The organism is Acetilactobacillus jinshanensis, assembly GCF_004359375.1.
Lineage (GTDB): Bacteria > Bacillota > Bacilli > Lactobacillales > Lactobacillaceae > Acetilactobacillus > Acetilactobacillus jinshanensis.
The window spans coordinates 1,326,446-1,441,788 of sequence record NZ_CP034726.1 but is presented as its reverse complement, the minus strand read 5'-3'; the positions used below and the strand labels follow the sequence as shown (position 1 = coordinate 1,441,788).

General features: G+C 39.9%; 111 protein-coding genes, 3 tRNA genes and 1 other annotated feature (2 of these 115 running past the window's edge). Of the genes, 102 read left to right on the top strand and 12 right to left on the bottom strand.

Annotated elements, in window-relative coordinates; translation table 11 throughout:
- From dnaX to ELX58_RS06885, 14 genes are all read left to right on the top strand, one after another.
- Positions 1–520: the 3' portion of a DNA polymerase III subunit gamma/tau gene (gene dnaX, locus ELX58_RS06950; protein ID WP_133442394.1), read on the top strand. 1,358 nt of this gene lie to the left of the window's left edge; only the last 520 of its 1,878 coding nucleotides appear in the window; its start codon lies beyond the left edge, outside the window; it ends in the stop codon at positions 518–520.
- Positions 521–547: 27 nt separating this feature from the next.
- Positions 548–859, top strand: a complete 312-nt coding sequence (locus ELX58_RS06945; protein WP_133442393.1) for a YbaB/EbfC family nucleoid-associated protein — start codon at positions 548–550, stop codon at positions 857–859.
- Between the two features lie 25 nt (positions 860–884).
- The gene (gene recR / locus ELX58_RS06940) at positions 885–1,484 is read left to right on the top strand and encodes a recombination mediator RecR (protein ID WP_133442392.1); all 600 of its coding nucleotides are present in this window, start codon (positions 885–887) and stop codon (positions 1,482–1,484) included.
- A gap of 35 nt (positions 1,485–1,519) precedes the next feature.
- Positions 1,520–2,170: a dTMP kinase gene (tmk, locus tag ELX58_RS06935; protein ID WP_133442391.1), complete on the top strand. Its 651-nt coding sequence runs from the start codon at positions 1,520–1,522 to the stop codon at positions 2,168–2,170.
- Complete coding sequence (locus ELX58_RS06930; protein WP_133442390.1) at positions 2,170–2,496, top strand: cyclic-di-AMP receptor; 327 nt, start codon at positions 2,170–2,172, stop codon at positions 2,494–2,496. Before tmk ends, ELX58_RS06930 begins: the two co-directional genes overlap by 1 nt.
- Positions 2,497–2,516: 20 nt before the next feature.
- Positions 2,517–3,521 carry a DNA polymerase III subunit delta' gene (holB, locus tag ELX58_RS06925; RefSeq protein WP_133442389.1) on the top strand — a complete coding sequence of 335 codons (1,005 nt, stop codon included), beginning with the start codon at positions 2,517–2,519 and terminating at the stop codon, positions 3,519–3,521.
- 23 nt (positions 3,522–3,544) lie between these two features.
- A complete protein-coding gene (locus tag ELX58_RS06920; protein ID WP_133442388.1) occupies positions 3,545–3,916 on the top strand; it encodes a DNA replication initiation control protein YabA in 372 nt (123 codons plus the stop codon).
- Positions 3,917–3,932: 16 nt separating this feature from the next.
- Positions 3,933–4,817 carry a 16S rRNA (cytidine(1402)-2'-O)-methyltransferase gene (gene rsmI, locus ELX58_RS06915; RefSeq protein WP_133442387.1) on the top strand — a complete coding sequence of 295 codons (885 nt, stop codon included), beginning with the start codon at positions 3,933–3,935 and terminating at the stop codon, positions 4,815–4,817.
- A 12-nt stretch (positions 4,818–4,829) separates the two neighbouring features.
- Entirely contained in the window at positions 4,830–5,585 is a 756-nt protein-coding gene (locus ELX58_RS06910) for an acyl-[acyl-carrier-protein] thioesterase (protein ID WP_133442386.1), read from the top strand.
- 49 nt (positions 5,586–5,634) lie between these two features.
- Entirely contained in the window at positions 5,635–6,378 is a 744-nt protein-coding gene (gene tsaB / locus ELX58_RS06905; protein WP_133442385.1) for a tRNA (adenosine(37)-N6)-threonylcarbamoyltransferase complex dimerization subunit type 1 TsaB, read from the top strand.
- A 37-nt stretch (positions 6,379–6,415) separates the two neighbouring features.
- The gene (tsaD, locus tag ELX58_RS06900) at positions 6,416–7,432 is read left to right on the top strand and encodes a tRNA (adenosine(37)-N6)-threonylcarbamoyltransferase complex transferase subunit TsaD (RefSeq protein ID WP_133442595.1); all 1,017 of its coding nucleotides are present in this window, start codon (positions 6,416–6,418) and stop codon (positions 7,430–7,432) included.
- Between the two features lie 694 nt (positions 7,433–8,126).
- The gene (locus ELX58_RS06895; protein WP_133442384.1) at positions 8,127–8,774 is read left to right on the top strand and encodes an amino acid ABC transporter permease; all 648 of its coding nucleotides are present in this window, start codon (positions 8,127–8,129) and stop codon (positions 8,772–8,774) included.
- A gap of 42 nt (positions 8,775–8,816) precedes the next feature.
- On the top strand, positions 8,817–9,461 hold the full coding sequence (locus ELX58_RS06890) for an amino acid ABC transporter ATP-binding protein (protein WP_133442383.1): 645 nt from the start codon (positions 8,817–8,819) through the stop codon (positions 9,459–9,461).
- A 12-nt stretch (positions 9,462–9,473) separates the two neighbouring features.
- Positions 9,474–10,337 carry an amino acid ABC transporter substrate-binding protein gene (locus ELX58_RS06885; protein WP_133442382.1) on the top strand — a complete coding sequence of 288 codons (864 nt, stop codon included), beginning with the start codon at positions 9,474–9,476 and terminating at the stop codon, positions 10,335–10,337.
- 74 nt (positions 10,338–10,411) lie between these two features.
- Here ELX58_RS06885 and ELX58_RS06880 read toward each other — a convergent pair whose 3' ends face one another.
- A complete protein-coding gene (locus ELX58_RS06880) occupies positions 10,412–12,364 on the bottom strand; it encodes an ABC transporter ATP-binding protein (RefSeq protein ID WP_472725415.1) in 1,953 nt (650 codons plus the stop codon).
- A 221-nt stretch (positions 12,365–12,585) separates the two neighbouring features.
- Here ELX58_RS06880 and ELX58_RS06875 point away from each other — a divergent pair, with 221 nt between their 5' ends.
- The 4 genes from ELX58_RS06875 to ELX58_RS06860 all read left to right on the top strand — a co-directional run bounded on the left by ELX58_RS06875 (position 12,586) and on the right by ELX58_RS06860 (position 16,549).
- Positions 12,586–13,215, top strand: a complete 630-nt coding sequence (locus ELX58_RS06875) for a redox-sensing transcriptional repressor Rex (protein WP_133442380.1) — start codon at positions 12,586–12,588, stop codon at positions 13,213–13,215.
- A gap of 113 nt (positions 13,216–13,328) precedes the next feature.
- Positions 13,329–13,613, top strand: coding sequence for a co-chaperone GroES (groES, locus tag ELX58_RS06870; RefSeq protein WP_133442379.1), 285 nt, complete (start codon positions 13,329–13,331; stop codon positions 13,611–13,613).
- Between the two features lie 64 nt (positions 13,614–13,677).
- Positions 13,678–15,285, top strand: a complete 1,608-nt coding sequence (groL, locus tag ELX58_RS06865; protein ID WP_133442378.1) for a chaperonin GroEL — start codon at positions 13,678–13,680, stop codon at positions 15,283–15,285.
- Between the two features lie 157 nt (positions 15,286–15,442).
- The gene (locus ELX58_RS06860; RefSeq protein WP_133442377.1) at positions 15,443–16,549 is read left to right on the top strand and encodes a glycosyltransferase family 4 protein; all 1,107 of its coding nucleotides are present in this window, start codon (positions 15,443–15,445) and stop codon (positions 16,547–16,549) included.
- A 58-nt stretch (positions 16,550–16,607) separates the two neighbouring features.
- Here the strand turns inward: ELX58_RS06860 and ELX58_RS06855 are convergent, their stop codons facing one another.
- Positions 16,608–17,270, bottom strand: a complete 663-nt coding sequence (locus tag ELX58_RS06855; protein ID WP_133442376.1) for a YigZ family protein — start codon at positions 17,268–17,270, stop codon at positions 16,608–16,610.
- Between the two features lie 51 nt (positions 17,271–17,321).
- Here ELX58_RS06855 and ELX58_RS06850 point away from each other — a divergent pair, with 51 nt between their 5' ends.
- The 15 genes from ELX58_RS06850 to whiA all read left to right on the top strand — a co-directional run bounded on the left by ELX58_RS06850 (position 17,322) and on the right by whiA (position 36,993).
- Positions 17,322–18,650: an ATP-dependent helicase ComFA gene (locus ELX58_RS06850; RefSeq protein ID WP_133442375.1), complete on the top strand. Its 1,329-nt coding sequence runs from the start codon at positions 17,322–17,324 to the stop codon at positions 18,648–18,650.
- The gene (locus ELX58_RS06845) at positions 18,647–19,336 is read left to right on the top strand and encodes a ComF family protein (RefSeq protein WP_133442374.1); all 690 of its coding nucleotides are present in this window, start codon (positions 18,647–18,649) and stop codon (positions 19,334–19,336) included. Before ELX58_RS06850 ends, ELX58_RS06845 begins: the two co-directional genes overlap by 4 nt.
- Before the next feature lie 152 nt (positions 19,337–19,488).
- Positions 19,489–21,858 (top strand): preprotein translocase subunit SecA, encoded by a 2,370-nt coding sequence (gene secA / locus ELX58_RS06840; protein WP_133442373.1) that lies wholly within the window; start codon positions 19,489–19,491, stop codon positions 21,856–21,858.
- A gap of 66 nt (positions 21,859–21,924) precedes the next feature.
- Positions 21,925–23,041 (top strand): peptide chain release factor 2 gene (gene prfB / locus ELX58_RS06835; protein ID WP_236747671.1). Its coding sequence is split into 2 segments (ribosomal slippage): positions 21,925–21,996 and positions 21,998–23,041, totalling 1,116 coding nucleotides; the frame shifts between segments, so codons are not numbered across the junction.
- Positions 23,042–23,065: 24 nt separating this feature from the next.
- Positions 23,066–24,181 carry a PDZ domain-containing protein gene (locus tag ELX58_RS06830; RefSeq protein ID WP_133442372.1) on the top strand — a complete coding sequence of 372 codons (1,116 nt, stop codon included), beginning with the start codon at positions 23,066–23,068 and terminating at the stop codon, positions 24,179–24,181.
- 25 nt (positions 24,182–24,206) lie between these two features.
- Positions 24,207–25,238 (top strand): HPr(Ser) kinase/phosphatase, encoded by a 1,032-nt coding sequence (hprK, locus tag ELX58_RS06825; RefSeq protein ID WP_174919257.1) that lies wholly within the window; start codon positions 24,207–24,209, stop codon positions 25,236–25,238.
- A 12-nt stretch (positions 25,239–25,250) separates the two neighbouring features.
- Positions 25,251–26,060, top strand: a complete 810-nt coding sequence (gene lgt / locus ELX58_RS06820; protein WP_133442370.1) for a prolipoprotein diacylglyceryl transferase — start codon at positions 25,251–25,253, stop codon at positions 26,058–26,060.
- A 60-nt stretch (positions 26,061–26,120) separates the two neighbouring features.
- Positions 26,121–27,146: an NAD(P)H-dependent glycerol-3-phosphate dehydrogenase gene (locus ELX58_RS06815; RefSeq protein ID WP_133442369.1), complete on the top strand. Its 1,026-nt coding sequence runs from the start codon at positions 26,121–26,123 to the stop codon at positions 27,144–27,146.
- A gap of 23 nt (positions 27,147–27,169) precedes the next feature.
- Complete coding sequence (galU, locus tag ELX58_RS06810) at positions 27,170–28,042, top strand: UTP--glucose-1-phosphate uridylyltransferase GalU (protein WP_133442368.1); 873 nt, start codon at positions 27,170–27,172, stop codon at positions 28,040–28,042.
- A gap of 40 nt (positions 28,043–28,082) precedes the next feature.
- Positions 28,083–29,018 (top strand): thioredoxin-disulfide reductase, encoded by a 936-nt coding sequence (trxB, locus tag ELX58_RS06805; RefSeq protein WP_133442367.1) that lies wholly within the window; start codon positions 28,083–28,085, stop codon positions 29,016–29,018.
- An 83-nt stretch (positions 29,019–29,101) separates the two neighbouring features.
- Complete coding sequence (uvrB, locus tag ELX58_RS06800) at positions 29,102–31,153, top strand: excinuclease ABC subunit UvrB (protein ID WP_133442366.1); 2,052 nt, start codon at positions 29,102–29,104, stop codon at positions 31,151–31,153.
- Between the two features lie 15 nt (positions 31,154–31,168).
- A complete protein-coding gene (uvrA, locus tag ELX58_RS06795) occupies positions 31,169–34,045 on the top strand; it encodes an excinuclease ABC subunit UvrA (RefSeq protein ID WP_133442365.1) in 2,877 nt (958 codons plus the stop codon).
- Positions 34,046–34,148: 103 nt separating this feature from the next.
- Entirely contained in the window at positions 34,149–35,018 is an 870-nt protein-coding gene (gene rapZ / locus ELX58_RS06790; protein WP_133442364.1) for an RNase adapter RapZ, read from the top strand.
- Positions 35,019–35,042: 24 nt separating this feature from the next.
- Complete coding sequence (locus ELX58_RS06785) at positions 35,043–36,014, top strand: gluconeogenesis factor YvcK family protein (RefSeq protein WP_236747670.1); 972 nt, start codon at positions 35,043–35,045, stop codon at positions 36,012–36,014.
- 22 nt (positions 36,015–36,036) lie between these two features.
- Positions 36,037–36,993: a DNA-binding protein WhiA gene (whiA, locus tag ELX58_RS06780; protein WP_133442362.1), complete on the top strand. Its 957-nt coding sequence runs from the start codon at positions 36,037–36,039 to the stop codon at positions 36,991–36,993.
- Positions 36,994–37,073: 80 nt separating this feature from the next.
- Here whiA and ELX58_RS06775 read toward each other — a convergent pair whose 3' ends face one another.
- The gene (locus tag ELX58_RS06775; protein WP_133442361.1) at positions 37,074–37,667 is read right to left on the bottom strand and encodes an ATP-dependent Clp protease proteolytic subunit; all 594 of its coding nucleotides are present in this window, start codon (positions 37,665–37,667) and stop codon (positions 37,074–37,076) included.
- A gap of 115 nt (positions 37,668–37,782) precedes the next feature.
- Positions 37,783–37,854: transfer RNA gene (locus tag ELX58_RS06770), tRNA-Arg, on the bottom strand.
- Positions 37,855–38,123: 269 nt separating this feature from the next.
- Here ELX58_RS06770 and gap point away from each other — a divergent pair.
- The 11 genes from gap (at position 38,124) to ELX58_RS06715 (ending at position 48,889) form a co-directional block, all read left to right on the top strand.
- Positions 38,124–39,140: a type I glyceraldehyde-3-phosphate dehydrogenase gene (gene gap, locus ELX58_RS06765; RefSeq protein WP_133442360.1), complete on the top strand. Its 1,017-nt coding sequence runs from the start codon at positions 38,124–38,126 to the stop codon at positions 39,138–39,140.
- Between the two features lie 91 nt (positions 39,141–39,231).
- On the top strand, positions 39,232–40,473 hold the full coding sequence (locus tag ELX58_RS06760; RefSeq protein ID WP_133442359.1) for a phosphoglycerate kinase: 1,242 nt from the start codon (positions 39,232–39,234) through the stop codon (positions 40,471–40,473).
- Between the two features lie 185 nt (positions 40,474–40,658).
- Positions 40,659–41,387, top strand: coding sequence for a triose-phosphate isomerase (gene tpiA, locus ELX58_RS06755; protein WP_133442594.1), 729 nt, complete (start codon positions 40,659–40,661; stop codon positions 41,385–41,387).
- Positions 41,388–41,401: 14 nt separating this feature from the next.
- Positions 41,402–42,667, top strand: coding sequence for a ClC family H(+)/Cl(-) exchange transporter (locus ELX58_RS06750; RefSeq protein WP_133442358.1), 1,266 nt, complete (start codon positions 41,402–41,404; stop codon positions 42,665–42,667).
- Between the two features lie 105 nt (positions 42,668–42,772).
- On the top strand, positions 42,773–42,991 hold the full coding sequence (gene secG / locus ELX58_RS06745; RefSeq protein WP_418620999.1) for a preprotein translocase subunit SecG: 219 nt from the start codon (positions 42,773–42,775) through the stop codon (positions 42,989–42,991).
- A 102-nt stretch (positions 42,992–43,093) separates the two neighbouring features.
- Positions 43,094–45,631 carry a ribonuclease R gene (rnr, locus tag ELX58_RS06740; RefSeq protein WP_133442356.1) on the top strand — a complete coding sequence of 846 codons (2,538 nt, stop codon included), beginning with the start codon at positions 43,094–43,096 and terminating at the stop codon, positions 45,629–45,631.
- 53 nt (positions 45,632–45,684) lie between these two features.
- Positions 45,685–46,119, top strand: a complete 435-nt coding sequence (smpB, locus tag ELX58_RS06735; RefSeq protein ID WP_236747727.1) for an SsrA-binding protein SmpB — start codon at positions 45,685–45,687, stop codon at positions 46,117–46,119.
- A gap of 90 nt (positions 46,120–46,209) precedes the next feature.
- A complete protein-coding gene (locus ELX58_RS06730; RefSeq protein ID WP_133442354.1) occupies positions 46,210–46,923 on the top strand; it encodes a uracil-DNA glycosylase in 714 nt (237 codons plus the stop codon).
- A gap of 2 nt (positions 46,924–46,925) precedes the next feature.
- Positions 46,926–47,903: a phosphate acetyltransferase gene (gene pta / locus ELX58_RS06725; protein ID WP_133442353.1), complete on the top strand. Its 978-nt coding sequence runs from the start codon at positions 46,926–46,928 to the stop codon at positions 47,901–47,903.
- 54 nt (positions 47,904–47,957) lie between these two features.
- A complete protein-coding gene (gene tsaE / locus ELX58_RS06720; protein ID WP_236747726.1) occupies positions 47,958–48,383 on the top strand; it encodes a tRNA (adenosine(37)-N6)-threonylcarbamoyltransferase complex ATPase subunit type 1 TsaE in 426 nt (141 codons plus the stop codon).
- Entirely contained in the window at positions 48,383–48,889 is a 507-nt protein-coding gene (locus ELX58_RS06715; RefSeq protein ID WP_133442351.1) for a GNAT family N-acetyltransferase, read from the top strand. Before tsaE ends, ELX58_RS06715 begins: the two co-directional genes overlap by 1 nt.
- 24 nt (positions 48,890–48,913) lie before the next feature.
- Here ELX58_RS06715 and ELX58_RS06710 read toward each other — a convergent pair whose 3' ends face one another.
- Positions 48,914–49,450, bottom strand: coding sequence for a 3'-5' exonuclease (locus ELX58_RS06710; RefSeq protein ID WP_133442350.1), 537 nt, complete (start codon positions 49,448–49,450; stop codon positions 48,914–48,916).
- Between the two features lie 74 nt (positions 49,451–49,524).
- On the opposite strand from ELX58_RS06710, the gene murB reads away from it, so the two are divergent.
- The gene (murB, locus tag ELX58_RS06705; protein ID WP_133442349.1) at positions 49,525–50,412 is read left to right on the top strand and encodes a UDP-N-acetylmuramate dehydrogenase; all 888 of its coding nucleotides are present in this window, start codon (positions 49,525–49,527) and stop codon (positions 50,410–50,412) included.
- A 71-nt stretch (positions 50,413–50,483) separates the two neighbouring features.
- Here murB and ELX58_RS06700 read toward each other — a convergent pair whose 3' ends face one another.
- Positions 50,484–51,146 (bottom strand): DUF1361 domain-containing protein, encoded by a 663-nt coding sequence (locus ELX58_RS06700; RefSeq protein WP_236747669.1) that lies wholly within the window; start codon positions 51,144–51,146, stop codon positions 50,484–50,486.
- A 114-nt stretch (positions 51,147–51,260) separates the two neighbouring features.
- Between ELX58_RS06700 and cdaA the strand changes: the two genes are divergently transcribed.
- From cdaA to ELX58_RS06670, 7 genes are all read left to right on the top strand, one after another.
- Positions 51,261–52,109, top strand: coding sequence for a diadenylate cyclase CdaA (gene cdaA / locus ELX58_RS06695; protein ID WP_133442348.1), 849 nt, complete (start codon positions 51,261–51,263; stop codon positions 52,107–52,109).
- Positions 52,102–52,821 (top strand): CdaR family protein, encoded by a 720-nt coding sequence (locus tag ELX58_RS06690; RefSeq protein WP_133442347.1) that lies wholly within the window; start codon positions 52,102–52,104, stop codon positions 52,819–52,821. Before cdaA ends, ELX58_RS06690 begins: the two co-directional genes overlap by 8 nt.
- A 114-nt stretch (positions 52,822–52,935) precedes the next feature.
- A complete protein-coding gene (glmS, locus tag ELX58_RS06685) occupies positions 52,936–54,756 on the top strand; it encodes a glutamine--fructose-6-phosphate transaminase (isomerizing) (RefSeq protein ID WP_133442346.1) in 1,821 nt (606 codons plus the stop codon).
- A gap of 99 nt (positions 54,757–54,855) precedes the next feature.
- Positions 54,856–54,993: a hypothetical protein gene (locus ELX58_RS07990; RefSeq protein WP_174919255.1), complete on the top strand. Its 138-nt coding sequence runs from the start codon at positions 54,856–54,858 to the stop codon at positions 54,991–54,993.
- A gap of 87 nt (positions 54,994–55,080) precedes the next feature.
- A complete protein-coding gene (locus ELX58_RS06680; RefSeq protein WP_133442345.1) occupies positions 55,081–56,553 on the top strand; it encodes a glycoside hydrolase family 73 protein in 1,473 nt (490 codons plus the stop codon).
- Positions 56,554–56,626: 73 nt separating this feature from the next.
- Positions 56,627–57,727 carry an ABC transporter ATP-binding protein gene (locus tag ELX58_RS06675; RefSeq protein WP_133442344.1) on the top strand — a complete coding sequence of 367 codons (1,101 nt, stop codon included), beginning with the start codon at positions 56,627–56,629 and terminating at the stop codon, positions 57,725–57,727.
- Positions 57,728–57,758: 31 nt separating this feature from the next.
- Entirely contained in the window at positions 57,759–58,907 is a 1,149-nt protein-coding gene (locus tag ELX58_RS06670) for a cation:proton antiporter (RefSeq protein WP_133442343.1), read from the top strand.
- A gap of 75 nt (positions 58,908–58,982) precedes the next feature.
- On the opposite strand, the gene ELX58_RS06665 is transcribed toward ELX58_RS06670, so the two are convergent.
- The gene (locus ELX58_RS06665; RefSeq protein WP_133442342.1) at positions 58,983–61,133 is read right to left on the bottom strand and encodes a KUP/HAK/KT family potassium transporter; all 2,151 of its coding nucleotides are present in this window, start codon (positions 61,131–61,133) and stop codon (positions 58,983–58,985) included.
- Between the two features lie 257 nt (positions 61,134–61,390).
- On the opposite strand from ELX58_RS06665, the gene ELX58_RS06660 reads away from it, so the two are divergent.
- Positions 61,391–62,062 (top strand): hypothetical protein, encoded by a 672-nt coding sequence (locus ELX58_RS06660; RefSeq protein WP_133442341.1) that lies wholly within the window; start codon positions 61,391–61,393, stop codon positions 62,060–62,062.
- Positions 62,063–62,112: 50 nt separating this feature from the next.
- Here the strand turns inward: ELX58_RS06660 and ELX58_RS07965 are convergent.
- A tRNA-Glu gene (locus ELX58_RS07965) sits at positions 62,113–62,186 on the bottom strand.
- Positions 62,187–62,335: 149 nt separating this feature from the next.
- Between ELX58_RS07965 and ELX58_RS06655 the strand changes: the two genes are divergently transcribed.
- The 25 genes from ELX58_RS06655 to ELX58_RS06535 all read left to right on the top strand — a co-directional run bounded on the left by ELX58_RS06655 (position 62,336) and on the right by ELX58_RS06535 (position 82,815).
- Positions 62,336–62,408 (top strand) — tRNA-Gln (locus ELX58_RS06655).
- Between the two features lie 139 nt (positions 62,409–62,547).
- Entirely contained in the window at positions 62,548–63,408 is an 861-nt protein-coding gene (locus ELX58_RS06650) for a VOC family protein (RefSeq protein WP_133442340.1), read from the top strand.
- A gap of 25 nt (positions 63,409–63,433) precedes the next feature.
- Positions 63,434–64,441 carry a serine hydrolase domain-containing protein gene (locus ELX58_RS06645; protein ID WP_236747668.1) on the top strand — a complete coding sequence of 336 codons (1,008 nt, stop codon included), beginning with the start codon at positions 63,434–63,436 and terminating at the stop codon, positions 64,439–64,441.
- Positions 64,442–64,622: 181 nt separating this feature from the next.
- On the top strand, positions 64,623–65,723 hold the full coding sequence (gene prfA / locus ELX58_RS06640) for a peptide chain release factor 1 (RefSeq protein WP_133442339.1): 1,101 nt from the start codon (positions 64,623–64,625) through the stop codon (positions 65,721–65,723).
- Entirely contained in the window at positions 65,723–66,562 is an 840-nt protein-coding gene (prmC, locus tag ELX58_RS06635; protein ID WP_133442338.1) for a peptide chain release factor N(5)-glutamine methyltransferase, read from the top strand. The genes prfA and prmC overlap by 1 nt, the downstream gene beginning before the upstream one ends.
- A 360-nt stretch (positions 66,563–66,922) precedes the next feature.
- Entirely contained in the window at positions 66,923–67,639 is a 717-nt protein-coding gene (gene atpB, locus ELX58_RS06630; protein WP_418620997.1) for a F0F1 ATP synthase subunit A, read from the top strand.
- A 62-nt stretch (positions 67,640–67,701) separates the two neighbouring features.
- Entirely contained in the window at positions 67,702–67,914 is a 213-nt protein-coding gene (gene atpE, locus ELX58_RS06625; RefSeq protein ID WP_133442336.1) for a F0F1 ATP synthase subunit C, read from the top strand.
- Positions 67,915–67,957: 43 nt separating this feature from the next.
- Positions 67,958–68,491, top strand: coding sequence for a F0F1 ATP synthase subunit B (atpF, locus tag ELX58_RS06620; protein ID WP_133442335.1), 534 nt, complete (start codon positions 67,958–67,960; stop codon positions 68,489–68,491).
- Complete coding sequence (gene atpH, locus ELX58_RS06615) at positions 68,481–69,023, top strand: ATP synthase F1 subunit delta (protein ID WP_133442334.1); 543 nt, start codon at positions 68,481–68,483, stop codon at positions 69,021–69,023. The genes atpF and atpH overlap by 11 nt, the downstream gene beginning before the upstream one ends.
- Before the next feature lie 32 nt (positions 69,024–69,055).
- Positions 69,056–70,594 carry a F0F1 ATP synthase subunit alpha gene (gene atpA, locus ELX58_RS06610; RefSeq protein WP_133442333.1) on the top strand — a complete coding sequence of 513 codons (1,539 nt, stop codon included), beginning with the start codon at positions 69,056–69,058 and terminating at the stop codon, positions 70,592–70,594.
- Positions 70,595–70,612: 18 nt separating this feature from the next.
- Positions 70,613–71,527, top strand: a complete 915-nt coding sequence (atpG, locus tag ELX58_RS06605; protein WP_162614687.1) for an ATP synthase F1 subunit gamma — start codon at positions 70,613–70,615, stop codon at positions 71,525–71,527.
- Between the two features lie 18 nt (positions 71,528–71,545).
- Complete coding sequence (atpD, locus tag ELX58_RS06600; protein ID WP_133442331.1) at positions 71,546–72,949, top strand: F0F1 ATP synthase subunit beta; 1,404 nt, start codon at positions 71,546–71,548, stop codon at positions 72,947–72,949.
- A gap of 13 nt (positions 72,950–72,962) precedes the next feature.
- On the top strand, positions 72,963–73,382 hold the full coding sequence (locus tag ELX58_RS06595) for a F0F1 ATP synthase subunit epsilon (protein WP_133442330.1): 420 nt from the start codon (positions 72,963–72,965) through the stop codon (positions 73,380–73,382).
- A 101-nt stretch (positions 73,383–73,483) separates the two neighbouring features.
- Positions 73,484–73,714 carry a DUF1146 family protein gene (locus ELX58_RS06590; protein ID WP_133442329.1) on the top strand — a complete coding sequence of 77 codons (231 nt, stop codon included), beginning with the start codon at positions 73,484–73,486 and terminating at the stop codon, positions 73,712–73,714.
- A 138-nt stretch (positions 73,715–73,852) separates the two neighbouring features.
- A complete protein-coding gene (gene mreB, locus ELX58_RS06585) occupies positions 73,853–74,842 on the top strand; it encodes a rod shape-determining protein (protein WP_133442328.1) in 990 nt (329 codons plus the stop codon).
- A gap of 24 nt (positions 74,843–74,866) precedes the next feature.
- On the top strand, positions 74,867–75,142 hold the full coding sequence (gene yidD, locus ELX58_RS06580; protein WP_133442327.1) for a membrane protein insertion efficiency factor YidD: 276 nt from the start codon (positions 74,867–74,869) through the stop codon (positions 75,140–75,142).
- 28 nt (positions 75,143–75,170) lie between these two features.
- Positions 75,171–75,395, top strand: a complete 225-nt coding sequence (locus ELX58_RS06575; protein ID WP_162614672.1) for a DUF2969 family protein — start codon at positions 75,171–75,173, stop codon at positions 75,393–75,395.
- A gap of 60 nt (positions 75,396–75,455) precedes the next feature.
- The gene (locus ELX58_RS06570; RefSeq protein ID WP_133442325.1) at positions 75,456–76,661 is read left to right on the top strand and encodes an FtsW/RodA/SpoVE family cell cycle protein; all 1,206 of its coding nucleotides are present in this window, start codon (positions 75,456–75,458) and stop codon (positions 76,659–76,661) included.
- A gap of 81 nt (positions 76,662–76,742) precedes the next feature.
- Positions 76,743–77,768: a methionine ABC transporter ATP-binding protein gene (locus ELX58_RS06565; protein WP_133442324.1), complete on the top strand. Its 1,026-nt coding sequence runs from the start codon at positions 76,743–76,745 to the stop codon at positions 77,766–77,768.
- On the top strand, positions 77,761–78,453 hold the full coding sequence (locus ELX58_RS06560; RefSeq protein WP_133442323.1) for a methionine ABC transporter permease: 693 nt from the start codon (positions 77,761–77,763) through the stop codon (positions 78,451–78,453). The genes ELX58_RS06565 and ELX58_RS06560 overlap by 8 nt, the downstream gene beginning before the upstream one ends.
- Positions 78,454–78,470: 17 nt before the next feature.
- Positions 78,471–79,289 (top strand): MetQ/NlpA family ABC transporter substrate-binding protein, encoded by an 819-nt coding sequence (locus tag ELX58_RS06555; RefSeq protein WP_133442322.1) that lies wholly within the window; start codon positions 78,471–78,473, stop codon positions 79,287–79,289.
- Between the two features lie 11 nt (positions 79,290–79,300).
- Positions 79,301–80,155, top strand: a complete 855-nt coding sequence (locus ELX58_RS06550) for an SPFH domain-containing protein (RefSeq protein WP_133442321.1) — start codon at positions 79,301–79,303, stop codon at positions 80,153–80,155.
- Between the two features lie 41 nt (positions 80,156–80,196).
- The gene (locus ELX58_RS06545; protein WP_133442320.1) at positions 80,197–81,306 is read left to right on the top strand and encodes a D-alanine--D-alanine ligase family protein; all 1,110 of its coding nucleotides are present in this window, start codon (positions 80,197–80,199) and stop codon (positions 81,304–81,306) included.
- Positions 81,307–81,456: 150 nt separating this feature from the next.
- Positions 81,457–81,981: a DNA-3-methyladenine glycosylase I gene (locus ELX58_RS06540; RefSeq protein ID WP_162614671.1), complete on the top strand. Its 525-nt coding sequence runs from the start codon at positions 81,457–81,459 to the stop codon at positions 81,979–81,981.
- An 18-nt stretch (positions 81,982–81,999) separates the two neighbouring features.
- Positions 82,000–82,815: a helix-turn-helix domain-containing protein gene (locus tag ELX58_RS06535; RefSeq protein WP_133442318.1), complete on the top strand. Its 816-nt coding sequence runs from the start codon at positions 82,000–82,002 to the stop codon at positions 82,813–82,815.
- 68 nt (positions 82,816–82,883) lie between these two features.
- Here the strand turns inward: ELX58_RS06535 and ELX58_RS06530 are convergent, their stop codons facing one another.
- The 4 genes from ELX58_RS06530 to rpsD form a co-directional block, all read right to left on the bottom strand.
- Positions 82,884–83,318, bottom strand: coding sequence for a universal stress protein (locus ELX58_RS06530; protein ID WP_133442317.1), 435 nt, complete (start codon positions 83,316–83,318; stop codon positions 82,884–82,886).
- Between the two features lie 71 nt (positions 83,319–83,389).
- Positions 83,390–83,680 carry a hypothetical protein gene (locus tag ELX58_RS06525; protein ID WP_133442316.1) on the bottom strand — a complete coding sequence of 97 codons (291 nt, stop codon included), beginning with the start codon at positions 83,678–83,680 and terminating at the stop codon, positions 83,390–83,392.
- A gap of 15 nt (positions 83,681–83,695) precedes the next feature.
- Entirely contained in the window at positions 83,696–84,184 is a 489-nt protein-coding gene (locus tag ELX58_RS06520; RefSeq protein ID WP_133442315.1) for a YueI family protein, read from the bottom strand.
- A gap of 92 nt (positions 84,185–84,276) precedes the next feature.
- Positions 84,277–84,885 (bottom strand): 30S ribosomal protein S4, encoded by a 609-nt coding sequence (gene rpsD, locus ELX58_RS06515; RefSeq protein ID WP_133442314.1) that lies wholly within the window; start codon positions 84,883–84,885, stop codon positions 84,277–84,279.
- Positions 84,886–85,234: 349 nt separating this feature from the next.
- Between rpsD and ezrA the strand changes: the two genes are divergently transcribed.
- The 24 genes from ezrA to ruvX form a co-directional block, all read left to right on the top strand.
- A complete protein-coding gene (gene ezrA, locus ELX58_RS06510) occupies positions 85,235–86,935 on the top strand; it encodes a septation ring formation regulator EzrA (RefSeq protein WP_133442313.1) in 1,701 nt (566 codons plus the stop codon).
- 11 nt (positions 86,936–86,946) lie between these two features.
- Complete coding sequence (locus ELX58_RS06505) at positions 86,947–88,092, top strand: cysteine desulfurase family protein (protein ID WP_133442312.1); 1,146 nt, start codon at positions 86,947–86,949, stop codon at positions 88,090–88,092.
- Positions 88,093–88,111: 19 nt separating this feature from the next.
- Positions 88,112–89,338 (top strand): tRNA uracil 4-sulfurtransferase ThiI, encoded by a 1,227-nt coding sequence (gene thiI / locus ELX58_RS06500; protein WP_133442311.1) that lies wholly within the window; start codon positions 88,112–88,114, stop codon positions 89,336–89,338.
- A gap of 40 nt (positions 89,339–89,378) precedes the next feature.
- Positions 89,379–89,593 (top strand) — a binding site (T-box leader).
- A 72-nt stretch (positions 89,594–89,665) separates the two neighbouring features.
- Positions 89,666–92,326: a valine--tRNA ligase gene (locus tag ELX58_RS06495; RefSeq protein ID WP_133442310.1), complete on the top strand. Its 2,661-nt coding sequence runs from the start codon at positions 89,666–89,668 to the stop codon at positions 92,324–92,326.
- A gap of 11 nt (positions 92,327–92,337) precedes the next feature.
- Positions 92,338–93,660, top strand: a complete 1,323-nt coding sequence (locus ELX58_RS06490) for a bifunctional folylpolyglutamate synthase/dihydrofolate synthase (RefSeq protein ID WP_133442309.1) — start codon at positions 92,338–92,340, stop codon at positions 93,658–93,660.
- Between the two features lie 40 nt (positions 93,661–93,700).
- On the top strand, positions 93,701–94,708 hold the full coding sequence (locus ELX58_RS06485) for a rod shape-determining protein (protein WP_133442308.1): 1,008 nt from the start codon (positions 93,701–93,703) through the stop codon (positions 94,706–94,708).
- 48 nt (positions 94,709–94,756) lie between these two features.
- Positions 94,757–95,608, top strand: coding sequence for a rod shape-determining protein MreC (gene mreC, locus ELX58_RS06480; RefSeq protein WP_133442307.1), 852 nt, complete (start codon positions 94,757–94,759; stop codon positions 95,606–95,608).
- 11 nt (positions 95,609–95,619) lie between these two features.
- Complete coding sequence (mreD, locus tag ELX58_RS06475; RefSeq protein WP_133442306.1) at positions 95,620–96,156, top strand: rod shape-determining protein MreD; 537 nt, start codon at positions 95,620–95,622, stop codon at positions 96,154–96,156.
- 18 nt (positions 96,157–96,174) lie between these two features.
- On the top strand, positions 96,175–96,843 hold the full coding sequence (locus tag ELX58_RS06470) for a septum site-determining protein MinC (RefSeq protein WP_133442305.1): 669 nt from the start codon (positions 96,175–96,177) through the stop codon (positions 96,841–96,843).
- Positions 96,843–97,652 (top strand): septum site-determining protein MinD, encoded by an 810-nt coding sequence (gene minD, locus ELX58_RS06465; protein WP_133442304.1) that lies wholly within the window; start codon positions 96,843–96,845, stop codon positions 97,650–97,652. Before ELX58_RS06470 ends, minD begins: the two co-directional genes overlap by 1 nt.
- 133 nt (positions 97,653–97,785) lie before the next feature.
- Positions 97,786–98,667, top strand: coding sequence for a helix-turn-helix domain-containing protein (locus tag ELX58_RS06460; RefSeq protein ID WP_133442303.1), 882 nt, complete (start codon positions 97,786–97,788; stop codon positions 98,665–98,667).
- Between the two features lie 58 nt (positions 98,668–98,725).
- On the top strand, positions 98,726–99,289 hold the full coding sequence (gene pgsA / locus ELX58_RS06455; protein ID WP_133442302.1) for a CDP-diacylglycerol--glycerol-3-phosphate 3-phosphatidyltransferase: 564 nt from the start codon (positions 98,726–98,728) through the stop codon (positions 99,287–99,289).
- A gap of 31 nt (positions 99,290–99,320) precedes the next feature.
- Positions 99,321–100,067 (top strand): nicotinamide-nucleotide amidohydrolase family protein, encoded by a 747-nt coding sequence (locus ELX58_RS06450; RefSeq protein ID WP_236747666.1) that lies wholly within the window; start codon positions 99,321–99,323, stop codon positions 100,065–100,067.
- Positions 100,068–100,099: 32 nt separating this feature from the next.
- The gene (gene recA / locus ELX58_RS06445) at positions 100,100–101,125 is read left to right on the top strand and encodes a recombinase RecA (RefSeq protein WP_133442301.1); all 1,026 of its coding nucleotides are present in this window, start codon (positions 100,100–100,102) and stop codon (positions 101,123–101,125) included.
- 157 nt (positions 101,126–101,282) lie between these two features.
- On the top strand, positions 101,283–102,842 hold the full coding sequence (rny, locus tag ELX58_RS06440; protein WP_133442300.1) for a ribonuclease Y: 1,560 nt from the start codon (positions 101,283–101,285) through the stop codon (positions 102,840–102,842).
- A 98-nt stretch (positions 102,843–102,940) separates the two neighbouring features.
- A complete protein-coding gene (gene mutS / locus ELX58_RS06435; RefSeq protein WP_236747665.1) occupies positions 102,941–105,640 on the top strand; it encodes a DNA mismatch repair protein MutS in 2,700 nt (899 codons plus the stop codon).
- A 22-nt stretch (positions 105,641–105,662) separates the two neighbouring features.
- Positions 105,663–107,615, top strand: coding sequence for a DNA mismatch repair endonuclease MutL (mutL, locus tag ELX58_RS06430; RefSeq protein ID WP_133442299.1), 1,953 nt, complete (start codon positions 105,663–105,665; stop codon positions 107,613–107,615).
- A gap of 15 nt (positions 107,616–107,630) precedes the next feature.
- The gene (ruvA, locus tag ELX58_RS06425) at positions 107,631–108,236 is read left to right on the top strand and encodes a Holliday junction branch migration protein RuvA (RefSeq protein WP_133442298.1); all 606 of its coding nucleotides are present in this window, start codon (positions 107,631–107,633) and stop codon (positions 108,234–108,236) included.
- Positions 108,237–108,259: 23 nt separating this feature from the next.
- Positions 108,260–109,267, top strand: coding sequence for a Holliday junction branch migration DNA helicase RuvB (ruvB, locus tag ELX58_RS06420; RefSeq protein WP_133442297.1), 1,008 nt, complete (start codon positions 108,260–108,262; stop codon positions 109,265–109,267).
- A 49-nt stretch (positions 109,268–109,316) separates the two neighbouring features.
- On the top strand, positions 109,317–109,667 hold the full coding sequence (gene yajC / locus ELX58_RS06415) for a preprotein translocase subunit YajC (RefSeq protein WP_217423162.1): 351 nt from the start codon (positions 109,317–109,319) through the stop codon (positions 109,665–109,667).
- A gap of 95 nt (positions 109,668–109,762) precedes the next feature.
- The gene (locus tag ELX58_RS06410; protein ID WP_133442588.1) at positions 109,763–110,719 is read left to right on the top strand and encodes a DHH family phosphoesterase; all 957 of its coding nucleotides are present in this window, start codon (positions 109,763–109,765) and stop codon (positions 110,717–110,719) included.
- Entirely contained in the window at positions 110,716–112,044 is a 1,329-nt protein-coding gene (locus tag ELX58_RS06405; RefSeq protein WP_133442296.1) for a DEAD/DEAH box helicase, read from the top strand. Before ELX58_RS06410 ends, ELX58_RS06405 begins: the two co-directional genes overlap by 4 nt.
- A gap of 292 nt (positions 112,045–112,336) precedes the next feature.
- A complete protein-coding gene (gene alaS / locus ELX58_RS06400) occupies positions 112,337–114,994 on the top strand; it encodes an alanine--tRNA ligase (RefSeq protein ID WP_133442295.1) in 2,658 nt (885 codons plus the stop codon).
- Between the two features lie 12 nt (positions 114,995–115,006).
- Positions 115,007–115,343, top strand: the 5' portion of a protein-coding gene (gene ruvX, locus ELX58_RS06395; protein ID WP_133442294.1) for a Holliday junction resolvase RuvX. It continues 113 nt past the right edge of the window; 337 of the gene's 450 nt are visible here — the first part of the coding sequence; it begins with the start codon at positions 115,007–115,009; the stop codon falls past the right edge of the window.

Genomic DNA, 115,343 nt, shown 5'->3' with positions numbered 1-115,343 from the left:
AGCTTGGAACCAGATCGTCAGGAAGTTGCCGGTTACTGAACGGGCCATGATGAGTGTTTCTAAACCGGTTGCCGCCAGTAAGAAGGGCATTGTGGTTGCGTTTGCCTATTCATTTTTCTATGAACGAGCTAGCGAAAACCAAAATCTGATTAATACGTTAAGTAGTGATTTAGACCAGATCGTTGGTAATTTACCGTCAGTTGTCTTTGTACCTGATGATCAGTGGCCAAAGATTCGCCGAGATTATTACATGAAGCACCGGCCGCAGGTAGTTAAAAACAGGACACCATCAGTGAGATCCGCTGATTCGGTAGCGACAACGCCAAAATCGCAGCCATCGTCTGTTGTGTCAGTTAGCCACTCGAATTCACAGCTGATGTCATCTTCAGCTCAGGTGTCATCCGTAGCACCTCAGTCGTCAGAAAGTCCAAAGAAAAAACGAGCTCGTTTGAGTAAGCAAAAAGCCGTCAAAATATTTGGTAAAGATATTAACAAAATTCTAAAAATCAAAGATGATTAAAGTTTTAATTAAAGGGGAAGATACGATATGATGCGTGGAATGAACATGGGTAAAATGATGAAACAGGTTAAGAAGCTCCAGAAACAAATGGGCTCCGATCAGCGAAACATCAACCAACAAGAATTTGTTGGTAAGTCACCCGAAAATTTAGTTACGGTAACCTTTACAGGTGATCATCAGATGCAAGACATCAAGATGGACCCTAAGGCCATTGATCCAAAGGATCCTGACACGTTATCCGATTTGATCGTTAGCGCAACTAACGATGCCATGAAGAAGATTGATAGTGCAACCAAGAATGCGCTAGGCAAATACACCAAAAACATTCCTGGAATGTAATCATTAAAAATGGGAAGGTAATTAAATGCAGTATCCTGAACCCATTGCTAGATTAATCAGTAGTTACATGCGTCTACCAGGGATTGGTCGTAAGACTGCGATTCGATTAGCGTACTTTACGGTCAATATGAATAAAGACGACGTTAAGAACTTTGCTCAGGCATTAATTGATGTCAAAGATAAATTAACGTACTGTTCAATTTGCGGTAACCTTACTGAAACGGATCCATGTGAGATCTGTAAAGATCCACGTCGTGACCGTTCGAAGATTTTAGTTGTTGAACACCCAAAAGACGTAATGGTAATGGAGAAAATGAAGGATTATCATGGTTTATACCACGTTTTGCATGGCGTTCTATCACCGATGGAAGGCCGTGGACCGCAAGACCTAAACATTAAATCGTTACTCAAACGCCTTCAGAAAAATTCAAAGGTTAACGAAGTTATCATTGCTACCAATGCAACGCCTGAAGGTGAAGCTACGGCAATGTACCTATCGAAGTTGATCAAGCCCGCTGGAATTAAAGTTACTCGTTTAGCACATGGATTATCTGCTGGCAGTGATATTGAATATGCCGATGAAATGACTCTGTACCGAGCCATGAAGGATCGCACTCAGATGTAATTCGACTTGATCATAATTAATTGAGGCAAGTAGATATGAAAGGTAAATTTATTTCGTTTGAAGGATCCGACGGGGCCGGTAAAACAACGGCGTTAAGTCGGGTTTTTAAATTAATTCGACCGACGTCGGGGATGGCTCCGTTGATTACCCGTGAACCAGGTGGAGATCGAATTGCTGAAGAAATTCGCCACGTAATCCTTGATCCTGATAACACCGCAATGGATGCTAAGACCGAAGCATTATTGTACGCGGCTGCTCGACGTCAACACGTTGTTCAGGACATCGTTCCGGCACTTAAAACTGGTCGGACGGTTCTGTGTGATCGTTACGTTGACAGTTCAGTCGCTTATCAAGGTGGTGGTCGTCAGCTAGGTTTTAAACCAATCCTAAAGTTGAACCAGTACGCAACCGGTGGATTGGAACCGGACCTAACGATTTACTTTAAAATTCCGGCTAAAGTTGGTTTAGATCGGATTCAGAATCATCGCCAAAATAAAATGGATCGTTTGGATCAAGAAAAGTTAGGTTTCCATCAGCGGGTTAATAATGCATATGATCAATTAGCTAAAGCTAATTCAAATCGAATTAAGGTTATTAATGCGGATCAAGATGTTGAGCACGTCGTTGCTGATGTTTTACGATTACTGAAGAACGACGCACACCTTAAATTTAAGGAGAATGCTTGATGAAATTAGTAATTGCGGTTGTGCAAAATAAAGATGCTTCTAAATTACTAACGGCTTTGATCAAACGGCATCTTAACGCTACTAAATTATCGACGACCGGTGGTTTCTTAAGATCTGGTAACACGACATATTTAATTGGGATTCAGGATAAACAGTTACCTGGATTACTGAAATTAATTAAACGGGTTTCTAGATCTCGCCAGCAATCCATTACTCCACCGGTTAACTTAGACGGCGGTGCCAATAACACTTCGTATCCCGTCAACGTAAAGGTTGGTGGGGCAACCGTAATGGTGTTGCCAATGGATAAGTTTTATCGCTTTTAAGTAAGTTGAGGATTTAAAGTATGAATTCAATCATAAGTGAAGCGGTCCGAAAGCAACGGACTTTAACGGGTCATTTCATGGACGTCGTTCATAATAATCAGTTATCTCACGCGTATTTACTATGTGGTGAACCCGGCTCCGGGAAATTAGCCTTAGCGTTAACCATCACGATGCGGTTGTTCTGTAAGCGGGTTGATCAGAATTACCCGTGCGGCAAGTGTAATGAATGCATGCGGATTACCAAGCATGAACATCCTGACGTAGTATTAATTAGTCCACGTGGCCAAAGCATTAAAATTGACCAGATTCGTTACCTTAAAGCTGAATTCTCAAAGAGTGCCGTTGAAGGTAACCTAAAGGTCTTCATTATTAACGATGCCGACCGAATGACAGTTAGTGCGGCCAATAGCCTGTTAAAATTCATTGAAGAACCGTCAGGAAACGTCGTTTCATTTTTACTAACGAACGATAAATCGGCAATCTTGCCAACGATCGTTTCACGAACCCAGGTCGTCGAATTGCCATCAGTTCCGAAAAAGGTCTTTTTTAATGAATTGAAAGCCGCAGATGTAAACCCAAGTCAATATAATTTACTGGCCGTTTTAACCAATGACGTTGGTACCGCTAAGAAGTGGAACGCAGGTGATTGGTTCGGGACTTTACAAAAGGCCATCGGAACTTGGTTCAAACAGATTGAACAAGGTAACCTAATGGCGTATCCATTGGTCCAAATCAGTATCATGCCGCTAATTCATAATCATCATGACCGTGAAATTACGGCTGAAATGATGATTCAAATCTGGTGTGACGTGATGAACGTTAAGTTTGAGAATACACCTCGACAGGATTTGAAATTTCCGCAGAATTATGACGAAATTACTAAAGTTGCCAAGCGGATTACAACGGATCAATTATTGAATATAATTGATATGACGTTAGAAACCCATCAATTATTAACGGAAAACGTTAATTTTCAGAATATTTTAGAAATGATGACATTGAAAACATTAGCCTGGTTAAAATGACTTGGTAAAGAGGTGACACCGGATTGGATGATCGACAATTATACGAAGGTTTTAAGAGTATGGAAGCTCAGACACAGTTAATGCTGACTAAATTTTCTGAACTCCGTGAAGGGGTTACGCGAATTTTAGAAGAAAATTCCGAATTGAAGATTGAAAATCAGCATTTACGTGCTGTCCTAGGCAAAAAACATCGAGCTGTTGAAAAAAAGACGCCCAAAAAGGGTCCGCAATTGACTAAATCACGCCAGAATTTACTTAAGTTATATAACCAGGGCTTTCATGTTTGTAATCAATTTTTTGGTAAACATCGTGATAAGAACGAAAATTGTCTTTTCTGTAATAAGATCCTGTTTTGGAACAGCAGTGATGATCACGACAAGCGAACTCAGAAGTAATTAGGGGGAATTGGCTTTGGAAATCCAGCGTAGTTTTAGTCCAGCATCAACGGGAAAGTTATATTTAGTACCCACCCCAATTGGTAATTTAGAGGACGTTACCATTCGGCAGCTCCACGTCTATAAAGCTGTGGATTTGATTGCTGCCGAAGACACGCGTCATACCAAGATGCTGCTTAATCGGTATCACATTCATACGCCCGAAATTAGTCTTCATCAGCATAATTACGCAACCCGGGTCCCTGAATTAATTCAAAAATTAAAGTCTGGAGTTACAATTGCTCAATCTAGTGATGCTGGGATGCCATCAATTAGTGATCCAGGTCATGAATTAGTGGTGGCTTGCGTTAAGGCTCACATCCCAGTAATTCCGTTACCGGGACCCACCGCTGGGATGACCGGTTTAATTGCCTCTGGATTATCCCCACAGCCGTTTTATTTTTACGGTTTTCTGGACCGTAAGCAGCACGAACAGATGGATGAATTAAAGCGGCTCAATCACCGTCGCGAAACCATGATCATTTATGAAGCACCTCATCGGTTAAAAAAGACTTTGAAAAATATGGTGAAGGCCTTTGGTGAAAGCCGACGTGCCGTGATCTGTCGTGAATTGACGAAGCGGTTTGAAGAATTTTACCGTGGCACGTTAGCTGAACTATACCAATGGACAGCTAGTCATCAGGTTCGTGGTGAATTCGTCATCATAATTGATGGTAATCATGCGGCACATCAGATTGAAAACGCCGCCCAAAAGCTGGATAACCTTACCATTGATCAGCAGGTTGATTACTTCGTTAAGCAGGGGATCAAGCCTAATCACGCCATCAAAAAGGTCGCTAAGATTCATAATCTAAAGCGACAGGATGTTTATGATCATTATCATCACATCAAGAAATCATAAAGGGAATTAACTATGAAGCCAAATCTTTATCAAGAAAAACATCGAATTATGTATTACGAAACCGATATGACCAGTCGGTTAAGTTTAGGGATGTTATTAAACTTAGCTGTACTAGTATCGGAAGATCAGATTGACCATTTACACGTGGGCACCCAGTTACTTCAGGGTGACCACATTGGCTGGGTCGTGATCCAGTATTCGATCCACGTTAACCGGTTACCAAAGAATAACGAAGTGGTAACCTTATCAACCCAGTCCAAGTACTATAATCAATTCTTAGCCGAACGTGAATTTTTGATTAAGGATGCGTCAGGTAAAGTATGCGCGAAGATTGACAGTAACTGGATCCTACTTAATTTACGAACACGAAAGTTAATTTTGATTAAGCCTGATTTAATTAAACCGTACGGTGCCCAATTAGTTCCCGTCTTGCCACATTTACGGCGCCCTTACCCAATTAAGAATCAGCATGACACGGTTAGTCGAATTTATCGGGTGCGCTACAGTGACATTGACATTAATCATCATGTCAATAACGCTAAGTATTTAAATTGGATGTGCGACGTTTTAAAGCCTTATTTCTTGGTCCAGCACGTTCCGCAGGATATCAACATTAAGTTTAGTCACGAAGTTAAGTACGGCACTAACGTAACCAGTCGAGTTAAGATGATTAAACAGGATTCAAACACCGTATTTACAAGGCATGAAATCACGTCTAATCACCAAATTTCAGCCGTAGCTAACGTTAAATGGATCCATAAGAATTAATAATAATGATATATAATAAAATTAAAATTTTGTTCGAGGAGATAAACCAATGGAAGTATTAGCATTAGATACTTCTAACCGGCCGCTTAGCGTAGCGGTATTAGAAGATCACCGAATTTTATCAACGATGACGACTACCGTCAATCGAATGCATTCGAAAGAATTATTACCGATTATTAAACGGTTGATGAGTCATTCTGGATTAGAACCGGAAGATTTAACTAGAGTTGTCGTGGCTAGTGGACCCGGTTCTTATACCGGCGTTAGAATTGCTTGTACAACGGCTAAAGTTCTGGCTTTTTGCTTGGGAATTGATTTAGTCAGCGTTTCAAGTTTAAAGACGTTGGCCCTTAATTTATCAGCTGACGAAGGTGCTTTGGTTAACCCCGTTTTTGATGCTCGTAACGAAAACATGTACACCGGACTTTACCGGATTAAGAACCATATGCCGGTACCGGTAATTAAAGATCAGCATATTCCATTAGTTAACTGGCTTGCCGAATTAAAGAAGATCAAAGAACCGATCATCGGGATCGGGGATGCCGATCATTTTAAGGCTCAGTATCAGAAAGCTTTAGGCAAGCAAATCGATTTTGCGATTGGGATGGATAATTTACCCCAGGCTAGTGCTTTAGGTCGGTATGGTGAAACCCAGAAACCGGTCAAGGACGTTAACGCCTTTCTACCAAATTACTTACGTTTAACACCGGTTCAGGCTCGCTGGTTGAAGAAGCATCCTAACGCCAGTCGTAAACCTGGTAACTATGTTGATATGTATCGCGCTGAAATTTAGCTAAAGTGAAGTGTTGAATTTGAAACGAAATCTAATAATGTCTTTTGAATCCAGTTGTGATGAAACTAGTGTCGCCATCGTTGAAAACGGCCACAAGATTTTATCCAACGTGGTCGCCACTCAGATTCCAAGTCATAAGCGATTTGGTGGTGTCGTTCCTGAAGTCGCTAGCCGTCATCACATTGAAATGATTACGTACTGTATCCGTGACGCCATGAAAGAAGCTGGCGTTAACTATAGCGATTTAGATGCCGTTGCCGTCACGTACGGTCCCGGACTAGTTGGTGCACTATTGATTGGTGTTACCGCAGCTAAAACGATTGCCTGGGCTCATCATTTACCGTTAATCCCAGTTAATCATTTAGCTGGCCATATTTACGCAGCTCGTTTTATCAAACCGATTGTCTTTCCCGCAATGGCCCTAGTAGTTTCCGGTGGTCATACCGAATTAGTATCGATGCCAAAGGAAGGCCAGTTCGAGATTATTGGTGAAACCCGTGATGACGCAGCTGGTGAAGTTTATGATAAAGTCGGTCGAGTTATGGGAATTACATATCCAGCCGGACCTGACGTTGATAAGTTAGCCCATGAAGGTCATGACACGTTCCATTTTCCACGTGCTATGGAAAAGGCTCCGAATTATGACTTCAGTTTTAGTGGTCTAAAGAGTGCGTTCTTAAACACCGTTCATCATGCCCATCAGGTTGGTAAGACCTTAAATAAAGCTGATTTATCAGCTAGTTTTCAAGCTGCTGTAGTTGACGTGCTAGTCCATAAGACTAGGAAAGCTTTAAAAGCCCATCCTGTTAAGCAGCTAATTTTAGGTGGCGGGGTTGCTGCCAACCTAGGTCTACGTTCACACTTGAAGGCCATGTTAGCTAAAGATTTTCCACACACCGAATTCTTGAAAGCACCACGGAAATTATGTGGTGATAACGCCGCAATGATTGGTGGTGCCGCTTACGTCTTCTATAAAGAAAAGAAGTTTGCCGGTGCTGATTTGAATGCTGATCCGGGCCTTGAATTTAAATGGGCTCCAGGTGCCGAAGAATAGTCTTTAATTTAAAACGATTATGAATAATTTAGCCAAACAGATTCTATGCAGACTGGATAGTATATGTTTGGCTTTTTTGCTCTATTAGCATTGATCATAAATGGTTGACTTATGGGTAATTACATAACCTTTTAATAAAATATAGATTATTTTTAATGAATTGAGGAAACATTCTTTACATCTATCTAAAATAATGTTTTAATATTAAACGTAAAATGATATTCAAATGAATATCAATATAAAAGTTTTGAACAGGAACTTAACTATCTTCGGTGTCCAGAGAGCTTCGCTGATGGAATGAAGCGATCTAAGTAGTTATCCACGCCTGTGAACTATTTCTCTGAAGACTAGTAGGAGAGATCGATATGCTCGTTATCGCAGGAGTTTAATTTCTTTGACTATTAAACTTCTTAAGCTAACGCACGTGAGTACGTTAGAAACATGAGGTGGAACAGCGCTTTGTACGCCCTCATAGGTCGTTATGATCTATGAGGGCTTTTTTAATGGTTTGATAATTTGAAGAAATTAAACTCCGTGAGCCAGCGTACGTGAGTACGTTGGAAATTGAGGTGGTACCGCGATTATGTTGATTAATAATTCGTCCTCTTGAGCTTTTGATTATGAAAGCTCAGGAGGATTTTTTTATGTAAAAGTTATTGCCGATTATTAAATGTTGAAAAAGGATGTGTACATTATGTTAAGTTACAGCATCAGTATTATGCCAGCCTTATTAAAAGGTGCTTTATTTACCATTAAGCTTTTCTTACTGACTTTAGTTTGTTCGTTACCATTAGGCTTGATTCTGGGCCTAGGTCGAACCTGTCGATTTAAACCGTTGAATAGGTTAATTGAATTTTATGATTGGATTATGCGTGGAACGCCGCTATTACTTCAAATTATTTTTGTATTTTATGGATTACCAGTTGTCAATATTGTATTCCCTCGTTTTGAAGCTGCAGCGATCGCATTAATCCTTAACTACGCAGCTTACTTTGCTGAAATCTTCCGTGGTGGTTTTCCATCGATTCCTAAAGGTCAATACGAAAGTGCTTATGTGCTTTGCTTAACTCCTGGTGAAACCGTTCGTAAAATCATAATTCCACAGGTTGTCAAAATTGTTTTACCGTCCATCGGAAATGAAGTCATTAATTTAATTAAAGATTCTTCATTAGTATACGTAATTGGTCTAGGTGACTTACTCCGTGCTGGTGATATTGCTGCTACCCGTGACGTTACCTTGGTTCCATTAATCTTAGTTGGCGCAATTTACTTAGTATTAACCGGTGTCGCATCATTTGGGTTAAAGAAAGTCGAAAATCATTACGCAACGTGGAAGTTATAAATGATGGATGTTTATCGAATTTAAATTAATGAGGTGTGTAAGATGTTAGCCATTAAAGATGTCAACAAGAGTTATGGTAATAAAAAGATTTTAAAAGACGTCAACATCGACGTTAAACAGAACGAAATTTTAGGGATTATTGGACCTTCCGGTGCTGGTAAAACCACGTTACTTCGGTGCATTACCGGTTTAGAACCTATTAATTCCGGAGAATTCACTTTAAATGGTCGGGCTTTTAACCCAAATGGTTCAAAGAAAAAATCCATGATTGGTTTGATTTTTCAAAACTATGAATTATTCCCGAATTTAACTGTAATGCAAAATATAACCTTGGCTCCTCGCTTAAGAAAGATTATGTCAGCAGGTGAAATTAAGACCCAAGCAACTAAGTTAATTAAGGACTTGGACATCTCAAACGAAAAGGATCTCTATCCTTATCAGTTATCGGGTGGTCAAAAGCAGCGGGTTGCGATCGTTCGGGCATTAATGATGAAGCCCAAGATTCTCTGTTATGATGAACCAACCAGTGCACTGGATCCAGCATTAGTCAAGACGTTAGCTGGTTTGATCTATAAACTAAAGCAGCGTGGCATGACCCAAATTATCGTTTCACATGACTTACCTTTTGCCAAGAAGGTTTCTGACCGAATTGTAAACATCAAGAAATTTAGTTGCACGGCGGAATAAGAGGTGATCATCATGAAACGATTTCTCAAAATTTTAGTTAGGATTGCGATTTTACTGTTACTCGTATGTACAGCGATTGGTGCTACCGGTTGTGAGTCTGAAGTTAAGCGCGCTAATACTCAGAATACTTGGTCTCGTATCAAACAGCGGAAGAAAGTTGTTATTGGAATCGATGAAACGTTTGTTCCCTTTGGTTACCAAAATAAAAAGGGCAAGATCGTTGGTTATGATGTAGATTTAGCTAATGCGGCCTTTAAGACGATGGGGATTAAACCCGATTTTCAACCGATTGACTGGAACATGAACACCACGGAATTAAGAAATAAGACGATCGATGTTATCTGGAACGGCTTCAGTATAACGCCTCAACGTAAACGGGTTTGTGCATTCTCTAAGCCGTATGTTTACGGTGGTTATAATATTGTTACGCTTCGTAAGAATCACATTAATAATATAAAAGATATGAATGGTAAGTCTTTAGGTGTTCAGGGAGGTTCATCTGATCAGCAAACGTTGGATCAGCAGCCCAAGATCTTAAAGGACCGCATTAAGAACCGGAAACCAATTCTTTACGGTACTTATAACGATGCCCTGTCTGATTTAAAGTCCGGTCGTGTTGATGCGCTTTTAATCGATAGTGCTAACGCTAATTATTACATTAGTCATGAATCTGATCCGGCCGAATTTAAACAGTTTAATAGTCCGTTCCCAGCTCAGTACGATGCCGTTGGCTTTCGTAAGGGTGATGTAACTCTCCGGAAGAAAGTTAATCAGGCCCTGATAAAGTTATCTAAATCTGGTAAATTAGCTAAGATTAACAAGAAGTGGTTTGGACCGAAATACAATACCAATAAGTTACCATTGCTAATTAAATAACGTTAATTTAAACTTCCTAATAATAAAAAACAGCCGATTTTAATAAATCGACTGTTTTTTGTATGTTGTGATAATTAATTAAAACGTTCTTCTAATTCGGTACCCTTAATTTCCCACTGCTTTTCAACTTTAGCGCTCTTTTGATTAATAAGATCAATTTTACTTTGAAGTTGATTTAACTTCTTGGGATCCTTTAAGATTACAGGCTTAGTCATCTTAACTTCAATCGTGTGTTTCATATGATCAAATTCGGTGATCTGATTTTCTAAATCCTGGACCTGACGAGCTAATTTCCGTTTTTGATTCCGGATTTTCTTATTTTTAACGTAGTTATGCTGGGCTTTCGATTTAAAAGTAACCGTTGGTTTGGGTTGATCCTGCTGTTTTGCCTGTTCTGCTTGAGCTTTTTGCTTTTTGTGTTCAGCAAGATCTCGTTCCTCTTCTTTTTTAGCCACGTAGTAATCGTAATTACCTAGGTATAATTTGGCGCCTTTTTTAGAGATTTCAATAATTGACGTTGCGATTTTATTAATGAAGTAACGATCATGCGAAACGAATAGGATGGTTCCCTGAAAGTGACGAAGGGCGTTTTCTAAGACTTCACGGCTGGCGATGTCTAAATGGTTGGTCGGTTCATCCAGTAACAAGAAATTACTGTGTTCCATTGATAGTTTGGTCAATTGAAGGCGGGCGGTTTCACCACCGGATAACTGACTGACTTTTTTGTTAACTTCATCACCAGAGAACAGAAAACTGCCCAAGATTGAACGGATCTTACCTTCATCGGTATTGGGATGAGCGTCCCATAACTCACCAAGCACGGTTTTATTGGGATGAAGGGTAGCCTGCTTTTGATCATAGTAGCCAATTGAAATTCCAGTTCCAAATTGAATCGTCCCAGAGATTTTTGGAATGTTATTGATGATAGTTCGTAATAACGTTGATTTACCAATCCCGTTGGGGCCAATAATCGCGATTGCCTCGCCACGTTTAACGTCGAAACTAAAGGGACCCGCAACGACATCATGATGATAGCCGACTTTTAAATGGCTAACGGTTAGCACTGATTCACCACTGGCTCGCTGAAAATTAAAACGAAAGTGGGCGACTTTTGAACTATTGATTGGTCGCTGAATTAATTTAATCTTCGCTAGTTGTTTACGACGGGATTGAGCACGGCGGGATGTTGATGCTCTAGCAATGTTCTTTTTAATGAATTCTTCATCTTGGTGGATTTTAGCCTGTTGCTTACGGTAAGCTCGCATATTCAACTTATAGCGTTTCTGCTTCTCGTGTTTGAACTGGGTATAGTTTCCATAATAGTGTTCGGTCGTTCCACCAGATAATAGATAAACTTCGTTAACGACTTTATCCAGGAAGTATCGATCATGTGATACCACTAACAATGCTCCTGAATAGCTCTTTAGATAGTTTTCTAACCAAGTGACCGTTTTAACGTCAATATGGTTAGTTGGTTCATCTAAAATTAAAAGGTCTCGTTTTTCTAACAGTAGTTTAGCGAGGGCTAGCTGCGATTGTTGACCTCCAGACAGGTCATTGATGTTGCGGTTATAGTCCTTAGCCGTAAATCCGAAACCATGAAGAACACCGCGAATTTCGGTCTTATAGCCATAACCATTTTCTTGGTTGAAATGATCCTGTAACTGATCATACGCTTTAGTGACGGCCTTTAGACGAGCCGGATCATTAATCACGTTAGGGTCACCCATCTTTAATTCAAGTTGGTTAATCTTTTTTGCTTCTTGAATTAGGTTACTAAAGACGGATTCCATTTCCTGTTTGATCGTTCGGTTGGAATGTAAACCGGTGTTTTGGGCTAGATAACCAATTCTAAGTCCATTTTTCATACTAACGTTGCCACCATCGACACCAAGTTGACCAATCAACATTTTAACTAGGGTTGATTTACCGACCCCGTTTCGACCGACTAACGCAATTCGACTGTGATCTTGAATTTTAAGATTAACATTTGTGAAAAGATTTTGACCTTCAAATCGTTTAACCAAATGCTTTGCTTGTAGAAGTAAAATTTTAGCTAGCCCCCTTTCTAATGCATATCTGTAATTATTTTATCATAAGTCAGGAGGATACCAAAGCTAATGTTAAAGTCCAAAAATAAGAGACTTTTCACAAAGTTACTTACTTTTGTTAAAATCGTATGATAGAATAATTGTAACAATCTTTCACAAAGTCTAAACTCTGTAAATGTAAAAGGAAGGTAATTAACGTGGCTAAAGCTAAAGTTCCGCGCGCTACAACAAAACGTCTGCCAATTTATTATCGATATTTGAATATTTTGCATGATCAAAATGTAAGCCGAGTTTCTTCAAGTAAATTCGCTAAGGCCGTTCAGATTGATCCAGCCACGATCCGCCGTGACTTTTCATATTTCGGTGCGTTAGGTAAACGAGGCTATGGCTATGATGTCAATCAGCTCCTCAGATTCTTTAAAAAGATTCTGCATCAGGATCATTTAGTTAACGTTGCCTTAATTGGGGTCGGTAATTTTGGCCACGCACTATTGAACTTTAATTTTCATCAGGACAGTAACGTTCGAATTGCTGCCGCATTTGATATTAAGCCGGACATTATTAATACGGTTCAGAGTGACGTTCCCGTCTATTCAATGAAAGATCTCGTTTCACAATTACGTGAACAGCAGATTGACGTTGTCATCTTAACGGTTCCTGCTAAAGCCGCTCAAAACGTTTGTAACTTAGCCATTAAAGGTGGTGCAAAGGGGATCTTGAACTTTACTCCGGTCCGCTTGGCATCGCCAGCTAACGTCCGAATTCAAAACGTTGATCTAACGAATGAACTTCAAACGTTAATCTATTTCGTAAAACGATATGATTAATTCAAATGGTTTGCATTTTCACCTAAAAGATAATATATTAAATATGTAAGTTAGCACTTAGCAATATGAGTGCTAAGTGCTAGAGATAGTATCTTAATTTTGGAGGGATTAAAGTGTTACAACCATTAGGTGATCGTGTCATTATTGAAATCACTAAGCCAAAGGAACAAACCGTTGGTGGCATCGTATTAGCAAGCAATGCTAAACAGAAGCCACAAACTGGTACTGTCGTTGCTGTTGGCCCTGGTAAGTTAGGTGCTGACGGTAAGACGATCAAGCCATCCGTTAAGAAGGGTGACGAAGTTCTTTACGACAAGTACTCTGGTACTTCCGTAAAGTACGATGGTAAATCCTTATTAGTACTTCACGATAAGGATATTGCAGCAATCGTTAAATAATCGTAATTAATTACTGAAATAAATTAAGAGTTTCATTTACATATAATTAATGGGGTGAAAATATATGGCTAAAGAAATCAAGTTTTCCGATGATGCCCGTTCTCAATTATTAGAAGGTGTCAATAAATTAGCCGATACCGTTAAGACCACCTTAGGTCCTAAGGGTCGTCACGTTGTTTTAGAACAATCTGCTGGTAATCCAAACATCACTAATGATGGTGTTACGATTGCTAAATCAATTTCATTAGCAAATCATTTTGAAAATATGGGTGCTAAGTTAGTTGCTGAAGTTGCCCAGAAGACTGATGATATCGCCGGTGATGGTACTACTACTGCTACCGTATTAACTCAGGCGATTGTTAACGAAGGTATGCGTAACGTCGCTGCCGGCGCTAACCCAGTTGGTGTTCGTCGTGGAATCGAAAAAGCAACTAAGGTTGCCGTTGATAACTTACACAAGATGTCACACGACGTTAAGACCAAGGATGATATTGCACAGATCGGTACCATTTCTTCATCTAACAAGCACATTGGTGAATTACTTGCTGATGCAATGGAAAAAGTTGGTCATAATGGTGTCATTACGATCGATGATTCCCGTGGTGTTGATACGACCTTAGACGTCGTTGAAGGAATGCGTTTTGACCGTGGCTACATGTCACAGTACTTCGTAACCGATACTGACAAGATGGAATCTACTTTAGATGATCCATACATCTTAGTAACTGACCAGAAGATCAATAACATTCAGGTTATGTTACCAATCTTAGAACAGATCGCTAAGCAGGGCCGTGCATTATTAATCATCGCCGATGACGTTGGTGGTGAAGCATTACCAACCTTAGTATTAAACAAGATGCGTGGTACCTTTAACGTATGTGCCGTTAAGGCCCCTGGCTTTGGTGACAGCCGTAAGGAACAGTTACAGGATATCGCGACCTTAACTGGTGCTACTGTTATTACCAAGGACTTAGGCTTAACCATCAAAGGTATGAAGTTAAGCCAGTTAGGTGAAGCCCATAAGGTTAACATCACCAAAGATAACACCACCATCGTTCAAGGTGCTGGTGACAAGCGCAACGTTCAGGAACGTGTTGACGAAATCAAAGCTCAGATGGCTAAGACTAGCTCTGACTTCGACAAGAAGAACCTGAAGAAGCGTTTGGCTAAGTTAGCCGGTGGTGTTGCCGTTGTTCGTGTTGGTGCTGCTACTGAAACTGAATTAAAGGAACGTAAGTACCGCATTGAAGATGCAATCAACGCTACCCGTGCTGCCGTTCAAGAAGGTTTCGTACCCGGTGGTGGTACTGCATACATCAACATTTTAGACAAGATTGATGATATTAAGGCCAAAGGTGACGAAGCCGTTGGTGTTAAGATCGTTCGTCAGGCATTAGAAGCACCTGTTCGTCAGATCGCTCATAACGCCGGTGTTAACGGTTCAATCATCGTTGAACACTTACGTCATGCTAAGCCAGGTATTGGTTACAATGCCGCTGATGGCAAGTACGAAGACATGGTTAAGGCCGGTGTTATCGACCCAACCAAAGTTAGCCGTTCAGCATTACAGAATGCCGCATCCATTTCAGCATTACTGTTAACTACTGAAGCTGTTGTTGCCGAAGCTCCAAAGAAGAGTAACGGTCCAGCAATGCCAGGTGCTCATGCTTAATTTAAATTAAACAATTATTTTTGAAAAGGTCCTTAATTTAAGGGCCTTTTCTCTTTGTCCAGTTAAGGTGTGGGAAATAAGGCTAATCATTGTTATAATATACTAGTAAACTTGTGTATTTTCGCGTTATCGCATTAGCTTGAAAAGGAATCAGACTATGAAATTTAAAATTATCGTTTGTCTATTTGCAACCATGCTGATTTCAGCCATTTTAACGCCGTTCGTTCGGGCGTTAGCGTTTAAAATCGGTGGCGTTGATACGCCCAATAAACGACGAATGAATAAAATCCCAATGCCAACATTAGGTGGGTTAGCGATTTTCATTGCTTATACCTGTGCCACGATGTTCATGCTGAGGAACCAGATGCCAAGTCAGCAGTTATGGGGGATCTTTGGCGGTGAACTTATCATTATCTTGACCGGAATTACCGATGATGTGTACGTGTTGAAGCCACATCAAAAAATTATCGGCATTTCTTTAGCGTCATTATTCGTGTATTTCTTTGGCAATATTCGGATGAACTTAGTTACGTTGCCAATCGTCGGTAGCTTTCATCTAGGTCTATTGAGTTTACCAATTACATGGATCTGGATCTTGGCGATTACCAACGCCGTTAATTTGATTGATGGCTTGGATGGCTTAGCAACCGGGGTCGCAATCATTGCCTTAACCACGATGGGCTTGATTGGGACGTTCTTCCTAGGGACATCAAGCGTTTTCGTCGTCATCATGATTTTTGCGTTAGTTGCTTCATGTATCGGTTTTCTGCCGTATAACTTTTTTCCGGCCCGCATTTATCTAGGTGATACCGGATCATTGTTTATTGGTTTCATGATTTCTGTCTTTTCGTTGAACGGATTAAAGGACGCCACATTGATATCAGTTATTATCCCGGTCATTATCCTGGGTGTTCCAATCACCGACACCGTCTTTGCGATCATTCGACGGGTCTTAAATCGTCAGCCAATTTCTCATCCTGATAAACGACATTTACATCACCGCTTAATGCAGATTGGCTTGACGATGCGTCAGACGGTGCTTGTAATTTATGGCATTGCGCTGATCTTTTCGTTTATTTCGTTATTGTACCCAATTTCGAACGTCGCTGGTTCTATTTTGTTGACGATCGCAACATTGATTGGATTAGAATTATTCGTTGAATCAATCAGTTTGGCCGGTGCCCATCGTCAGCCGTTACTCCATGGAATTCGTTGGATCGTTAAAAATACGACCAGTCGCAGTAATCATTTGAAGCGATTTTAAATTAAAATTATATAAAATAAAAACGAGCTCAATTAATTTTGAGCTCGTTTTTCGTTATTCAGCTAAAATTATTTTTGGTTGGCTGATGATAATCCACTTCAAAGTACATTTTTTTGCCAACTTTGAACGTAACGCGATTGGATAACAGACTAATGATCTTATTCTTAAAGGTCTTAATATCCGGAGTATTAACAGCGACCGTAACCGTTACCTTACTGGTGTACTCAGTGTTAATAACGTTGTAATGATTTTGTTTTAAATAGTAATTCAACGGATTAAATTCATGGTAATCAACGATTACATCAATTTTGGTTTGCAGGATTCGCTGAACGATCCCGGTGTTATTAATGGTGTCCGTTGTGATGTTACTGTAAGCCCGGATTAAACCACCGGCGCCTAATTTAATGCCACCAAAGTATCGGGTGATGACGACCACGACGTTATGAAGATGCTTCATTTTAATCACGTCTAGGATAGGTGTTCCCGCTGTATTGGCAGGTTCACCATTATCGCTTTTGCGTTGAATATGATCATCTTTACCAATTACGTAGCCGAAGCAGTTATGGGTAGCCTTCTTATTTTGATCCTTGATTTTATTAATGAACTGTTTAGCTTCAGCTTCATTTTTGATCCGTTGAACGTGACCGATAAAGCGTGATTTCCTAATATCGAGTTCAAACGTTCCAAATTGCTTAATGGTTAAATAATTTAGTTTTTTCAAAATATTTCGTCCTTAAAAGAAAATTTGCCGTAATTAATTTAGGGTGAATCCATGTTAATTACTAAACTTAGCGATCTTTATGGTCGACAGATTAACCAATGTGATGTGAGTTCAGAGTTATTACAGTCTAAATCAATAATATCGCGGTCCGCCATTAAACGGGTTAAACATCAAGTAATTTGTCAACGTTGTGGATCCAGGATCCCTAAAAATGCTGAATTACCAAATGATAATTATTATTGCCCGACCTGCATTAATCTAGGTCGAATGACAACGTTAAACCCGTTATGCTCAGTGAAAGAGCCCAATTGTTTTCACGTTACGAAAGATCCAATGTCTTGGCAAGGCCAGTTGACTCGTGAACAAGCTAGATGTTCTCGAGAAATTATTAATGGATATCGTCAACATAAATCTAGATTATTATGGGCCGTTACAGGAGCTGGTAAAACTGAGATGTTGTTCCTAGGTTTGCGATGGGCGTTATCGAAAAATTATCGGGTTGGCATTGCGTCGCCACGGGTCGACGTTTGTCTAGAACTTTATCCACGAATTCAAGCAGCGTTTGATCATACTTCGTTAGTGCTATTACACGGTCGAAGTAAACAAAAGTATCGGTATACTCAATTGGTGATCTGCACGACTCATCAGCTACTTCGATTTTATCATGCTTTTGACATCTTGATTGTGGATGAAGTCGATGCCTTTCCGTTCGCTAATAATGTCCCTTTGACGTTTGCGGTTCGACATGCTGTTAAATCAACGGGATGCCGATTGTATTTAACGGCAACCCCTAATCGTCAATTAAGGCGTCAGGTTAATAATCATCAACTAGCCGTTAGTTATTTACCCCTGCGTTTTCATCGTCATTTATTACCGGAAATTAAATGTTATTTAACGTTTCGGTGGCGAGCGAAGTTGGCTAAGAAGCAGTTACCCAAAATTCTGATTAACTTAATTAAGAATAAATTAGACCGTAAAATTCGCTTTCTGTTGTTTGTGCCACACGTTCGTGATCTAAAGCCAATAAGTAAGATTTTAGCCCAATTTTTTAATCATCAGTTGTGGACGACCGTATATTCTCAGGATCCTGATCGATTAGCTAAGGTTAAGTTGATGCGACAAAGGAAACTGCAATTTTTAATCACGACCACAATTCTGGAGCGTGGTGTAACTTTTCCAGGAATTGACGTGATCATTTTAGGTGCTGATGATACCGTATTTTCAACGTCGTCACTGGTTCAGATCGCGGGTCGAGTAGGCCGAAAACGGGATCGGCCCAATGGGGACGTCGATTACTTGATTCATAGCTACACCAAACGGGTTGTTTCGGCCCAGCAACAAATTAAACACCTAAATTATTTGGGAGCGAAGTTATTATGAGTAAGTGCTTATTATGTGGATCACAACTTAACAGCTCACTTAGTCTAGATTTCTTGATGAATTTTAAGCCCTATCAACAGCCTGTGATTTGTAAGAAATGTCAGCGTCAGTTTAAACGAATTTTAAGCCATCATTGTTGTAAAGATTGCTGTCGAGCGGGTAACTTTAAAGGTAAGCTTTGCCAGGATTGTCGACGTTGGCGACGATTAACCGGAAAAAGATTTCAGAATTACAGCCTTTATCTATATAATTCGATGATGAGTGAGTACATGCGTCGTTATAAATTTATGGGCGATTATCGTTTACGACATGTATTCCAAAATCAATTTAGTAGGTTCGTAGAAGATCAGAAACGAATGATCGTACCCATTCCTATCCATCGAGGAACATATCAACAGCGAGGCTTTAACCAGGTGAAGGGACTGCTAAAACAAATTCCAATCACTGATTGCCTAACGACCATGAGTGTCCAAAAGTCAGTTCCTCAATCACACAAAAGCCGAACGGATCGATTGCAATTGCGACAACCGTTTCAGTTTGTATCTAGATATCGTGATGATATTAAGGGTAAAGATGTTGCCATCGTGGATGATGTCTACACAACGGGGACGACCATTCGTCATGCTGCTCAATTATTAAAACAAGCCGGTGCTAAATCGGTAATTGGAATTACTTTGGCTCGTTAAACAGAGTAATTGTCATTTGAAAACAGCTTAACTATAATAATGTGAACGTAAACTATTAAAAATAAAGATTGAATGTTAAAATATACTATAACTAATACTTTATTTTAATCGAATTATCGAAATTCAACATTTATTTAGAAGGGGCTTAATTAATGGCCAATATTTTAAAGAAATGGGTCACCAACAGTAAAGATAAGCGAGAAGTTAAACGCTTAAGTAAATTAGCTGATAAAGTTGGTGTCTATTCTAGTAAATTTCGAAAATTGAGCGATGCTCAACTAAAAGCCAAGACACCTGAATTTAAGAAACGTTATAAAAATGGTGAAACATTAAATCAATTATTACCAGAAGCCTTTGCGGTTGCCCGTGAAGCGGACCGTCGAGTTTTAGGCTTAACACCATTTCACGTTCAAATCATGGGTGGTATCGTTCTGCATGAAGGTAACATTGCTGAAATGAAGACCGGTGAAGGTAAGACCTTAACCGAAACAATGCCAATTTATTTGAACGCTTTATCTGGTAAAGGTGCCCATGTCATTACCGTTAACGAATACTTGTCCCACCGTGATTGTGTTGAAATGGGCCAAGTTTATAAGTGGTTAGGTTTAACCGTTGGCTTTAATTCATCCGAAAAATCACCAGCTGAAAAGCGAAAAGCTTATAACTGTGATGTTACTTATTCAACCAACGGTGAAATCGGGTTCGATTACTTACGAGATAACATGGTCGTTTATAAACAGGACATGGTTCAGCGACCGTTGAATTACGCCATCGTCGATGAAGTTGATTCCATTTTAATTGATGAAGCCAGAACGCCATTAATCATTTCTGGTCAGGCTTCCGGTTCATCCAAGTTATACATGGCTACTGATAAATTCGTTAAGTCTTTAGTTAAGAAGGATTATAAGATTGACCTTGAATCCAAGACGATTGGCTTAACCGACAGTGGAATTAAAAAGGCTGAAAAGTACTTTAACCTAAAGAACCTATTTGATACGGCCAATACCGCATTAACCCATCATTTAGATCAAGCTTTACGTGCTAACTACATCATGAAGCGTGATAAAGATTACGTGGTTCAAGACGGCAAGATCGAAATCGTTGATTCATTTACCGGTCGTATCATGAAGGGCCGTCGTTTTTCTGATGGATTACACCAGGCCATTGAAGCCAAGGAAGGTGTTAAGATTCATCAGGAAAGTAAGACTATGGCCAACATTACTTACCAAAACCTGTTCAGAATGTACAAGAAGTTAGCTGGAATGACTGGTACCGCCAAAACCGAAGCTAAAGAATTCCGTGAAATTTACAACATGGAAGTCGTTACCATCCCAACTAACAAACCCGTAATTCGAATTGATAAGCCGGATGTTTTATACCCAGATTTGAAATCGAAATTTGATGCCGTTATCAAGAAAGTTATTCAGTTACATAAGAAAGGTCAACCGGTTCTATTCGGGACCGAAGCCGTTAGTACTTCTGAATACTTGTCCAAGCGTTTAGACGAAGCACACATTCCACATGTTGTTTTGAACGCTAAGAACCACGCTAAAGAAGCTGGGATCATTGCCCAAGCTGGTCAGCGAGGTGCCGTTACGATTGCCACCAACATGGCCGGCCGTGGTACTGATATTAAGTTAGGCCCCGGTGTCGTTAAATTAGGTGGCTTGGCTGTCATCGGTACTGAACGACATGAATCACGTCGTATCGATAACCAACTTCGTGGTCGTGCCGGTCGTCAAGGTGACCCTGGTATGTCACAATTCTATCTGTCATTAGAAGATGACTTGATGCGCCGATTTGGTTCTGACAAGATCAAGCATTTCTTACAGAACTTGAATCCGAATGGTGATAGTCCAGCAATTCGAAGTCATATGATTACCAAGCAAGTTGAATCGGCCCAAAAGCGTGTTGAAGGTAATAACTATGATTCACGTAAACAGGTTTTACAGTATGATGATGTAATGCGTCAGCAACGTGATGTCATGTACGGTGAACGTTTCCAGGTCATTGATGAAGACACGTCCTTACGCTGGGTAATGATGCCAATGATCAAACGAACCATTAACCGTGTCGTTCGTCTTCATACTCAGGGTGATGACAAATCTAAGTGGGAACTTAGTGACATCTTAGACTTTGCCATTAGTGCTTTGACTAGCCCTGACCAGATCAGCATGAGTGATCTTAAGGGCAAGTCCCGTGAACAGATTCGCCAGCTGTTACAATCCATTGCTGATCGGATTTACAAAGAAAAGGAAAAGGAACTCTACGACCCGTCACAGATGCTTGAATTTGAAAAGGTTGTCATCTTACGAGTTGTTGATTCCCACTGGACCGATCATATCGACGCCATGGATCAGTTACGTCAGTCAATTGGACTCCGTGGTTATGGTCAATTGAACCCATTAGTCGAATACCAGCGTGAAGGCTACGAGATGTTCGAAGAAATGGTTGCCGATATTGATTACGATGCCACCCGTCTGTTTATGAAGGCTGAAATTCGTCAGAATATGGAACGATAATAACGATTAACAAAAGGGCGAAGTGAATTCTTAAATTCCTTCGCTTTTTTATGGAGGCTATTAATTATGAAACTCAATGAAGCTAAAGAAAAATTAGCAACGGTTAAAAAAGCCATTCACGGCTTTAGGAGGTCACTTTGACCTGGACTCGTTAAACGAAAGCATCGGTTTAAACGAGCATAAGATGGCTCAGCCGGACTTTTGGAACAATCAGGTCAAAGCTAAAAAGGTGATTGCTAAGACCAACCGCATGAAAGATAAGTACGATAGTTTTAAACACTTATCCGCTAAGACTCAGGATTTAGAAGTGGCTGTTGAAATGCTGGCTGAAGACCCTGATCCTAAGATGGCAAAATCATTTGAAAGTGATTTAGCTAAACTTGAAAAAGAGTTAAAGAACTACCGGTTAAGCATGCTATTGACCGGTAAATATGATGCTAATAACGCCATTTTAGAAATTCATCCAGGTGCCGGTGGTACCGAAGCCCACGATTGGAGTTCAATGCTTTACCGAATGTACGTTCGCTGGGCTGAACAGCATGATTTTAAGGTCAAGACTTTAGATTATGAACCTGGTGAAGTTGCCGGAATTGATACTGCGACCATCATGGTGATCGGTAAAAACGCCTACGGATATTTACAATCCGAACGTGGGATTCACCGACTGGTTCGAATATCACCATTTGATGCGGCTAACCGTCGTCATACGTCATTTGCGTCAGTTAATGTCATGCCTGAATTGGACGACAGCGTTCACATTAAAATTAACCCAGCTGATTTAAGAGTTGATACGTTCCGTGCCAGTGGTGCCGGTGGTCAGCATGTTAACAAGACTGAATCTGCCGTTCGAATTACTCATGAACCAACGGGAATTGTCGTTTCTAGTCAACAACAGCGTTCACAGTTGCAGAACCGACAAACGGCAATGAAAATGTTAAAGGCTAAACTTTACCAATTAGAAGAAGAAAAGAAGCGTGAAAAACGCGCTAAAATCGAAGGTGTTCAGAAAACGATCGGTTGGGGATCTCAGATCAGATCATATGTCTTTCAGCCATATACCATGGTTAAAGACCATCGAACTAATTACTCGACGCCTGAAATTAATGCTGTAATGGACGGTGATCTAGACCCGTTCATTAATGCCTATCTTCGTTGGAAATTAAGCAAGAAAAATCCAGATTAAATCTTAGTTTGAGAAGTGGATGTTTTGAAAATTTTATTAGTGATTTTGGCCTTCTTTTTACAGCCGGTATTATGGATTGGTGTTATTAGAGCCTATTTAAACGGTCGAACCCGAATGAAACGTGCTCGTTCCCAATTTAATACGGCCGTTTATGAAAAGCATTATGAATTCCGCCATTTTTGGGTTAGCTTACTGGTACTTGGTATTATTATTTCGTTAATTTCAGTTTTAGTGGGTGCAACGTTGCCACTAGACTGGGTTGTTATTTATGAAGCCTTGGCGGGATTGAGCTTAATTTTAATCCCATCAATCGTTATTCCCGTTTTGATTATGATCGTACCGTCATTAATGATGGTCCTGATGAATTATCACAGCTCAACGATTGCCAGTCAGAATTACGTTTTGATTGCAGGACTCATCATCTTGGCATTGGGCATGTTTATTGGTTTTAACGGTGGTCGATATAACGTTCCCCGAATCTTTCGGAATGAACGAAACAACCGAATTGCTGGCTATCCGTTTAAGGAACTTTCGGTATTTCCAATGCTAGTCATGATTCCAGGTAACATTATGCGGCATGTGATTAGTTTCTACCCGACATTTATGGTTGACGGTCATCGAGTTGCATTTTTATTGGTGCCAATCATGATCGGCTTACGGTTAACTGTTTTCAAGCATCAGCCGCGTAAAGTTTTCCGTAAATTAGGCAACCATTTAATGGTAATTGGAATCTTAGGCATGTTACTAGCTGTTGCTAGTTATAAGTGGCCAATCCTGGTTATGATTAGTTTACCGGTATTGTTGCTATTGAGCTGGTTTGCATTGTACCGAGCTAAACGATCTGATCTGAAGCACGGTGACTGGTTTTCTGAGGTCATCAATGGGGTTAGAATCGTTGGCATTGAACCTGGAACACCCGCTGCTAAGATGAATCTTCACGTCGGTGACGTAATCTTAAACGTTAATCACAAGGCTGTTCATGATGAGGACAGCTTTTATGAAGCATTACAGGATCAGCCAACGTACTGCCGATTACGAGTCATTAATACCAATCATCGAATTATTTTGACCAATACCGCAATTTATAGTGGAACCCCGCATGAAATTGGGGTTGTTCTGTTTAGGACGTCAAATCTTTAGCTTTTAACGTGAGGAGGTAATCCAAATGACCGCGAGCGTTACCGTTGCTGATTTAGTTCATAATACTCATTTACATGTCTTTTATGGTAAACAATATCTGGATCGGCGGATCACCACTAGTGATATTTCACGACCCGGTTTAGAATTAACGGGATTTTTTAACTACTACCCGCCAAAACGGATCCAGTTATTTGGGATTACCGAAACATCATATGCTAAAGGGATGGATCACGAGAAGTTGTTTCAAGTAATGCAACGGATGTGTCAGCCGGAAACACCTGCTTTCGTGATCTCTACTCAGTTAGAACCACCAAAGGAATTGATTCGTGCCGTCAAAAGTGAACACATTCCAGTCCTAGGCTCAAAGTTGACGACATCTAGAGTCTTAAGTAACATGACCAACTATTTAGAAGACCAGTTGGCCGAGCGAAAATCAATTCATGGCGTTCTAGTTGATGTTTATGGCTTAGGAGTCCTAATTACCGGTAAATCCGGAATTGGTAAAAGTGAAACCGCGTTAGAATTAATTAAACGTGGTCATCGTTTGATTGCTGATGATCGAGTTGAAGTTTATCAGCAGGATGAACAGACGTTGATGGGGCAGGCTCCCAAGATCTTACAGCATTTACTGGAAATCCGTGGGATCGGCATTATTAACGTCATGACGTTATTCGGTGCTGGAGCCGTTCGAGCTAAAACGCCGGTCAACATGATCGTTCGTCTAGCTCCTTGGTCGAAGAACGCCATTTACGATCGATTGGGTGACTCAGGAAAGACACGGCGAATCTTTGATGTTGACATCCCAGAGTTCAAAATTCCGGTTCGAACTGGTCGTAACTTGGCCATTTTGGTTGAAACGGCGGCCATGAACTTTAGGGCGCATACCATGGGCTATGATGCCACCAAAGCGTTTGACCAGAATTTAGATAAATTAATTAAACACAACACCTTAGAAGTTAAACAAGAAAAGGCCCAAGAGAAAAAGATCTTGGACAATAACGAAGCGGCCTTGGCTCGATTTAATAAACACCATCAGTCGCAACCCAAGAAACGTTGAGGGAGGTAAAGCATGCTTAATGAATTAGCATTAAATCCAATCGCATTTAATTTAGGTCCAATTCAGGTCCATTGGTACGGGATCTTCATTGCTAGCGCCGTATTGATCGCGGTAATTTTGTCGGCGCATGAAGCTCAACGTCGCCATATCGATCCTGAAAATATTTACGACTTGATTATTTATGCGTTACCCATTGCGATCGTTAGTGCTCGAATCTACTACGTGTTTTTCCAATGGGGTTATTATCGGAACCATCTAAATCAGATTATTGCCATTTGGGATGGTGGAATTGCGATCTATGGTGCCTTAATCGGTGCCGCAATCACGGTTTATTGCTTCTGTCGTCATCGACACATTTCAGTCTGGACGATGTTGGACATTGTGGCACCTACCGTTATTATGGGCCAGGCAATTGGCCGCTGGGGTAACTTTATGAACCAGGAAGCCTTTGGGCAGGTAACTAGTTTGGCTTTCTTAAAGCATCTTCATTTACCAGCCTGGTTAATTCAGCAGATGTATATCCAGGGTGCGTTTCGGCAGCCCACGTTTTTATATGAGTCAATCTGGGATGCCCTAGGCTTTGTATTATTAATGTCACTTCGGCACGTTCCAAAATTATTCAAACGTGGTGAAGTCGTGTTATGCTACGTGGCCTGGTATGCATTCGGTCGTTTCTTTACCGAAGGAATGCGAACTGATAGCCTGATGCTAGGCAACATTCGATTTTCGCAGATGTTATCGGTAATCTTCTTTATCGGTGCAATTGCCTTGATCATTGCCCGTCGTCACCGAAATCATGCTTTGAATTGGTATTTAAACTAATGAGTAATAAAATATAAGTAGATGAGTATATTCAATGACCTTGAATAGGGGGATTTTGAAATGAATAAAAAAGCAGAAAAAGTTTCTGTTCTAGGTGCTGGATCCTGGGGCAGCATGGTTGCTATGTTACTATACGAAAATGGCTACAACGTCTCAATGTGGTCAATCGATCCAAAACAAGTTAAAGAATTAAACACTAAGCATACTAACGAACAGTATATGAAGGGTTATAAATATCCAAAGGATTTAATGACTTATAACAAAATGAACGATTCCGTTAAGGGCTCTGATGACATTTTTGTTATCGTTCCTGCTCAGTACACTCGTTCAACCGCTAAGGAATTAAACAAGTGCTTAAAGAAAGATAACTTAAAACCTAACATCATTGATGCTAGTAAAGGGATTGAAAAGGGCACATATGACACTATGTACCAGGTTCTTGAACAAGAAATCGATCCTGATCACAGGAAATCATTATCCATCCTATCCGGTCCAACCCAAGCTGAATCAGTTGCTATTAAGGATATGACTCTAGTTACCGTTTCCAGTAAGAGTCAGAAGGCAGCTGAACACTTCCAGAAGATGTTAATGGCACCGTTCTTCAGAGTTTATACTAATAATGATGTTGTTGGTACTGAATTTGGTGGTGCCTTAAAGAACATCATTGCGATTGGTGCCGGTGCCTTAGCTAGCTTGGGCTATAAAGATAACGCCACTGCGGCCTTAATGACCCGTGGCTTAGCTGAAATCGAACGTTTAGGTAAGGCCTTTGGCGCCAACCCATTGACTTTCACCGGTTTATCTGGCTTGGGTGATTTAATCGTTACCGCCGGCAGTAAGAATTCCCGTAACTGGCGTGCCGGTTATCAGTTAGGTCAAGGTAAGAAGCCTAAGGACATCGTCGCTAACATGGGCCAAGTTGTTGAAGGTGCCGCTACTGTCAAAGCCGCTCATGATTTAGCTAAGAAGAAGCACATTGACATGCCAATCACGAACGCTATTTATGACGTTTGGTATGGCAACGCTAATATCAAAGATGAAATTAAGAAATTAATGGAACGTCCAGCACGTCCTGAATTTTATTAATCATTTAATAGGAGTTTTAAAAGATGAAAAAGGTTACTAAAGCCATTATTCCAGCAGCTGGTTTAGGGACTCGTTTCTTACCAGAAACCAAGGCCATGCCCAAAGAAATGCTGCCGGTAATCGATACGCCCGTTATCCAATTAATCGTTAAAGAAGCTAAGATGTCCGGAATTAAGGATATTTTAATCGTTATTGGTAAGGGTAAACGAGCCATTGAAGATCACTTCGATGCTAATACTGAATTAGAACTTAATCTGAAGAAAAAGAATAAGATCAAGATGCTTAAGTCCGTCCAAAAGACCAACGACTTAAACATTTACTTCATACGTCAGAGCCATCCGCGTGGCTTAGGTGATGCTATTTACACTGGACGTAGCTTTATCGGCAATGATCCGTTCGTAGTATTACTTGGTGATGACTTGGCCGTTGATAAGACACCGTTGACCCAACAGTTAATCAATTGTTACGAAAAAACCGGTTCATCAACCCTAGCCGTAATGCGGATTCCGCATAAAGATACTTCCAAGTACGGTGTAATTGCCCCAACTAAAGAAGTTGCTAAGGGCTTATACGATGTTTCCAACTTTGTTGAAAAACCGGATCCGAAAGATGCTCCCAGTAATTTAGCCATTATCGGCCGTTACGTTTTGACACCACAGATTTTTGATGTCTTGAAGCATACTAAGCCTGGTAAGGGTAACGAAATCCAGTTAACGGATGCAATCGATACGTTAAACCGTACTCAGAACGTCTATGCTCATGAATTTACTGGTGATCGTTTTGACACTGGTAACAAGTTGAGCTGGTTAAAGACTAATATTCAATTTGGCTTACACCGTAAGGATATGTCCGGCGCCGTTCGTGACTATATTAAACAGTTAGCCAAGAAATTATAGATTGATCGGAAAATATTAACCTGTGAAATGAGGAACATAAATAATGAAAGAATTTGATGTAGTTATTATCGGTGCCGGCCCAGGTGGTATGACTAGTGCTCTGTACGCATCACGGGCTAATTTATCGGTTGTGATGTTAGACCGAGGCCTTTACGGTGGCCAGATGAATAATACTGCCGCAATTGAAAATTATACTGGTTTTAAATCCGTTATGGGTCCTGATTTAGCTAAGGACATGTATAAGAGTTCGACTCAGTTCGGAGCCAAGTACGCATACGGTGTCGTTGAATCGATTGAGGATCACGGTCGATATAAGATCGTTCATACTGACAGCGGTGACTATCAAGCTACCGTTGTGATTATCGCGACTGGTTCTAAGAACCGTAAATTAGGCATTCCTGGCGAAAACGAATATGCCGGAAAAGGTGTATCTTACTGTGCCGTTTGTGATGGTAACTTCTTCCGTAATAAGAAGGTTATCGTTGTCGGTGGTGGTAATTCTGCAATCTCAGAAGGTTTATACTTATCGCACTTGGTTGCTCAGGTCGTTGTTATTCACCGACGTGATCAATTACGTGCTGATAAGGTTTATCAAAAACGAGCCTTTGCTAACCCGAAAATGAAGTTCGTGTGGAATTCTAACGTTACCAAGATTAATGGTGACGGTAAGAAAGTTACTGGTGTTGAAGTTCGCAACAAGAAGACTGGTAAAACCAGTCATCTTACGACGGACGGAATCTTTATCTACATTGGTAACGTTCCGATGACGAGTGCTTTCAAGAATTTGAAGATTACGGATGCCAAAGGCTGGATTAAGTCCAACGATCAAATGGAAACCCGAATTCCGGGAATCTATGCAATCGGTGACGTTCGTGAAAATCAGCTTCGTCAAATTGCCACCGCTGTTGGTGACGGTGGAATTGCCGGCCAAAATGCGTATGAATATATTCAATCGTTAAACGATAGCAAAAATTAATTTAACGTTATAACAATTAACGAAGTGGGGGAGGCCAAACTTCCTCATTTTTTGTTATCATAAATACTAAAGGGGGATTCGTAGTGATACATCGTGAAACGCATAATCGTTTTCATCTGGTTTCAAAATACAAACCAACCGGTGATCAACCACAGGCCATTAAGAAGTTGACCGATGGTGTTAAAAGCGGCCAGAAGTCACAAATTCTTTTGGGTGCCACCGGGACCGGTAAGACGTTTACGATTGCGAACGTAATCAAGAACGTTAACAAGCCGACGTTAGTCTTATCGCATAACAAAACCTTAGCTGGTCAACTGTACAGTGCCTTTAAAAAGATGTTTCCGCATAATCCGGTTGAGTACTTCGTTAGTTATTATGATTATTACCAACCAGAAGCTTACGTTCCCTCTAGTGATACGTACATCGAAAAGACCGATTCAATTAACGATGAAATTGATAAGCTGCGCCATGCCGCCACGACAGCTTTACTTGAACGTAATGATGTGATCGTGGTTGCGTCAGTATCGGCTATCTTTGGTTTAGGTAGTCCAAAACAGTATTTTGATCACATCATTACTCTACATGTTGGTCAGCAGCTTGAACGTGATGATCTGTTACGGGCCTTAGTTGCTGATCAATTCGAACGAAATGATTTGGACTTTCAGCGTGACCGATTCAGAGTTCGTGGTGATATCGTCGAAGTCTTCCCGTCATCTGGTGAAAAGCACGCTTACCGAATTGAATTCTTTGGTGATGAAGTCGATCAGATCAAGGAAGTTGATGTCTTAACCGGTGAAGTGGTTGCTAATCATAAAAGTATTGCAATCTTCCCGGCCACTCATTTCTTAACTAGCAGTAACCGAATGGACGACGCCTTAAAAGGTATTCATCAAGAAATGGTTCGCCAGGTCGCTAAATTCCGTAAGGAAGGCAAACTAGTTGAGGCCCAACGCTTAAAGCAACGAACCACCTACGATATTGAAATGATGCGTGAAATGGGCTATACCAACGGAATTGAAAACTATTCACGTTATATGGATAATCGAAAACCAGGTGAACCACCATATACGCTATTGGATTTCTTCCCAAAAGATTTCTTTATGGTGATTGATGAATCACACCAGACGGTTCCGCAGATTAGTGGGATGCGTAATGGTGATAAAGCTCGTAAGAAACCGTTGATTAATTACGGCTTCAGATTGCCAAGTGCGTTGGATAACCGACCGTTAACGATGCAGGAATTTGAAAAGCACATTAATCAGGTCGTCTTTATGTCAGCAACACCTGGTCCATGGGAATTAGCTCACACCAAGCCGAAGAACATCGTTGAACAGGTAATTCGACCAACCGGACTACTTGACCCAAAGATCGACGTTCGACCGAGTCTAGGTCAGATGGATGATTTGGTCAGTGAGATCAATAAACGGGTTGCTCGTCATGAACGAGTGTTTGTCACAACGTTAACCAAGAAAATGGCTGAAGATTTGACGGATTACCTCAAGAATTTCGGGATTAAGGTCCGTTATCTCCACAGTGGTTTGAAGACCTTACGCCGAAATAAATTGTTGCATGATTTGCGTGAAGGTAAGTTCGACGTGTTAGTTGGGATTAACCTGCTTCGTGAAGGAATCGATGTCCCTGAAGTTTCATTAGTTGCGATTCTAGATGCCGATAAAGAAGGTTTCTTACGTAATACCCGTTCACTGGTTCAGACGACCGGTCGTGCTTCACGTAATAAACATGGTTCCGTGATTATGTATGCTGATATCATTACCCAATCGATTAAAGAAACGATTGATCAAACTGATCGTCGACGTGGAATTCAGATTCGTTATAACCTTCGTCATCACATTACGCCAACCACGATCGAGAAGCCGATTGCACCTTTAATTGCGCCTGAAGGTAAAAAGAAGAATAAGACTAAGAAATCTTATAATGATAAAGCCGTTGCCGACGACTTTGCTAAGATGGCTGCTGAAGACCAACGCAGCGTCTTGGGAAACCTAAAGAAAGAAATGAAAGCTTCATCTAATCACTTAGACTTTGAACACGCTGCTGATCTTCGTGATACGATTATCGAACTTGAAGGTAAAACAAAGTCGACTCAAGGTAGTCATAAACGTAGCAGAAGATGATTTGGGGATGCTAAATTGAACGACAATAAATACATTATAATTCGTGGTGCTCGCGAGCATAATCTTAAGAACATCAACGTTAAGATACCTAAAAATAAGCTGACCGTCATGACCGGTCTCTCTGGATCCGGTAAAACGTCACTGGCTTTTGATACGTTATATGCCGAAGGTCAGCGTCGGTACGTTGAAAGCTTATCGTCTTATGCTCAACAGTTATTGGGTCAGATGAATAAGCCGGATGTTGATTCAATTACGGGCTTAAGTCCTGCCATCTCCATTAACCAGAAAACGACGTCGCATAATCCGCGTTCAACCGTGGGAACTGTGACTGAAATTAACGATTACTATCGCTTACTATGGGCTCGAGTGGGAACCCCAATCTGTCCTAACGATGGAACTAAGATCACCAGTGAATCAATTGATCAGATGATTAACCGAATCATGAAGTTACCAGAACGGACCAAAATGCAGATCTTGTCACCGTTGGTTCGTAATCGCCGTGGTCAGTTTAAGATGCTGTTTAGACAGATCCAGAAAGACGGCTTCGTACGAGTTCAGGTCGATGGTCAGACCGTTGAATTAGGTGAAAAATTTAAGATCGATCCTAAGAAACGGCATGACATCAGCGTGGTCGTTGACCGAATCATTGTTCGTAAAGGCATTAACGCCCGATTAGCTGATTCATTAGAAGCCGCTTTAAAGCTTAGTCATGGTTACGCAATTGCTGATTTTCTGGGCGCCCGTAAGAACATGATGTTCTCTGAACATTACTCGTGTCCGCTTTGTGGCTTCTCAGTTGGTCGATTGGAACCCAGGTTATTCTCGTTTAATTCACCGATTGGAGCTTGCCCACGATGCAGTGGCTTAGGGATTAAATTAGAAGTTGATAAGGATTTGGTGATTCCTGATCCAAACAAGACCTTAAAAGACGGTGCTTTGGACCCATGGAACCCAATTAGTTCCCATTATTATCCTGAGATGCTTGCGCAAGCTTGTCATCATTTCAAGATTGATATGAATACGCCTTACAAAAAACTACCGTTAAAGCAACGCAAGTTATTACTTTATGGATCTAACGGTAAGGAATTTCATTTCCACTTTAAGAGTCGGTTTGGTCACGTTCGTGATAAGGACATGCCTTTTGAAGGGGTTATGAACAACATTCGGCGTCGTTACCGTAAGACCAATAGTGATTTTACCCGTAAAGTAATGCGAAAGTACATGACCCAGTTAACCTGTCATGATTGTCATGGCTATCGTCTAAACCGGCGAGCTTTATGTGTCAAGATTGACGGTAAAAATATTGGTCAGATCTCCAATCTAGATATCGGTAAAGAATTGAAATTCTTTAAAGGTTTAAAATTTGATCAACAGGATAGTGCGATTGCGAAACCAATCTTAAAGGAAATCATTGATCGTTTGACCTTCCTAAAAAACGTTGGCTTGAGTTATTTAACTTTATCCCGATCCGCCACGACGTTATCAGGTGGAGAATCCCAGCGAATTCGTTTAGCTACCCAGATTGGGTCTAACTTATCCGGTGTCCTGTACGTACTTGATGAACCGTCAATTGGTCTTCACATGCGTGATAACGATCGTTTGATTCGTTCGTTAAAGGCCATGCGAGATTTAGGCAATACTCTAGTCGTCGTTGAACACGATAAGAACACCATGCTGAACGCTGATTACATGGTTGATATCGGTCCTGGCGCCGGAGCTAACGGTGGCCACTTGATGGCCGAAGGAACGCCGAAACAGATTATGGAAACTCCACAATCGATTACCGGTCAATACTTATCTGGTAAGAAATTCATTCCAGTGCCATTAAAGCGTCGAAAAGGTAACGGTAAAAAGATTACGATTACCGGTTGCCAGGAAAATAATTTAAAGAACGTCACGGTCAGCATTCCGTTAGGCGAATTCGTCGTTGTCACCGGTGTTTCTGGGTCTGGAAAATCCACGCTGATCGATGACACTTTGGAACGAGCTTTAGCTCAGAAGTTAAATAATAATTCCAAGAAACCGGGTAAGTACCGTTCAATTCGGGGCTACAAGAATATTGACAAGATCATTAATATTAACCAAAGTCCAATTGGTCGCACCCCACGTAGTAATCCAGCTACTTATACCGGGGTCTTCGATGATATCAGAGCTCTATTCGCTAAGACTAGTGAAGCCAAGGTCCGTGGTTACCAAAAGGGTCGCTTTAGCTTTAATGTTAAAGGCGGTCGTTGTGAAGCTTGTCACGGTAACGGGATCTTAAAGATTGATATGGACTTCTTGCCACCGGTATACGTACCGTGTGAAGTTTGTCATGGGACCCGTTATAATGCCGAAACGCTTCAGGTTGAATACCGAGGTAAGAACATTGCTCAGGTCTTGGATATGACCGTCAGTGAAGCTCTGAAGTTCTTCCACGCGATTCCAAAGATCACTCGAAAGTTAAAGACGATTAATGACGTTGGCTTAGGTTACGTTAAGTTAGGCCAATCCGCCACGACGTTATCCGGTGGTGAAGCCCAGCGAATGAAGTTAGCCGCTGAATTATACAAACGTTCCAGTGGTAATAATTTGTACATCCTAGACGAACCGACGATCGGTTTACATATGGATGATATTAAGCGCTTATTAAAAATTCTTCACCGCTTAGTTGATCAGGGTAACACCGTATTGATTATTGAACATAACATGGACGTTATTAAGACTGCCGACTACATCATCGACTTAGGTCCCGATGGTGGTGACGGTGGTGGAACCATCGTTGCTAAAGGAACTCCTGAACATATTGCCCGGGTCAAAAAGAGTTATACCGGTCAATATCTAAAGCCCGTTTTAGAGACCGATACGAAACGAACTAAGAACGCTTTAAAACGTAAAAAGAAAAATAAGTAAGGATTACAGAAATGGTTACCAATCTGGTAGCCATTTCCATTTCATAATAAATGACACGCCCGGTATGTTATACTATGTAAGTACCGAATCAGGTGAAAATTCAGTGAAATTAAACCAAAAGTTAATTCTTATCGTTGGTATGAACGGTGCTGGAAAGAAATCCGCTCTTAATGATTTTGGAGAGATGGGTTACTTCTGTGTTGATAATCTACCCGTTCATTTGATTAAACATTTAATCTCGACGGTTAGGGATAATTCAGACATTAAAAAAGCTGCTGCTGTGATTAACCTCCAGCGAGCTAATCAGTTTAAGCCCGTTGCAAAATTATTGAATTCAATCGTTCACAAAAACGAAGCTAAAGTAATTTTTATGGATGCGTCAGATCAACAATTAATCGCTCGATATAAGGAGCATCGTCATTCACATCCGTTATCGCCATATCATCGGGTGGTTGATGGAATTGCGGAAGAGCGTCGATTAAACCGGCCTTTGAAACAGGAAGCCACGATCTTAATTGGTACGACGAACTTAAAGCCTACTAGTTTAAAGCAACGGTTAAATATTAATTTCCCGATCAGCCACAAGAAAGCATTTCATATTGATGTAATGTCATTTGGCTTTAAATACGGGATGCCGTTGGATGCTGACATTGTGGAAGACGTTCGCTTTTTACCGAACCCGTTTTATATCCAAAAATTAAGACATCAAAATGGTCTGGATGCGGATGTCTATAACTACGTCATGGATAAGCCTATGACTCAGGAATTCTGTCGGAAATTTATTGATTTACTTAAGTTTTCAATTCCGGGCTACATTAAAGAGGGTAAGCCAAACTTAACGATCGCGATCGGTTGTACCGGTGGCCAGCATCGTTCGGTAACGGTCGCTCGAAAAGTTGCTGAAGTGTTAAGCCATGATTATCCCGTGAATGTCTATCACCGGGACGTCAAGAAAAGTTATCAAGAAAAATAATTTATTTAGAAACGGTGATTAATGATGGATAAGAAACCGAATGTAGTTGTTATCGGTGGCGGAACTGGAATTCCGTCAATTTTAAAGGATTTAAAGGATGAACCCATTAATTTAACGGCGGTTGTGACCGTTGCGGATGATGGTGGCTCAACCGGGATTTTACGTAAGTTATTGGGTATGGTACCCATGGGTGACTTACGGAATTGCTTAAGTGCCATGTCAACGTTACCAAAAGCCGACTTAGATTTATTTGAATACCGCTTTAAAAATAATGATAAATTTTTGGCTCACCACACGATCGGTAATTTACTTCTAGCAGCTGCTCTTGAAAAGGATGGCAATATTAATAACGCGGTCCAGGATCTGTGTAAAATTATGAAGGTTAACGGTCATATTTATCCGGCTTGTAATCAAGCTTTGAACATCAGCGCCAAATTTACTGATGGAACGATGATCCAGGGTGAATCTGAAATCACGGCCGCTCATAAATCAATTGCTAAGTTATGGACCAGTGACGCTAGAGGTAACGAACCAAAGGCTTTACCGCAGGCAATTCACGCCATTATGAATGCCGACCAAATCGTCTTAGGGCCAGGTAGCCTATACACCAGTGTTATGCCTAATTTAGTAATTCCTGATCTTGGCGAAGCCGTTGTTAAATCTGGTGCCCAGGTGGTTTACGTATGTAACGCCTTGACCCAGAAGGGTGAAACCAGTGGCTATACCGATGCGGACCATGTTAAGGCTTTAAACAAGAACGTTGGTCATCAGTTCGTCAACTACGCTTTGGTTAACGATAAAAAGATCCCCGCTAATTCAGTTGATTTTAAGAAGTACACTGAGTACTCATATCAAGTCAAGACTGATCCAGAAGCCATGAAACAGCAGCATTGCCAGCCGATCTACAAACCATTTTTGGTAATGACAGATGGGGATGCCGTATGCAGCGGTAAGATGATTGCCAATGAATTAATGAAACTGGTTAATAACAAGTAATAACGAAAGCTGGTGCTTGTGAGTGTCATACGCAAGTGAAGTTAAAAATGAATTAACTCATCTGACCGTTCACCGGAGTAATGCTAAAGCTGAGCTCATGGCTTTAATTAGAATGAATGGATCCGTGGTGTTATGGAACCATCATCTAACACTGAACGTTCAGACCGAAAACCCGTCAATTGCTAAACGGATCTATTCATTGATGCTTGAATTTTATCATGTTCAAACTAACATCATCGTCCGAAAGCGAATGAAGTTGGAAAAGAATAATATCTATATCGTTCAAATTCAGCAGCACGCTTCAGAAATCTTAAGCGACATTGGGATTTTAAGTAGTCATGGTCTAAGTGAATCGGTGCCGAAATCAATTTTAAATAACGATGCCCGGATGCGCTCTTATTTGCGGGGTGCCTTTTTAGCGGGTGGATCGGTTAATAACCCAAAAACATCGCGTTATCATCTGGAAATTTATTCATTATACGAAAATCATAATGAAATGATCGCCAAGATGATGAACCATTACCATCTTCATGCCAAAACGACGAGCCGAAGAAGTGGATACATTACCTACTTAAAAGAAGCCGAACGGATTGCGGAGTTTCTGCAATTGATTGGTGCTACGAATTCAATGCTGAAGTTTGAAGATATTCGGATTGTTCGTGATATGAGTAATTCGGTTAATCGACTGGTCAACTGTGAAAATGCCAACATGAATAAGGTGGCCGATGCGTCGACTCGTCAGATTGCTAACATTCAATTTATCCAAAAGACGGTTGGGTTAAAGCAATTGCCAAAGAAGTTACAAAACGTCGCAATTGCTCGAATGACGCATCAAGAGGTTAGTTTGAAGCAGTTGGGACAAATTGTTGCTGGAGGACCGATCTCTAAATCGGGCGTTAATCACCGGTTACGGAAAATTAATAAATACGCCGAAAATCTACGGAACAACTACCAAGAAATTGCAAACGCTAAAAAATAAATTTTAAGATAAAAATAAAAGCGCTGAAATTATTTAATAATTTCAGCGCTTTTTTATATGTTATTTAAGATTTAAATTCGTTATTTCTTTTCGCCTTTATTGGTCATAATGCCATCTAACAGACCATACTTAACGGCTTGCTGAGCAGTAAAGTAATGATCACGTTCAGTATCCTTGGTGATCTGTTCAACACTTTGACCAGTATTCTTGGCTAAAATCTTAGTCATCATCTTACGGGCATCTAAAATGGCCTGAGCAGCAATCTGAATTTCAGTTTGCTGACCTTTAGCACCACCGGATGGTTGATGGATTAAGACTTGTGAATGTGGTAAGCCAAAGCGTTTACCTTTGGTACCAGATGAAGCCAAGACACTAGCCATGGATGCAGCCATGCCCATTACGATGGTTTCAACATCAGATTTAACAAATTTCATGGTATCGTAGATAGCCATACCTGACGTAATGACACCACCGGGTGAATTAATGTAAAGATAGATGTCTTTATCAGAATCCTGAGCATCCAAGAATAACAATTGAGCGATAATTGAATTAGCCATGTTATCTTCGATCGGACCGGAAAGCATGATAATGCGATCCTTAAGTAAACGAGAATAAATATCATAGGCTCGTTCACCGTTAGCTGTCTTTTCAATTACAGTCGGAACTAAGTTCATAAATTTTCCTCCTTTGATTGAGAAGTTCAATGATATTTTAACGGCAATTTTTGAGAAAGTCTAAAATATAGCCTAAGTTAAATCAACTTAGGCCGCGTTTCCTGCTGTTAAAATATGCACCTGGAGGGAATCGAACCCTCATCCCAAGAACCGGGATCTTGTGTGCTATCCATTACACTACAGGTGCATTACATGTAAAAGTATAACATATATAGGCTTGCATTCACACATTTATGGTGGTGCCTGGCTATAGGTAAAGTGTTTGCAAATGCTAGGGGTCGTTGATATACTAAATTTAGATGAAGGGAAAGTCCCTATCTCCAATGTTATCTAAGTTGACGATTCAATGCATAAATACGTTGTTCGTAAGGAACGACTTAGCTGACACTGTAAACTAAAAGTGGTATTATAACAATGTACTACTTATTAGATGTTTTTAAGGGAGGAAAACATTATATGACTGTTAAAATTGGTATTAATGGTTTTGGACGTATCGGCCGTTTAGCATTTCGTCGTATCGCCCAGTTAAACTCTGACAAGATTAAAGTTGTTGCTATCAATGATTTAACTACTCCTGCAATGTTAGCATACTTACTTAAGTATGATTCTACTCATGGCAGATACCCAGGCAAAGTTTCTGTTGCTGATGATAACAAGGGTATCGTTGTTGATGGTAAAGAATACCCAGTATACGCTCAACCTGACGCATCCAAGATTCCGTGGGTTAAGAACGATGGCGTTGACTTCGTATTGGAATGTACTGGTTTCTACACTTCTAAGCAGAAGTCAATGGCTCACATCAAGGCTGGTGCTAAGCGTGTATTAATTTCTGCACCTGCTGGTAATGATGTTAAGACCGTTGTTCCTAACGTTAACTTAGATACTTTAACTAGCGATGATAAGATCGTTTCTGCTGGTTCTTGTACCACTAGTTGCTTAGCACCAATGGCATACTGGATCAACAAGAAGTTCGGTATCAAAGTTGGTTCCATGGTAACTGCTCATTCTTACACTGCTACTCAGGCTACTTTAGATGGCCCTAACAGTAAGAAGGTACAGAACAACCGTGCTGCTGCCGTTAACATTATTCCACATACTTCTGGTGCTGCTAAGGCTATCGGCTTAGTTGTTCCTGAATTAAACGGTAAGTTAACTGGTTACGCATTACGTGTTCCAAGTCCTGACTGCTCAATTACTCAGTTAGACTTCGTACCAAAGACTAAAGTTACTGCTGACCAAGTTAACAAGTACTTAGAAAGCAAGCATAACGATGCTTTCGGTTACACTCCTGACCGCATCGTTTCTACTGATGTACGTGATGATACCCATGGTTCATTATTCGAACCAGCATTCACTAAAGTCATCTCTGGTGATGAAGGTGAACAGATCGTACGTATCATCGCATGGTACGATAATGAATATGGCTTTACCTGCAACATGGTAAGAACCTTATTACACTTCGCTTCATTATAATTATCGATTATAACTGAAACGTTTAGTATAAAAGGCGGAGGAGGTTATATCTTCCTCTGCCTTTTATTTTTGAAAAAGGGAGGTAATTGTTATGTCCAAAGTAACGATTAAAGATTTAAATCTTAATGATAAAAAAGTCGTAATGCGTTTAGACTTTAACGTTCCAATGAAGAACGGTAAGATCCAGGATGATACTCGTATCAAAGCCGCATTACCAACTATTAAGTACGTTATTGCTCATCACGGCAAATCCATTATTTTTGCTCACTTAGGCCGTATCAATACTGAAGCTGACAAGAAGGGCAAATCCTTAAAGCCAGTTGCAAAGCGCTTATCCAAATTATTAGATCAGCCAGTTATCTTTGTTCCTTATGCTGATCCAGATAAGCCTGCTGAAGACCCTGTTAACAGTAAGCCAATGAAGGCTGCCATCAGTAAGATGAAAGATGGCGACGTCTTATTAGCTGAAAACACTCGTTTCCAGGATGTTGTTAATGGTAAGCACATCAAGCGTGAACATGGTAATGACCCTAAGTTAGGTCAGTACTGGGCTTCATTAGGTGACTGCTTCGTTAACGATGCCTTTGGTACTGCTCACCGTAAGCATGCTTCTAATGTTGGTATCGCTGACGCTATGAAGAAAGCTGGTAAGCCAACTGCCGTTGGTTTCTTAATGCAGAAAGAAATCAAGTACTTAGGCCACGCTGTTAACAATCCTAAGCGTCCATTCGTTGCCATTTTAGGTGGTGCTAAAGTATCCAGTAAGATCGGTGTTATCGATAACTTATTACCAAAGGTTGATAAAGTTATCATCGCTGGTGGTATGGCATACACCTTCTATGCAGCTAAAGGTTTAAAGATTGGTAAGTCATTAGTTGAAAAAGATAAGATTCCGTTAGCTAAGAAGATCTTAGCTAAAGCTGGTGACAAGATCGTCTTACCAGTTGACTCCGTATGTGCTGATAAGTTCGCTAATGATGCCAAGACTACCGTTTCTAAAGAAGTTCCTGATGGCATGATGGCATTAGACATCGGTCCTAAGTCCATTAAGAAGTTCGAATCTGTTTTGAGCAATGCAAAGACCGTTGTTTGGAACGGACCAATGGGTGTTTGCGAAATGAGTAACTTTGCCAAAGGTACCTTAGCCATTGGTAAGTTCTTAGGCACCTTAAAGAACGCTATCACGATCGTTGGTGGTGGTGATTCTACTGCTGCTATCCACTCATTAGGCTTAGATAATGACATTAGCCATGTATCCACCGGTGGTGGTGCTTCATTACAGTACTTAGAAGGTAACGTATTACCTGGTATTGCATCCATTAGTAACAAGTAAATCATTTAATTTAAAAATTAATTTGAAGCTCGGTAGTTTTACCGGGCTTTTTGTTTTTTATTCAAGAAAATGTTTTATTTAATGAATATATAGTAAAATAAAGTCAGATACTATTTAGGTAGAAAGAAGGGACCGGATTGTCAAATTCTAAAAAGAGGATTCCTTTCATTGCTGGAAATTGGAAAATGAATTTAACGCTTAATAAGGTCGTTCCGTATTTAAAACAGTTGACCGGACATTTACCAAAGCCTGATCAGATTGAAACGGCCATTGCGGCTTCACCATTGTTTTTACAAACGATGATTGATTACGTTCGCAAGCATCATTTACCGTTAAGAGTCGGTGCTGAAAACTGTTATTACAAAGATAGCGGTGCTTATACCGGTGAGGTTAGCCCGAAAGCGTTAGCTGAAATGGGCGTTCACTACGTTATCGTTGGTCATTCAGAACGACGAAAGTATTTTCACGAAAGTGACCACTTCATTAATCAGAAAATCCGGGCTGTATTAAGGAACCATATGTACCCAATCGTCTGCTGTGATGAAACGATGGGCCGTTTGGGTTCCGGTAAGCCGTCTAAATGGGTCGTCACCCAAGTGATTTCAGCTCTGCAACACGTTCCCGCAGATCAAGCTAGCCGTGTCACGATTGCCTATGAACCGAGTTGGGCAATTGGTACCGGCCACAGTGCGTCACCTGACGAAGCTGAAGAAGGTTGCTATTTGATTCGGCACACCCTGTCTGATATTTATTCAGACGCAATCGCAGACCGGATCAGAATCTTGTACGGTGGTAGTGTTACCCCTAGAAACGTCAGTTCACTTATGAAGCAAACTGATATTGATGGTGTCCTAGCCGGTGGCTCAAGTTTGAAGCCGTCAACGTTCTTAAAGTTAATTAAATTTAGAGACTAAAAGCGTGATTGAATTTGCGTAAACTTAGTCGAAACCATTTTTGGATGGTGTTACTTGGCATTGTCGTTGGGATTAGTTCAGGAGCGGTAGTCAGTGCTTTCCGCTGGCTAGTTCAAGTAATGTTTACGGGTCTTAAATATCTTTATATTGCCTGTCGAACTAATCTCAATCTAATCTGGGTAATCCTGTTAATTAACGTCGCTTTAGCCGTCGTTATCGGTAAGATTATCAATAATTTTTCAGCCGTAAGCGGCTCAGGAATTCCACAGATTGAAGCAGAGTTAACGGACCGTAAATGGTATTACTGGTGGCCAGTTTTATGGCGAAAATTTATCACCAGTACCTTAACCGTTGGAAGTGGAGTCTTTATGGGCCATGAAGGACCGTCAATTCAATTAGGTGGCTCTGTGGCCCAGGGAGTCGCATCAATGACCCACCAGAATCATGAACGGACTAAATTAATGATTGCTGGTGGAGCGGCAGCTGGGCTAACGGCTGTTTTTAATACTCCGTTAGCTAGTTCATTATTTGTCTTAGAAACGGTATATCATGGTTTCTCGACGATGGTCTGGTTGATCACTTTAAGTGCTGCCGTGGCATCAGATTTAGTTTCCATGAGTATCTTTGGCAAACTTCCGTTATTGTATGTTCCTAGAGTGCGTGCAATTCCGTTGGATCTGTTCCCACAACTTATCATTATGGGGATTATTATTGGTTTTCTAGGCTTTGGATATAAAGTCGTAACGTTAAATTCGTCCAAAGTTTATCGATTTCATAAACTTCCAGGATGGACAAAACCAATCATTCCACTTCTTTTCATGATCCCAATCGGGATCATCTGGCCACAGTTAATTGGGACCGGCTCCGGGTTAATTCACCTGGTTGTTAAGACATCGTTCCCGTTTCTTGTAATTGCTGGCTACTTCATAATTCGATTGATTGGGTCGTCATTGGCGTTTGGCAGTGGCTTACCTGGTGGTATTTTTCTGCCAATCTTAACCTTTGGTGCGTTGACCGGCGCTGGATATGCACGGATCTTAATTGATCTGAACGGAATGTCACCAGTTTACTTAGCATCATTTGTTGCGGTCGCGATGGCTGGCTATTTTGCTTGTGTTACTAAATCGCCGTTAACTTCGATTTTATTAATTACTGAAATGATTGGCACGTTGCATCATTTAGCGGCTTTAAGCCTGGTCGTCGTGGTTGCTTACGTGGTTGATGACCTATTGGACGGTCGACCGATTTACGATACGTTATTGGACCGACTGCTATCTTGAATTATAATTAGGTTGAAAGTTATTCAGATTGTATGATAGAGTTTATTGTATAACCTAAATCTTAATATCGAGCCTTTAGGGGGCAGTTGTTTGTATAACTTTTTCATGTCTGTAATATTGGTCGATAGCATTTTAATTATTATCGCTGTTTTGATGCAGCCAGCTAAGACCAGTAGTGCCATGGGATCTTTAACCGGTGGTGCTAATAATTTATTTTCACATAAGTCACGTGGCTTCGAAGGCTTCATGCAAAAAGTCACCGTTGTCTTAGGTGTTATCTTCTTTGCTGCCGCTTTAATCTTAGCATGGTTATCAGCACATTAAGTAAATGGGTCCCCTGCACAATAAGTCAGGGGATTTTTTAATAATCGTTTTTAAAATTGATAAAAAATACAAGTAAATGTTAGAAAATTTAATGAGGAATTAATTGTGGATAGTACTTTAAAGTTAAACATTGTAAATATCTTAAGGGGTTACCCAAAAGAAGACTTCACCGTTGAGAAAATTGCTCAACGATTAGGTTACTCGGGGTCAGCCGCCTTTAAAATGATCGTTCCCGTAATTGCGGAACTTGAACGTGAAAAAATGATCATCGTTGATAAGGATAAGTTTCATATCAACCCAACGAAGTTAGAATTAGAAGGAACTTTCAATTCTAATCCAAAGGGCTTCGGTTTCGTTCGCTATGATGACACCTTACCGGATGCATATATTGCACCGGATCACACGATGCACGCCATGAACGGTGATGTCGTTGACATGAGAATCATTCGTCCTGCTGAACCCGGTTCTAAAAAGGGTCCTGAAGGTGCTGTTGATAAGATCAAAGAACGTAGCTACAGCCAGGTTGTGGGTGCTTTTGCCAAATCTGACGATAAGAATTTCTATGGTCAGGTTAAGTTAAAGGACCATAAGTTACAGGGACTTAAGTTTTACGTTAATGACGTTGGCTTAAAACCAACTCCTGGTGAAGTAATCACCGCTGACATTACCGAATACCCAAATGATGATCATCCTGATTACATGGTAGGTGTCGCTAAAGAAATTATCGGTAGTGTGGATGACCCTGGAATTGATATTCTACAGATCGTTTATTCACATAAAGTTCCGTCACAGTTCCCTGAAAACGTATTACAGGAAGCCGACGCCATTCCGGATCACGTTACTAAACCGGAATTAAAGGGCCGTGAAGACATTACCCACCAGAAGTTAATTACGATTGATGGTGACGAATCAAAAGATTTAGATGATGCCGGAACCGCATGGAAATTACCAAACGGTAACTATCATTTAGGTGTTCACATTGCCGATGTTGGTCATTACGTTAAAGCGGGTAGTGCCATTGATAAAGAAGCCTTTAAACGTGGAACTTCCGTTTACTTAACTGACCGTGTCATTCCAATGTTACCGCGTCGACTCTCAAACGGAATTTGCTCACTTTTCGAAGGCAAGTTACGTTTATGCATGAGTTGTGAAATGGAGATCACGCCTAAGGGTGACATCATTAAGAGTCGTATTCACCCAAGTTACATGCATTCTGATCACCGGATGACGTACAACGAAGTGAACGCCATTTTAGAAAAACATGATCCTGAAATGATGAAGAAGTATGCCGACGTCGTACCAATGTTACAAACGATGGCACATCTTCATAAGATTTTGTTAAAGCATCGTCAGCGTTTAGGTGCCATTTCATTTGATAACCCTGAACCTGAAATTATCGTTGATAAAAAGGGTCATCCGATCGACGTTCGAGTTCGTCATCGTGGAATTGGTGAACGCATGGTTGAATCTATGATGCTAGCTGCCAACGAAACGGTTGCCAAGACGTACTATAAGAAGCACGTTCCGTTTATTTACCGTGTCCACGAAAATCCCGATAAGGCCAAGGTTAAGGACTTTATCAATCTCTTGAACGTCTTAGGGATTGAAGTTCATGGTGATCTACGTCATCACATCAAGCCGAAGACTTTCCAGAAGATTTTGGATAAGGTCGCTGGAACTCCTCAGGAACCAGTCATTTCAGTTATGATGCTTCGTAGTATGCAGAAAGCTCGTTATACTGACCAAGAATTAGGTCACTTTGGGTTAGCTATGAAGTACTACACACATTTCACTTCGCCGATTCGTCGTTACCCAGATACCATGGTTAATCGCATGATTCATTATTATGGCAAACATGGCATTAATGACCAGTCGAAAGCTCACTTTGGTGGTGCCTTAGAAGCCATTGCAGATCATTCATCCGAATGTGAAGTTCGTGAAGTTCAAACTGAACGTGATACTGATTCCATGAAGGAAGCTGAATACATGGCTGATCACATCGGTGAAGTCTTTAACGCCACCGTTAGTTCAGTTATGAAGTTTGGGATGTTCATTCAGTTACCAAACACCATTGAAGGCTTGGTTCACATTAGTCGAATGAACGATGACTTCTACAAGTACGTCGATAAGTACATGGCCTTAGTTGGTGTTCATACTCGTCGAACTTATCGAATCGGTCAAACAGTCAAGGTTAAAGTTATTCATGTCGATGTTGATCAGAGTCAGATTGACTTCACCGTTGTCGACCCTGAAGATGCACCGAAGACGAATATCTTGCCACCAAGACATAGTCATGGCCACCGTCATTTCAATAACCACTTCCATGGTCATGGTTACGGTCACTTTGGCTCTCATAACCATGACAATAACAATGATGATCACAAGTCGCATGGCTTCCACCATGGACATTTCCACGGTCATAATCATTTTGGTTCTCACAATGATAATCATGCTAATAATGATCATAGATCACATGGATTTCATCATGGTCATGGCCACACTTATGGTCATAAGTTCTTTGGCCATCGTCACAATGGCCACGGTAACAATGATCACCGTAGTCATGGCAATAACCATGGCCATCAAGGTAACTCTTGGAAATCCTACAAGATTAAAAACGTTTCAAAATCCAATCATTGATTGACTAGAGGTGAACTACCTTGGCTAAACGTCATTCTAAAAATCAGAATTTAATGGCCCAAAATCGTAAGGCTCGTCATGATTATTCGATTTTACAGACCTATGAAGCCGGGATGGTTTTAAAGGGAACCGAAATTAAATCAATTCGAGCTCATCGGGTTAACTTAAAAGATGGGTTTGCCCGAATTCGTAATGGCCAGGCTTACTTAGAAAATGTTCACATCAGTCCCTATGCCGAAGGTAATATTTATAACGTTAATCCTCGGCGAGACCGTAAACTTCTGCTTCATAAACGTGAAATTCACCGAATGGCGGATGCTGTGCAGAAAAAGGGGATTACGTTAGTTCCCTTAAAGATCTACATTAAGCACGGTTTTGCTAAAGTCTTAATTGGTGTGGCAAAAGGTAAGCATGAGTATGATAAACGAGCCGCCATTAAGAAGCGGGCTGAAAAACGTGAAGTTGCTAGATATATGAAACATTATTAAATTTTAAATCAACGGTCCCTTTAAGAGGGACTTTTTTATTATGGTCGTTAATTTAGTAATGTATGATATGATTATCTAAGAGGTGTGAATATGCGTCGTTTTATCGATAATGACTGGTGGGACGTTCTAAAGCCAGAATTTGAAAAAGAGTACTACCAGCGTTTACGTGTCTTTTTAGTTCATGAATACAATAATCATTACATTCATCCATCAATGGATAATATCTTTGAAGCCTTTAAATTAACGCCATTTAACAAAGTCAAGGTCGTTATTTTAGGCCAGGATCCTTACCATGAACCACATCAGGCTCAAGGGTTGAGTTTTTCTGTAATGCCGGATGTTAAGATTCCGCCGTCCTTACAGAACATTTATAAAGAATTGTATAATGATTTAGGTATTAAACCGGTTCATCATGGCTGCTTGATTAAGTGGGCTAAAGAAGGCGTTCTGCTTTTGAATTCGGTTTTGACGGTTCGCAACGGTCAAGCCTTTTCTCATAAAGGCAAAGGCTGGGAACGTTTGACCGATGCCGCGATTCAGAAATTATCAGAACGTAAAAAGCCCGTTGTCTTTATCTTATGGGGCCGTGCGGCCAGAAATAAGATCAAATTAATCGATACTTCAAAGAACGTGGTTCTGCAGTCTGCACACCCAAGTCCGTTATCCGCTAACCGTGGCTTCTTTGGCTCCCGTCCGTTTTCTAAGACGAACGAAGCTTTAAAAGCATTGGGTGAAAAGCCGATTGATTGGCAATTACCAGAACACGTAACCGTGGCTCAAGCAAAGAAAGATCTGGAGGCATAACATTGAATCTTTTAGACCAGTTAAAAACAGAAGTAAAAGGTCATCATCAGAAGATTGTTTTCCCAGAAGGTGGCGACTTCCGAGTCTTAGAAGCTGCCGCTAAATTAGCTAACGATCAAGTTGTTGAACCCGTTTTATTGGGATCAGCTGATAAGATTAAAGATCTCGCTAATCAAAATGGCTTAAACTTAAATCACGTTAAAATTATTGATATTAAGAAATATCCAAAAGCTGATTATGACAAGATGCTTAATGCATTAGTTGCCCGTCGTCACGGCAAGACCACTCGTGAACAGGCTAAACAATGGCTGCAGGATCCGAACTATTTCGGCACCATGCTAGTTTACATGCGTCTAGTTGACGGGATGGTATCCGGAGCCATTCACCCAACTGCTGATACCGTTCGCCCAGCTTTACAGATCATCAAGACCAAGCCTGGTGTTAAGCGAGTTAGTGGTGCATTTCTCATGGTTAAGGGTGATCATCGTTATGTCTTTGCTGACTGTGCCATTAATTTAACGTTAGATGCCGACGCCATGAGTGAGGTTGCGGTCGAAAGTGCCAAGACCGCTAAATTATTTGGGATCGATCCAAAGGTTGCCATGCTTAGCTTTTCAACTAAGGGTTCTGCTAAAGGACCGATGGTTACTAGCGTTCAGCAAGCAACTCAGTTAGCTCGTCAGAAAGATCCTAAGTTAGCGATTGACGGTGAATTACAGTTAGATGCTGCATTGGTACCCGAAGTCGCTGAATTAAAGGCCCCTGGATCTAAAGTGGCTGGACACGCTAACGTCCTGATTTTTCCTGAATTACAGTCAGGCAACATCGGTTACAAATTAGTTCAGCGCTTGGGCGGTTATGAAGCTTTAGGGCCGATTTTACAGGGCCTTAAGTATCCTGTATCAGACCTTTCTCGTGGCTGCAGTGCTAGTGATATCTATCGAATTGCGATCATTAATGCTCTTCAGTCAATCAAATAAATCGTGGTGATTAACGTGCTTAAATTAGAATCAAAAAACGCTAAACAAACTGAAATGATCGGTAAAAAAATTGCACCATACCTTAATCCACCGGATGTTTTACTATTAGACGGTGATTTAGGTGCTGGTAAGACGACGTTTACCAAAGGTCTTGCGAAAGGCTTAGGTATTAAACGACCGATCTTAAGCCCAACCTACGTCATCATTAGAGAGTATAAAGAAGGCCGAGTCCCGTTATATCACATGGACGCTTACCGTTTAGATGACGGTAGCGGTGAAGACATGGGCCTAGAAGAATACTTTAATGGTGACGGTATTAACGTCGTTGAGTGGTCAAAATACATTGCTGATGAATTACCACCTCACAATTTACGAATCGTTTTTCGTCGTGATGATTCCAAGGGCGATAATTACCGAACGCTTTATTTTGAACCACATGGCAAACACTTTGAGAATGTTATTAAGAAAGCTTTGAAGTAATGATGTCAACGGCTTTTATAATTAAAACGGCTGATCCGAGTGATGCTGCAACGCTTTTAAAATTAACTAAACAGTTGTCCCAAGAAACTAAAACGGTGACGATCGACCCGAGTTGGTCAAAGATTTCCGTTGCTCAGGAACAAAGACAGATCGAGTTAATCAATCATACGTTGGGTAACGTCATTATTATCATAAAAGCGTCGCATCAAGCTGTTGGTCTAGTTACCGTTCAACAGGTAAAATCTGGGATTGGTGAATTAGGCGTTGCGGTTGAAAAGAAATACTGGAATTTGGGCTTAGGGACCCGTTTAGTTCAGGAAGCAATCCGTTGGTTCCAAACTTACAGTGATTTATCGACGTTATTTTTGACCGTTGAGAATCAAAATCAAGCTGCCGTTCACGTGTACAAGAAGTGCGGCTTTCACTTCGTTAAAACGATTTGGTTAAAGGGTCATTCGATTATGGCTCAGGAAATGAAGATTAATAAAAAAGTGATTAAGAAATGAATTCTTAATCACTTTTAATTTACGTTAATTGATGACGTTGATGAACGGTCTAATTAGCGTATCGCCAAATTGCTGATGCTCATGAATTAGAATCTGGGCACAAGCGGTACTGTCGCATAGGGCGTTATGATGATCTTTTAACGGGATGTTTAACTGGCCACAGACGGTATTTAACTTATAATCTAAAAATCCCGGGTATAGTTTTCGGGTTGATTTTAAAGTATCTAAAGTTAAATACCTGGGTTGTTGCAGGCCGTAACGATCAATGCTGTCACACAGAACCGCATTATCAAAATTAGCATTATGCGCAACGACTAGTTGGTTATTGTTAAAGAACGGCTTGATGACTTTCCATAATTCCGGAAACGTTGGTGCACCGATCACATCTTTGGAATGAATACCGTTTACCTTGGTGTTCTGCCAGTTAAAATTAATTTCTGGATTAATTAATGAGTAAATTTCGTCAACGACCTGATCATTTTTAACGATCGTTAAAGCTAGTGAACAGGCACTTGCTCGTTGTCGATTGGCCGTTTCAAAATCGATCGCGGTGAAGTTCATTTCTATCTTCCTTATTTATTTTGGTTCCGTGTTAAAATTAATAATGTTATACATTTTACGAGAGATGATTAATCATGAGTAATCGTAGCATAAGCATAGATAATATCGAAATCTTACAAAATGAGCCACTTTCAAAGTATACATTTACCAAGACCGGTGGCCATGCTGAAAATCTAGCCTTTCCAAAGACGGTTGATGACGTTAAACAGTTGGTAAGTTACGCTAATCAGCATCATTTACCGATCACGACGTTAGGCAACGCCAGTAATTTAATCATCAGTGATGATGGAATTAAGGGCTTAGTAATGATTTTAACCCATATGAATCAATATCATTTGTCAGGGAATGAAATCATTGCCGGAGCTGGAGTTCCAATCATTGATGTATCGGTATTGGCTTGTCAGCATTCGTTATCCGGATTAGAATTTGCTGCCGGAATTCCTGGTAGCGTTGGTGGTGCCGTTTTTATGAACGCCGGAGCTTACGGTGGCAGTACTAGTCAAGCTGTTGAGTCCGCTCAAATTTTAACTAAGGACGGTCAAATTAAGACGCTGACTAATCAGCAGTTAAAGTTTAGTTATCGTCACAGTGTAATCCAGGAAACGCACGACATTGTCTTAAGTGCTAAATTTAAATTAAAGTCTGGTAATCAGACTCATATTCAGTCACTGATGGATAACTTCAATGCTCAGCGAGCTTCTAAGCAGCCGTTGAACTGGCCATCATGCGGGAGTGTGTTTAAACGGCCGAAAGGTCATTATGCGGGGCAATTGATTCATGATGCTAAATTGCAGGGTTACCAGTCTGGTGGTGCCCAGGTATCACGAATTCACGCTGGTTTTATCGTTAACGTTGATCACGCTACCGCAACTGATTATTTAAACGTTATTCATCATGTTCAGCAACAGGTCTACAAGAACAGTGGCGTTCATCTACATACTGAAGTTAGAATTATCAAATAGTTTAAAAATAGCTAAATTAAAGGGATTACTTATATTTATAAGTAATCCCTTTTTAGATTTTAATTAAATTTTTAATTTTTATGGTAATCACTAACGATTAAACTGATGATCCAGTAAATAAATAACTGGATGAACGTGAACAATAATACGAAAGCCATCATTCGCGGCTGCCACATTTTAATTAATGGTGTAATGAATAGTCGTGGACTGATGAATAAGTAGATTGTATGGATTCTTAAGAAACGACCGATGAAAACACCAACAGACGATAGGAACGTCAAAATGGTGATGATCGAAATTGTCAACCCTAACGATGGGTTAGTTTTAATTTTATTGGCTATGATCCTGGAGATTTTAATCAAGCCGTCAAAGCCAATTAACGCAAAGCCAACGGCACTGACGAACAGGAATGTGTAACTGATCCACATGGGAGTGGAAAGCTTAATTAAGCCTTCGGCGTTGTAGGGCTGCAATTGTGCTAGATGAAAAAGATCCGTTAAGATGTAGGGCGTGTTTGGGTAAAATAATAACCAGATTACCCAAATTGGCCAAAATAGTAAATTATGCTTTTTCACGTTTGGATTAATTAAAAGAAAGCTCAATTCGATCGGGATGTACGCTAAGAAGGTGTTAAGAACCAAAAAATGCACCGGTGTATTAACTTCAAAGACCCCGATTAAGATCATCCAAATAATAAAAAACGTTCGAATTTGATTAATCTTAGATTTAAACACAATTTCACCTTCATTAGCTAACAGCGGTACATAAAGTAATTATATGGGAATAATTTAATAAAATCCACCATATATAGCATGATATAATAAGGTTATATTGGGAAGTGGTTACGAATGGGAAGTTTTGCTCACTTATTTTTATTCGGTCATTTGAGCAGTTTATTAGATATTTTAGTAATTTGGTTCCTGATTTATGAAGTAATCATCTTACTCAAAGGTACGAAAGCCGTTCAATTATTTCGTGGCATTATAATCATTGCCGTTATTAAGATCGTCAGTGTTTACGCTGGTCTTAGTACCGTATCATGGTTAATGGATCAGATCATTAACTGGGGTGTCATTGCCATTATTATTATCTTTCAGCCTGAAATCAGACGTGGGCTTGAGCACTTGGGTCGTGGTTCCAATCTAAGTCATAACCAGAGTGAAAACATGAAGACTCGTCATATGATCAAGGCTCTGGATACGGCGATCCAGTACATGTCACGGCGTCGAATTGGTGCCTTGATTACGATTCAAATGGACACCGGATTAGAAGATTATATCGAAACTGGTATTAAATTAAATGCCCACATTACAGGGGCGTTATTAATTAACATTTTTATCCCAAATACACCGTTGCATGATGGTGCTGTGATCATTAAGAACCATCGGATTGCGGTCGCTGCTGCCTATTTACCACTTTCGCAGAGTGATCTAATTCCAAAAGAGTTAGGAACGCGTCACCGTGCCGCCGTTGGAATTTCTGAAGTGACCGATGCACTAACGATCGTCGTTTCTGAAGAAACGGGCCAGGTTTCAATCACTAAAGATGGTGAGTTATTACACGGGTTGACCCGAAAGGATTATTTAAAGTTCTTGAAGGAACAGCTTTTAAAGCCTGGTTATGATTCACGAAACGTAATTACGAAGAGCTGGGACTTTCTCAAGCGTAAATTAGGGAAGGAGCCTCATCATGAATAAATTCTTGAAGAGTAAATGGTTCTATCGCTTATTATCCCTGGTTCTAGCTATTCTGCTGTTCGTATACGTTAACCAGTCCCGGTTAATCCCGTCTAATAATCAAAATAACCAAACCAGTTCCCACGTAACTCAGCAGCTGAGCTTGACCAAGAAAGCTCAGGTCTCAATCCCATTACAATTAAATGTTAATAGTAATAAGTATTTTGTGACCGGTTATCCTGAAAAGGTCAAAGTTTATCTGAGTGGCCCGTCAGCGCTTGTAACTACGGTGATGAATACCCAGAGTTTTAAAGTTTACGCCAATCTTAACGGACTTGGTGCCGGGGAGCATCGAATTCACCCGATGGTTAGTGGCCTGAACTCCGAGCTCCGTTATCACTTATCACCGTCTATAATTAAAGTGCATGTTGAACCGCGTAAAACGGAGAACTTTCCAGTCCACGTTAAATACAGTCGGTCAACGATTGCTAATGGGTATCACGTTACTAAACCCGTTGCTGACATTAAATCCGTTAAGGTTTCTGGTGCAGCAAGTTCAATCAAACGAATTCATAAAGTTGTTGCTTTAGTAACGCTTGATAAAACCGTTAATCATACTGTTCACTCGAAAGCCGCTTTAGAAGCACTTGATAAACACGGCCGCTTAGTCAACGTCATTCTGACGCCATCTACCACAAGTGTAAAATTGACAGTTGATAAGAATAATAATTGACATTCTTATCGTGTAAATGTACGGTAAACTTTGTGAAAGTTTAGATATTTAACCTAAATTAAAATCAAAATAAAATTGAAATCATAATAATTCGCAATGTGAAGGTGTTTATAAATGTGTGGCATTGTTGGTGTAACAGGTAACAAAAACGCTGTTAACATTTTAGTTCACGGCTTACAAAAATTAGAATATCGAGGCTATGATTCAGCTGGTATTTACGTTACCAGCGATAAAGGTCCCGATCATTTAGTAAAACGAACCGGAACGATCGATAATTTAAAGAAAGCTTTAACGCCTGAAATTAAAGGCACTGCCGGAATCGGTCATACTCGATGGGCTACTAACGGTGTCGTAAACCGTGCTAATGCTCATCCGCAGTTTTCCCAGGATGACCGATTTTATTTAGTTCATAATGGTGTAATTGAAAACTATAAGGAATTACGAGCTAAGTACTTAAAGGGCGTTAAATTCACTAGTCAGACCGATACCGAAGTGGTTGTTCAGTTAGTTGATCATTTTGTCGTCAAAGACGGCATGACGACTAAACAGGCCTTTTTAAAGACCTTAGGTTTAGTTGGTCAGGGATCTGGTTATGCTTTCCTATTAATGGACCGCGAAGAACCAGATACGTTATATCTAGCTAAAAACAAGAACCCGCTATTGATCGGTGTTGGTAAAGATTGTAACGTCGTTTGTTCCGATTCATTAGCAATGCTTAACGTTACCCATAACTTCTTGGAATTACATGATGGTGAAATGGTCGTTGTTAAGCCGCATTCGATCCATATTCAGGATAAAAACGGTAACCCGGTTCACCGTAAGCCATTCCATATCAACATGGATGATAAGGATACTGGCAAGGGTCCTTACCCATATTACATGCTTAAAGAAGTTAATGAACAGCCTAACATTATGCGAAAGTTAACCACATTATATTTGGATGCCAAGGGTAAACCAAAGATCGATCATAAGCTTCTTGATAAGATGAACCAAGCTGACCGGTTATACATCATTGGTGCCGGAACTAGTTACCATGCTGGTTTAGTTGGTAAGAACCTCTTTGAAAAGCTGGTTCATATTCCAACTGAAGTTCATGTTTCATCCGAATTCGCTTATGCCGACCCGATTTTATCTAAGCACCCATTCTTTATTTTCCTAACCCAAAGTGGTGAAACTGCTGATAGTCGAGTTGTTTTGACCAATGTCAATAAGATGCATTACCCAAGTTTGACGATCACTAACGTTGATCATTCAACGTTATCTCGTGAAGCCGACTACACCTTACTATTACACGCTGGCCCAGAAGTATCAGTTGCTTCTACTAAGGCTTATACATCCCAGATTGCGGTTGAAGCCGTTCTAGCTAAGGCTTTAGGTGAAGTCAAAGGCCGTCAGATCGCCGTTGACTTTAATCTTCGTCACCAGTTAAGTTTGGTAGCTACTGGGATGCAATCCGTTATTGATCAGCACGCTAAGATTAACCAGATGGCAAAGAAATACTTTGTTAAATCATATAACGCCTTTTACCTTGGTCGTGGAACTGACTTCTACGTTGCATTAGAAGCGGCCTTGAAGTTAAAGGAAATTTCATACATTCAGGCTGAAGGCTTTGCTTCCGGTGAATTAAAGCATGGGCCAATTGCTTTAATTCAGAAGAACACACCGGTCGTTGGCATTATTACCCAGAAGAAGACCGCTGCTTTAAGTCGAAGTAATTTAGAAGAAACTGCTTCACGTGGTGCTAAGACGTTTACAATTGTTCGTCGAGCACTAGCTAAGCCTGGTGATTCATTTATCTTGCCAGACGTTGATGAGATGCTAACACCATTATTAAGCGTCATTCCAGCTCAGTTATTAGCATATTACACTAGCTTAAATAAGGGCTTGAACGTTGATCAACCACGTAATTTAGCTAAGAGTGTAACTGTTGAATAATTAAGATAGAAGTCTAGAAATGGCCTAAATAATTTTAGGTCATTTTTGCTATCATATTTTATGATTTTAATTTTATATTATACGGAAAGGTGTATTTATATGAAATTTACTAAACGTAATAACCGTAATTTTCGTTCAATGATGAAACGTCGTAACGCGACTTGGAAAAAATACAAAAATCAGCAAAATGATTTAAACGCTGATCGACGGGGCGTTAAGAACCGGATTCCATATTAAGCTTGTTAATAGATTGAGTTGTCGGGGACAATCCATTTTCCATTTAATTTAAGTCACGATTTAAAATGAGAAGGATTAGTTTTAGGTATGAAAAAGGATATTAAACTGTGGATCTTTTGTGTATTAATGACTTTTCTGATGGTCGGTAGCTGGTGCTTTGGAAGTACCGCTCGGGCCAGTGTTCAGCAAGATTTTATTAACCAACTTTCGCCAGATGTAGTTAACGTTGCCCATAAGTATAACTTATACCCATCGGTTATGATGGCTCAGGCAGCATTGGAAAGTGGCTTTGGTCAAAGTGCTTTATCCCAGGAAGCTAATAATTATTTTGGTGTTAAAGGTTCGTATAACGGTCAATACGTAACGATGCCAACATTAGAATATAACCAGCAGGGTCAGCCGTATTATATTGACAGTGATTTTAGAAAGTATCCGAATCCAGAAGCGTCGCTTGAAGATAATGCGCAATTAATCCGAAACGGAGTTTATGGAGATCCGACAATTTATAGCGGTGCCTGGCGCGAAAACGCTAATGATAGTATAAGTGCGGCTAATGCCTTGGGTAGCAGATATGCGACTGATCCCAATTATGCTACGGATTTGGTAAGTTTAATCCAGCAGTATAATTTAAATACCTTGTTGGATAACACTTGGAAACGGCTTCATATCGTAAAGCTAAAGAAAAAGGTCACTGCGTATTTTAACAAAATAAAGCATTTTAAGAAGCAATATTCCCAATATGTTAATGGGTTACGACGTCATTCTAACAACGTTAAAAAAGTTGCTGAAAATAAGCAAAAGATTGCCAGTTCCCATTCTCAGTTAGTTAAATATGCTCGGTTATACCGGAATGATCAGGTAACACTTAGCAAGAATTATCGAGAATACTCGATTTATGATCATTTAAATCGTATGGATCTAGATAACTGGGAACGTTTAAGTGCCAGTGCTAATCGACCTGTTTATACAGATATGATGGGCGTTAAGAATGGTCATCATTATTACCGAATTCGATTCAGTCGTTCCCGAAAGGATATGTATTGGGTTCGTGCCGATGCTCTGTCATTTGTAAAGCCGATCTATTATCATCACCCGTATCAGATTGCGGCTCATGAAATGGATTTACACCGAGCTTATAATGCAATTCTCGGGACTAGTAACATGATCAAACGGATTCCAAGTCGTTTTAGTAAGCCGGTATATAGTTCTAATTTGTTCGCCATCGTGCCAAATAATTATACGGGACACGTGTGGTATCACATTAAAAACGATACTGGCCGACCGGTATGGCTTGCTGGTAATCCGGAACATGGTACTCAGTATCTAAATTATCATGAAACTAAGGAATTAAATCCAAATTATACTCAAGCCAAGTTGTCTAATCATGCTGCTGATGCGGATTATCATGATCGTTATTATTCATGGTCACGAGTTAAACCGCAGAATAATCAAGTCAACGTTGACCGGTTAGCAATTAATACCCGCAACAATGACAGTTTCTGGTACCGAATTAATAATCAGCACCATACTTATTGGACTAATCTGGCGGCGTTTCAGTGATCTTTAACGTCAAAATCGGATTTGATATAATAGGTAAGTAATATCTTGATTTATCGAATTAGGAAGTAATCGAATGGCTAATTATAAAATTAAAGTCCAAGACGTCACCAAAGAGTACGATCTCTTTAAGACCCAATCTGATAAACTGAAATCCTTTTTTGCGTTATCTGAGAACGTTCCAAAATTCTGGGCGCTAATGGGAGTTTCATTTGAAGTTAAGTCTGGTGAAACGTTAGGCATTATTGGTGTTAATGGTTCTGGAAAATCCACCATTTCAAGCATTATTTCAGGGATCATTCCCCAGACGACCGGTTACGTTGACGTTCGTGGTGATACATCGATCGTTGCGATTGGTGCTGGTTTAAAAAAGAATTTGACCGGTCGTGAAAATATTCGGTTAAAATCCTTGATGCAAGGCTTAACCAATAAGCAGATTGATGACATGATGGACGACATCGTAAACTTTGCCGATATTGGTGATTTCGTTGACCAGCCAGTTAAGAGTTATTCAACCGGGATGCGTTCACGATTAGGTTTCTCAATTGCGGTTCATGTTAACCCAGATATTTTGATTATTGATGAAGCATTATCCGTTGGTGATGATACGTTCTATCAAAAATGTTTGGATTACATTCAGAAGTTCAAGACCGAAAATAAGACGATCATCTTCGTTAGTCATAACCTACATCAGATTCGTCTATTATGTGATAAAGTCGCATGGATTAATTACGGTGTCTTACGTGATATTGGACCCACTAAACAGGTAACCGATGAATATCAGCATTTTACTAACTGGTTTAAGTCGCTTTCAAGACCGAATAAAAAGAAGTTCCAGCATGATAAGCGTAAAATTCGTGAAAATTTTGATATCCATGCTTATCAACGGAAAATTGCTAGACAGACCCAGAAGGAACATCCAAAAGAACATCGAGTTCGAGCTAAAGTTCGAAAATTATTTTATGGATCAGTTATCAGTGAAAAGATGTCGTTATCTAATAAACTTTTAGCTGTATTTCTCATGATTTTGATTCTTGTCTTTTGTTTCGTAAACCTTTCTGGATATAGCTTTAGCTATTTCCTGAATAACCCGACAAGTGTTAGTCATCCGTCAAAGATCTTAAAGGTTCCTAATAATCAGACCCACAGTGATCGAGTTGGACCTGGTCGAAAATAAAAGTAATGATTAAGTAAAGCGAGGTTAAACCATGAAAATGTTATTAGTTATATGCTTAATTTTGACTTTTGCAATCGTAATGCGTCAATTAAGTCTACGGCTAGGATTGCCAACCGTCGTTGGTGAATTGATTGCTGGAGTTTTATTAGGTCCAGCAATCTTAAATTGGGTCCAATATAACGGGATTATCAGTGAATTCGCTAACTTAGGCGTTATCTGCCTGATGTTTATTGCTGGTCTGGAAAGTGATTTAAAGCTCTTAGAACGATATTTTAAGCCCAGTATCGTTGTGGCGAGTGTTGGTGCCATGTTTCCAATGATTGCATTTCCAATTATTGGCTATTTAGCGGGGTTATCGATTTCTAAAGCGTTATTTTTAGGAGTAACTTTTTCTGCTACGTCGGTATCAATCTCCGTCGAAGTTTTAGTTGAGATGCACCGGCTAAAGACCAAAGAGGGGATTACCATCCTTGGTGCCGCCGTAGCCGATGATATTACCTCGGTCGTGTTGCTTGGGATTGTTAGCACGTTGACTCACCAAAACGTTACGGGTTCAAAGATTCAGTCGTTTGGTCTAGTAGTTGCGATGGTGGCGCAAATTGCTTATTTTATTTTGATTTGGCTATTAATAAAGTGGGCGGTTCCGAAAGTAATTAATTGGGTGCAGCCATTTAAATTTGCTAACCGGAGTAAAGCATTAATAAGTTTAATCTTTTGCTTTGGTTTGTCTTGCTTAGCAGAAGTAACCGGGTTAAGTTCAATCACCGGTGCATTTTTTGCGGGGCTGGCCATCAGTTCCACTTGTTGGAAACAAGCGGTTCAGTCGCAGATTTTGCCGTTTGGGCACTTGTTGTTTATCCCGGTTTTCTTTATCAGTATCGGTCTAGAAATGTCGATTATCGGGATCGTAAATGACTGGGGATTATTGATCATCTTGGTAATTACCGCAATATTAACCAAATTCTTGGGTGCTGGGACTGGTGCTTTAAGCTGTAGGTATTCATTCCAAAGTGCCACGATAATTGGTTCAGGCATGATCTCACGTGGAGAAGTGGCATTAATAATTGCCCAATTAGGGTACGTCCATAACTTGTTAAGTACTGATTTATACTCAACGATCATCAGTGCCATTATTATTACCACGATTTTAGCGCCCGTGATAATGAAGAAACTAGCCTAATTCGAATTTAAATAAAGAAAAACCTTGATCTTTTAATTAAGATCAAGGCTTTTGTGATTAGTTTAATATTCAGACTTAATATCGTTTGCCGTGCACGCTACCAAAGAATTTATGACTGGATAAACGCTTTTGATGGTGGTTATCCGGTGATAATTTTTTCTTATGCTGAGCTTGAGCTTCAGCATTGTTAATATTACTAACTTGCTTAGTGTGGATTGAGTGATAAATCTTTCGCTGAACTAAGTACTGATCATGCTGCATCGTAATGAACAACGGTGATGATTCTTCAACAACGTTACTAAATTGAAGTCCATACCATGAGATTGGCGATGCGGTGATGTTTTGCAAGAAGATACGACCACTGATCAATTGCTTATCAAGTTCACTGACTTGGGTATTAATAGCTAGGTCAGATGGACGTTCGTTAATGATGACGAACTTAAAGTCACCGACTTTACGACCTTTAATCGTCGAGTACTTTTGGACTTGTTTATCCAAGACACCTTGTTCGATCAAATGATGAACGATCTGGTGTAAGTAAACGCTGATGCTTTGTGACTTTCTGAACCCTAAGTATAGTTGAACATCAACGATGTTCTTAGTGTTTAATAGGTCAGCCGTGTAATTACTTTCGTAAGGAACGTTGGTTTCGTTAACGGTAACGAACCAGTAAACCTTAGCTCGCTTTGGTTCCTTATCTAGAATTGAATACATCGTGCTTCGTTTGATCTGATAATGATCTTTAATGTTGGTCATGTAAACTAAGTTAGATGTATAAAGCGGAATACTCTTATCTTTACTTAAGGCCTGTAACTGGTTTCGGTAATCAAGTAATGATACGTATTCACTTTCGTTTTCGTAATGGTCACGGCGTTTATTACCAAAGTACCATATGATCATGACGTACAGGATTAACATCATGATGATAAACGTGATGTAACCACCATGAACAAATTTGACTAAACTGGCCATTAAGAATACGGCTTCGATAATACCAAAGAAACAGGCGATGCAAAACGCAAAGAAGCGCTTCATCTTACCTGACAGGAATTCAAATAGTAAGATAGTCGTCATTAACATCGTAATCGTGATGGCTAAACCATAAGCGGCTTCCATGTGCTGGGAACTACGGAAGAACCAAACAACGAATAGGGTGACGATACATAGAATCCAGTTAACAGCCGAAATATAAATTTGACGACGAATGTTACTCGGATGTTTAACGATGATTCGTGGTAAGAATTTAAGACCGATGGCTTCATCAACTAACGTGTATGAACCAGTGATCAAAGCTTGTGATGCAATGATGGCGGCTAACGTTGCGATGATAATTGCAAACGGACGTGCCATTCCAGGTAACATTTCATAGAACGGGTTGATATCACGAACGCCACGATAAGCAGCATCACCTTCATGAGTGATTACCCAGGCACCTTGACCCAGATAATTTAACGTTAAAGCGGCGTAGACAAATGGCCACGTCATATAAATGTTCTTTTTACCAACGTGTCCCATATCAGAATACAAGGCTTCGGCACCAGTGGTGGCCAGGAAAATACTACCTAAAATAAAAATTCCGGCTTTATTTTCGGGACTGAACAGAACCCGGAATGCATAAATTGGTGAAAAGGCCTTCATGATGGCTGGATACTTAGTTAGATTTAAAATTCCCATTGCAGCTAAGAAAATAAACCAGACTAACATAACGGGCCCAAATGATTTACCAATCACACCGGTTCCGAATCGCTGGATCATAAATAGAACCAGTAGGATACACGTCGTGATGATTAGAACGTGCCATTGCGAGTTACTGAAGGTGATGCCCAGTAGATGCTGACCTTTTAAACCTTCAACGGCTGAAGTAACGGTAACAGCTGGGGTTAACGTACCATCGGCTAGTAATGCGGCACCACCGATCAATGCGGGCCAAACTAGCCACTTAGCGTTCTTTTTGACTAAGGCATAGAGGGCGAAAATGCCACCTTCTTTATTGTTATCAGCCTGCATCGTTATACAGACATATTTAATGGTGGTAATGATCATTAACGTCCAGAAGACTAATGAAATACTACCGATAACAAAGTTAGGCGAAGTTAGATTAATACTTCCCTGGTTACCAATAATGGAATTCATAACATATAGTGGGGAGGTACCAATATCACCATATACAATCCCAAGCGTGATGATCATTCCCGCTAGGGTTGCATGTTCAAATCTAGCTTTCATAATAAATCCTCCAAATGAGACTATCTTTAATTTGAATTGCTAAATTGACTTCAAAGAATCAGGTCATACTGACCTTTATTTAATTAAAATAATTTATGGTAATCGATGTTTCTTATTTTACCTTAAAAGTTAAGGCAAGTTAAACGTTCACTAGTGATACCCCATTAATAATTTGTTGATTTTTCGTTATGACTAATCATTTGATGTTATGATATTATCGATAAAGTGCCTCGTCCTTTTAAAGGAGTGAACATTGGTTGAGATCAAGAACGCTTGCAAGTGAACGAACAAGATATTTTTATGCTAAATTAAAGCGGCCATCGCTATTCAGTTGGTATTTAATTAATTTAGGAAATAAAATTAATCGATGGCATCGACTTTCTAGCGCCCAGAAGCAATATGAATTTAAAATTGATCAGATTGCTTTCTTTAAAAAACATTTTTGGTACCACTTTAACATGAATGCGATAAACGGATGGATACCGGCTAAACACTTTCGTAAAAATTACTGCCGATTACAATTACCAAAAGTAATTACGACTTCTAAAGTTAATTCAGAATTAGCTAGTGTGATTATGCTGTGTACATATGTTCGGCCTAATTTAAAAGTTGATTCAATTATTGAACAGTACCAAATGCAAAAGCCACGGTCCGTGAACGATCTTTTTATGATGATTGCTAGTCGACTGGGTCGCTTTCAAAACGTTTCCCATAAATCATCACGACGAATTAGAAATCAAATTCGCCACCAGCGGCCCGTTGTGATGAAAATCAGTCATCATGGCCAACCGATGAGCGTCGTTATCAGTGGCTTTAATCGGCGGGTCTTTATGTACGTAACTCCACAGGATAGTCGATTACATTTGATTACCCGGCAGCGATTACTAAAAGCCTGGCGAAAATGTAATTACCAAGCCTTTAGCTGCTAAACAAAAAAGATACGTATTTTATTAATACGTACCTTTAAAAAAATTGGTTATAACCCGCTCGGGACTCGAACCCGAAGCTTCAGCCTGAGAAGCTGACGTCTTAAACCACTTTGACCAGCGGGCTATGATTCATTTCTTCATTTTATTCGTTGGCCCTAAAAATGTCAATTTATAATTTTTCAATAAAATTTAAAAATTTAGTTGACAGAATATCGAAATCCGTGTAATATAATAATTGTTGTCCGCGAGGGACAACATATTAATACTAATCATTGGGTGATAGCCAAATTGGTAAGGCATAGGACCCTGGATCCTAGATGTACTGGTTCGAGCCCAGTTCACCCAATAACATAAATAAAAGTGTCGCTTTTGCGACGCTTTTATTTTTACATTATTTGAAATTTAAGCCCCGTTTTCCTATTTATGAGATAACTGATTATAATGATACTGTAGATTATTTTTATGATATGAGAGAGGAAATTTAAATGGGATACCAACTACCAACGAGATCGAAGGTTGAATTCGTTTCGTTAAAGATTAGTAATCTTAATCAAATGGTCGATTTCTATACTAAAGTAATCGGTCTGTCCTTAATTAAGCGAACCGAAAGGGTGGCTTATCTGGGGATTCCATCGAAGCGAAAAATCTTTATTAGCTTACATAAATTAGATACTCCTTCTAAGGATAAAAATGTTGCTAATATGAAGTCGTTCTCTTTAATTTTGCCTGATCAGGATAGTTTTAAGAAGAGCTTAGTGCATATTGATAATCTAGGAATTAAAGTTTCCGGAGTTCAGAGTAACGAATATTTTGATATGTTCCATTTAGTTGATCCTGAAGGCAATCAAGTTGCTCTATATATCGAAAAATTCAATTTTCATGACACCGACGTAACTAAAGTTAACTGGTTAAACTTATCATTTAAATCAGAAACTCTTAATCATTATCTTGGTGGCTTTAAAGCTAAGAGTGAAAAATTACCGACGACGACCCGTTTTGGCTGGATCGATATCCGTGTCAATAATTTGAAGAAATCACTTCATTTTTACCGTGACATCTTAGGCTTAGACGCTCAGATTGACACCAAAAATAAGCAGGCGGTATTGATGACTAACCATGATCATCACCGTCAATTCGTTTTACGGCAAGATAGTAATTTAGACCCGCGAAATACAGAAACGTTAGGCTTGGATTACTTTGACATTAAGATGTTTAGCGCTTCTGAAATGAGTCAGTTAGCTAAGCACTTCTCGAATGAAGATGTCGATTGTCAGTACAGTCGTCCGAATAACTTTATCTTTGTTTCTGATCCGGACTTAATTAACATTACGTTCTCGTTATTATAAGAATTACATATTTTAGATGAATCAGGTGGCGATATATATCGAATATCAGAAGACGATTAACGCCATGAAGCAAATGGTTAAAAAGGGTGTTGTCCCTGGCATTTCGTACGCAATTATTGACCATCATCAGATAATGGCCAATATCATCGGTGATCAGGAATGGGTTCCGTATCGAAAGCCATTACTGGATAATCAAATCTATGATCTAGCATCGTTGACTAAAGTCGTCGGGACGGTCCCGGTCATTCTACAGTTAGTTCAGCAACATCTTTTAAAAATTAATGATTCGATATCAAAATATTTGCCAGAATGGAAATACCCACAAGTTACCGTTCGCCACTTATTAACTCATACTTCTGGAATTGCTGGGTGGATTCCGCATCGAAATCAGTTACCGCCCAAGAAAATGTTAAAGGCCATGTTAGGTCTTCACATTAATCAGAATTTTGATCGAAAAATGGTTTACAGTGATACCAACTTCATTTTTCTGGGCTTAATTGCTAAGCGAATTACAGGGAAACCAATTCATCAGTTGATTACTCAGATGGTCTTAAAGCCGTTAGATATGACTAGCAGCGGCTTTAATCCCGTTGATAAAAAACGCTGTGTACCGACTGAAGTGATGCATGGCAAGTTATTGAAGGGAACTCCTGATGATCCTAAAGCTCAGATTTTAGGGCCAGATTGTGGCTCGGCAGGCTTGTTCAGTACCGTAAGTGATCTGATCAAGTATTGCCAGGCTATTTTATACCCACAAACGGATCCTGCTGTTTTAACGCCACGTATGACAAATGAATTATTCCATGACCATACGTATCATGGTTCCTTAGGCCGATCATATGGCTGGGCAGTTCGTCATAAACCGCATTTCTACATCTATCAATCAGGTTATACCGGAACCGGAATTGCAATTCAGCCTGATCGTCAGCGAGCCTTTATCTTTTTATCGAATCGGGTTCACCCGAAGCGACCGAACATTCCGTTCCTGGCTTATCGTAAACACGTTGTTGAGACGTTTATTAGTGAAAAATAGTTTAAATAAATTGATGTAATCGGGCTATAATTTTTATAACCCGTTTTTGTTTGGGCGAATAAAACAGCTACGATCGCAATTATAAGTGAAATCCCTTATAATTATTAATGGAATATTAACGTATAATATGACTAAATTTTGAAATAATACCGATACTTATTAAGGAGTGAAATCGTTCAAAATGGACGAAGAAAAGAAAGAATTTCGTGCAATTATCAATCAGTTACAGGCTGCCGTTGATCGATATGATGAATTAAATGAATTAATCAGTGATCCTCAGATCATCAAAGATTCCCGTAAATTCGCCAAATTATCTAAAGAAGATGGTGAATTACGAGGGTTAGTGACTGAATTCGCGCATTATAAGAAGCTCACTAAAGCCATTGCTGGCGATAAAGAAATGCTTGGTGAAAACTTGGGTAATGAAATGAAAGCCCTGACCAAAGACGAAATTACTAAATTGTCTGGTCAACGAGCTAAATCAATTCATAAGTTGAAGTTAATGTTGATTCCAAAGGATCCAAACGATAACAAGAACATCATCATGGAAATTCATGCCGCTGCTGGTGGTGATGAAGGTGGCTTGTTTGCTGCGGATCTGTTCAACATGTACACCCGTTATGCCGAAAGTCAGGGCTGGAAAGTTCAGGTCATCGATAAACATGAAAACGAAGTTGGTGGCTTTAACGAAATCGTTTTAATGATCACGGGTAAAAACGTTTATTCAAAATTAAAGTTTGAAAACGGTGCCCACCGTGTTCAGCGAATTCCAAAGACCGAATCATCAGGCCGGATTCAAACCTCAACCGCAACCGTGGGTGTCATGCCTGAAGAACCTAACCTTAAGATTAAGATTAATCCAAAGGACATTCGAACCGATGTATTCCGTGCTTCTGGTGCCGGTGGTCAGCATGTCAACAAGACCCAGTCTGCCGTTCGAATGACTTATTTACCGGCTAACATTGTGGTTTCAATCCAGGATCAGCGTTCTCAGCAACAGAACCGAATTAAAGCGATGGAAGTTCTAAAATCACGTGTTTATCATTATTATAAAGAAAAAGAAAACAAGAAATATGATGAAAAGCGTAAATCGGCAGTTGGTTCAGGAGCTCGTGCCGAACGAATCAGAACCTATAATTATCCGCAGAACCGAGTTACTGACCACCGAATTAATTTAACCATTAATAAGTTAGATAAGGTAATGAATGGTGATCTTGAAGGCATCATTGATGCTTTAATCATGTCTGATCAAGCCAAGAAATTAGAGAACTTAACTAAGTAATGGCAACGTATTTTCAAGCGATTAAACTAGCTAAAACATCGATTCATCATCATAATTTAGATCCCTATGTGGCCGTATACCTGATACAACGACGTTTTCATATGAATAACACTCAGTTACTAATGAATTACTCGGTTCAGATGCCGGCTAATCGTTTTCATCAATATAAAGATGATGTTAAAACTTATCTAAAGGGCGAGTCACCACAGTATATTATTGGGACCACCTCTTTCTATGGCTATAATCTTTATGTGAATCACAACGTGCTAATCCCGCGACCCGAAACAGAAGGGCTAGTTGATTGGATTTTGCATGATTATCAAGATCGACCGATCAGCGTTGTGGATATCGGGACAGGAAGCGGAGCCATTGCGGTTGCCCTTAAGTTACAGCGACCGAAATGGCACGTCACGGCGACTGATATATCACAAGCGGCCTTGAACGTTGCCAAAAAGAATGCCAAGTTGCACGACGTTAAAATTAATTTTAAGCACTGTGATCTATTTCAGGGACTTCCACGTCATGCGTTTGATGTGATCGTTTCTAATCCGCCGTATATTTCTAAAACTGAGCTTCCTGAGATGGGAGCGGACGTGATTAGAAACGAGCCGCACGTCGCTTTATTTGCGAACCATCACGGGATGGGAATCTACCAACGAATTGCTAAAGATTTTCGTCAATATCTAAAGACGTCTGGCTCATTGTATTTAGAGATTGGCTTTAGTGAAAAAAAACGAATTGAACAACTTTTTAAGCAAGTTTGTCCGGATGACTTGGTTACAATTAAAAACGATTTATCAGATCATCCGCGAATGGTTAAGGTTCATCACAAGTTATAATCGTCAACTTTAAAAGTAATTTCCATATTTTTAGAGTAGTGATACAATTAAAGCTGATAAGGGGTGACTATTATGATGGCTTTTATTCAAAATCGCGAAAATTGTTTAGATTTCGAAATTAGCCAGGTAATTAGCCGTCCCGTTTGCGCCATGAAACTGAATAATTTAGATAGAAGACTGCTGTAATAGGCGGCCTTTTTTGTTAAATTCGGTTTTGGCCTGAATTAACAGTAATGGTAGCGTTTTTATGGAACGTTGCCTGAGCTTTAAATTATTACATTCATTAATTATATGGTGTATATTAATAATCAGGCCAGACGAAAAGAGGTGACATCTTTGGCAGGAGAAAACTCAACCTTTTTGGGAGAACATATTTCTGTCATTAAGGTTTTTGGATTAACCTTTAACGTTGGTAACCTAGTAGCCGGTACTTTAGCGGCTGCAATTGTTTTCTTTGTCGTTCTCGCTCTATCGCGTAACCTCAAAGTTAAGCCGACTTCAATAAAACAGAACATTATTGAATGGATGGCTGGCTTCACCAACGGAATGGTTAAAGATACTATGAACGGAGATGATGCACCTAAGTTTAGTCTTTATGCATTTACTCTGTTCTTCTTCATCTTTTTCGCCAATCAGTTAGGGATGCTTTTGCAAGTTAGATTACCGAACGGTGTAACTTACATTAAGAGTCCAACTGCTGATCCAATTGTGACATTGACGCTAGCATTAATGACGTTAATGATGGCTCACTTTGCTGGAATCATGAAGTTTGGTTTCAAGAAGTACTTTAGTCATACGTACTTCCAACCATTTAAAGTCTGGCTACCACTTAGTGTGTTTGGTGAATTTACTAATTTCTTAACCTTAGGTTTACGACTGTTCGGTAATATCTTTGCCGGTGAATTGTTACTTAAGACGATTGGTAATTTTGCCTTTTCACACGGGATCTGGACTCTGATTGCCGGTGCCCCGTTAGGCATCATTTGGCAAGGGTTCTCAGTATTCATTGGTAGCATTCAGGCATTCGTCTTTGTAATTTTGTCATCTGTCTATATTTCTCAGAAGTTGTCAGATTAAACTGATAACGTAAGAAATAGATAATTAATAACCCAGAATTTTTAATAAGGAGGACTTACATCATGGGTGCAATTGCTGCTGGAATTGCCATGGCCGGTGCCGCTATTGGTGGTGGTGTCGGTGATGGTTTAGTCATCTCGAAGATGTTAGAAGGTATGGCTCGTCAGCCAGAATTATCTGGTAAGTTACAGACCAACATGTTCATTGGTGTTGGTTTAGTTGAAGCTATGCCAATCATCGCATTCGTTGTTGCATTACTTGTAATGAACAAGTAATTCGTTTCTTTCGACAAGACATTAAAAAAGGAGGTGTCAATAGATGCTTTCACATTTGTTATTTGGCTTGCCGGTTGGTGCAAGTGGTAGCTTGTATCTAGGTGATATGATCTACTACATTGTTCTATTCCTGATTTTAATGTGGTTAATTAAGCTAGTTGCTTGGAAACCACTTTACAAGGTATTAAAACAACGTGGTGAACACATCACTAATAACATCAACTCTGCTGAAGAGTCGAATAAAAAAGCTAAACAGTTAGCTGCACAACGTCAGGAAGCTTTAGATAAGTCTCATGATGAAGCTACCGGTATCATTAGCGATGCTAAAGGTAACGGCCAACGTCAGCGTGAACAGATTATCAGTAACGCTAATTCTGATGCTGAGACTTTAAAGAAAAATGCTCAGAAGAGTATTGAACAGCAGCGTCAAGATGTTTTAGCCGGTACCAAAAATGATGTGGCTGATTTATCTATTGAAATAGCTTCTAAGATTATTCAGAAAGAATTAAAGCCCGAAGATCAAAAGGCCTTAATTAATTCCTACATCGAAGGGTTGGGGAAACGCAATGCTAAGTAAAATTACATTTGCTAAGCGTTATTCGAAAGCGCTCTTTGATTTATTAAAATCCGACCATGAATTAGATTCCGGTTATAAGGAATTAACTCAGGTTAGAGATGTTATCAAGTCAACACCTCAATTATTGGCTGCGTTGAATAGCGTTAGTTTCCCAGAAGCTGACAAAGAAAAATTAGTCGAACCATTGGTCAACAACGTATCTATTAAATACGTTAAGAATTTGATTAAAGTTGTGTTTGAATGTGGCCGTATGAGTAATATGGTTACGTTAATTGATCAGTTTGAACATCTATATGACCAAGATCATAAGATTGTTCATGCCGAATTAATCACCGCCGTTAAGGTTGATGATCAGCAAATTGAAGCTTTAAAGAAAGCTTTTGCTGAACGAACCGGCGCTAATCAAGTTATCTTTAACTGTAAAGTTGATCAAGGAATTATTGGTGGCGTAGTTATTAAGTCATCTAACGTTATCATTGACGGAAGTGTCAAGACCCGGATTAGCCGAGTTCGTCAGCTTCTGTTAAGTTGATTAACAGCATTTATTAAGAGGTGAAAACGTTTATGAGCATGAAGCCTGAAGAGATTAGTGGTTTAATCAAGAAACAACTATCAGGTTATAAAAATAAGCTCTCCGTGGAAGAAACGGGTGTCGTCACCTACGTTGGTGATGGTGTTGCTCGTGCCCACGGCTTAGATAACGCCGTAGCCGGTGAATTGGTTAAGTTCCAAAACGGTGTTGATGGAATGGTATTGAATTTAGAAAGCAATAACGTTGGTATTGTTGTTCTAGGTGACTTTACACATATCCGTGAAGGCTACACCGTTAAACGAACTGGCAAAGTCATGAGCGTTCCCGTTGGGAAAGCTTTAATTGGCCGTGTCGTTAATTCGTTAGGACAGCCAATTGACGGTAAAGGTAAGATTAATACTGATAAGACTCGACCGATCGAAAAGAAGGCCCCGGGTATTATGGCCCGTGGTCCCGTTGATCAGCCACTACAAACTGGTATTAAAGCCATTGATTCATTAATTCCAATTGGCCGTGGCCAACGTGAATTAATCATTGGTGACCGTAAAACTGGTAAAACGTCAATTGCACTAGATACGATCTTGAACCAAAAGGGCCAAAACGTAATTTGTATTTACGTTGCCATTGGTCAAAAGGATTCAACCGTTCGTGCATGTGTTAACACCTTAGAAAAGTTCGGTGCTATGGACTACACCATTGTAATGTCAGCCGGTCCATCTGAACCAGCCCCGTTACTTTACATTGCTCCATATGCCGGTGCTTCAATGGGTGAAGAATTCATGAACCACGGTAAAGATGTTTTGATTATTTATGATGATTTGACTAAGCAAGCTAATGCTTACCGTGAATTGTCATTAATTCTTCGTCGTCCACCTGGCCGTGAAGCTTATCCTGGTGATATTTTCTATACCCATTCTCGTTTGTTAGAACGAGCAGCTAAGCTTAACGACAAGTTGGGTGGCGGTTCAATGACCGCTTTACCAATCGTTGAAACGCAGGCCGGAGATATTTCGGCATACATTCCAACTAACGTAATTTCCATTACCGATGGACAAATCTTCTTAGATTCTAATTCATTCTATGAAGGTGTTCGTCCAGCCGTTGATGCCGGTGCTTCGGTATCACGTGTTGGTGGTAATGCCCAAATTAAAGCCATGAAGCAAGTTGCCGGTACTTTACGATTAGACTTAGCTTCTTATCATGAATTAGCTGCCTTTGCACAGTTCGGTTCTGATTTAGATGCTGCCACTCAAGCTAAGTTAGCTCGTGGTGCTCGAACTGTTGAAGTATTGAAGCAACCACTTCATAAGCCGTTACCGGTTGAAAAACAAGTCTTGATTCTGTATTGCTTAACCCATGGTTACTTAGATGATTACAAAGTCAGCGATATGTTACCATACCAAGATAAGATCTTTGACTACTTTGATAGTAATCATAAAGACATGATGGATCATATTGCTAAGACTGGTGAATTACCTGATGAAACCCAGTTAAACAACGCAATCAAAGACTTCGAAAAGATTTTCAAGCCTACTAATCCAAAGTCGAAGAAACAAGCTCAAAATAATTAGCTTGAAGGAGGGTGAGCAATAATGGCATCAACTAAAGATGTTAAAGAACGGATTAAGGCTACTAAGCGAACCCGACAGATCACGACCGCTATGGAAATGGTTGATACTGCTAAGTTGAACCGGATCAAGCATCATACCAAACCGTATAATGATTATGCATCCAAGGTTAAAGCAGTAGTTTCTCACTTAGCCCAGTCCCATTTATTAGACAAACTCAGTTCTTCAAGCGATTCTAAGTCGAGCCATTCGACTGGCAAAGTTGCTTACTTAGTTATAACTTCCAATCGTGGATTGGTTGGTAGTTATAACAGTAATGTACTTCGGGGGACGAATGCTTTTATTCAAAAGCATACCCCGAACAGCAAGGATTATATGATTCTTGCCGTTGGTGGAAACGGTGCTGATTTTTATAAGAAGCGTGGAGTAAACGTTGCTTATGAAAATCTAGATGTTGCTGATATTCCAACTTATTCTAATATCAAAGGAATCATCAGTACCATTAACAACATGTATAAACACCACATCTTTAGTAAGCTTTACGTATGCTATGATCATTTTGTAAATCAAATGGTGTCTAAATTCCGAGCTGAACAAATGTTGCCAATGGACAGTAAGGCATTTGCTGAAGGTAAGAGTAAGAATTTGAAGACTTCAAAGTCTGCTGCAGTTACACCTGAATATGAGATTGAACCTGATGAATCAACCATTGCGAAAGTTGTTATTCCGCAATACGTTGAAAGTTTGATCTTTGGTGCAATTCTAGATGGTAAGACTGCTGAACATGCTTCAGGTTCTAACGCAATGCGCTCTGCTTCAGATAATGCCAATGATCTTGTCTCTAAGTTACAACTGGCATATAACCGAGCTCGTCAAGCTGCTATCACTACCGAATTAACTGAAATCGTTGGTGGTCAAGAAGCTTTAAAGCACTAGTTAGGAGGAATTGACGCAATGAACACTGGTAAAGTTACACAAATCATTGGACCAGTTGTCGACGCTGAATTCCCTGAATCTAAAGTACCTGATATTAACGATGCCCTAGAAATTGTTCGTAAAGGGCAGGATAACTTAGTTATTGAAGTAATGCTGGAATTAGGTAATGGATCAGTTCGATGCATCGCCATGGACGGAACTAATGGTTTACGTCGTGGTATGAAGGTCATTGATACTGAATCATCGATTTCCGTTCCGGTTGGTACCGATACTTTAGGTCGAGTCTTTAACGTTTTAGGTCAACCCATTGACGGTGGACCTAAGTTTGGTCCCAATGCAAAACGTTGGCCAATTCATCGACACGCACCTGCATATGATAAGTTAACTACTTCCGCACAGGTTCTAGAAACTGGTATTAAAGTTATCGATTTATTAGAACCATACGTTCGTGGTGGTAAAGTTGGCTTGTTCGGTGGTGCCGGTGTTGGTAAAACCACTATTATTGAAGAATTAATTCATAACATTGCCCAAGGTCATAACGGTATTTCAGTCTTCACCGGCGTTGGTGAACGTGTTCGTGAAGGTAATGAAATGTACTTCGGTATGAAGAAATCCGGAGTATTAAAGAAGACCGCCATGGTCTATGGCCAAATGAACGAGCCGCCTGGTGCACGTATGCGTGTTGCCTTGACCGGATTAACCATTGCCGAATACTTCCGTGATGCAATGGGTAAAGATGTTCTATTATTTATTGATAATATCTTCAGATTTACTCAAGCCGGAATGGAAGTATCAGCATTGTTAGGTCGTATTCCATCTGCCGTTGGTTATCAACCGACGTTAGCTACTGAAATGGGTCAGTTACAAGAACGTATTACTTCGACCAAGAAAGGTGCTATTACATCTATTCAAGCCGTTTACGTTCCTGCCGATGATTACACCGACCCAGCACCAGCAACTACATTTGCCCACTTGGATGCCACGACTAACTTAACCCGTTCATTGGTTCAGGAAGGTATTTATCCAGCCGTTGATCCGTTGGCTTCAACATCATCGGCTATGAGTCCGGAAATCGTTGGTAAAGAACATTATGAAGTTGCCAACGAAGTTAAGCATGTCTTACAGCGTTACCATGAATTACAAGATATCATTTCCATTTTAGGTATGGATGAATTATCTGACGCTGAAAAGAAGACCGTTAGCCGAGCTCGTCGAATTCAGTTCTTCCTGTCTCAACCATTCTATGTCGCTACTCAGTTTACTGGCTTAAAAGGTCGCTACGTTCCTGTTAAGGAAACGGTTAAGGATTGTAAGGCAATCTTAGAAGGTAAGTATGATAAGATCCCTGAAGATTGCTTCCGTAACTGTGGTTCCATCAAGGATGTAGTTGACAAATATCATAAGTTACAGCAAAGCAAGTAAGGAGGGGCTCTAAATGGCTGATAAATCTGTATTGACCATTAGTATCGTTACTCCTGACGGTGAAAGATACAACCGGCAAGATGTTAAAATGATCGTTCTTGATACCAAGAGTGGTCAGTTAGGAATTATGCCGGACCATGCTCCGATAATTGCTTCGCTTGAAGTTAATGAAGTAAAGGTCGAATACGATGGGAAGACGGATAAGGTTGCCGTTAACGGTGGCTTTGTTGAATTTTCTCATAACGTAGCAACGATCGTTGCCAACAGTGCCGAGAAACAAAGCGATATTAATGTACCACGGGCTCAGAGAGCTCAAAAGCGTGCCCAAGCTAATATCAAAAAGGCCAAAGCAGCTCACGATAAAGAAACGTTGGATGCTGAAGAACTTGCCCTACGACGAGCCATCAACAGAATCTACGTTGCTAAACATTAATTTGAACTGTTAATATTTATGATCTTAAGCTTTGTAGAAGTGATCAGCTTTTACAAAGCTTATTTTGTTTTTTAGATTAATTTTGAAAGGCGGCAGATAAAGTGCAATTAGTTGGAATTAGTTCGTTAGTTACTATCATTAGTCATTTATTCTTCGTTAGTGTTGCCTTTTGGGCCATTCAGAGTACACATGTCGAGAAGTATCTGCATATGCCGATGATGCCTGGGAAGGTACTAATAGTCTTAGTATCGGTCCTCTTAGGATTTACTTGCAGTGAATTCTTCTTATCAGTGATTAATAACATTCATAATTTAATTTTCATGTTTAAGTAAGTTCACTAATCACTGATTTTTAGTTAATCACGGCCTAGTATGTTATAATTACTACCTGGAATTGTAGATTTAAACAATCTATATAAATTAATTTTAAAAATTATAAATAAGAAATAAATTTCAGGAGGAACTGTCCGAATGGCAAAAGATATTGGAATCGATTTAGGAACTGCTAACGTTCTTATTTATGTTGTTGGAAAAGGAATTGTCTTAAATGAACCTTCAGTAGTTGCGGTTAACACCCATAGTGGGAATGTATTAGCTGTCGGATCTGAAGCTTATCGGATGGTTGGTAGAACTCCTAATAACATCAGAGCAATTAGGCCGTTAAAGAATGGTGTCATTTCAGACTTTGATGCCACTGAAAAAATGTTATCTTACTTCATTGATAAGTTAGATGTTAAGGGCTTTATCTCTAAGCCTCGTACCATGATCTGTGCACCAACGGGCATCACTAATATCGAAAAGAAAGCCATTGTCCAAGCCGCTGAAAAATCTGGTGGTGGCAAGGTATACTTAGAAGAAGAACCTAAGGTTGCTGCTATCGGTGCCGGAATGAATATCTTCCAGCCCCGTGGTAACATGGTTATCGATATGGGTGGTGGTACTAGTGACATCGCTGTACTATCACTTGGTGATATCGTTCAGAGTAAGTCTATCCGGGTTGCCGGTGATAAGATGAACGCTGATATCGTTGACTACATCAAGAATAAGCATAATTTAATCATTGGTACTCATACTGCTGAAAAGATTAAGATTCAGATTGGTGCCGCCACTAAGTTACCTGCTGAAGACGTTAAGACGATGACCGTTCGTGGTCGTGACGCCATCAGTAGTATGCCAAAATCAGTTACCATTAACAGTAACGAAATTGCTGAAGCATTAAAGAGCACCGTTGATAAGATTATCAGTGCCTCTAAAGATGTTTTAGAAGTAATTCCGCCTGAATTAGCTTCGGATATTGTTGACCGTGGCGTAATGCTAACCGGTGGTGGTGCCTTATTACGAGGTATCGATAAGGTTATTTCAAATGCTTTAACGGTTCCCGTCATTGTATCTGAAAGCCCGTTAGAAAACGTGGCCAAAGGTGCTGGTGCTTTATTGGAGCACATGAATCATAATAAATAATTAATTGCGAAGGAAAATGAGTTGATGAAACGTTTCTTAGAAAGCTTAGTCGTTTTTTATCAGAAATGTATTTCACCTTTATTTCCACCGCATTGTCGTTACTACCCGACATGTTCAAATTACATGTTAACGGCAATTAAAAAACATGGGTGCATATTAGGAACGATTATGGGGATTGCTCGAATTCTACGGTGCCAGCCGTTAGTTCGTGGTGGTTATGACCCAGTTCCCGATAAATTTACTATTTTTCGAAATCGACGGGCTGAAAAAGAGTACCGTCATAAGATGCATTTAGATTAAAATCATCTGGTTGAAAGGAAGGTTATGCGTGGCAAAGCGTACCAAGAGAGTTCGAGCTCGACTAGATTCCGCAAAGGATGTTAATGGTAATAAGATGGCCATTTTACGAATTGGCAAAAATACAATTGGTGAAATCCAAACAATCGACGATCATTTAGCAGCTCGTTCTAACAAAGGAAAGATCTTTCATGTTAAAAACATTAGCGAAGGCTTGGAAGATCTGTTAAGCGAATACCATTTACATAAAAAGTAAATTACTTTCGATATTAAAAATGGTTTCAAGTTACCTAAAGATTAAACGAGGGGCTAATTTATGTTCGGTAAGTACATTCAAAGCTCAAACGATAACAGTAATCGAATCAACTGGGGTATTATCTTCAGTATATTAATGCTTGCGATTATTGGCATGGTCGCCATATTCGTTGCGGTTAGTCATGATTCTACTGCGACCAGTATTACTCATGCGTTACTTCCGCAATTTCTGTGGTATATCATTGGTGGAATTGCAATGGTTATCATCATGCAGTTCGATTCAGAACAATTGTGGAAATTGACGCCATATGCATACGGGTTCGGTATCTTTCTATTGACCGCTGTTTTAATTTTCTACAGTCGTTCATATGCGGTTCAGACCGGTGCTAAAAACTGGTTCCAGATTGGTCCATTAACGTTTCAACCATCTGAAGTTATGAAGCCAGCATATATTTTGATGTTAGCTAAGGTTTCGGTTGAACATAATAATAAATGCCCACGGCATACTGTTAAAACCGATTGGTTACTAATTGGTAAACTGTTTCTTTGGGTATTACCCATCACCATTCTATTGAAGTTACAAAATGATTTTGGGACGATCCTAGTCTTTTACGCCATTTTAGCCGGCGTGATTGTCGTATCTGGAGTTACTTGGAAGATTATTATTCCAACATTTGCAGCAGTTGCTGCGTTAGGTGGGACTGCGCTGGCGTTAGTTGCCACTACGTTTGGTAAAGAGATACTGGGTCATTTAGGCTTTCAAGCGTATCAATTTGCCCGTGTTAATACGTGGTTAAACCCTTCACAGAATACTTCTAATCAAGGCTATCAATTATGGCAAAGTATTAAAGCCGTTGGCTCCGGTGGAATTACTGGAACCGGATTTAACGTTTCCCACGTTTACGTTCCAGTTCGTGAATCAGACATGATCTTTTCCGTAATTGGTGAAAATTTTGGCTTTATCGGTGGCTGTATTCTGATTTTGTTATACTTCTTACTGATTTACCAAATGGTCAAAGTTACTTTCCAGACGAGAAACGTCTTTTACGCCTATATTTCAACTGGTGTAATCATGATGATTCTCTTCCATGTTTTTGAAAATATTGGGATGAGTATTGGTCTATTGCCATTAACTGGGATTCCGTTACCATTCGTCAGTCAAGGTGGTTCCGCTTTGATTGGTAATATGATGGGGATTGGCCTAATAATGTCGATGCAATATCACAATACTGATTACCTATTTAGTAACGATCGTAAATTTTCTTAATTTTAAAATTTAACAGATGAATAATAAGAGCTTTTCATCACTGAAGATGGGAAGCTCTTTTTATAAAAGGATTTGAGGTTAATGATTAATTTTCGTGACGTGACAAAGAAATACCAGGTTAAAACTGGCACGTTAGTTGCTGTAAATCACGCCAATTTAACGATTCAAGACGGTGAAATTTACGGAATTATCGGTTATTCCGGAGCCGGCAAAAGTACCCTGGTCAAGATGTTAAACGGTTTAGAGAAGCCAACCAGTGGAGACGTTGAAGTTAACGGGAAGAATATAGCTAATTTAAATCGTTCGCAATTACGGGAACAACGCCAAAGAATTGGGACGATTTTCCAGCATTTTAATTTGCTTTGGTCCCGAACCATTATCGGCAACGTAATGTTACCGATGGAAATTGCCGGAGTTGCCAAAGCTAAAAGAAAAAAGCGAGCCATAAAACTATTGAAGCTGGTTGGGTTAGCTAATCGAGCCCATGATTATCCATCTGAACTATCAGGCGGTCAAAAGCAACGGGTTGGTATTGCTCGTGCGTTAGCAAATTCACCACAGATTTTGATTTCTGACGAAGCCACCAGTGCTTTAGATCCTGACACCACTGATCAAATTTTAGAGCTATTACTAAAAATTAATCATCAGATGGGTCTAACCATTATTCTAATCACCCACGAAATGCATGCCGTTCGAAAAATTGCTAACCGGGTGGCAGTTATGGATAGTGGCTCGATTGTTGAAAAGGGACCCGTTGTCGACGTCTTTAATCATCCTAAGCGAGCCATTACGAAGCGTTTTGTTACCCAAACGACTTCTGATACGCATGAAGTTCAGTCGACCATCCAGCAGTTAATTAAGAAGGATCCGCATAGTTCCATCGTTAAACTGAAATTTACCGGCGGTCAGTCAAGAAAACCGGTTGTGTCCAGGATTATTCGTCAATTTCCACAACTTAAACTCAGTATTATTGGTGGGAATATTGAACCGGTCCGTGACAGTATTATTGGTTATTTGACGATTCAATTATCAGGAATTGATGAAAAAAGAGCTTTAAACCATTTTCAACACATGAAGATTGAAACGGAGGTCGTTTATCGTGGGTAATCAAGGACTTTCATCATATTTTAACTTCAGTACGGTTAACTGGCACGATATGTATGCCGCAACGTGGCAGACGATTTGGATGACGTTAGTATCAATGATTTTGGTAATTGTAATCGGGATTATTTTGGGTTTGATTCTGTTTGAATCAAGTCAGCGTTCTGGGATTTGGTGCAAGGTTCTCAACTGGATCGTATCTTTTCTGGTCAACGTTTTTCGATCCATTCCGTACATCATTTTGATTGTCTTACTGTTACCGATCACCAAGAATTTGGTCGGCACCATCATTGGGCCACAAGCCGCATTGCCGTCGTTGATTATTTCAGCGGCCCCGTTTTACGCTCGAATGGTTGAATCGGATTTTCATGAAATTGATCATGGCGTAATTGATGCCGTTAAATCAATGGGTGCTAATAACTGGGACTTGATTTGGAAAGTTATTTTACCGGAAAGTACTCCAGCATTAATATCAGGAGCCACCGTAACCACGATTTCTCTAATTTCATATACAGCAATGGCTGGTGCCATCGGTGCTGGTGGCTTAGGTAACCTTGCTTATTTAGATGGTTTTCAATCAAATAATAACAGTGTTACCCTGGTTGCTACGATCATCATTCTGATCTTCGTCTTCATCGTTCAGTTTCTTGGTGATTTCTTCGCTCGTCATACGGACAAGCGAGAATTATAGAAAGTGGGCGATAGACTATGAAGAAATTTTCCTTTTTTGTTGGGATTGTCGTTTTATTTATTGCGTTACTATTAATCGGACCTAACACCAGACCGCCCAAGAATACGTTAGTAATTGGTGCTTCCAATATTCCGCATGCCCAGATCCTACGTCATGTTGAGCCACAATTGAGACGGAAAGGCGTTAAGTTAGACATTAAGGTCTTTCAAGATTACGTAATGCCAAATCGAGCTCTTCAGGGAAAGGAACTGGACGCTAATTATTTCCAGACGATTGCCTTTCTTAACCAATGGAACCGTCAAAATCATACTCACTTGGTAAACTGTGGGTCAGTCCATTTGGAACCGATTGCAATTTATTCTAAAAAAGTTCATAAATTAAGCCAACTAAGACCTCATTCTAAAATTTTAGTTAGTAGCAACGCCCCAGACTATGGCCGAATTCTACAATTATTTTCACAGGCCCATTTGATTAAGGTCAAAAGTGGTATTCCTTTAGATCAGGCCAACTTTGATGATATTATTAAGAACCCACGGCATTTGATCTTTAAGCACAGTTATGAACCGAAGTTATTGCCCGAAATCTATAAAAATGGTGAAGGTGATGCCGTTGCGATCAACTCTAATTATGCGGTTCAAAGTGGTTTAAATCCAAAACGCGATTCAATTGCGTACGAAAAACCAGCCCGTAATTCGCCTTACAACAACATCATCGCCACCAGAAAGAGTGAGCGGCATAACCCGAAGATCGAAAAACTGCTTAAGGCTTTACATTCAAAGGCAACTCGGCGATGGATACGAAAGAAATACAAGAGCGGAGTTGTTCCAGTTAAATAGGGGGTTCTAATATGAAAGAGAAAATTGCTTTTCACGTCAATGGTTACGTTGGTTTGATCGTTGCCATCTTACTGGCTTTAGTTAGTATCGTGGCGGTAATTAGTAAGTCCGTTTCGGGAATTGCTTTTGGAACGCTCGGTTTAATCATTGCGTTTGTGATTGCAAGTTCATTGACCGTTATTCAGCCGAATGAAGCTAAAGTATTGACGTTTTTTGGCCGTTATATTGGAACGATCAGGGATGCTGGGTTGTTTGTCACGGTTCCGTTAACGAATAAAACACCGGTTTCCTTACGGGTCCGTAACTTTAATAGTCAGATTATTAAAGTTAATGATCAGCAGGGAAACCCCGTTGAAATTTCTGCGGTAATCGTGTACAAAGTCGTTGATACCGCCCAGGCCTTATTTAACGTTGAAGATTATGAACACTTTATTGCTGTTCAGAGTGAGTCGGCCATCCGTCATGTTTCGGGTGAATATCCATATGATTCATTTGATAACCCGCACGCAAAGACGCTTCGCGGTAATTCGGCCGACGTCTCACATGAATTGACGGTTGAATTACAGGATCGTTTAAAGATTGCTGGCTTAAAGATTATTGAAACCAGAATCAATCATTTGGCTTACGCAACGGAGATTGCCAGTGCAATGTTACAGCGCCAACAGGCGAGTGCCATTCTGTCAGCCCGTAAGATCATCGTTAAGGGTGCCGTTTCAATTGCTGAAAGTGCAATTGACGAGCTAGAAAAAGAGGGTCATCATAAGCTATCGCCAGCCCATGAAGATCAGATGTTAAATAATTTATTGGTGTCGATTATTAACGAACGTGGAACACAAAACGTCATTAATACTGACGACATCAAGTGATAGTGATATACTTATTAAACAGGTGAAAGGAGCGGTGTTAAATGAACCGTAAATTGCACGTTGCTTTGTTATTTGGTGGTAATTCGTCAGAACATGATGTTTCTAAGCGATCCGCCCGTAATATTTATGACGCGATGGATAAGAACAAATATCGAGTAAGTTTATTTTTAATGACCAGAGACATGATTATTTTGGATGATCATGATTCTAGAGAAGTGTTATTGAATGATGTTCCAGAAGCCAAATATGCTAAGAAAGCTAAGGATAATTTAGATCGTCATAACCCGTTTGCCAATATTGCAAATCTTGGTAAATGTAAGGATATTGACGTCTTCTTCCCGATGATTCATGGTAATTTAGGTGAAGATGGGACAATTCAAGGTCTCTTTAGATTATTACAAATTCCATACGTGGGCAGTGGAATTTTACCGTCAGCTATGGCTTTTGATAAAGACGTAACTAAAAAGATCCTAACTTATTATGGTATTCGTAATACTAAATACATATTATTAACACCAGATAATTATAAAAAGTGGAGTTTTGATGCTTTAAGCAAGAAGCTTGGAAATTTAATATTCCTGAAGCCTGCTAATCAGGGTTCATCCGTTGGTATTCATCAGGTTCATAATGAAGATGAATATGAAAAAGGCTTAAAGGATGCTTTCCGTTACGATTACAAGATCTTAGCTGAGCAAGCAATTAAAGGTCCCGAAGAATACGAAATTTCCATTTTAGGTAATGAACATCCGAAGGCATCCCAAGTTGGTGCGATTCGAGTACCAAAGCATGATAAATTTTACACTTACGAAAATAAGTTTGTTAATGCAAGTGGCGTTAAATTTGAAATTCCTGCTAAGATGTCTGAAAAATTAGCTAAGGAAATCACTAAGATGGGTCTAGCTACATATAAAGCTCTTCAGTTAAAAGGCATGGCTAGAATTGACTTCTTGGTTTCTAAAGATGGAACCCCATACGTTGGTGAAGCTAACACGTTACCAGGTTTTACTAACATTAGTCTTTACCCGCAGTTATGGAAAGCTCAAGGGCTTAGCTATTCTAAATTGATTGATAAGTTAATCAAGTTAGCCTTTGCTGAATTTAAGCATCGTTCAAAGTTACACCATGACTTTATTCCGCTAAAACAGAAGTAAAATTAATTTAAAAATTTACACATAAAACGACGTTTAATTATTAAACCAAAAATTTAATAATTAAGCGCTTTTTTTACGTATTTATAAGTGAAAGAGATGATTAATATTAAAAATTTAGAGCGATGTTCGTGGGCTAATCGGGATCCACTTTTGCAACAATATCATGACCAAGAATGGGGCGTCCCCGAATATAACGAACAGCAATTGTTTGCGCTACTGTCGTTAGAGATTTTCCAAGCGGGACTCCAGTGGAAATTAATCTTGCAGAAACGGGATGCCATTTATCAAGCTTTTGATAATTTTGATTATTCAAAAGTAGCCAGGTATTCGGGAGCCGATTTAAAACGTTTGCTAAATAATAAGAAAATAATTCGGAATCGATTAAAGATTAAGGCGATTATTTCCAATGCTAAAAGATTAGTTAAATTGCATCATGCGGGAATTACACTCCGCCATTTAACTTGGTCGCCTGTAAATAATACGCCGTTGGATCATCTAATTGTGAATAATAATGAACCCTTGGATTATTCCAAATTTATTGAACCGTTTCTGATAAAATTTCGTTATTATCAATTCAAACGAATTGGACCGAAAACTTTATATTCGTATTTACAAGCCGTTGGTGTGGTTAACGATCATTTAACCAAATGTTTCCGACATTCACAGATTTCTTAAATAATTAGGTGAAAGTTCATGAAAGTCTCTGGAAAAATAATTAAACATCACCGTATCAATTCCGGACTATCACAGTACCAGTTAGCTGACGGGATATGCGCGCAAGCGACCATTAGTTTAATTGAAAACCGGAACAGTTGTCCTAAGTTGGGAATTTTAGCGCGAATTGGTCAACGTTTGAACATTCCGATTCATTCCGTTATCAGGCCATCGATTAATTTAGTCGATGTTGAAGAAGCCATTTTGCAAGACAAATATCAAAAAGCTAAACGACAATTATCACGAATTCCAGTCCATAAATTTAAGGTCCATCATCAAATGCCACAATATTTCTGTTATCAGGGGCTCCTTTCGTACATAAATGATGATGATCGCGATGCGTTATATTATTTTCATAAAACGGTTATTCAAAACTTTAGTCCGATTAATAAATACTATCGAGTTTGGGCTAATCTTGGGATTAGCTGTGTTTACTTCAAGCAGAAAGATTATGTTAAATCACTGGAATTTGCGAAGGTTGCTAAACAACACTTAAACTTTGATGTCGCTACTAAGATTCATCAGCGGGTAAGGCTATTCATTGTCTTACGATTAAAATTAGCTAAATTATTCTATCAATTAAAAGCGTTTAAGATCTCAAATGCCGTTTGTTTTCAGACGATTAGTGATTCAGCTAAAATTCATTCAATGTATAAATTAAGGGATGTCTATACACAGATCAGCCAAAATTATCTAGGCTTAAATCAACCTAGTAATGCTGAATCAGCAAAACGCCAAGCACACGCTTTTCATCATGTTTACCAACATCCAGAGTCGTTGCCATCTCAAATTTAGGCAAAATTAAAGGGCCATTTCACGTTAAATCGTGGAACGGTCCTTTTAAGATCTCTTAAAATGTTAAATTATTTTCTAACTAGTAACGTGTCACAAGGTGCGGCATGAGATACATATGCGGCAACGGAACCGATCAGTACTCGTTCAACAGTGGTTAAACCATTAGCACCCATGATAATTAAATCGATATGCCAACGTTTAGTCATTTGATGAGAAATGATCGTCTTTGGTGAACCAAATTCAATGGAGTAATCGACGTTTAAACCGGCCTTTTTAGCAACGGCTTGATACTTATCAAGTGATTTTTTGGTGTCCTTTGTCAATTGATCAATTGTGGATTCATCAACACTTGAAATGTTATCAAAAGCCCGGGTATCGATGACGTTAACTAAATGAAGATTAGCGTGGTTAGCTTTGGCGACAGTCATAGCTCGTTTAAAAGCTAGTTTAGCGTTTTTAGAACCATCGATTGGGACTAAAATTTGTTGGTAATTAGTTGTCATATTTATCACCTTACTAACAATTATTTTAGCCGCCTTTCGAAGATAAGCAAATATTTAAGCGCTTACATTGCCTAGGACTTAGGAATGAACTTACTAATGCAAAGGTAAAATGCAGTGACCGCAATACAACCGATTATCAGAGCAATACATATATAAATCGTGTTTTGGGTCAAAATCGTGATTAATGAAATGATCCCGACAATGATGAACGTAATGCCGAAATTCTTAACGACACTGCCAATTAGATGATGGTCAGACGTTTTAAAGATTAGAAACGTCTTATGACGGTGCATAAATAAAAAGGTCCCGATGCCTAAAAGCAATAGGGTGAAAATAATCATTAAGATATTAATTGCTAACATGGATATTCCTTCTCGTTAAAATAACTTCTTTAATTTAGTCCACAGTGATGATTTGCTTTTTGAACTTTTTGGTGACTGAGAACTACCCTTATGATTATCCGTTTTAGCTGGATATTTCTGCATGACGTTGACGGGGTATTGATTAATGGCGTTGTGATGGGATGCATATATTAATCCGTAATCCTGACTTCGGGTCCAGTAAAATGAATCGGTCCGCATCGTAAAGTCGATATTATGCTGACTAGCATAGGCTAAGTAGGGCATCGTCAGGTTTTGTGTTAGATTACCGTTAATGATTAGTAAATATTTAGGGTGGGCTTCAAGGTCCTTTTTAAAGCCGTTAAACGCATTTTGAGATTTTAAATCACTGATTTTAATGGCTAAAGAAACCCGTTCTCGAAAGGTCCCTAAATATTTACGTTGTTCATCAGGGTTGATCTTAGGTGTCCCGTTGATGGTTCGATCTAAGCGATCGTTTACGGAATTCGTGGGAGTATCACTCATGAAAAAGACTCCTTTTTAAATTGGGTTATAAAAAAAGTGCTTCGTAAAAGCGAAGCACTTAATTATATTTCTATAAACATTAGTGACATTAATTAGAGTAACTTGTTGTAGTATTCAACAACTAATGCATCGTTGATGTTAGAGTTAAGTTCGTCAGGTTGTGGTAAACGAGTTAACTTACCTTCTAATTTCTTAGCATCGAATGATACGTAAGGTGGACGACCAACGACGGCTTTGACGGCGTCCTTGATGACCTTCATGTTCTGAGACTTCTTACGAACACCGATTACTTGGCCAACTTTGACTTCGTAAGAAGGAATGTCAACACGTTTGTTATCTACGGTAATGTGACCGTGGTTAACTAATTGACGAGCTTGACGACGAGTAGTGGCTAAACCTAAACGGTAAACCATGTTATCTAAACGGCGTTCAAGTAAAATCATGAAGTTATCACCATGACGACCGGTCTTAATACGTCCGGCTCTAACGAATAAGTTAGAGAATTGACGTTCGCTTAAGCCGTACATGTAACGTAACTTTTGCTTTTCACGTAACTGCATGCCGTATTCGGATAACTTCTGACGACGGCCATTACCATGATCTCCTGGTGCGTATGGTCGACGAGATAATTCTTTACCAGTACCTGATAAGGAAATTCCCAAACGACGGGAAATTCGCCAACTAGGACCTGTGTATCTCATTAAAAATTCCTCCAATTAAAAATTTGGAGTAAAATAATTTAGTTATGTACTTAGTATTCGTGCATATTGATCTGAACGTTCACCTCAGCAGCCGGAGGGTTACTAATCAAACTTCATGCGTACCAATATGTTGACGAGCTTACCGTACATTGCTGCATTATTTTACACACTTATTATAATATCTTGATTGTAATTCGTTGTCAAAGTGGAGTCGTTTCTTAGGTTCTGATTTGTGTGATTTATCCTGATTTATAGGCCAATAGCCAATTGTTTATGATATAATTTACATTGGTTCTCATATTTCATTGTTAAATGACCTAAAATACTAATCAAGGATGGGATAAAAATCATGCTAGGCATATTAATAGCAATTATTGTGATTGTTGGTGTGGCTTATTTAGCTGTCGTAATCTATCAACATTTATTGCTTCAAAAAGTTCGCTTGGTTGAAAAGAAAAATAAAAACATCCAGGGTGAATCATTACGGAAAGCTTTAGAAAAAGTTGGTAGAACTAAATTATCCGGTAAATCTTTGGAACAGTTTCAGGATGATAGAGATCGGTATCACGAAATTCATGACAAATCATTTGACGTTGTCGATCGCTTAATTCAGGATATCGAACGTGATTCACGAAGTCTTAATTTTTTAAAGACTCGCCAGGAATATCTCCATGCTAATCGGGTCGTTCGTGAAATCACGACATCCATTAAAGACATCAAATCCAATTTAGGTCAGTTATCAAAATTATCCCAGCATCAGCACAAAGCCTTGGTTAGTTATAATGATAAGCTCCGTAAGATCCACAAGAGTTTATTAACCAAGAACTATATTTATGGGCCTAGCGTAAATAAAATTCAGGATTATTTAGACTATGTAAAAAGTCTCTACAATAATTTTGTTAAGTTAGCTGAAAATGGGGACCACGATTCAGCAGAAGAAGCGTTAAAAAAGCTGGAAACTAACACCAGCACCTTGAGCCTTTATATGAAGTCCGTCCCAGCTTTATATAAAGATTTAGCAACCATTTATCCAAAGCAAGTCTCTGAAATCAAGCATGGCTTAAGCTATATGCTTAATTCAGGTTATCAATTTCCTGAACAGGATTTAAAGGGTGCTGTTAAGTATGTTGAAGCAAAAGTTAAAAAAACCGTTGGCATATTAAAGGGCCTCAATATTAACCAGGTTAAAAGTAACTGTCATCAGATCGAAACGATGATCAACCAGCTATATGATGCCATGGCGAGAGAAATTAAGGCTAAACGCCAGGTTAATAACGATGTTGATGTTATTTCCGAATACATCGAACATGCCCAGAAACAGAACTACGTCTTGATGACGGAGCTTCGTCGCTTATCTCAAAACTATGATTTAAATCATAATGAAATTCAGACGACTAAGAAATTGAGTCATCAATTAGCCCATATCGATGCTGTTCATCATAAGGATATGGACGCTATGGCCAGTAACAGCGTAATCTATTCTGATGCATTAGATCATCAGAAAAAGGCTGAAAAGCAGTTGGGTAACATCGAAACCCAGCAACGAAAGATTAACGATTCGGTTTATGATTTAAACCGTGAAGAATCAAGCGCCCGCGATAGCATCAGTAAATTTGGCTTGACCTTACATAATATTAATCGAAAGGTTAGTCGTTTGAATTTACCTGGGCTACCAAAGAGTTATATTGATTACTACAACATCGTCTTTAATGAGATGAAGCATCTTTCTGATAAGATCAATCAAGTTAAGATCAGTATGGATGACATTAATAAACGTCTAGTTACGATTCGAACTGACATGAGCAAACTACGTGAAAAGACGAATGATTTGATTGACGATGCTGCATTATCTGAACAGTTAATGCAGTATTCAAATCGTTATCGCAATTCATACGCCAACGTGGCCCATGCTAATAAAGAAGCTCGTGCCTTATTTGAAAATGAATATAATTATCATGACAGTTTAAGCACTATATCTAGTGCAATCGACAAGGTTGAACCAGGGGCTTCCAAACGAATTGAAAAAGAATATTACAAGCATAATAAGTAAGGAGTCGTTACATGATTTATTTTGATAACAGTGCTACCACCAAGATAAATCCAGATGCACTTAAAACGTATGATATCGTTAGTGATAAAATTTGGGGTAATCCATCTAGTTTACATGATTTCGGTGCTGAAGCGCATAGTTTATTAAACCAGTCACGTCAACAGATTGCTGATTTACTACACGTCAAGCCAAGTGAAATCCTGTTTACTAGTGGTGGCAGTGAAGGTGATAACTGGGCCATCAAAGGTACAGCTCTCGCTAAACGAAAATTCGGTAATCACATTATTACGACTTCCGTTGAACATGCGGCCGTATATAATTCAATGCATACCCTAGAGAAATTGGGCTTTGACGTCACATATTTACCAGTTGATAAGTACGGTCGCATTTCAATTACTGATTTGAAGAACGCAATTCGTCCAACCACGATTTTGGTATCGGTAATGGCGATTAATAATGAAATTGGTACTATTGAACCCATTAAAGAAATTGCTCAATTACTAAAGCATTACCCAAAGATTAATTTCCATGTTGATGCTGTTCAAGCCGTTGGTAAAGGCCTTGAAAAACAGATCTTTAATGGTCGAACTGATTTTGCAGCAGTTTCTGGTCATAAATTCCATGCACCACGTGGAACGGGCTTTATCTACGCTCGTCATGGCCGTCGGTTTGCTCCATTAATCGATGGCGGTGGTCAAGAATTTGGCATGCGCAGTGGTACCGAAAACTTACCAGGGATTGCTGCAATGGCTAAAGCACTCCGTCTTGATATGCAGGATGAACCAAAAAAGATTGCTCATCAGCGTCAGGTCAAGAGCGTAATTTATAATCACGTCAAGAAATTTCCAAAGGTTCAGGTATTTTCTAAGAATGATGATACCTTTGCACCGCATATTTTGTGCTTTGCAATCAAGGGTGTCCGTGGTGAAACCGTAGTTCATGCTTTTGAAAAGTACGGAATTTACATTTCGACCACCAGTGCATGTTCTTCACAGAACGGTGCTCCATCCCACACGTTAAGTGCAATGAAGGTTCCAGAAACGATTTCACGAAGCGCAATTCGAATTTCATTAAGCGATCAAAATACCGTTGCTGAAGCCAAACGCTTTAATCAAGTTTTCAATAAATTATATCAGCAATTCAGTAAGTTAAGCTAAGAAAGAAAGGACGAACTCAATGCAATACACTGAGATCATGGTGCGTTACGGTGAATTGTCCACCAAGCATAAAAATCGAAGCGATTTTATTCGACAATTAGGCAAAAACGTCCAGCATGCTCTGCATAGCTTTAAAAATGTGGACGTTAGCGCTCAATGGGACCGACTTCACGTCCGTTTAAACGGTGATGATCCAGTTAAAGTTATGGATCATTTAAAGGGTGTCTTTGGAATTGAAAACTTTTCACCCGTCGTTCGAGTTGACAATCATAAGAATCTCGACAAAGCTAAAAAAGTTGCCGTTGCGATGGTTAAGAAATTATACCATGGCGACGGAACGACGTTTAAGATCAGTACTAAGCGTCAGGACAAGAAGTTCCCGCTTGATACTTATGGCGTTAATGATGCTTTAGGAAGTACCGTCATTAAGCATTTCCCAAAGATTAAAGCCAAAATGAAGAACCCCGACATTGTAGTTCGTTGTGAAGTTCGAACTAACGGAATCTTCTTAATGACCGAAACCATTCCTGGTGCCGGTGGCTTACCAGTTGGTACTGGGGGTCGTGCTACTTTGATGTTATCAGGTGGAATTGATTCACCAGTTGCCACGTATCTAGCCATGAAACGTGGTGTTAGAGTGGACATGGTTCATTTCTACAGTCCGCCGTACACCAGTAAACAGGCTTTAAATAAGGCTAAAGAACTGACGGCTAATTTAGCTAAATACTGTGGTCACATTAACTTTATTCAGGTCCCGTTTACCAAGATTCAGGAAGAAATTAAGGAAAAGGTTCCTGAAGGTTACCTGATGACAATTCAGCGTCGAATGATGTATCGATTAGCTGCGGCAGTTACGATTCAGCGTCACGAAAGTGGGATCTTCAATGGTGAATCATTAGGTCAGGTTGCATCCCAGACCTTGGAAAGCATGGTCGCCATTAACGACGTCACGACACTACCCGTTCTTCGCCCGTTATTATCAATGGATAAGAACCAGATCATCGCGATTGCCAAGAAATTAGGAACCTACAAATTATCGATTTTGCCTTATGAAGACTGCTGCACGATCTTTACGCCGCCGTCTCCTAAGACTAAGCCAAATCTTGAAAAATCACGTGAATACGAAAAGTTAATTGATGTTAAAGGCTTAACGAAACAGGCTTTAGCTAATGCTAAAGTCACTGAGATTCATCCTGATGATGAATTCTTGGATTCGCAAAAGAAAATCTTTTCTCAGTTGCTTTAATCTATTTGACGCTACACAGGATATTAGCTATTATTTAATTATAAATACTAAGAGCAAGTCAGTAATTTTAGCTAAATTTAATACAGGGAAAGAGCGCTAATGAGAAGCCCTTAATTAGCTAGAGTGAACGTAGCTTGTGAGTAGATGGACTGAACAGAGTAGGCCTGTCCGATCAACGATCGTTAAACGAAATTAAGTGGGATTATGATAAATAATCTAAAATAGGTGGTACCGCGGAAGCACTTCGTCCTATCGTTAGTTAGGAAGAAGTGCTTTTTTGTTTGGTAATATTAATTTTTGATTTAAATATAATGAGGTGAATTTCATATGAGAAACGTTAACATGTCAACGAAATTTAACCCAAACGAAGTTGAAGCTGGTATGTACAAGAAATGGCTTAAGGAAGGAATCTTTAAGCCGAGTGGTAATCAGAAGGCTAAGCCGTATTCAATCGTATTACCACCGCCGAACGTTACCGGTAAGCTTCATTTAGGTCATGCTTGGGATACAACATTACAGGATATGTTGATCCGTCAGAAACGAATGCAAGGTTATGACACTCTCTGGTTACCAGGGATGGATCATGCTGGTATCGCTACGCAGGCTAAAGTTGAAGCTAAAATGCGTAAGAAGGGAATTTCCCGTTACGACTTAGGTCGTAAGAAAGAAATCGCTCTGATTTGGAAATGGAAAGATCATTACGCAGCTACAATTAAAAAGCAATGGGCTAAGTTAGGCCTTTCATTAGATTACAGCCGTGAACGATTTACCCTGGATGCAGGCTTTAAGAAAGCCGTTCGTAGAGTCTTCGTTCAGTTATATAAGGAAGGCTTAATCTACCGTGGTAAATACATCATTAACTGGGACCCGATGGCTCGAACCGCTTTATCAGATATTGAAGTTACTTATCACAATGATAAGGGTGCCTTCTATCACGTTAAATATCCATTTGCTGACGATACCAAGTTCCATGGCCATAACTACATTGAAATTGCGACTACCCGTCCAGAAACCATGTTTGGTGATACTGCCGTTGCGGTTAATCCTCATGATGAACGTTATAAGAACATCGTTGGTAAGTACGTTGTCGTACCGTTAGTTGGCCGTAAGATTCCGATCGTTGCTGATCAGCATGCTGACCCTAAGTTTGGGACCGGGATGGTTAAGATTACGCCGGCCCATGATCCAAATGACTTCCAGGTTGGTAAACGTCATCACTTAGCACAAATCAATACCATGAACGAAGACGCAACCATGAACGCTAACGCCGGAAAATACGAAGGTTTAACTCGTTTCCAGGCTCGTAAAGCCATGGTTAACGATTTAAAAAAAGAAAACAAGATTATCAAGATCGTACCAATCGTCCATGCCGTTGGTCATTCATCTCGAACCGGTGTTCAGGTTGAAGCTCGTCTTTCAACTCAATGGTTCGTTCGTATGAAGCCGTTAGCTAAACGCGCTATGGAAAATCAAAAGACTAGTAACCGTGTTGACTTCGTTCCAAAGCGTTTCGAACATACCTTTATGCAGTGGATGGGCAACATTCATGATTGGTGTATTTCACGTCAGTTATGGTGGGGCCACCGAATTCCTGCTTGGTATAACAAGAAGACTGGTAAGGTTTACGTTGGTGAACATGCACCGAAAGACCCTGAAAACTGGAAACAAGATCCAGACGTCTTAGATACGTGGTTCTCAAGTGCCTTATGGCCATTCGTAACCATGGGCTGGCCTGATACTAACGCCCATGATTACAAGCGTTACTTCCCAACCAATACGTTAGTTACTGGTTACGACATCATCTTCTTCTGGGTATCACGCATGATTTTCCAGAGTTTACACTTCACTGGTAAGCGACCGTTCAAACATGTATTATTACATGGTTTGATTCGTGATGAACACGGTGTCAAGATGAGTAAATCCCTTGGTAACGGGATCGATCCGATGGACGTCATCAAGAAGTACGGTGCCGATGCATTACGTTGGTTCTTATCTAACGGAACTACCGAAGGTCAGGATATTAAGTTCAGTTACAAGAAGATGGACTCAGCCTGGAACTTCGTTAACAAGATCTGGAACGCTAGCCGTTACGTCATCATGAACTTAGGTGACATGAAGAAGCCAGTCTTACCACCGCGTGATCAGATGAACTTAGCTGATCGATGGATCTTAAGTCGCTTAAACCACGTTGTTAATCACATCACTGCACAGTATGACAAGTTCAACTTCGGTGAAGCCGGTCGTTGCATTTATGACTTCATCTGGGATGACTTCTGTGACTGGTACATTGAAATGAGTAAAGCTGTTTTAACTGGTGACGATGCCCAGGCTAAGAAGAATACTCAGAACGTCTTAGCTTACGTATTGGATCAGACCTTACGTCTATTACAGCCAGTCATGCCATTCGTTACCGAAAAGATCTGGTTAGCAATGCCACATGTTGGTAACGCATTGGCAACAGCTAAGTACCCAGTTGATCATCCTGAATTCAATGATCCACAGGCCGAAAAAGAAATGAGTCGTTTAATCGATTTGATTAAGACCGTTCGTAACATCCGGGCTGAAGTCAATGCCAAGATGTCCAGCAGTGTCAACATCTTAATCAAGACGAATGATCCAACCTTAAAGCAAGTCTTTAAGAAGAACTACGATTACATTCAGCGCTTCTGCCATCCAAAGGAATTCAAAGTTGGCAGTGATGTTCAGGTACCTAAGTTAGCCATGACCAGTGTTATGGATAATGCTCAGGTTAGTATTCCACTGTCCGAGTTAGTTGACATGAAAGCTGAAGTTAAGCGGACTAAGGATCAGATCGATAACTTCACCCATGAAGTTAAACGTTCTGAAAAGATGTTAGCTAACCAGGGCTTTGTAAAGAACGCTCCAAAGAAGTTAGTTGATAACGAAAAAGCTAAGAAAGCCGCTAACTTATCAAAGTTAAATGCCGCTAAGAAACGTTTAGCTACGATTAATAACAGTCAAAAATAAAGAAGGATTTCATGAATACTTATCATGATGCGTTAGCGTTTATCGCGAGTCGTCATAAATTTAAACGAGATCCAACGTTGGATCGAATGCGATTATTCATGAAAAAATTGGGTAATCCGCAAAATAAAATTAAGCACATGATCCATGTAACTGGAACTAACGGGAAGGGATCCGTAGTTACTTTTCTACGAAATCTTTTCCAGCAGTCTGGTTATTCGGTCGGTACTTTTACGTCACCGTATTTAGTGACGTTCAACGAGCGGATTAGTGTTAATGGCAAGCCCGTCAGTAATTCAACAATTCTTCGCCTAGCCAAGGCCGTTGCCCCGGTGGCAGAAGCGTTGGATAAAGCGTTGCCCGATGGTGGTCCAACTGAATTTGAAGTGATCACAGCAATGATGTTCAAATATTTTGCTGAACATCATGCTGACGTTGTGATCGTCGAAGTTGGGATCGGTGGCCGTTATGATTCGACCAACGTTTTAATTCCTGACGTCTCTGCAATTACAACCGTTAGCTGGGATCACATGAAGATCCTGGGTGATACGTTACCTAAGATTGCTTATCAAAAGGCTGGCATTATCAAGCAAGGGAAACCCGTGGTTGCTGGTCGAATTAGTAAAGCTCCGTTAGACGTGATTAAGAAGACGGCTGCTAAAAAACATAGTCATCTATCGATCTTAGGACGAGACTTCTTAATTAAACATCATCAGCCAACGGGCTGGAACGAAATCTTTGATTTTAAATCAAAGGGCTTGAGTTTACATCGGGCTAAGATCCAAATGGTCGGCACCTATGAAATTGATAATGCCGCCGTTGCTGTGGAAACTTATCTTCAGTACTGCCGAGTTAACGGTTTGCATGTTGATCCAAATATTATTCGAAAGGGCCTTGCTGGCACTTTCTGGGCCGGTCGTTTTGAACGGCTTAACGGTTCGCCGATCGTGGTGATTGACGGTGCACACAACGTTCCAGCAATTAAGGCTATTCAGCCGATCCTTAGTAAACGATTTGCGCAACGTGATGTTTACGTAATTTTAGCTATTTTTGCTGATAAACAATATCAGCAAATGGTTAAGATTTTGAGTCAGATTCATAACGTTCACTTGGTGTTAACTGAATTTCACGGTCCAGGTCATCGTGGTGCTGCTGATTTAAAGCCATTAGCTGAAGATGTAAAAGCTAAGCATCCCATTAAATACATCCCAAATTGGAAGCAGGCAATTGTCCAGACAGTTTCCATGATGTCGCAGGATGATGTATTATTAATTACTGGATCCTTATATTTTATATCCAACGTAAGGCCGTTATTTATAAATCAAAAAAATTCTTAAATTTAAACGAGTTAAATGAAGTATGAAGGGATGAATAGTTTTGTTTGGATTTGGAACAAAAAACGTCGGTATCGATTTAGGTACTGCAAACACCATTGTTTATGTTGAAGGCAAGGGGATTGTTCTACGTGAACCGTCCGTAGTTGCCAAAAGTACTAAAACGGGCCACGTCGTTGCCGTTGGTAACGAAGCCCGCGATATGATTGGCCGAACCCCAGCTAGTATTAAAGCCATTCGACCAATGAAGGATGGTGTGATCGCTGATTATGACACCACGGTTGCCATGCTGAAGTACTATATGAATAAGGCTTTAGGTCATGCTGCAGGTCGTCCTTATGTTATGGTTTGTGTACCTAGCAGCGTTACAGCTGTTGAAAAACGAGCCGTAATTGATGCAACTAGAGTTGCCGGAGCTAAAGGTGCTTATGTAATCGAAGAACCATTTGCTGCTGCGATTGGTGCCGGTTTACCGGTTATGGACCCAACTGGTAGCATGGTTGTTGATATTGGTGGTGGTACTACTGATATTGCCACCATTTCTTTAGGCGGAATTGTATCTAGCCAGTCCGTTCGAATTGCTGGTGATAAGTTAAACAGCGCCATTGCTAACTACATTCGTCAGCATTATAACTTATTAATCGGTGAACGAACTGCTGAAAAGATCAAGTGGGATATTGGTTCTGCTTCAATTGAAGACGCTAAGAAGATTGATGACATGACCGTTCGTGGTCGTTATTTATTAACTGGTTTACCAAAGACGACCAAGGTCTCTGCGGTTGACGTTGCTAAAGCAATGCATGAACCCATTGAAGGTATCATTAGTGCCGTTAAAGAAACGTTAGAAGAAACTTCTCCTGAAATTGCTTCCGATGTAATTGACCATGGTATCGTATTGACCGGTGGTGGTGCTTTATTGAAGAACATCGCTGACGTAATTTCCAAGGCAACTCGAGTACCAGTATCAATCGCTAAACATCCAATGGATTGTGTTGCCATTGGTACCGGTAAATCATTGAGTAGTATCAACGCCATTCGTAAACGTAAATAAGCCAGCAACTGGTTTATTGCACATTAAATGACGTGATGGAGGCCCATTATGAGGAAGTTTTTCTCTAATCGAAAATTAGTAATCGCTATTTTATGTCTAATTGTTTGTTTAGGCTTAATAACATTATCGGTAAACGTTCGTAATCGTCGATCAACACCACCATTAATTCAGCAGTTTGGTAACGACGTGGTTGGCTTCACTAACCGTGTTATCACCATCCCAACTAATGGTATTCATCGTGGCTTTGATTCAATTGGTGGTCTTTTAAGTACCTATCAAGAGAATCAGAAGTTAAAGAAACGAGTTGATACTGTTGTATCAACTCAAGTTCGTAATCAAGCCCTGCAAAATGAAAATACTCGATTAAAGCAGCAACTTCATTTAGGACATAGTTTAACCGATTATAAATCTGTTAACGCATCGATTATGACCCGAACTCCATCCAATTGGCAAAATCAGATTATAATCAACAAGGGTGAAAGTTCCGGAATTAAAAAGAACATGCCTGTAATCGTGGCGTCTGGATTAATCGGTCGAATTGCTGAAGTCAATAAGACCAACAGTAAAGTTGAATTGATTACTGATAACAGTGGTTCCGCTAACCGATTTGCGATCCAGATTCATAGTAAACACGGTAAAAACGTTAACGGGATCATAACCGGTTACGATCGAGGAACTAACCGCATTAAGATGGGTAATATTACCACTAAAGGTAAACTAAAACGTGGTGATAAAGTGTCAACCAATGGATTGGGTGGCATCATGCCTAAAGGCTTATACGTCGGCAAAGTTTCCAAAGTAACTTCAGATGATTACGGTCTATCTAAAGAAGTTTACATTAAACCTGCCGCTAATTTGAATGATATTGAAACGGTAACCGTTGTTGGTAAAGATGAATAGAGGAATCGTTTATGATTAAGAATTCGTCATTAAAGTACGTTTTTCCAATTGGATTGTTAATTGCGTTCTTCTTGGATGGATCGGTTTCTTATAATTTAATGTCGGTCCTGTTTAAATCTTACTCAGTGGTTCCGTACCTATCTTTATTTTGGCTCGTCATGGCTGTTTTCTTTGTGAATGATTATAACCTTCATCTAGAAGGCTGGGCTACGTTACTGGGTGCCGTGTTTGATTGGTATTATGTCGGTATCTGGGGCGTATTTATAATTATTTTCCCTCTAGTAGTTTATTGTACTAGGGCCATGTATCGATACTTTTCGATTAATTTTATTAGTGCTTTTGTAATTTATTTGATTGATTTGATTATCGTTTTGTTCTTAGGTGATCTTGCTGATCAAGTCGTTAGTCGAATCACGGGTGTTGCAGCGTATGCAGGAATGAATTTTGTTCTTTACAGTGCTGTTCCGACCCTGATCTTAAACGCAATTCTTTTTGCGATCTTATATTACCCCATTCAGAGGTTATATAATTATTGTCAGCAAGGATAATTTAGAGGAGAATTAATCTTGAGAGCAATTACTTTAAAGGGAACACAAGATGGATATGAATTATTTCTTAATTCTGCAAGTGGAATCGATAAGATTAATTCTGAACTCAAATCTTTATTAGCGCGTTTTGGTAAAAATTCTGACCCGCGTCATAAAATTAATTTTACGGTCCTGACGGGGAATCGATTATTTTCTTATCGAGAAATTAGTACGTTGAAAAATGTTTTTAAAAAGTACCCTGAATTCGGCTTAAAGGACATTAAATCAAACGTAATCACTACGATTGATTCGTATCATTTGAGAGAACGTCACAACGTCCATGTGATTAGTAAAACCATTCGTAATGGTCAATCATATCGGATGCACGGTGACGTGCTCTTTTTTGGTAATATCCATCAGGGCGGTCGCTTATACACCGATGGTAATATTTATTTGATGGGTAATGTTGAAGGCATCGTTCATGCTGGCTTTCCGAGTTCTGAAGATAAATTGATTATTGGTGATCTGCATAGTGCTCAGCAAGTTCGAATTGGTGAACAATTTGACGTGATTGCTGATCGTCAAATTCCAGCATCTAATCAAACCGTAGCTTATGTTAATGATCTACATATCTTAAGCTATGGCAAGACGGCTAATTTAAGAAAAATTAATCCTAAATTTTATAATCGAATTGGGGGAATAATGTAATGGGAAAAGCAATCGTTATTACTTCCGGTAAAGGTGGAGTTGGTAAGACGACTTCCACGGCTAATATCGGTATCGCGTTAGCACTTATGGGTAAACGTGTCTGCATGGTCGATATGGATATTGGATTACGTAATTTAGACGTTATCTTAGGTTTAGATAATCGAATTATGTATAATATCGTGGATGTTGCCCGTGGCCGTGTTCATTTACGTCAAGCTCTGGTAAAGGATAAGCGATTTGATGACTTATTATATCTATTACCAGCCGCTGAAAGTACGGATAAAACTGCACTTAGTCCACAGGACGTTAAGAAGATCGTTGATGAATTAAAGCCTAATTTTGACTACGTCTTTATTGACTGTCCTGCTGGGATTGAACAAGGCTTTATGGATTCCGTTGCCGGTGCTGATGAAGCCATTATTGTTACCACCCCCGAAATTTCTGCCGTTCGAGATGCTGATCGAGTAATCGGTTTATTAGAAGAACATCCGTTAAAGGAAGCCCCGAAGTTAATCATTAATCGAATTCGTCCCAATATGATCGCTGAAGGTGACATCATGGATTTTGATGGTATTACCGAACATTTAGGGATTGATTTATTAGGGATTGTCTTTGATGATGACGCTGTAATTAGTACTTCAAATCATGGGGAACCCATCGTATTGAATGCCGATAACCCAGCATCTCAAGGTTATCGAAACATCGCTCGTCGTTTAGAAGGTCAGACCGTCCCATTAATGAAGTTGGATTCACCAATTAAACCATCAATGTGGCGTCGAATCGGACTGTTCTTTAAACGGATCTTTTAAAAATTAGTTTGAAATCTAAATAATTAATGGAAGCTCCTGATTTAACGGGAGCTTTTTATTTTGGTTATTTTTAGAGAATGTTGATTATGCTATAATTAAAATGAAAATTATATGAACAAGTGGAGTAATTTGAATGGGAAAACGTAAACAAGGATCAAAGCAAGTTAAGAAGAATTCAGCGGTCATTAAGATTGGCCAAATTCTTCGTCAAGCTCGCTTAAAGAAAAATTATTCCTTGAATGATTTATATCAAATCACAAAGATTAAGTCTCGATATTTAAAAGATGTTGAAACGGGGAATTACAAAGATTTACCCGGTGATTTTTACGTTCGAGCCTTTATTAAGAAGTATGCGGATACCGTTGGGATCAACGGAATTGAATTACTTCGGCGCTTTAATAATAAGTTACCTGATTTTCAGGATCCAAACTATATCAACAACGTTAGTAAAGATAAGTTATTAGTGAATGCCGAAAAACAGCGGATTCGAAATCGACATTCGGCCGTCAGAAAATACATTCCGTTATTCACCATGATCGTAATCGTGGTGATCGTGTTAGTTGGTATCTGGGTCGTTGCCGCACATTATCATAATGGTTTGACGACAAATTCGGGTGAGCACTCAACATCATTTTCCGGTGCGACTTCAGCAAAGCCCGTCCATAAAAAGAAAGTCCATAAGCACGTTAAGAAACGACCTCAGTTAAAGATTCGTCGGCAATCGGCTACGGACACTAAATTAAGTTATCAAATTAATACTAAGATTAAACCGTTGCACTTAAGGTTAAGAAGCACGCAACCGATTCAAGTTTCAGTTAAAACTGATGATAAAGTTGCGACACCGTTTGAATTGAAAGCCAAGCGGGTTAAAGCCATTAAAGTACCTGCTAAAGCTAAGCAAATTCAGGTGGATGTAAGTAACGAATCGCCATTAAGTGCAAAGATTAATCAGAGATCTTTGAAATTAACTCATAAGCAATCGATTCGATCAATTATCTTAAAGTTTAAAAAATAGTAATTAATTAAATGACTGGGCTTCCCGAGTCCAGTTTTTGTTATAGGAGGAAAAGACATTGAATTTACCAAATAGATTAACCTTAATGCGAATTATCATGATCCCGATCTTTTTAATTGCGTTTATTTTACCAATTAATTTAATGGGGTCCATTTGTTGGCTAGGAACCGTTACTCATGGGACGTGGCTCTTAGCAACGATTATTTTTGCGATTGCTGCCATTACCGATTTCTTAGATGGCCATTTAGCTAGAAGTCGTCATTTAATTACCAATTTTGGTAAGTTTGCCGATCCGTTAGCCGACAAAATGTTAGTTATGACGGCATTCATCCTTTTAGTTGGCGCCCACGTAGTTCCAAGTTGGGTTGCCGCAATTATCGTTTGCCGTGAACTTGCCGTTACCGGCCTTCGTTTAATCTGTGCTGAGACCAGTGGTAAGGTCATTGCTGCCGCTTGGCCAGGTAAGATTAAGACGGCATCACAGATGTTCTCGATCGTATTCTTATTATTGAGCTTTAACATCATCGGCCTAACGTTACTTTACATTGCCTTATTCTTTACGGTTTACTCCGGAATTGATTACTTTGTAAAGAACTGGGGCGTTTTTGAACACTCAATTTAATTGGCATGGTTTACTGAAAGGTAAATTAGTTTTGCAATCACGTCCGTTATACATGCGCTTTTTTGGACTAGGCTTGGATCAATTCACACGAAAATTAAGTCAGGTTTTAGGCCGGAACGACGTTTATTTTGTTCATGTTGATCATTATGAAATTGTTCTCGAGATTGTGAAATGTCGGGAACGACCAGATCAAATTAAAAATATTATCCTTAATCATTTTGGATCGTGGTACATCGGCGATGGTCGACAGACTTCAATTGAACAAATTGTCGGCAATCGATTAATTAATCATCATCTATCGATTACTGGTGCTGAAAGTTTGACTGCTGGGATGTTCCAGGCGACGTTGGGTAACGTCCCCGGAATTTCAGCAGTTTTTCCGGGTGGCTTTGTAACTTATTCAAATCACGCTAAACATCAATTATTGGGGATTCCCAACGACGTTATTAATGAGTATGGTGTAGTTTCTGAACCCGTTGCCCAATGGATGGCCAGTCAGTCCCGTAAGATTATGAATACTGACGTTTCAGTATCGTTTACGGGTGCTGCTGGACCTGATCCGTTAGAAGGTCAGCCTGGTGGGACCGTATGGATTGGTTTGTCGATAAATGGTCATAAAACGATCGCTAAACTATATCATTTACAGACTCTATATCATCAGTTAAGTGGCTTTAAAACGGCTGAGGAACTAAAAAATAATTCCAGAGACGCAATCCGCTTATTATGTGTAAAGACCGGGTTAAAGATGGTTAACGATGCGCTAAATAAATTACTTTAAGTCCTTTAAATCAAATTTAAGGGGATGAAATAATGGCTAAAAAAGATCCTCAAAGTCAAAGGAAAGCGGCTTTAGACGGTGCTTTAAAACAAATCACGAAAGAGTTTGGCAAGGGCTCGATCATGCGCATGGGTGACCGTGCTGACAACAGTATTGAAACGATCCCCACGGGGTCAATTGCGTTAGATAGCGCTTTAGGCGTTGGCGGTTATCCTAAAGGTCGAATCGTTGAAATTTATGGTCCTGAAAGTTCAGGTAAAACGACGCTAGCATTACATGCCGTTGCTGAAGTTCAGAAACATGGTGGCACGGCTGCATATATCGACGCAGAAAACGCCTTAGATCCTGAATATGCCAAAAATCTAGGCGTTAATATTAATGATCTGCTATTATCTCAACCCGATACGGGTGAACAGGGCTTACAAATTTGTGACGCCCTTGTTTCCAGCGGTGCTGTTGACCTAGTGGTTGTTGACTCTGTTGCGGCTTTAGTACCCCAAGCTGAAATCGAGGGTGAAATGGGCGATTCTCACGTTAGTCTTCAAGCTCGTTTAATGTCCCAGGCACTCCGTAAATTATCAGGGTCCATCAGTAAGACCAACACGATCTGTATCTTTATCAATCAGATCCGTGAAAAGGTCGGCGTGATGTTTGGTAACCCAGAAACAACACCTGGCGGTCGTGCATTAAAGTTCTATTCAACGATTCGTTTAGAAATTCGACGTGGCCAAAAGATTAAAAAAGGTACCGACATCATTGGTAACCGTGCCAAGATCAAGGTCGTTAAGAATAAAGTTGCACCACCGTTTAAACGTTGCCAAGTTGATATTATGTATGGTCACGGGATCTCACAGACCGGTGAACTTTTGGATATGGGCGCTGATAAGGGTATAGTTGAAAAGGCTGGTGCCTGGTATTCATATGATGGTCAACGAATTGGTCAGGGCCGTGAGAACGCTAAGAAATTTCTTTTAGCTCATCCAAAATTAATGGATCAACTCAATGCTCAGGTTAGAAAAGCTTATCACTTGCCACTTGATATGCCTAAAAAAAGATGATTCATCTAAAAAGCCGACCAATGGAGGACAAAAATAGTTCTTCGATTTTAAAATTGAAATAAATTATATTGACAGGTGTAATGACTTAATTCTAAAATGAATTAAGAGTAATATACTCATTAAAACTTATTATTTTAGATGGTGTGAAGGTGAAATTATGGTAATTATTAGCCTAATCCTCGCAATCATCGCTATTATTATTGGATTCTTTATTGGGCAATATGTGCACGAACGTACTACTCAAAAAAAGCTCAGTAATACTCATCAGGATGCTCAAAGTATTTTGGTAAAAGCTAAGCGACAAGCTGAAACTGCTAAAAAAGAAATGGTGTTAGATGCTAAAGAAAAAAGTAATCGATACCGTTCTGAAATTAATAAAGATTTAAAGAATCGTCGTTCTAAGATTCAGAAACAAGAAAATCGTTTATTACGACGTGAAGAATCTTTGGATGACAAAGATGCCGCCTTTAATCGACGTGACAATTCTTTAAACCGTAAAGAAGCTAAGTTGAACGCTAAGCAACAACAAATTACTAAGAAGCAGCAGGCTGCGGAAACCTTGATTAAGCAACGTCAAGCAAAGCTAGAAAAGGTTGCCGCACTTCCTCAGAGTGAAGCTCGTAAGATGATCATTAGTGATACTAAACATCAGCTTGCTGGTGAACGAGCTAAGATGATTAAAGATAGCTATGATCAAGCTCAGCGAACTTCAAAAGAAAAGGCTAAAAATTTGGTGGTTCAAGCTATTCAGCAGAGTGCTGCTGATTTAGTTTCTGAAACTACGGTTTCGGTGGTAAACTTACCAAATGATGATATGAAGGGTCGAATTATCGGTCGTGAAGGCCGTAATATTAGAACCTTTGAAACCTTAACGGGAATTGATGTTGTTATTGATGACACGCCTGATGCAGTAGTCTTAAGTGGCTTTAATCCTGTTCGTAGAACGATTGCTAAAATCGCTCTAGAAAAATTAATTAAGGATGGCCGAATTCATCCAGCTCGAATTGAAGAAATGGTTGCCAAGAGTCGTAAAGAACTTGGTCAGAAGATTCAAGAAACAGGAGAGAACGTCATTTTTGATCTCGGGATTCACTCAATGGACCCGCATTTGGTTAAATTAATTGGACGCCTTCAATTTATGATGTATGACGGTCAAAACGTCTTAGATCGTTCAATTGAAGTCGCTAAATTAACCGGCGTTTTAGCCGCTGAATTAGGTGAAAACGTTACTTTAGCTAAACGTGCTGGATTATTACATGAAATTGGCCGTGCGGTTGATCACGAAGCTAATAGTTCTCACGTTCAGATTGGAATTGATTTAGCTAAGAAATATAATGAAAGTCCCGTAATTGTTGATTCAATTGGGGCTTATAGTGGTAATCAAAAGCCTCATTATATTATTTCTGAATTAGTTAACGTTGCAAGTGAAATTGCTGCTTCACGTCCAGGTGCTAAGAGCAAATCTCTTGAAAGCTTCATTCATCGCTTAACTGATCTTGAAAAGATCAGCAACAGTTTCCCTGAAGTTAAAAAGAGTTACGCTATTCAAGCTGGACGTGGCATTCGTGTAATTGTCAAGCCGGATAAAGTTTCTGATACACAAGCGATTGTATTGGCCCGTGACATTAAGCGTAAAATCGAAAAGGATATGGAATATCCTGGCCATATTAAGGTTACGATTATACGTGAGGTTAGGTCAGTTGAATACGCAAGTTAAAATTTGATTGAAAAAAGTGGTCTCCTAAAAGAGGCCACTTTTTCTGTCTTATGTTAGAATTTATTTAAAAATGTTCATGAAAGGACTGTGAGCGATCGATGTCTAAATCCACAACGAAGACACCTATGATGCGTCAATATCAAAAGATCAAGGACCAGTATCCCGATGCCTTTTTATTCTATCGAATCGGTGATTTCTTTGAATTGTTTAATGAAGATGCAATCAAGGGTGCCAGAATTTTAGAATTGACGTTAACCGCGCGTAATCATAGTTCTAAACATCCGATTCCAATGTGTGGAATGCCACACCGTGCTGTTCAGGACTATGTCAATATCTTAGTTGACAAGGGTTACAAAGTCGCGATCTGCGATCAGATGGAAGATCCACGTCTAGCTAAGGGCATGGTCAAGCGAGCCGTTGTGCAGTTGGTTACCCCCGGAACGTATACTGAATCCGGTGTGGAAAACGCTAAGAATAACAATTACTTAACGGCTTTGGAATATGATCCTAAACGTGACGTCTACGGCTTTGCCTATGCTGAATTATCAACCGGTGAATTAAAGACCAGTGTCCTGAAGGGTAATCAAAGCGTCTTAAATGAGGTCATGAGTTTACAGACCAAAGAAGTCGTTGTTAACGGTCCGCTTAACCAGGATCTATTGAATAAATTTCATAAGATTGGGATCTTAATTTCACACCAGAAAACGATTAGGACCGAAGCGGAAACTAGTTATCTGATTCAGAATTTAAAGAGCCCACTTGAAAGAAACATCACGGCTCGGTTACTAACCTATATTCACGTTACCCAAAAACGTGATTTATCCCACTTAAAGGTTGCTGTGCCATATGAACCGACCCAATATCTTAAAATGGATCACAATACTAAATATAACTTAGAATTACTAAAGAACATCCGGACCGGTAAAAAGACTGGAACACTTTTGTGGATTCTAGACGCCACGAAAACGGCGATGGGTGGTCGTAAATTAAAGCGTTGGCTAAACCGGCCGTTAATTAACAAATCGCACATTGAGAAACGTCAGAATGCGGTTCAGGAACTCCTGGATCATTATTACGAACGAAATCAAATTCAGAACTTATTGATCAAAGTTTACGACCTTGAGCGACTTGCTGGAAAAGTATCGTTCGGCAGTGTCAACGGCCGTGACTTAATTCAGCTGAAGACGTCGTTAGCCCAGATTCCAAAGATTAGGTATATTCTGGGTCAATTAGATCCAAAACGACTGGGTGACATTTATAAAAAGATGGATCCAGTAACTAACGTTCATGATTTAATTCAACGAGCTATTATGGATGAACCACCGATTTCAATTACTGACGGCGGTGTGATTAAGGATCATTATAATAAACGGCTTGATAGCTATCGTGACGCTATGAACAACGGTCGTCAGTGGATGGCTAATCTTCAGGCTAAGGAACGTAAGATCACTGGAATCCATAATCTTAAAGTTGGTTTTAACCATGTCTTTGGATACTACATTCAAGTCACTAAGGTTAATCTAAATAAAGTTCCGGAAGATCGTTACCAGCGTAAACAAACGTTACGAAACGCTGAACGCTTTTCGACACCTGAGTTAAAGAAACATGAAGCTTTAATCTTAGAAGCCCAGGAAAAATCAAAGACGTTGGAGTACCAGATCTTTGTTAAAGTTAGGAATGCCATTAAACAAAATATCAAGCGTCTCCAGTCGTTAGCAGATGCCGTGGCATCGTTAGACGTTCTCCAGGCCTTTGCCACTATCAGTGAGAAATATCGGTGGATTAAGCCCAAGTTAACGAACGGATCTGACATGCGAATTATTGATGGACGGCATCCGGTCGTTGAAAAAGTTATGGGCCATCAATCTTACGTGCCGAATGACGTAGTCATGAATAAAGATACTCAGATATTATTGATTACCGGGCCCAATATGTCTGGTAAAAGTACCTATATGCGTCAATTAGCTTTAACGGTGATCATGGCGCAGATGGGGTGCTTTATCCCAGCTAAATCAGCAGTCATCCCAATTTTTGACCAAATCTTTACTCGAATTGGTGCCGCTGATAATTTAATTGCCGGACAGAGTACTTTCATGGTTGAGATGCAGGAATCTAACGAAGCCTTACAATACGCAACCCCGCATAGCTTGATTTTATTTGATGAACTCGGTCGTGGAACCGCTACTTACGACGGGATGTCGTTAGCACAAGCGATTATTGAATATGTCCACAACCATATTCATGCCAAAACGTTATTGTCAACGCATTACCATGGCTTAACTGAGTTATCTAAAACGTTACCGCATTTAAAGAATGTTCATGTTGGTGCTACGGAAAAGAACGGCAATCTAGTGTTCTTGCATAAGGTCGAAGACGGACCCGCTGACAAATCCTACGGGATTCACGTTGCCAAATTAGCGGGGCTACCAAAGCCAGTACTTACAAGGGCCAGCCACATCTTAAGTTCATTAGAAGCTAAAGATGCGGTAGCTCATAATAAATATAAGAAGAATTCTCAAGCCGTTAATTCGATTGTGACGCAAAAAGATAGTCAATATCGTAAATCTAACCAAAAATTACGTAAGATGTTAGAAGAACGAACGGCTGATCTCAGTCGAAGACGTGACCAACAGTTAGCACTATTTCCGACTAAATCATCATCGAATTCCAAGAGTTCAGGTTTAAATTCACGAGATTATAAAGTGATTCGTGAACTTAAGAACACTGATCTGATGTCAGAGACCCCGATGGCATTGATGAATAACGTCTATAAATGGCAGCACCAGATTAAGAAATAACTTTTAAGAGGTGTAAAATATCATGGCTAAAATCCATAAATTGTCACCAACGTTATCGAATCAAATTTCTGCTGGTGAAGTTGTTGAACGACCGTCATCCGTCGTAAAGGAATTAGTTGAAAATTCAATTGATGCGCATAGCCGTGATATTGACGTTGCCGTTAAGGGTTCCGGATTAGATCAGATTAAAGTAACTGATGATGGCATCGGGATTGAACCTGACGATGTTAAAACTGCGTTTATGCGACACGCCACCAGTAAAATTCATAATCGACGTGATTTATTTCAGGTCGATACGTTAGGTTTTCGAGGTGAAGCCTTACCCAGTATCGCTTCAGTTGCGGATGTTGATCTGAAGACTTCGACCGGTGGCGAAGGAACTGAGATTCGAATTAACGGTGGTAAATTAATCGGGATTCAGCCGGCAGAAGCACGACGTGGAACGATTATTACCGTTAATGATCTGTTCTTTAATACGCCAGCTCGGTTGAAGTACATGAAATCACCGGCAACGGAACTATCTCGAATTACCGATGTGATTGACAGGCTAGCACTTGGTCATCCAAAGATTGCTTTTTCGTTAATTCATAATCATCATGAGATGTTAAGGACTGCCGGTCGTGGCAACCTCCAGCAGGTCATCGGTAGCATTTACGGGATTAACAAGGTTAAAAAGATGTTAGCTGTTAAAGCGCATAACAATGACTTTAAACTCTGGGGTTACGTCAGTTTACCTGAATTAACTCGAGCCAGCCGTAATTACATTACAATCATTTTAAATGGTCGTTATATCAAAAATCGAGCGATTGCTGACGCCGTTATTAAAGGTTACGGATCGAAACTAATGGTTCGTCGTTATCCAATCGCGGTGATCAACATTCAAATGGACCCGATTTTAGTGGATCCAAATGTTCACCCGTCAAAGACGACCGTTAGGGTTAGCAAAGAACCATCGTTATGTCATTTAATAACGACGATGATTATGAACCGACTGTCTCACCAGAATTTAATTCCGAACGTTATGCACCGTGAATATTCGGTTCAACCGGAGCAACCACACTACGATGTTCACCAAATTAATTTGGATGTTAATCAAGCTTCGGTTCATTATCATAAGCAGCCGGGTAATAATGAAATCAATCATAATGTTGCTAATGACACGTCGGTTAAGCCCATTATTATTAAGAGCAAGGCTGATTTAAAATCAGAACGGGTTCGTTCACTTATCAGTAAATATCGTAAGGATCCTATTGGGAAGCCCTTTGGCAAGGAAACGCCTAAGAGTATGAACGTAAACTACGTGCATCGTTCCGAATCACCAAGTTTGCTTCAAACTAAATCCGCAGAGCGATTTCCGAAATTGAGGTACATTGGCCAGATGCACGGTTCATATTTACTGTGCGAAGCCAGTGATGGCTTATACATTGTTGATCAGCATGCCGCTCAGGAACGGGTTAACTATGAATATTTCCGGCAAAAGATTGGTCAAGTTTCAAATGATGAACAGGATTTGTTAGTTCCAATCGTTTTGAGCTATTCTAATTCTGACGTGTTAAAAATTAAGCAGCATCTTGACGTCTTGCAGAGCGTTGGGATTAAATTAGAACCGTTTGGTGCGGACAGCTTCATCGTTCATCAGCACCCCACCTGGTTCCGACCTGGACAGGAACGATCAACAATTGAGGAAATGATTGATTGGGTCCTTAAAAATGGTAAAATTTCAATTGCGAAGTTTCGAGCTAAGACCGCAATCATGATGAGCTGTAAACGGGCAATCAAGGCTAATCATTATTTGAACCGGGATCAGGCCATCAGTTTACTTAATCACCTTAGCCAAGCTGAAGATCCGTTTAACTGTCCGCACGGTCGACCGACGTTAGTTCATTTCTCGAATTATGATATGCAAAAGATGTTTAAACGGGTGCAGGATCCGCATCATTCCGGACTCTGGAAGCAATATCAGTGGAAAAAGTAACGAAAGCGCGAGTTAATGTTTGAATATTTTATCGGTTATGTAACCGACATTAAAAAGACTTATATAGTGCTAGAAGTTAACGGGATTGGCTATAAGGTTTACGTCCCGAACGCTAGTTTATTTAAAATTGATAGTGACCATAAGATTAAAGTTTATATTCATCAGGCCGTCAGTGACGTTGCTGATGTTTTATACGGCTTTAAATCCCAGATTGACAAATCTATTTTTGAACGGTTAATTAACGTTTCCGGGATTGGGCCTAAAAATGCGATTGCCATTCTTTCGGGTAATGATCAGCAAGCCCTATTGAATGCCATTAACGAAGAAAACGTAACGTATCTAACTAAATTTCCCGGGGTTGGCAAGAAGACCGCTAAACAGATTATCTTGGACCTACAGGGTAAGTTGGATGATTTATTGGTATCTGGTGCTAGCAATAGTCAACCTGTTGTTAACCCTAAAGTAACGCCGCATCTTCAAGAAGCTTTGGAAGCATTGCAGGCTTTAGGTTACAGTAATCGGGATGTTAAGAGTGTTGAAGGCCCGTTAGCTAAGAATTCTAAATTAACGACCAATCAATATATCAGTGCAGGTCTAAAATTATTAAATCGATTATCTTAATTAAATGAAGGGAGGCTAACGTTTTGACAAAAAAACGTTTAGTTTCTGGTCAAAAAGAAAATCAAGCAGAAGCTGACGAAGAACAGACACTTCGTCCGCAGTTTCTAGATCAATATATTGGGCAAACAAAATTAAAACATGAATTACGTGTATACATTAAAGCCGCCAAGCAACGTCATGAATCTCTAGACCACGTCTTGTTATACGGGCCACCAGGTTTAGGGAAAACGACCTTAGCAATGGTGATCGCTCATGAGATGCAAGTTGACATTAAAACGACTAGTGGCCCGGCCATTGAAAAGCCCGGTGACTTAGTAGCACTTTTAAACGAACTAAAACCTGGTGACATTTTATTTATTGATGAAATTCACCGGTTACCTAAAGTCGTGGAAGAAATGCTGTATTCAGCAATGGAAGACTTCTACGTTGACATTGTAGTTGGTCAGGGCCCGACAGCCCACCCAGTTCATTTCCCGTTGCCACCGTTCACCTTGATTGGTGCGACGACTCGAGCAGGTCTTTTATCGGCACCCTTGCGTGATCGTTTTGGAATCGTTGAACACATGCGTTACTACAACGTTGATGATTTGACGACGATCGTTAAACGATCAGCTAATATTTTTCATAGCAGTATTAAGGATGAAGGTGCCGTTGAGATTGCCCGTCGTTCAAGAGGGACACCGAGAATTGCCAACCGATTATTAAGGCGAGTCCGTGATTTCGCGCAGGTTTCTCATCATTCAGCAATTGACGTCCCAGTCGTTAATTACACGTTAAAGCTCCTGGGGATTGATGAAGAGGGCCTTGATCGAACTGATATTAAGCTATTGAAGACCATGATTAAATATTATAATGGTGGTCCGGTCGGCTTAAATACGATTGCTGCTAATATCGGGGAAGAGACAGATACGATTTCTGAAATGTATGAGCCTTATTTATTACAGAAGGGCTTTTTGAAGCGAACCCCAAGGGGTCGAGAAGTCACCAAAAAGGCTTATCAGCATTTAGGAATAAAGTCTAAATTGGACTAGTTTCCAAGTTTCTGTTAATGTTGAGTTAAAAAGAGAGTGTGATTAAATAATGCAAAGTGGAACAACTGGAATTATAATGGTCATCATTTTGTTTGCATTGATGTACTTCTTAATGATTCGTCCTCAAAAGAAGCGTCAACGTAAACATGCTGATCTTTTAAAGAACTTAAAGAAAGGTGATCGTGTCGTTACGATTGGTCGTATGCACGGTACGATTGCTGAAATTGACCGAAAGAGTGGTGTCGTATCATTAGATTGTGACGGAATTCGTCTAATCTTTGATTTAAGAGCCATTGCATCAGTTGAAAATCATTTAAATAACGCTAAGCAGTCTAGCACGGCTTCAGTTTCAGATGATAAAAAGCCTGCTGCTGAAGATAAATCTAAGAGTAATAAGTAATTACATTATTTTTAAAAAGGCCTGTTTATAAATCAGGCCTTTTAATTTAAGATCTTACAGTTTGCTAAGTGGATTTATAGATGAAGGAAGAAAACATGGCCGTTCAGCAAGAAATTTTAAACGCAATTCGTAAATACTCAACGATTATTATTCAACGTCATAAGCGTCCTGATCCGGATGCCATTGGTTCACAAATGGGCTTGGCTAAAATGATTAAAACGGCTTATCCTGAAAAGCACGTCTATTGTATTGGAAAACAGTACCAAGGCTTTAATTGGTTGGGTCAGGAAGACACAATCAAGCCATCGACATATCATGGTGCTTTAGTAATTGTTACCGATACAGCTAACCAACCACGAATTGATGGTTCTCGATATAATCAGGGTGACATGTTGATCAAAATTGATCATCACCCTAATGACGATACGTACGGGGACCTTCAGTGGATTAACGATCAGGCGTCGAGTGCTTCAGAAATGATTTACGATTTATGTGCTGCATCAAATAAGCTCCACATGGATGCTGAATCAGGCCGTTTAATTTATGCGGGCATCGTTGGTGACACCGGTCGTTTTAAGTACCCATCTACAAGTCCACATACGTTCTACGTTGCTTCTCAATTATCGAAATTAGATTTTTCGATCAGTAAAGTTAATAAAAAAGAAGAAGAAATTGATCTACCCATGGCACATCTCTGTGCTTACTTGTATACTAATCTACACATCTTACCAAGTGGCGCCGCATACATCGTAATCGATAATCACGTTTTATCTGATTTGAAATTAACCGATGAAAACACTTCAGCAGTTGTTCCGTTACCGGGTAATATTCAGGGCATTAAATGTTGGATCATATTTGTTCAGCAAGCCGATAAGACCTATCGACTTCGGATCAGATCCAACGGCCCGGTCATTAACGGCTTAGCTAAACACTTCGGTGGCGGTGGCCACGCGTTAGCTAGTGGTGCCATGGCTGATGGCATTGATAAAGTTAAAGCCGCCATTAAGGAATTAGATCAAATCGCTAAAAATTATAAAGGAGACATGGTATGAAAAACGACTTTAAAAAATTTGGATTAAAGTCTTACCTGTTAAAGGCAATTAATGCGTTACATTTTAAGACACCCACCGAAATTCAAGATAAGGTAATTCCTGTTATTCAGCAGGGTAAAAGTGTGGTTGGCCAATCCGCAACTGGTAGTGGTAAAACTCACGCTTATTTATTACCGATTTTTAATCAATTGAAACTTGATCAAGATAAGGTCCAAGCTGTCATCACGACCCCAAGTCGAGAATTAGCTTATCAGTTATACAACAACGCTAAGCAGTTAGCTAAGTACTGTCCAAAAACGATTCACATTGCCGATTACATCGGTGGTACTGATGAAGCTCGTCAAATCGAAAAGTTACATCATCACCAACCCCAGATTGTCATCGGAACACCCGGTCGAATCTTAGACTTGATTAATCGTCAAGTTCTAGATATCCATACTGCTGACCGATTAGTAATTGATGAAGCAGATATGACGTTAGACATGGGCTTCTTAAACGTAATTGATCAAATTGCCAGTCATTTTGGCAAGAAACTTCAAATGATGGTCTTTTCCGCAACCATTCCGCAGCGATTAGCACCGTTCTTAAAGAAGTACATGAACCATCCCGCCGTTGAAAAGGTCCCCGTTAAATCAGTGATTAATCCAAACATTGATAACTGGTTAATGTCGACCAAGGGCCGTGACCGAGCTGAAATTATTTATCAATTATTGACGATTGGCCAGCCGTTCTTGGTTTTGATCTTCGCTAATACCCGTGAACGAGTAATTCAGTTAACTAAGTTCCTTCGTTCAAAAGGCTTATCAGTTGCCATGATCGAAGGTGGCTTACAGCCCCGTCGTCGAAAGCGAGTTATGAAGCAGGTTCGTCACTTGAAGTATCAATTCGTGGTTGCTACTGATTTAGCAGCCCGTGGAATTGATATTGATGGTGTCTCGATGGTGATCAACGATCAGATTCCATCTGATTTCCGTTACTTCATTCATCGAGTTGGCCGAACCGGTCGTAACGGGATGCATGGCTTAGCAATCACCTTATACTCACCTGACGAAAGTAATTTGGTCAAAGGTGTTGAAAAGATGGGCATTAAGTTCGTTCCGAAAGAATTAAAGAACGGCCAAATTGTTGATGCACCTCATAAGCATCGTCGTGAACACCGTCGTCACGGCAATAAACATTTGAGTGCTGCCATGCGTGGAATGATTAGTAAGAAGTCCAAGCACGTTAAACCTGCTTATAAACATAAGATCAAGGTTGCGCTCCGAATGAATGACGAATTCAACACTAAGACTTACAATCGCCGTAAGTATAGTGGTAAAAAGTAATTCTATTTACCAGATCTATTTTGACGATGACATCAAATAGGTTATAATAATTTATGTGATCAAGAGATCGATTTGGAAATATGCTCTGCATTATTTTCTTAACAGAAACGTCTGCAAATTAGATGAGATAGGGCGATGAAAATAATTCGGAGTGCTCTTCCAAATTAAATTTAGATATTAAATTTTTATAAAGAGGTATACGATCAGCATCGTTGCAAGTAGAGTGGTACCGCGTTAGAGCGTCTTTACTAGTAACGGTGCTTTTTGTCTATCGTTTTAGGGGGTCTATTTCATGAAAAAATTGAGTAGTGAACAAGTCCGGGATATGTTCTTGGACTTCTTCCACGACAAACATCACCATACGATTAAGCATAGTGCTTCATTAGTACCTAAGAATGATCCGTCATTACTATGGATTAATTCTGGTGTTGCCACGATGAAGCGTTACTTCGATGGTGAAGTTGTTCCAAAGAACCGCCGAATCACTAGTTCTCAGAAGAGTTTACGAACTAATGATATCGAAAATGTTGGCCGTACCCGTCGTCATCAGACGATGTTCGAAATGTTAGGTAACTTTTCCGTTGGTGACTATTTCCGTGACCAAGCCATTGCCTGGGCATGTGATCTATTAATGAATCCAAATTACTTTGGCTGGGATCCAAATCGCTTATACGTTACTGCCTATCCAAAAGATCACGATACTAAGCGTGATTGGATCAAAGGCGGAATTCCGAAAGATCATATCGTTAACATGAAGAGTAATTTCTGGGATGTTGGTGAAGGTCCTTGTGGTCCTGATACCGAAATCTTCTATGATCGTGGCCCGAAGTTCGATAACTTAAAGCCTGGTGATCCTGAAGATTATCCTGGTGGTGAAAACAACCGTTGGTTAGAAGTTTGGGACATCGTTCTGTCTCAGTTTAACCATGAACCTGATGGCTCATATAAACCGTTACCACGTAAGAACATTGATACTGGAATGGGCTTAGAACGTGTCGTTTCAGTATTCCAGAATGCTCCAACTAACTTTGAAACGGACTTGTTCTTACCAATTATTCACGCAACCGAAAAGTTAAGTGATAACCGTAAATACGTACCATCCATGACTAACCGTGATACAATTGCTTTTAAAGTTATTGCTGATCATATTCGTGCCGTTACATTTGCCATTAACGATGGTGCTTTACCATCAAACGTTGGCCGTGGCTACGTAATTCGTCGTTTAATCCGTCGTGCTACCGTCATGGGTCGTCGTTTAGGTATTGATCATCCATTCTTATATAAATTGGTACCAGTTGTTGGTAAGATCATGCAGCACCCGTATCCAGAAGTATACAAGAATCGTAAATACTTAGAAAAGGTTATTCACTCTGAAGAAGTTAGTTTTGATGCTACCTTAGCTGATGGCTTGAAATTACTAAAGTCAGTCTTAGCCGACGTTAAGAAGAGTCACAAGAAGATTATCCCTGGTGACGTTGCCTTTAAGCTTTATGATACTTATGGTTTCCCGCTTCAGTTGACTGCTGAATATGCTCATGAACAGAAGTTAGATGTTGATAAGAAAGGCTTCAAAGTCGGCATGAAAGCTCAGCAGGAACGTGCCCGTAAAGCTCGTGGTAACAAGCAAGCTATGGGGATTCAAAATGACTTATTAGTTGACGTTAAGACACCTAGTAAGTACGTTGGTTATCATCAGCTTCACGTTAACGGTGCTAAGATTACTCACATCGTTCAAAATGATAAGTTAGTTCAAAAAGCTGATGGTGGCACTGCTGCAGTTATGTTTTCAGAAACACCGTTCTATGCCGAAATGGGTGGCCAAGTTGCCGACCAAGGATGGATCAAAGATGCCCAGGGTGACGATGCCGCTAAAGTTGTTGATGTTCAGTCAGCACCAAATGGTCAGCATTTACACACCGTTCAGATCTTTAAGCCGTTAAAAGTTGGCGCTACTTATGACTTATCGGTTGATCCAATTCGCCATGAAAAGACTTCACAGAATCATACCGCTACTCATTTATTAGATCAGACCTTACGAAATGTTTTAGGTGGTCATACTCACCAAGCTGGTTCATTAGTTGATCCGCATTACTTACGCTTTGACTTTACCCACTTTGGTGAAGTTACCCAGAAAGATCTTAAGAAGGTTGAAGACATTATCAACCAGAAGATCTTTGCTGCTTTACCAGTTAAGACCGTCGTTACTGATCCAAAGACCGGTCGTGAATTAGGTGCCGTTGCCATCTTTAACTCAAAGTATGGTAAGAAAGTTCGTGTCGTTAACATTGGTGACTATTCCATTGAATTCTGTGGTGGTACTCATGTTAAGAACACCAGTGAATTAGGCTTATTCAAGATCGTTTCTGAATCTGGTGTTGGTGCCGGTGTTCGTCGAATCGTTGCCGTAACTTCTTCCGATGCCTTTGATTTATTGAATCATGAAGAAGCTGTTTTGAACAAGACTGCTCATCAGTTAAAGGCCAACCGTGTTGAAGATGTCCCTAGCAAGATCAGTGAAATGGAAGCTACCATTAAACAGTTAAAGGATAGTCAGCGTTCATTAGAATCTAAAGTTGCTAATGCTCAGGCATCCCATGTCTTTGACAACGTTCAGACCGTTAATGGTTTGAAGCTAATTACCGGTGTCTTGAACGTTTCTGGCATGAATGAATTACGTCAGTTAGCTGATGAATGGCGTAACAAGAAGTTATCCAACGTCTTAGTACTTGGTACCAAGAGTAAAGGTAAGGCTAACTTGATCGTTGCCGTGGATAACGCTCATGCTAAGAACGGTTTAAAGGCTGGTGACATGATCAAGTCCGTTGCCAAGAAGATCCAAGGTGGCGGTGGTGGCCGTCCTAACATGGCTCAAGCCGGAGGTAAGAATCCTGCTGGTTTACCAGACGCCATGAAGGCCGCTAAACAGTGGTTATCAGATAACGCTAAATAAAGGTTCTATCGTATGAAGATATTAATGGGGCTGGATTACGGTGCTAGAACTGTCGGCGTTGCCGTAAGTGATCCATTTGGTTGGACAGCTCAAGGTGTCAGAACCATTCATATGGATGAAAATAAGGAAATCTTTGGACTAGATGAAGTTCAGGAAATGATTAAAAAATTTCATGTCCAGGGCTTTGTCTTGGGACTGCCTTTAAATATGAATGGTACTGCTGGACCCAGAGTTGACGCCTGTAAAAAGTATGGTGACATGCTTAAGAAACGGTTTCACTTACCGGTTGACTATCAGGATGAACGATTAACCACCGTTCAAGGTGAACGGATGATGATCGAAGGTGCTG

Excerpts from the sequence above, each read along its gene's own strand:
- ELX58_RS06945 (WP_133442393.1), top strand. The coding sequence starts at position 548 with ATGATGCGTGGAATGAACATGGGTAAAATGATGAAACAGGTTAAGAAG.
- recR (WP_133442392.1), top strand. The coding sequence starts at position 885 with ATGCAGTATCCTGAACCCATTGCTAGATTAATCAGTAGTTACATGCGT.
- tmk (WP_133442391.1), top strand. The coding sequence starts at position 1,520 with ATGAAAGGTAAATTTATTTCGTTTGAAGGATCCGACGGGGCCGGTAAA.
- ELX58_RS06930 (WP_133442390.1), top strand. The coding sequence starts at position 2,170 with ATGAAATTAGTAATTGCGGTTGTGCAAAATAAAGATGCTTCTAAATTA.
- holB (WP_133442389.1), top strand. The coding sequence starts at position 2,517 with ATGAATTCAATCATAAGTGAAGCGGTCCGAAAGCAACGGACTTTAACG.
- ELX58_RS06910 (WP_133442386.1), top strand. The coding sequence starts at position 4,830 with ATGAAGCCAAATCTTTATCAAGAAAAACATCGAATTATGTATTACGAA.
- tsaB (WP_133442385.1), top strand. The coding sequence starts at position 5,635 with ATGGAAGTATTAGCATTAGATACTTCTAACCGGCCGCTTAGCGTAGCG.
- tsaD (WP_133442595.1), top strand. The coding sequence starts at position 6,416 with ATGTCTTTTGAATCCAGTTGTGATGAAACTAGTGTCGCCATCGTTGAA.
- ELX58_RS06895 (WP_133442384.1), top strand. The coding sequence starts at position 8,127 with ATGTTAAGTTACAGCATCAGTATTATGCCAGCCTTATTAAAAGGTGCT.
- ELX58_RS06890 (WP_133442383.1), top strand. The coding sequence starts at position 8,817 with ATGTTAGCCATTAAAGATGTCAACAAGAGTTATGGTAATAAAAAGATT.
- ELX58_RS06885 (WP_133442382.1), top strand. The coding sequence starts at position 9,474 with ATGAAACGATTTCTCAAAATTTTAGTTAGGATTGCGATTTTACTGTTA.
- groL (WP_133442378.1), top strand. The coding sequence starts at position 13,678 with ATGGCTAAAGAAATCAAGTTTTCCGATGATGCCCGTTCTCAATTATTA.
- ELX58_RS06860 (WP_133442377.1), top strand. The coding sequence starts at position 15,443 with ATGAAATTTAAAATTATCGTTTGTCTATTTGCAACCATGCTGATTTCA.
- ELX58_RS06850 (WP_133442375.1), top strand. The coding sequence starts at position 17,322 with ATGTTAATTACTAAACTTAGCGATCTTTATGGTCGACAGATTAACCAA.
- ELX58_RS06845 (WP_133442374.1), top strand. The coding sequence starts at position 18,647 with ATGAGTAAGTGCTTATTATGTGGATCACAACTTAACAGCTCACTTAGT.
- secA (WP_133442373.1), top strand. The coding sequence starts at position 19,489 with ATGGCCAATATTTTAAAGAAATGGGTCACCAACAGTAAAGATAAGCGA.
- hprK (WP_174919257.1), top strand. The coding sequence starts at position 24,207 with ATGACCGCGAGCGTTACCGTTGCTGATTTAGTTCATAATACTCATTTA.
- lgt (WP_133442370.1), top strand. The coding sequence starts at position 25,251 with ATGCTTAATGAATTAGCATTAAATCCAATCGCATTTAATTTAGGTCCA.
- ELX58_RS06815 (WP_133442369.1), top strand. The coding sequence starts at position 26,121 with ATGAATAAAAAAGCAGAAAAAGTTTCTGTTCTAGGTGCTGGATCCTGG.
- galU (WP_133442368.1), top strand. The coding sequence starts at position 27,170 with ATGAAAAAGGTTACTAAAGCCATTATTCCAGCAGCTGGTTTAGGGACT.
- ELX58_RS06785 (WP_236747670.1), top strand. The coding sequence starts at position 35,043 with ATGGATAAGAAACCGAATGTAGTTGTTATCGGTGGCGGAACTGGAATT.
- ELX58_RS06775 (WP_133442361.1), bottom strand. The coding sequence starts at position 37,667 with ATGAACTTAGTTCCGACTGTAATTGAAAAGACAGCTAACGGTGAACGA.
- gap (WP_133442360.1), top strand. The coding sequence starts at position 38,124 with ATGACTGTTAAAATTGGTATTAATGGTTTTGGACGTATCGGCCGTTTA.
- ELX58_RS06760 (WP_133442359.1), top strand. The coding sequence starts at position 39,232 with ATGTCCAAAGTAACGATTAAAGATTTAAATCTTAATGATAAAAAAGTC.
- tpiA (WP_133442594.1), top strand. The coding sequence starts at position 40,659 with ATGAATTTAACGCTTAATAAGGTCGTTCCGTATTTAAAACAGTTGACC.
- secG (WP_418620999.1), top strand. The coding sequence starts at position 42,773 with ATGTCTGTAATATTGGTCGATAGCATTTTAATTATTATCGCTGTTTTG.
- smpB (WP_236747727.1), top strand. The coding sequence starts at position 45,685 with ATGGCCCAAAATCGTAAGGCTCGTCATGATTATTCGATTTTACAGACC.
- ELX58_RS06730 (WP_133442354.1), top strand. The coding sequence starts at position 46,210 with ATGCGTCGTTTTATCGATAATGACTGGTGGGACGTTCTAAAGCCAGAA.
- tsaE (WP_236747726.1), top strand. The coding sequence starts at position 47,958 with ATGATCGGTAAAAAAATTGCACCATACCTTAATCCACCGGATGTTTTA.
- ELX58_RS06715 (WP_133442351.1), top strand. The coding sequence starts at position 48,383 with ATGATGTCAACGGCTTTTATAATTAAAACGGCTGATCCGAGTGATGCT.
- ELX58_RS06710 (WP_133442350.1), bottom strand. The coding sequence starts at position 49,450 with ATGAACTTCACCGCGATCGATTTTGAAACGGCCAATCGACAACGAGCA.
- murB (WP_133442349.1), top strand. The coding sequence starts at position 49,525 with ATGAGTAATCGTAGCATAAGCATAGATAATATCGAAATCTTACAAAAT.
- cdaA (WP_133442348.1), top strand. The coding sequence starts at position 51,261 with ATGGGAAGTTTTGCTCACTTATTTTTATTCGGTCATTTGAGCAGTTTA.
- ELX58_RS06690 (WP_133442347.1), top strand. The coding sequence starts at position 52,102 with ATGAATAAATTCTTGAAGAGTAAATGGTTCTATCGCTTATTATCCCTG.
- glmS (WP_133442346.1), top strand. The coding sequence starts at position 52,936 with ATGTGTGGCATTGTTGGTGTAACAGGTAACAAAAACGCTGTTAACATT.
- ELX58_RS07990 (WP_174919255.1), top strand. The coding sequence starts at position 54,856 with ATGAAATTTACTAAACGTAATAACCGTAATTTTCGTTCAATGATGAAA.
- ELX58_RS06680 (WP_133442345.1), top strand. The coding sequence starts at position 55,081 with ATGAAAAAGGATATTAAACTGTGGATCTTTTGTGTATTAATGACTTTT.
- ELX58_RS06675 (WP_133442344.1), top strand. The coding sequence starts at position 56,627 with ATGGCTAATTATAAAATTAAAGTCCAAGACGTCACCAAAGAGTACGAT.
- ELX58_RS06670 (WP_133442343.1), top strand. The coding sequence starts at position 57,759 with ATGAAAATGTTATTAGTTATATGCTTAATTTTGACTTTTGCAATCGTA.
- ELX58_RS06665 (WP_133442342.1), bottom strand. The coding sequence starts at position 61,133 with ATGAAAGCTAGATTTGAACATGCAACCCTAGCGGGAATGATCATCACG.
- ELX58_RS06650 (WP_133442340.1), top strand. The coding sequence starts at position 62,548 with ATGGGATACCAACTACCAACGAGATCGAAGGTTGAATTCGTTTCGTTA.
- prfA (WP_133442339.1), top strand. The coding sequence starts at position 64,623 with ATGGACGAAGAAAAGAAAGAATTTCGTGCAATTATCAATCAGTTACAG.
- prmC (WP_133442338.1), top strand. The coding sequence starts at position 65,723 with ATGGCAACGTATTTTCAAGCGATTAAACTAGCTAAAACATCGATTCAT.
- atpE (WP_133442336.1), top strand. The coding sequence starts at position 67,702 with ATGGGTGCAATTGCTGCTGGAATTGCCATGGCCGGTGCCGCTATTGGT.
- atpF (WP_133442335.1), top strand. The coding sequence starts at position 67,958 with ATGCTTTCACATTTGTTATTTGGCTTGCCGGTTGGTGCAAGTGGTAGC.
- atpH (WP_133442334.1), top strand. The coding sequence starts at position 68,481 with ATGCTAAGTAAAATTACATTTGCTAAGCGTTATTCGAAAGCGCTCTTT.
- atpA (WP_133442333.1), top strand. The coding sequence starts at position 69,056 with ATGAGCATGAAGCCTGAAGAGATTAGTGGTTTAATCAAGAAACAACTA.
- atpD (WP_133442331.1), top strand. The coding sequence starts at position 71,546 with ATGAACACTGGTAAAGTTACACAAATCATTGGACCAGTTGTCGACGCT.
- ELX58_RS06595 (WP_133442330.1), top strand. The coding sequence starts at position 72,963 with ATGGCTGATAAATCTGTATTGACCATTAGTATCGTTACTCCTGACGGT.
- mreB (WP_133442328.1), top strand. The coding sequence starts at position 73,853 with ATGGCAAAAGATATTGGAATCGATTTAGGAACTGCTAACGTTCTTATT.
- yidD (WP_133442327.1), top strand. The coding sequence starts at position 74,867 with ATGAAACGTTTCTTAGAAAGCTTAGTCGTTTTTTATCAGAAATGTATT.
- ELX58_RS06570 (WP_133442325.1), top strand. The coding sequence starts at position 75,456 with ATGTTCGGTAAGTACATTCAAAGCTCAAACGATAACAGTAATCGAATC.
- ELX58_RS06565 (WP_133442324.1), top strand. The coding sequence starts at position 76,743 with ATGATTAATTTTCGTGACGTGACAAAGAAATACCAGGTTAAAACTGGC.
- ELX58_RS06555 (WP_133442322.1), top strand. The coding sequence starts at position 78,471 with ATGAAGAAATTTTCCTTTTTTGTTGGGATTGTCGTTTTATTTATTGCG.
- ELX58_RS06550 (WP_133442321.1), top strand. The coding sequence starts at position 79,301 with ATGAAAGAGAAAATTGCTTTTCACGTCAATGGTTACGTTGGTTTGATC.
- ELX58_RS06545 (WP_133442320.1), top strand. The coding sequence starts at position 80,197 with ATGAACCGTAAATTGCACGTTGCTTTGTTATTTGGTGGTAATTCGTCA.
- ELX58_RS06535 (WP_133442318.1), top strand. The coding sequence starts at position 82,000 with ATGAAAGTCTCTGGAAAAATAATTAAACATCACCGTATCAATTCCGGA.
- ELX58_RS06530 (WP_133442317.1), bottom strand. The coding sequence starts at position 83,318 with ATGACAACTAATTACCAACAAATTTTAGTCCCAATCGATGGTTCTAAA.
- ELX58_RS06525 (WP_133442316.1), bottom strand. The coding sequence starts at position 83,680 with ATGTTAGCAATTAATATCTTAATGATTATTTTCACCCTATTGCTTTTA.
- ELX58_RS06520 (WP_133442315.1), bottom strand. The coding sequence starts at position 84,184 with ATGAGTGATACTCCCACGAATTCCGTAAACGATCGCTTAGATCGAACC.
- rpsD (WP_133442314.1), bottom strand. The coding sequence starts at position 84,885 with ATGAGATACACAGGTCCTAGTTGGCGAATTTCCCGTCGTTTGGGAATT.
- ezrA (WP_133442313.1), top strand. The coding sequence starts at position 85,235 with ATGCTAGGCATATTAATAGCAATTATTGTGATTGTTGGTGTGGCTTAT.
- ELX58_RS06505 (WP_133442312.1), top strand. The coding sequence starts at position 86,947 with ATGATTTATTTTGATAACAGTGCTACCACCAAGATAAATCCAGATGCA.
- thiI (WP_133442311.1), top strand. The coding sequence starts at position 88,112 with ATGCAATACACTGAGATCATGGTGCGTTACGGTGAATTGTCCACCAAG.
- ELX58_RS06495 (WP_133442310.1), top strand. The coding sequence starts at position 89,666 with ATGAGAAACGTTAACATGTCAACGAAATTTAACCCAAACGAAGTTGAA.
- ELX58_RS06490 (WP_133442309.1), top strand. The coding sequence starts at position 92,338 with ATGAATACTTATCATGATGCGTTAGCGTTTATCGCGAGTCGTCATAAA.
- mreC (WP_133442307.1), top strand. The coding sequence starts at position 94,757 with ATGAGGAAGTTTTTCTCTAATCGAAAATTAGTAATCGCTATTTTATGT.
- mreD (WP_133442306.1), top strand. The coding sequence starts at position 95,620 with ATGATTAAGAATTCGTCATTAAAGTACGTTTTTCCAATTGGATTGTTA.
- minD (WP_133442304.1), top strand. The coding sequence starts at position 96,843 with ATGGGAAAAGCAATCGTTATTACTTCCGGTAAAGGTGGAGTTGGTAAG.
- ELX58_RS06460 (WP_133442303.1), top strand. The coding sequence starts at position 97,786 with ATGGGAAAACGTAAACAAGGATCAAAGCAAGTTAAGAAGAATTCAGCG.
- recA (WP_133442301.1), top strand. The coding sequence starts at position 100,100 with ATGGCTAAAAAAGATCCTCAAAGTCAAAGGAAAGCGGCTTTAGACGGT.
- rny (WP_133442300.1), top strand. The coding sequence starts at position 101,283 with ATGGTAATTATTAGCCTAATCCTCGCAATCATCGCTATTATTATTGGA.
- mutS (WP_236747665.1), top strand. The coding sequence starts at position 102,941 with ATGTCTAAATCCACAACGAAGACACCTATGATGCGTCAATATCAAAAG.
- mutL (WP_133442299.1), top strand. The coding sequence starts at position 105,663 with ATGGCTAAAATCCATAAATTGTCACCAACGTTATCGAATCAAATTTCT.
- ruvA (WP_133442298.1), top strand. The coding sequence starts at position 107,631 with ATGTTTGAATATTTTATCGGTTATGTAACCGACATTAAAAAGACTTAT.
- yajC (WP_217423162.1), top strand. The coding sequence starts at position 109,317 with ATGCAAAGTGGAACAACTGGAATTATAATGGTCATCATTTTGTTTGCA.
- ELX58_RS06410 (WP_133442588.1), top strand. The coding sequence starts at position 109,763 with ATGGCCGTTCAGCAAGAAATTTTAAACGCAATTCGTAAATACTCAACG.
- ELX58_RS06405 (WP_133442296.1), top strand. The coding sequence starts at position 110,716 with ATGAAAAACGACTTTAAAAAATTTGGATTAAAGTCTTACCTGTTAAAG.
- alaS (WP_133442295.1), top strand. The coding sequence starts at position 112,337 with ATGAAAAAATTGAGTAGTGAACAAGTCCGGGATATGTTCTTGGACTTC.